Raw genomic sequence first — 115,343 nt, 5'->3', positions numbered from 1 at the left:
GTATTAAATCGGATCCTTCTTTATTCTCAATGGTAATCGATTGATCTAATAAAAAATGACAGAGATAATAAGGCGTATTTTCAAGAAGGATATGTCCACCAATAATTTTGTTTTTCATACGTAAGAACGTATAATATTCTGGTGATACGTTAGTTATATGTATCATAAAATGAATCTCCACCTACTCCATACTTAATAAGAATAGCGAAATCGCTGAAATGAAAGAGAATCCAATGTATATTGCATTATGTTTCTATAGAGAAAAATCAAATTCATTTAAACAGCCCTAAATACTTATTAAGCAGATTTGGTTTTTTGTGTTTCTTTTAACACAAAAACTCTTAGAGCCTAATTTGGACACCTTAAATGGTCTAATAACGAAAATGATAGGCCATTACAACCAATCGTTTTCGTTATTTTTAGTTGTAACGACCCAAAGAGGGATGTCCAGCAAAATAGCATTCCGGGGGGATATGTAAAAAAATCTGATTGCCTTTAGTAACGCAACCATAATATAACAAAAATGAACATGTATGTTAAATTTTTGTTATATTATCTGGTTATAAGTTCAAGAATTTATTTTCCCTAGTCTATATTTTGCTTTTGGTTGCCACACGCATCAAATTTTAGCATATCTGTTTTCTCAGGACTATAAGATTCCTATTTTTATATCAATATACAATCATTATCTTATAATGATGTCTATTAGAAGCGTACTTAGTAAAAGAATGACATACATGAGGATTCCAATTAAAATAAGCGATGGAAAATACGTATCTTCCATTGGGTTTATAAACGAAAAAGTTCCTAATAGGGCAAACAAACTAATAGATAAGACAAATATAGGATGCGTGCGTAATGTATTCCTTACTAGGTAGGCGATAAATGAAAAAACGACGATACACATGAAAAGAAACGATAAAATATTAGGATTATACTTCATAATTTCACCTCGAAACATAGTATGAAAGAATATAAAGACATGTGAAAAAAGGTAGTATGAAAACACCATAAGCAGAAAGCTTATGGTGGCAGGAGAAAATTGTATGGAAGTACTGTAAAATTTGGTACGTTTTTATTGTACAAGAAATTTATTTTAAAGGTATTGAGAAATATCAAAAATCAAATATTTAATTGTAAATCACAATTTATCGGGTGTAAAGATCTAGCAAAGTTTTGTACGTATTCATGTATTGAAATGGTATAAACGACCAAAAATGATTAAGAAAAGTATTTTCTTATTTTGTGAAAAGTGTTGCTAGAAAATAGATGGGTTGAAAAATCATTTATGTGACAAGTATAAGAAATATAAACGTATCAAAAAGAAAAAAGCACAAAGAAACTGCAGCATACGTGATATGGAAGAGTTAATGGGACTACACAGACCACGTTATGAACGAAGCGTGAGGCCTTAAGATAAAAATAACACAAAGGGTACATCTAAGAGATGACAAAGAACCACAAGCTCTTAGATGAGATGGGTACATGAAAGGTGCTTTTCTAAATACATATTGACGAATTTCAAAGGTAGACATAGTACAGAGGTTTTTATGAAAGTAGTGTGTATCTACTTATACATGAGTGGTATAAAAAAATTAATTAGTCAGTTATCTTAAGAGCAAAGGGTACACTGTACAATCTTTCGAATGAAAAGAAATGTTTATGTATGTACTCTGCCACTTTGATACAAAGCGCATCTTAGTATGCTCTTGAACAACGATTTATGTTCCAAAAAGAATGTAAGATTACCAAACGAGAATAGCAATATCTACAAAAAAATGATTGGTTTCAAATACGTAAAGAAGAAGTGCAGTCCAGTAAACTGGAAGAAAACATCTACAAGCGAAGATAAATGAAGATATCAGCCAAACGAAAAATCGTCACTTTTACAATCACAAATATACATGAAAACAGATAGAGTAAATACACCCAATCTGTATCAAAGTATGATACCTTATGTACTCTGAAGGTCCATTCCTGTATAAAGAATATAGATAAATTCCATTATTCAGACCATAAATGCCACGATATACGTTTATTATGAACACGAGATGAAAATGATGTTGGTTCATGGAATATACCCCTTTTTTATTTTTCCAGATTTATTTTGCTCAGTTCGAATCAGCCTGCTTATCTTTAGCTTATTTTTGAGTAGTCATATTGTTATTCCTATTGAAAGCCCGCAATGGACTTGGCCTGTAAACGACAGGACAAGTGATACATTTGGAACTAGGCACGGTAAGCATTACCGCATTGATATAGCTGCTTCAATCGGGACGCCAGTTGTGGCTATAAACACTGGAACAGTAAAAAAGTCTTATCATTCCAATAGCTATGGACATGTAGTGTTTATTCAACACGGGGAATATGAAGCTGTATCTGCTCACCTAGATAAGAGATATGTATTTCAAGGAGATTTTGTTAATAGTGGTGAAATAATCGGTTTAGTAGGAAACACGGGAAAATCCAGAGGGGCGCTTGGACATATAGAAAACAAAATGCGATAAATCCTCTACTCTTTTGATAAGTGATGTACTCATACCAATAACACATTTTGGGCGCACGACAAAAATAGTTCTGGTGCAAAAATAGTGGGGGATGAAAAAAGAAAACAATCCCTAGCGGAATTGGACTTTATACTGTTAAATCAAAAAGTTTATTGATAAGATGTATCTGTCTTTGGACATACTTCTCCCCGCGGAGAGTTTGTCTTTTTTTGATCATATGCATAGCTTCTATTCCAGCAATCATTTTTATAACTGTTTGTAAGGATTTCAATTCAGGCATATTTCGAATACACTCATTCAATTTTGGTCCATATTGATGAACCCAACGTATACTAGTTGTATAAGCTAAAGATGACTCTCATTCCTCCATCATTTCTACCAAGTCACGAAAAACTTAAGTTGTACGGCAGGTACCAACATATCGTTTATACAATAAATGTTAAACAAGTTTTCTTTTTTTTTCTACAAAAAATGTAGAATTTATAATGCCCTGCCATGCATAAAACAGCAAAAAATGCACTCTTTATTTACTATCCTAATCTATTTGGAAATGATGGTTGCCTTTTTTCATTTGTACAGGGTCTAGCCGAACATCCTCAGCTGCTATTCATTATTTTACTGGTTGTATCTCATTAGGAACGCGTAATTTTATATTTTTTCATCCGCTCCTACTGATATAGTGTTCCCATCGTTCCATGCCTCGTAGGATTTAATAACGGATTTGTAATCTATTCAGGTGGTCTTCCAGATGTTTCAAATAATTGTCCACATGTGAAATAAATGTATATATTTACCGATGACGGGTAGTTCTTGTATTTCCCCTCCTTATTACTCTCCTATATTTCATCATATACATGCAGAAAAGCTCTTAAGTCAATCCTAAGAGCTTTTCTATCGGGACTGCAATAAATTAGAGAAGCGACCATATATTTACTTAAAAGACATCTAATGGTTTATATGTAGAATAAACGGTATTATTTTTCATAGTATTTCGTAACAAAAAGGGAGCCGTATCCAAGAACCACCTTTTTATTTATCATATAAAAAGAACAGTTAAACAAGATATGTATAATAACATTGTCTTGCGTCCTCTATAGATTTGGTATAAAAAACCAATTTATTGGTTATCCTAATAGAAAGAGGGTAGGCTGTACAATCTATCTTTGCAGTGAAAAGGAAGCGATGAATTTATTTTGTTTCCTTTTTGTTTTATTTATATACTTTTATGAAAAGGAATGTTGATATATGTATTATGCAACTTTGATAAAGGGTGCGTCTTATTATGCCTTTGGTCAACGTTTTCTGTTACACAAAGAATGTAAGATTACAAAACGAGAATATCAATATCTACGAAAAAACGATTGGTTTCAGGTACGTGAAGAAGACACTATCCCCCTATCCTCTGAAGATATAACAAATCAGAAGGAAACTTCCTAAAAAAAGCGAGAAAACAGAGGCAATGACTACTGTCCAATTAGCCTTTGTTAACTGCTTCATTGTATATATTTTTAATTATTTTGGACAGATTCAGCTTATACTTATGTATTGTATTTTCGATTCACTTATTTTCCTTTCAGGACTCTAATTTAGGAGTCCTCTTTTTATCTATCTACTTTCACTTTTTTGTTCATAAAACACTTACTTGAAAATTTGATTTACTTAATGAATTTTAATAAATAGATATTCATCTATAAAAACTCATTATAAATAGCGAATCCACCTATTTTGTGTGAATACTGGCGAATCAAACGTTTGTTTAAAATTATAATATGGATGCTCTTTATCTAACATAAGTCCTAGCAACCCTCTACCTATCAAGTGGATTCCCTTAACACCTATTGTGTCTTCGTCAAATTTTTCAAAGGATGGGGTATGCGCTAAAGCATCCATTACAATCCCTATATAACTAGGAATAAACCTGATTTTCTTATTTCTACATGTCATTTATTTTCAACTGTATGTTTCGTTTCCTCTTGTACTTCATATTCTTTTACTAGTTTATAAAAAGAAGAACGTTTTATATCATATTTTCTCATTGCCCCAACGGCTGTGATTTTTCCTGATTGCCAATCTCGATATGCCTGGATAAATTGATCTGTAATTTGTACAGGCGGTCTTCCTAAATGTTTTCCTTTTTTCTTTGCTAACGCAATCCCTTCCGCTTGTCTTTGTTTAATATCATTTCTTTCTTTTTCCGCAAAAGCAGATAGAATGGTAAGGGTTGCTTTTTGTACCGCTTGCTGAATCACATCGTTTGCGGTCTCTCCATTATAATTCACATTAATAAAAGGTTCTTTAATAAACTGTAAATTAATACGCTGCTGTTCAAAGTAACGAAATTCCTCTAACACATCATTCATACTGCGACCTAATCTTGTTAAGGAATCAAAAACAATGGTATCTCCCGTACGAGCTAATCGTTTTAACATTTGATAATTTTCTCTCTTCATATTTTTTCCAGATTGCTTATCAATAAAAATATCTCGATCCTCTATTCCAAGATATTTCATATTTTCAATCTGACGTTCTTTATTTTGGTCTTTACTGGAAACTCTTACATATCCAAACTTTTTATTCTGCAATATTTTCACCTCAACCATAATTATAACTCATTTGTATCTTAAAAGGTGCTTAGATTTTAAAGATATCTGTAAAAGTATACCTTTACGAATAAAAAAGAACAGACTATTGAAATAATTTGCCATAGATAAAAGATGAAATGAAAGTCATTTAAATTCATAGTATGCTGAATTTTTAGATAATAAAAAGGGGCAACATAAAAAAAGAACGGTTCTATTGGCATAGTCCGTCCTTTGAGAAGAAAATAATGAAAGTTATTCTTCTTTATTATACCTGAAAATATCGAAAATTAAATCTTATTAACATTGAGAAAATATTCATCTTCTGAAATAAGGTGGTTGTTATGAATAAAGGTGATGCCATTTTAAGGTTGTTATCAGAAATCAAGTTGGAACTTAAAGAAGTAAAAGAACAGATGGAGAAAATGCAAACAAAGTTAGATACATTAGAACAACAAAATCAGGTGATAGGTACATGAATAGAAAAGAATTTGAGGATACCTTACAAAATTTTTTTCTTTTTAGCTAGTCGTGGAAGAAAAGCATCCACAACTAATATGGAATCCTTTATACCAATACTTTTTTTCAAGGAGTGGAAAAAACATTTGTGAATTGCAACATTTTTAATGGCCTTTGCGAACCCCATAACTTGTTCTGTTTTTTTTATTTTGTATTGCTATAATTCAAAATGTAGCAACGAATGTTCTACTACAAATACCTAAACATCTGGAAAGGACAACAGAAATTTGCATACTAAAAATAATATTTCTACTCGTATTATATCTCTTGATATTCTTCGTGGCTTTGCTTTGATTGGAATGTTAATTATACACGCCGCTGGTTTGTCAAAAAAACAAGAAATCCCGATGTATTCTATGGATTTTTACTTAGATATTTTTAATAACATGTTTATTCATTTTAAGTTCGTTTCTATTTTTTCATTTTTATTTGGCGTTGGATCTTATTTCTTTTTTTTACGCGCGCAACAACGTGGATTGCATAGTTATCATCTTTTTTCAAGGCGATTAATTACGCTGCTTCCTATAGGGATTATATCTATACTGATTTGCCCTCAGATAACTCCTATTTTAATCATCTATAGTTTATTCGGATTTAGCTTACTTCTTTTCTTTAGACTAGTGTCTAGAATGATTCTACGCATTGCGGGATTAATCATAACATGTAATATACTATTAGTAATGGGAGCTATGGTATTGGGAGGCCTCTCCTCCAAAAGTTTTAATATTTCTGTTCAAATAATTTGTTACGCTGTCACTTATCTATCTGTAATTTTTAGTATGATGCTATTAGGACTATATGTAGGGAAAATTAATTTTTTTCAGCAATTATCACAACAAACGGTCATGATCAAAAAAATTCAGAAGATGTCATGTTGTCTCAGCTTATCCCTAATTTTAGGAGGTCTATGGACTATTTATATAAATCCAGATGTAGAGCATAATATTTCTTTTCAAGGGCTATGTTATATAACGGCTTACCCCTTATCAATATTTTATTTGTCTTCCATCATTCTTTTATATAATAAAAACCATTCTTTGTATATTTATAAACCGCTCAGTTATGTAGGAAGGATTTCATTAACGGCTTATATTGGGCATGCATTGCTTCTTAAACTTCTTCCTTTATTGTTAGGTTGGACATCTGGCTACACACTAGTACAAAGCTTGATACTCTCCTGCATTATATTTACTATGCTAATTATTTTTAGTTTTATTTGGTTGCAGAAATTTAAACAAGGTCCTATCGAGAAAATTTGGCATCTATTAACATTTGGAAACAAAGCAAGGGCATAACATGAGGGGATTTTATAATTTATGTATTTTGATATTCAAAAATAGATATGCAAGATCAAATTCAATAGTTTTACCTAATGAAAATTTAACAAAAAGGGATGTGGAGACGTTTTTATTTTCCACATCCCTTTTTAATTGGAATATATTCGTATATGGCCCCATATCATACCCCAACATGGAAATGGTGGAGGACATCATCGTAAGCCAGGGGGGACATTCAAGGGGTTAGTGTAAAACATATGTATTTTCACCACAAGATAAGGTATACTGTGAAATGAAGAGCAATCTGTAAGGGTTAGTTGCTAGATATAGTGAGTTTACGCAGAGAAAAGATACAGTCACGGATTATCGTGGCTGTATTTTTTTTGGGGGAGTGTTCCCACAACACACTCTATACATATAGGCTTTTCTTTTGTATGGTAGAAGCTATTTTGATATGATATATACGTACAAACACTTGCAAAATCACAAACACAACAAAGACAGTCTGGCATAACTGTCTTTGTTGTGTTTTTTCGTAAAAAGAGGCGGTCCAAATGAACTGACCCCAAAAAGTTAGACAAAGAAGTTAAGCGACTGATTGGATGTGAGTCCGGTATTGTACTGGACTCATTCCATTTAACTTTGCTTTAATTCTTTTGTGATTGTAATAATGAATATAATCCTCTAATTCTATCTTAAAATGCTTCATACTTTCAAACTCTTTAAGATAGAATAATTCAGACTTTAATAAGCCAAAGAAGTTTTCTATGACGGCATTGTTTAAACAGTTTCCCTTACGGGACATACCTTGGATAACTTTATGTTTTTTTAATGATTGTTGATATATCTTCATCTGATAATGCCATCCTTGATCAGAATGAAGAATAGGAGTTTCTCCATCATTTAAGTGTGTAAAGGCTTTATTAAGCATTTTTGATACAAGTGAATACACAGGTCTATTTTCTATATTGTAAGCTATAATCTCCCCGTTATATAAGTCTAAAACAGGAGATAAATATAGTTTTTTACCATGGAGATGAAATTCAGTGACATCTGTTACCCACTTTTCATTAGGCTTTGATGCATTAAATTCACGCTTCAAAATATTCTTTGCGAATTTCCCTACTTCTCCCTTATATGAACGGTATTTTTTTATACGAACCATGCATTTTAATCCAATAATATTCATTAAACGACGAACTGTTTTATGGTTGAATATATATCCCCGGTTACGTAATTCTAATGTGATACGACGATAACCGTATCTGCCATAATTCTCTTCAAAAATCTCTTGGATTAATTCTTTAATGTTCTTATATTTATCTGGACGTTCCATTTGTTTAATCCAGTAATAGTACGTACTGCGGGCAATACCAGCGATTTTCACAAGGTCGATGATTTTGTATCCGTGTCTTAATTCATAAATTACCTGTGCTCTGTCTTGATCTGTGATTTGTTCTTTTTCTGAACTAAGGCATTTAACTTTTTTAAATAATCATTTTCCATACGTAAAAGTTCATTTTCTACTTGTAGTGCTTCTATAGACCCTTGAACTAGCACTGTATCTTTTTTTGACTGTACCTAACCTTCTTATTTTTCATAGCTGGACGTCCCTTGTGTATCCATATATTTAAGCACATCTAGTTTATACTGAAGCGAATAAGTTGTATAGCGTTTTTCAAAAGCTTTTTCTCCAAATGCCTCATATTGTTTGATCCACTGATAAATTACACTAGAATGAATCCCTAGAGATTTAGCAAGCCTTTTTCCACTATCTATTTCATTAAAATATTGTTTCACTATCTGTATCTTTTCTTTAGGAGAAAACTTTCCCATAAAAAAATACACCTCCAATTGTTAATTGTGTCTAACAATTGGGGTGCACATCACAAAAGACCGCCTCTTTTATGCCTGCTCTATGATTTTCTTTACTTCTTCAATCGTGAGTTCACTGGCTTGTGCAATGGTTTCTATTGGGACTTGTAAACGATGCATACCGAGAATCATTTGATGTTTTCCCTGTTGAACGCCTTGTTCAAGTCCTTTTTTCATGCCTTCTTCTCGCCCTTTATTTAACGCATGTGCAATACCTGTTGCTTCATCCATCAAATATCTTTTCGCGTGCTTCATATGCTTGACGGAACGAAACATCTTGGCTCATATGCTCCCATTTATCCATTGCCTTTTGTAAAATTGGATCCTGATTCATCGCAATCGCCTCCAGAGTATGTGTTAAATGCTCATCTTCATTGGCTGGTAATAGTAATAACCACCGAACAAAAGAATCTTCCCATGGATTTACTTTTTCCTCTCGCCACTGCTGTAGCAATTTTGGAATTTCCACGACATGAATTTCGATATCATCACTTAAGAGTTGCTGCTGTTGCATATTCCACAGTTTCCCCGTCGTATGAAATGCTTCATAGTCTTTAAACATGACAAAGTTCAATAAGTTGATTGTAATGGTTTTATGCAATGAGCTGTAAGGCATTCCCTTTTTTAATTGAGATGCATAGAGCTTACTCCAATAATATAGGGAACGCTTTAAAAGGTATTCAACTGGATTTCAATGAATCAGCTAACATTGCATTTAGAAATGTTAACAAAATATCTTCGCTTCCGGATGTCCCGAATAATTGTTTAAAGGCAAAATCAATACGTAAATTGACCAATTTTTGATTGGACATGGGATTCCTCTCCCTGTCTGATAAGATCTCTTTTTTCTTATTGTACATAAAAACAAATTGAGCATGCAAACAGGCTCTTATGATTAACATAAGAGCCTCACTGCAGATACATACAATAGATTAGATAACGACCATAACTTGACTTGAAAAACACCTAAAAATTTTCACAAAAGAAATCATATTTAGTATACATCTAATTAGAAATATATACAAAAAACGGTGAAACACATCGCTTTTTCATCATTGATTTATAATATACTTGCGGATTCGGTTTGTGCAACAAGCTATGTAGGGATAATATACGTTTCACAATCAGCACATTTTCTGAAAGTAGCATGTCTTACTACTCATAAGACATGCTATGTTAATAATGTTCAAATAAAAAACGTCTTTTATGTGCTGATAAAAGACGTTTTTTTTATGCCTAAAACCGCATAATAGAGTTCTTGCTTGAGCTTCTTTAGTATACAACAAATTAGCCATGAGTGCTTTATTTTTCTACGTATGTATAAAACTTTTCTAACACGTATTTCATTGAACTACTCACCACTTATCAGTCCTTACAATTTAATTAAACTTTTTTATGAAAATAGAACTATGATCTACCATCGTTCTCCTTTTAATTGGACTTCTGCTGATCTCCGATCCATGATTGTGGTACAAAGTTCAGTAATAAGTTTTCCATGATCAAAGATAATTTGATTCTTGGTATATGGATCAATGTATTTTCCAAAACCCTTACTGAGTGTACCTCCGCTTCCCATTATCGTGAATGAATCCTGAAAAGATGGTTTTCTCTTTGTTATAGACTTTATAGTATTCAAGCATTGAGCATAAAGATCTCACTAAATCACGGAGCATTTCTTCCAAATCAGGATACATATCTTTTGCTATTTCTTCATTCAGAATAAAATCCATTCCCTTGTCTGTCACATCAAATCGAAATAAAAAAATCATTACTTTCACCCCGCTGATTCATAGATTTTTCTATCATAACAGAAAATCTACTCCCATCCCAACCACTTGAATGATTCATTTCATCATATAATCTAGCTATTTCAATCAGCAGAAGCACAATTTTCTTATGTTTTGTATCCAAAATAGATTTTTCACTTTTGTAAGCCTGTATATTGAACTTCTTCTGAAACAAATAAACTTGCGGAATTCATTTTTATACTACATTTTCCTAATCGCCGCTTTACTTCTGACTCTAATTTTTTATTTGCTTCCTCTAAAGAACTTGCTGGAATAATCGTAGATTGTGAGTCTGTTACCTTGCCACTGTACATCACTGAAAAGTTCAATTCATATTGATGTATCAAGATTCCTCCACTCCTTCTCCCCTTAAATTTCCTCACAGATTATTCTTACTTGTTGCTTCTTCTTGCAGTTTTTGAAGCGTATGCATTTGCGGTACATACCAGCTTTTTCTTAATCGCATGATCGTAATTCCTACAATTAGAATCAAAAAGGCTTGTAGGAAAATATCTTGTGTTTCCCATAACGTGCACAAATATAGAAGACTTCCCGAACAAAAATAATACATGGCCAATAATAGATGTATATTTGCGATTATTATTTGTTTCTTTCTTTCCAATTGCGGCTATTCCTGCTAAAACAACTGTACAAACTCCTATACTTAACAAAATATATGCAATAACCTTTAAAAAAAGCATCCCCCCCCCCTCTTTTTCTCTAAAATCTCATTTGAACCACTTAAAAGCCTGAATAAAGATCGTAATCTTATTTGATACCAAATGTATTAATAATCTCTTTAAAATCAATTACAAGCGAATTTGAAGCGTCATTTTTTCTGAAAGGGAAACTTTTTATGTTGAAAATCATATATACTTTGTTTTCCAACACATCCAATTGAAAACCCTGTAAAAAAGTTGCACCAACAATTTTTAATCCCCATTGCCACATGTTTTCCTGTAAAAAATGGTGCGAAACATAGAGACATACCCCTGTACAAATAATGATCCAGATTCCATATTCATCATATTTTCTCTGTTCTAACTTTTGTTCTTGGAACGGATATACCTGGATAAATAAAAAGGCTATCAGCAAAACTGACAGCCCAATTCCCAATACAATCATTCTTTATCACCCCATTTTATAGTGCTTCTGTAACAATTGCTTTACACGTGCCGCATACATTCTAAAATAAGGAATATTTTGTGCGGCAACCTTTCCAAAATCCGTTTGCATTAATGTTTCTTCTAACAGTTTGAACTCGAATTCTAAAAATGTATCATGCTGTTTTTGAATCGAATGCGGGATGTTATGCAAAGCATCCGCAATTTCTCGCACATATGTCACACTGGATTCATCTTGGCTTGAATAGGAAAATACATTTCGAATCAATACAAACGTTTCTTGCAATACTTCATACCCGATATGATGCAATACATTTTGATCTACCAACTCCCCTCATTCCTTTCTCTATGGCCCTTCAATTCCTGTATTGATTTGAAACTCGTAATTTTCTACAAACGATTTGTCACCTTCTAATATTAAATTTAATTTCATTGTGTGTTTTTCTTGTTGTTCTGTTCCATCAACCGTTACAAGATAATCATATTTAACCGTTACATCCGCTTTATTATCAGCGGTTTTGATGTAGTACATATCTGTTATCTTCGCTTTCGTTTGAATATGCATAGAGCCATCATCTTGTATATGGTTATGTCCATCATCTGGCGCGTTTAATAATTTGTTTCGTGCCTCTCCTGTTATCATTTCTTTGATTTTCTCAAATCCTGGCTTTTCTTTTTGTTTGTTATCATTCTGTATTAACAGCTCAACAAACTGTTTCGCCACTTCTTGCCCTTTATCTTGGGTATTTTCTGTTAAAACTGTCACGCGCTTTTCCAATGCTCGATTTTCTGTTTTTAGCTCTTTTACTTGTTCCGTCCATTTCTTTTCCGTTTGCTCGACTTTATGCTGTAAGGTGCGATTTTGATTCCATAACCATACACTGATACCCACTAGTACAACTATGATTAAACCAACGATTCCCTGTTTCATCCCTAATCCTCGCTCGTATATTATATTTAAGCTGTTATTTCAGCTCTAAATTCCCTTAATAAGAGACCCGTAAATTAATACTTGGACGTCTCAAGATATTTCTAGATAATGATAGTAGGATCATTTGGGACAATTCTAAATCCTCCTGTGGATATACCACATAAAAAAGAGTGTTTCTCAGTGAACGTGCGGGACTCCCTACTCGCAGGCTGAGCAGCCTGACCCTCGAACCTAGATGTTAGTAGCTCTAAGGCGGCTTTCGATTCAGGACAAGCTCTCATACACGAGGTTGTTGGTCGGCGTACACACTAGAGATATCTCGAGACGTCCAAGAAATGATTCTAAATCGAAAGGAGGTCTCTTACGTGAGATTATTTGTTGGTCTAGATGTAAGTTCGTTTGATATAAAAGTTTGTATTCTAAATGGTGAAGGAGAAAAGCTAGACTCCTTTTCAGTCAATAATGATTTACCAGGTGCCACAGCGCTCAAAGAGCGATTATTAAAGCACATAGCCAATCAAGAGGTTGGAACCTTTAAAATCGGCTTAGAATCCACATCTGTTTATAGTTTTCATCCATCTATGTTTCTTCACTATGATGAGGACTTACAAAGCTTTGGAGCAAAGGTATTTTTGATGAATCCCAAACAAATTGCAAATTTCAAGAAAAGCTATTCTGACATGGATAAAACAGATGAGATTGATGCCTTTGTCATCGCTGATTACTTACGCTTTGGACGGAATCAAATGTCCATCGTAAAAGAAAGTCAATATATGGCACTCCAGCAATTAACAAGATCTCGTTATCAGCTCGTTAGAATGTTGACAAAAGAAAAACAACATTTTTTACAACACCTAAGTTATAAATGTAATACGTTCTCACAAGAGGTGGACTCTTCTATATTTGGCAACGCCATGATGGAATTGTTCCTTGAAAAATTCAGTCTAGAAGAGCTAGCCAACATGCCTTTAGAAGAACTCGCTGAGTTCCTACAAGTAAAAGGGAAAAACCGATTTGGTGACCCAAAATGTGTGGCATCAACCGTTCAAAAGGCTGTTCGCTCTTCTTATCGTTTGGATAAGGTTGTGGAAGACTCCATCGATGTCCTTCTCGGAACATCTATTGCGGTAATTCGTACCTATCAACAACAAATCAAAGAACTAGAAAAATCCATTAAGCGAATCATGGCTGGATTGCCTCAAACACTTGAATCCATTCCTGGAGTGGGGCCTGTGTTCGCCGCTGGTATTCTCGCTGAAATTGGTCAAATCGAAAGATTTGATGATGAAACCAAGGTAGCAAAATATGCCGGGTTATATTGGCGTACGCACCAGTCTGGTCGATTCACCGCAGAAAACACTTCATTATCTCGTAATGGAAATCATTACTTGCGGTATTACTTAGTTGAAGCCGCCAACTCTGTAAGAAGGCATGTATCTGATTACCAAGAATATTACGTGAAAAAATATAATGAAGTACCAAAACATCAACACAAACGTGCACTCGTTCTAACCGCAAGAAAACTTGTGCGATTGGTGGATGCGCTACTACGTAGTCACCAACTCTTTACGCCAGAAAGGTGCGTGAAAGTGTGACATAAAACTTGTCATCGCTACCTTTCAATTAATTTCTAGTAAATTACATGTATTACTGGTCTAGTTTCGTGATGTCTTTTTTAAGTAAATAGGACTTTGATAACTAAAAATTCTGTTGTTTTTCAGTTGACATACTACCGCAGGTCTGTATTGTTTTATCTTTCTATATCGTTAAATAGAAATATTCTGTACATCTAAGAGGTTTCATTCATTATGAAGCTACTAAATCTAATTCTTCTAAATCTGTAGAAAGGATCGTAATTTCTTGTTGGTGCTCTTTGATCAGAACATGTTGGATATTTTTTCGCAACTGAAACCCATCTTCCACCAATGCAAGTAAATATGATTTTGTATATTTCCTATCATTGATTTGATAATGTACATCAAATATGCACATTTGATCCCGCCCTCCCTTATCAGTTGAGAGTTTTTTAAACTTCTTGATTCTTACGTTTTCTAAATGCGTAAACAGCTAGGATGCTACCAAGAACGACAAATGTAACACCAATCCATTTCCAATATGGATTTTCAGCCTTGCCGCCTGTTGTTGGTAAATGACTTTCTACTTTCTTAGGTTGTTCTTTCATCGGTTGTGGTTGTTTTACAATATTTTGTGGTTTCTCTGGTGTTGGTACAGGTTTTTCAATGACCTGTGGTGTTTGTGGTTTCTCTGGTTGTGGTGTTTCTGGTGTTGGTGGAACTTCTTTTTTCTGATCTGCTACAACATGTTTGATAATCTCACCATCTGTTTTAATTTCAAAAGAGAATGTCTCTTCATTGATTAAATATCCCACTGGCGCGAATGTTTCTTTATATGTGTAATTACCAGCTGGTAATTTCTCAAACTTTGCAATGCCTTGTTCGTTTGTTTTTCCTTTTACAACTTCCTGACCTTGCTCGTTATAGATCGTAAACTCTGCACCTGGTAACTTGTTGTTTCCATCGGCCACATCTACTTTTGTAATTTCTAAGCTACCCTCAATCTTTTTGTTTTTTACAATGTGTTTAATAATTTCACCGTCTGTTTTAATTTCAAAGGAGAATGTTTCTTCATGTGACACATATGTGTACCATCCTAAATCGAGCTCTCTCTAACTTAAGTAGGTACTTTGTTGTGATAGGTAAGACTTTGATGTTATCTCTATCTTTTCCCCCACCTCACACCGTGCATGCGACTTTCACCGCACACGGCGTTCCATCGATTTGCCGACTCCCTCCTTCGGGATTCGATGCACGCTGTCCTCACGGACAGTCATTCATTTTACAAATTCCGCTCTTTTTAATACTTCTTGGAATTTCAGGATTTTCTCTTTAACCTTTGCATTTACGTTTTCGGGAATAGTTGAACTATGGATTACATAATGACAACTTGCACAAACCCACGCTAGATTAGAAACCTTATTTATTTTATTAAGTTCTAAACTTTTGTTCACATGATGACAATGTTTATCATGTTTGTACATCAAGTTCTCCCCACAACATCTGCACTTGCCTTTATCACGATTAAAAGCGTACTCACGGTTCATATAGTATTCAAAGTTGTAAATCGACTTGTTATATACTGCCATCTTCAACTCATCCGAAGTATTTATAGAAGGTCTGTTTTTAGGTAATGGTTTATTCTTTTTCTTTGATTTAACATATAGTGTTCTGCCCACTTCTGTGTATGGAGTCATTTTCTCATCAAATGGATGTTTCTCCCATTCTGAATGTGTAATATATGCCTTTGTTATACCTATCCACATACCATCGTGTTCAATTGCAAATGTTTTATCATTGTATTTTTCATGGCGATGAGGTAAGTTATTTAATTCTTTCATTTTGACTCTCATATCTGCACCTGCATTTGGATACATATACTTCCAGGTATAATAACAGCTATGATTTATCCTAATATCTATCGCTCTAAAAGCCTTTGAACAAATACCCGACTTAATATACTCTGCAATTCCCATGATAACTGAATTGATATAGTGAATTTGAGCAATCTTCGTATTCGGAACAGTCAACTTTTTCAGAACATTTATTTCGTTACAAAGATTAGTAATCTTTTTGTTTAGCTTCTTCATGTTCGGAAATGCTTTGCCAACTAGATTTCCTGTCTTAGAACCTCTAGCTTTTTCAGCTCTTATCACAAATCCTAAGAACTCTGCTCCGTTCACTCTCATATCCGTTATTTTAGTTTTTTCTTCGGACAGTTCTAATTTCAAACGATGTTTAAAATATTTTGTGAGTTCCTTCTTAAGCCGCTGCGCTTCGGACATTTTAGATGTAAGTATAATCCAATCATCAGCATATCTGATATTAAATTTTCTATTTTTTCCTTGATTTCGCAACCTGCGAATATCATTACCCTTGCGGGTACACTGTCTATGAGGTTCGCAATATTGTCTACCTACAAACCAATCAAAATCATTGAGGTATACATTGCTAAGTAATGGAGATATAATTCCACCTTGTTGTGTACCGACCTCGCTTGAGCAATATATATCATAGTCAATGTATCCAGATTTCAACATTTGTTTGATAATTGAAATAACCCTTTTGTCGTGTATCCCTATTTTCCAAAGTTTTTGTAGTAATATCCTATGATTTATATTGTCAAAACAACCTTTTATATCGCCTTCCAGTGCAAAAACTAGTTTGTTCTCAGTCTTGGAAGGAATACTCATTTTGTGAGTGATGTCCTTTATCGCATGTTTTTGAGCCCTGTAAGGTCTAAAACCATAACTATGAGGGTAAAATTTCGCCTCACATATTGGCTCTATTATGATACGAACACACTCTTGAATGATTCTATCTAATATAGTAGGAATTCCAAGTGGACGTTCTTTACCGTTCTCTTTCTTGATATACATTCGCTTTGCTGGTTTTGGCTTGTAATTCTTTAGGTTATTTTGAATGAGGTTTACTAGGCATTCCTTTGGCATTTGTAGATATTTATCCATCTTATTTTTGTCTACACCAGCGGTCTTGCTGCCTTTATTCGCTTTAATGTTGTGAATAGCAGTGACTATTGTCACTTCGCTTGATATTGCTTCTAATAATCCCGTGATTACTTTGTTTTCTTTTGATTTAAGATACAAAAAATCCTGTAATTCTTTTAATTCAGCTTCGCATGAAAAATTGACGTTTAAATGTATAAGATTTCCTCCTATAGTTCGTCACTCATATTTCAGAGAGTTGTTATTTTTCTTTCGCGAAATTTGTAATACAAACCGACTAGTCCCCTTCGCCGTAAGGCGTTTCAACCTCGTGTAATTGGCTTTCCCAATCTCAGACTACTATGGGACTGCTGACACTTACGTATTTCACTGCCCTGTTAAACTCCGTACGCAAGCTCTCAAACGTTCCTAACTACCTATCCATAATGAAATCCTTAGGTTGTTACCATATACCGTGGAAATTTAACATACTTTGAACCACAGTTGTTGTATGTTTTTGCAAATTATTTCAAATTTGCACATGTATATTAAAAGGCTGATAATATACATCTTTCCATTTGTTCTGCCTTTCGACAGCGCACCTTACGATACCGCATAACTTCCACTACGTGTAACCATAGATTTCGGAGGAGCGCTCCATTAGTCCATATATATCAGTCATGATACACTTAGAACATCAGGCTACTTTTTACCACGCTTTATACCATTGATAGTAACAGCTACCAAACGCATAGTGGATTATCCTCTCGTGCTATCTCCGACTTTGACGTGTCGTATGTAGGTCACTACCTAGACCTACTAATGATATTGGTTCCGCACGGCAAGAAAGCTATCTTTCAACTTTCTTGAATTCAGTAGTTAAGTTCTCATCAGCTCATTCTTAGTTATACTAAGTGTTTCTGATGGTTAAGTTTCATTACACCTGTCAGATGTAACTTATTTAAAACGTTTCGCACAACCTTGTGGTGCAAGTGTTTCTTTATATGTGTACTTTCCTGCTGGGAGCTTATCGAACTTCGCAATGCCTTGTTCGTTCGTTTTTCCTTTCACGACTTCCTGGCCTTGCTCGTTATAGATCGTAAACTCTGCACCTGGTAACTTGTTGTTTCCATCGGCTACGTCTACTTTTGTAATTTCAATTGATCCTCTAATCTTCGTATTCTTTGCAACTAGCTCAATTGTTTTCCCGTTTTCAGTGATGCTAAACGGAATCGGCTCTTTTACCAGCACATAGCCCGCTGGTGATGTCTTTTCAATGAATTGGTACTTTCCGAATGGGATATTATCAATTTTGATTAACCCGTTTTTGTCTGTTTTATGCTCACTGATTTTCTTACCTTTTTCATCAGCTAGGATAAAAACAGCACCTTCTAATTTCGTTTTTCCGTCTTCATCTACTTTTAAGACCTGTACATTTCCTTTTACTTGATCGTTTTTCACTTCGAATGTAAGTGTTTGATTATGCTCTTTTACTTCAAATGGATACTTTGTTTGATTTAATAAGTAACCTTCTAATCCTTTCGTTTCCTGGAAGTAATACTTTCCAAACGGAAGAGAATTCACTTTCGCAATCCCTTCTTGATTTGTAGTTACTTTTGTGACTGCCTTTCCTTCTGGCGTAAATACTGTAAATTCAACGCCTGGGAGAATCTTGCCTGTATCACTTACTTTTTTAATCTCAATATTGCCTTTGATCTGTACATTTTTCATTTCAACAACAGCAATTTCACCTGTTTTCACTTCAAAAGGCTTTGGTGTAGCATCTAACACATATCCAACAGGTGCTTTCACTTCTTTTACAGTGTATGTGCCAAGTTCTAAGTTCCCCATTTCAGCGATACCGTTTTTGTCAGCTGTAATCGTTCCCATAACTTGTTGATTGCTGTTTGCGATTTCAAATACTGCGCCTGGTAGTGGCTTTTTGCTTTCATCCACTTTCATCACTTTTAAGGCGCCATTTGCTTTCCAGAATACTTGTAAGTCTGTGCTTACTTGTTCTGTACTGCGCTCTAATAATACAGTTACATCTTGAATCGTACTTGTTCCTTTATATACGATTGCATGAACATTCGTTAGATTTGAAACGATTTTTAGAGATAGTTCACTACTCTTAGAGGATTTTGGTACTTGAATACGGAACTTTTCTCCTAGTTGGAATGTTTCTTTCACTTCACCTTGTTCTGTGACAATACGTGTGCCTTGTGGCGCATTGTTCATTTGTACTTGAAATGTACCTTTTTTCGCATTTGTTTGAACGTTATATGTTGTTGTTTCGAAATATTCACCGTTTAATTGGGCTTCTTGTTTATCCGTTGGAATGACATTCATCCAAACATCTTGTGTATCCTGGCTTTGATTTGCCGCATGAATGATGTTCTTTGCCGCTTTTTGAACAGCCGCATTTTTGAACTGTAATTCATCAACAGAAATCTGGCCAAGTGCATTCCAAAGAGCTAATTGGGTTGCGTAATGGGCTTCTTTCCAATTGGAAACTCCTAAATTTTCTGGTGTTTTCTGTGGATACCCATTCATTAAGACACGATAGGATACATCATCTGTTTTGCCCGCTTCGGGTAAATCCTCTCCATTTGGGGATTTTAAACCGTATACCAGACAATACGCAATTTGACCACTAGCGTTCTTTAAAAGCTCTGTACGAACATCTTTCCCATACTGCGGACTATAGGCCCAATCCATCTGATACCTTTCTCGATTGATTACCTCCGCACTGGCTTGATTCAGTGGAATCAAGAAGCTCATAATGAATAAAAGTACACTCGTAAAGAGTAGTAGTGTTTGATACGATCGTTTCAAAACCATTTTTTACAGCTCCTTTAGGATTATTCAGTTTTCAAAGAACAGAATATTTAGAATTTTATCTTTCTAAATATAGAACAATATACTTTAGTCATAATTATTTCGTCTTTTAGCCGAATTTCATTTACAATACACTTAGATAGATGTAATCAATAACATGAGGTTTATTCATTCTGTGATGGGTATTGCACGATAATATGTTGGTCTGAAAAGTTTCTCGATCGGAACTTCAAGGAAATCAGCTATTTTTTTAGCTTTATTGTCTTTCAGACTCCTTCTTCCAATTTCAACATCATATAATGTGCCGATCGGAATTTTAGCGCCTTTGGAAACTTCCTTAATACTTAAACCTTTGGATTCCCTGTATTCTCGTACAACGGTTTTGTTTTCATGTGACGCTAGCATTTTTTCACCCTCCCTTCCCTTAATTACATTGTATTCGGCTTAAAGTTGAAAGTCAACACAAAACGAATAACTTTTATTCAAAAACGCAATTTTATTTTAAAATCCATGCAAAGGAGTTTAATTATGACCAATACATTTCTAGGACAAAACCTTAAATATCTCAGAAACTCACAAAAGCTAACTCAAAAAGAGCTAGCTTCCAGAATTGATATCTCTTATTATGCTTATAACAATTGGGAAAATGATTTAAGGGAACCAGATTTGCTATCTTTAAAAAAGTTTTCTATTTACTATGACCTTCTTATTGATGAATTAGTTAATACACAAATAATTTCATCAGATTCTATAGAAATACAAAATCAAAAACTAGATATGATAAAAAAATTAGAAAAAAAAGATGTACTAAAACCACTTGAAGAAAACTTAAAAAGACTAAGATCATTAAAAGGACTAAGTCGCAAGAAAATCGCAGAAGAATTAAATACTCCTTATAGTACCTATGCTGGTTGGGAAAATGGATTCAGAGAGCCTGACATTTCCACGCTCAATAATATAGCTTCATACTATAAAGTAAGTATAAATGATTTATTGAATCCAGAAGCGGCCGTTAGGGATGAAGATACATTAAAGCTCATCTCGCGCTTATCTAAAAACTTATTTGAAACATACATAAGCGTTCCAGATGAGCATAGAGCTGAATTAGAGAAAAAATTGATTGCCTATATGAATGAATTTAAATCTCAAAAAAAGATCAAATGAGTTTAGTTAAAGTAAGTACGTTTAAATTAACCTGTCTTTTCTATATTTTCCCCTGTACTTTCTTGTTTACATATTTGAATTAAGTCCATATATAGGTTGAAAATAGTATATACATCAGTTGTACAACAATTATTCTTAATGTTTTGCTCTAACCAACGAATATTTAATTCCATGACAATGCCACGTCCTTTTCTTATAATTTAAGAATCAGTGTCAAGGTGGTGTATTTTTTTTACAGAATCAAAAATCGCACCACCCCCTAAAAAGTACGAAAGACGCTACAATAAGTAGCGTCTAATCATTTCAAAATTCAGTTTTTTAAATTTACACTCAACCAGTCCCAGGGTCTACCATCATATAAGATGTAGTTAAAGAGGGATTATCTTGAACCTTAGCAAACTTTTGAACAGGTTCGTTATGTAAGGAAGTTACTGAAATCCCTAAGATAAGTAACATGCACATTAAATATTTAGTCAACTAAATTCACCTCGCTTTTCAATAGCGCTTGTTTCACACCTCTAGCATAAAACAAGTTTCCAGATCTTTCAAAAGATATTAATGCCTCTTTTAAACCTTGTATGTCTCCAATTACTTTTGAATAAGAATATAATTGATGTGCACTAAATCCATTTTGTTCCAAAATTTTATACATTGCAAGCCCTTTTTCTCGATCTCCATGTAAACATTCATAATGAGCGTGTTCGCCAGTATGAATATAATCAAAATCAATCTTATGAAGATTAAAATTATTTTCAATATAAAGATGTGCCAATGTTGTTTTAAAAGCAAAATATTTTTGAGATTTTCTAGGGACATGGATATTATCAAGAAGCTCCAAAGCTGATTCCATGTGCATTTCTGCCTTCAAAGGGTCCTCATATATGTAACTCTCTCCCAAACAACCTTTTGCAACAGCCTTAATCATCGGAATTTCTAAGTCTGATTTTAAGATTGATTCACAAACTTCTCTACATTTGTCAATTTTGTCACTCAACAAATATATATAAGCAAGCCTCTCTTTATATTGCATATATAAATGATCTTTTATATATGTCTGTTTAATGTCTTTTATAAATTTTTCAGCGTCTTTTGCGAAGGGAGCAACTGCATTTGATTCGTCCTCATCATACATAGCCACAGTATAAAGCAAATTTGATAACGCTTGACACTCTGCATTAGAAGAAAGTTTCAAATTTTTAATTTCATCAACTATTTTTTGCCCCTTAATTTCATTTTTATTTCTTCGATTAAATAAATCATAAATTAATAGGTACTGACTCACACTATCCGTATTAATATGTTTTTTTATTAATACATCTATAATCTCATAATCTCCAGAAACATGCGAATAACACAAGGCTTTCCTAATGTTCAAAGGACTTTTTATTAAGAGTATAAAGGTATTAATTTTTTGACGTCTTACCTCTAAATTGTCATATAAGATACTAACCACTTTTAAAAAGCTGTCTAATTTCATTTCATATTTGTTTTTACATTCAATTGCCCTAGTTATCTTTTCTCTACTTACTCCCGATAATTTGGCTATTTTACGTAATGTATATTTTTCGTTTATTTTTTGTGATATTTCATCCATAAGATGTTTCATTGTAGTTTCTTTTGTAATGATCTCGTTCATAGTGACAATTCCTCCTCACTAAACCCTATTAGCCCTTTACAAAATTTTAACATATCTTCATGTTTTTTATTTTAGAATATTACGAATCTTTGGCAACACGGTTGAAAAATAAATACTGAAAATTCCGAAAATTTATATTGGAATTTCGAATAGGTTTTATTCATCTTTTATTGATATTTTGCGAGGAACGTTTTACAATACAAATATAACAACAAAAAAAAATAAACCCACCTCGAGCTTTTATCTGGCTGAAGTTTGGCGACGACACCAGATAAAAGCTCCCTAACAGGGTTCATTCACATAAAAAATTTATATGATTTTTTTTAGTATCATACTTGATACTGAAATTATACCATATTGTATATGTAATGTGAATATAGAACCTCTGTTTTTCCAGCATTTTTCTGTTTATTTTAGGTGGGAAAAATAGGAGGTTTTTTTATGCTACTAAATAACTTTTTGCTAAGTACAGCAAAACGAGAATTAAGTCCAAACCTTGTTCATGTTCCTACAGGTGCTATCAATAAAACAGTACAAAAAGTAATTAAAGCTATTGATCTGATTCTTTTAGATACAGAAGGTAAAACCACTAAAGATTTCTTCGTACAAACACCACGCCGCTATAAAGCATTAGAAGTTGTTTTATCTTACCTAGTACAAGAAGGCTACTCTCAAATGAGACAAAATCAAATCAGTGAAAAATCGGGTATTTCTGTGCCGATCATCAACTTTATTCTGAATTGGTTAGAGGACCTTGAAGTATGCCATCAAATCAAAACAAGACGTCATGGTAAGATTGCACCATCTATTTACATATTAAGCCTCAATACCAATTATTTAAAAATCATTGAATATTTTAAGCAAAAATGGGCGTTTTCCATTGATATTTTTTCTACATTCACAAAGTTTCTATCTAAAAAACTAAGTAAAAAACAGGAGAAATCTACAGAACAAGCCGAAAAACCAACTGTGCCTACATGCCAGGGAATAGATATATTGGATGCTGTTTCTTCTACAAATGAAGAAGTAGAAGAACAGCCAATGAATGCCCCTAATTCGGGTGAAAAGCTAGAATTACGATTCCGCGAAATGGATGAGTTTATGAGTGAAGATCAAAAGAAACTGTATATGTATATCATAAGTAAAGATACAAATATCACTGAAAAGGATGCTTATACAATTGCATTACGTATGCCGCCATGCGTAGATTGGGAAGCAAGAAAGACTTTTGAGGACTGCGTACAGTTGTTTGAAGTAAACAAATCGCAAGTAAGTACACCTGCACATTTCATAACAACATATACAAAACAGTTAACTGCAAACAGAAAGCGTAGAGAGCAACAAGTAAAAGAACGCACAACAAATATGGCATTTGGAAAACCAATGAAGAGTCTAATACCATCAATGGATTTATTCAAAAAAATGATTGATCCAAACGCCTAAATCTCATTTTCTACAAAAAAATAATTGTTTTATAGCCTTGTTCAAAAAATTCACTCCTAACAAGGTTTTTTGTCATGCCACTCTTTATTTTAATAGATTAAACATAATATCAATCTATTAAATTTTTATAAATTCATAGTGTTTTTCACAACATATACACTATGAATTTATACTCGAATTGAACCTGCTCTTAAATCAGTAATTAAATAAGAAGAATTTTCTAATCCCTTGTGAGAGTAAGGCTTATTGAGCAAAAATAAATCCTAATGTATTTAATCATTTTAATTTTTTTTAAAACAAGATTTATTATAAAAAGTATCTCATATTGGGAACTATATTTTTCTAGATTTTTAAACATCCCCCCCAGATCAAACTAAATACCAAAATAGAACTCTTCTTGTCATTTAATATACAAATCTACGGAACACCGAATATCTGTAGACAGTATAAATACTATTATTCGTGATTTTTACCATGAATATATAGTACAGCACTTTAAAAACAAATGATCATTTCTGTTCATTATGAGCATTTCAGTAAAGAAAATAACCTCTGAATTAATTCAGAATAATATGAGATAAATCTACAGAATTAGTTGCGACAACATACTTAGGTTATTCTGAACTTATTCTTATCTTAAACTCATTGATAGAACTAGGTTCCGCGGAATATTTAGAAACTTAGATTTACCTTGAAGCTCTCCTGGTAAGGGTATCTTGATTCATAGCTGAATCAAGATACCCTTACCAGGCAGATTTTCAAAAAACTACGTAGGCGGGGCGGCGGCCATTCCCATTCCTCGCCTATCGTCCTCCCTCAACATCGGCCCATCATTCGCCTTCCACACATTCCAATACATCCACATATCCATCTATATCACAATTCTACGCCCTGTCTAGCCAGGCCCATATGTCTCCGCATAGCCCCGCAATGTCTCGGCTAGGGCATCCCAAGCAAGTCCCATCGGAAAACGTCACGACCTAGAATCCCTTATTGCCTGTTTGTGTGGTTCTCGTTTATAATTGCGGTACACAATTTTTATGACAAAGGAGTATATAAACATGACTTGGGAACTTTCCGTTGATGTTTTCCTTGCTGATCTGTTAAAACATGGCCGTAAATCTTCCACCGTTAAACAATACCGCTACGATCTCACCCTTTTTACATCATGGATTCAGAAACACGTCAAATTGCCCCCAGAATCGTTTTTTCGTTCTTTTGATACAAATATATTAGATAAATACTTAAAAGCTCTTAAAAGGGAACGTGGAGCGTCGATTTCTAATATCAAACGTGTACGAGGCATTCTGATTAACTTTTTACAATTTCATGGTGTGGCCCAGGATTTAAAAAGTGATGTCTCCCCTCCTGGACTGACTTCTAAACACTTTGCATCAGACAAAGAAATTAGAAAGCTATTCCGCGTCATGCGTAGTTATAACGGGTTAACCGACTACCAGGCGTCAGGCAGAAAGTTTATTCTGGAACGTAACCTTTTATTGATCCACTTCATGTTAGATTATGGGCTATCTATCCAGGACATTCTCACGCTATCCATGCATGATATACACTTTGGGAGTAATACGATTACCCCAGGAGGGCTACACGCCCACAAACGATCCATTACCCTTTCAAAAGAACATATAAAACTTGCCTTATCGTATTACAACAAGATTCCTAATCTTGTTAGACCGCGCCAACAAACGGGCGACCCCTTCTTTGTGGCGTTTGATTTCGGCCCGCAAACATTCCGCTGGGACTATGAAAACGATCAACCCGCCCCTTTAACTCGAATCGCTGTACAACGCATGTTACAGAAAGAAGCGAAACGCGCTGAAATCCATATAACGCCTACCATGCTACGGAACCGTTTTATATTAAATGCCCTACAGAATGGCATAAAGCCCATTGAAATTAAAACACTTTTGGGATTTAAAAGCGTTGAGGCTCTGCATAGATACGTTCAATTCTGGAATAAACAGCAATAAAATCACATACATAAAAACGGCTCTGGTACAAAAACTTCAGGCCACTCGCAAATACTCTCTTAAACTTGAACATACTGATACTCGTATTCTTAAAAAGGTGTGTGATTAGTATGAAAAAGGAAACTTCATTTCAATGGAAGCGCTATTAGCTGGATATTATTTTGTTAACTGTGCGCTGGTACCTACGGTACAATCTCAGTTTTCATGATTTGATAGAAATGATGGAGGAAAGAGGCCTATCCCTGCCTCATACAACGATTATGCTTTGGGTCCATCAATATGGGCTGAAGTTAGAAAAGCGAATCCGACGTCATCTCAAACAAACGAATGCTTCCTGGAGAGTAGATGAAACGTACATAAATGTAAAAAGACAATGGATGTACCTATATCGTGCCGTTGCTTCTGAAGAGAACACGATTGATTTTTATCTCAGTAAATCTAGAAAGCATACGGCTGCAAAGCGGTTCTTCAAGAAGGCTTTGCGGTTTTTTTATGTTTTAAAACCTCATGTAATCACAGTTGATAAAAATCCCGCCTATCCCATTGCTATCAGCGGGTTGAAGAAAGAGAAAAAAATGCCGTTAGGCATGCCAATCAGGCAGATAAAATATTTAAATCACATCGTAGAGCAAGACCATCGTTTCATGAAAAGACGTATACACTCTATGTTAGGACTTAACTCTTTTCGCACAACTACATGTATTCTTGCAGAAGTAGAAGCCATGCATATGAGAAACAAAGAACAGATTGATTTACGGGATCAGTCTGTTCAAGCTCAAAAACAATTCATTTATCAACTATTTGGATTAACAACGTAAAGAACGATTCCGGTAGGAATCCCCATTGTTTTTTGGAATGTATCCTTTATTTGCACCAGAACCCGCTGGATTGTAAATTAAGCGGAAATTGAAAAGTAAAAAATTCTTGCTTGCAAGCAGAATAAAAAGTGTACAATAAGTATTAAGAATTAGTAAAATGATACTGCGGTGAGAGCATAGTAATGCTCTAATGGAGGTGATTGAATGGCGAAAAAAGATGATGTAGTAAGTGAAGTGCACTTAAAAACAATCGATGTTTCCCGTATCACCAATCTAGCAGAGAGTACAATCAGAAAATATAGCTTAGAACTCGAAAAACAAGGCTATGAGTTTAATAAAGATGGTGATACAAGACTGTATCATGCTGATGATGTGACAGTTTTTAATACTCTAAAAGAAATTAGAGAAAAAACTAAGGTTTCATTGAACCATGCTGTTAGCGTGTTGATGGCGCAACAAGCGCGCGCAACACGCCCTGTGTCGCATTCAGAGGTTGCTGTGACAAGGGAACGGAGTGAAGAAGGACAGTATGCGATACACTCTATATCAAACGAAATTCGGAATTTCTTAGGAGATATAAAGACGGAATTTATAAGTTTTCGAAAAGAACTTGAAGCAGAACGTGAAAAAAATCAGAAATTAGAAGAAAAACTGGATCTTATTATGATGGAATTAGAAAAAATCAACACTAAAGCTGATATTCCTAACCAAGAACCCAAAAGGAAGAAAATATTTGGGATATTTTAAATTGATACAAAACAAAAAGAGTTACTCTCATACAAGTAACTCTTTTGTCCTAGAAATCAGGGTCTTCTAAATCATCTTCATCTAATGATCCTGTAACATTGATATTGGCTATTAATTGTCCCATTTGACCTACGTCTTTTAATAAATCGTCTGCCAGAGAATTAGAGGGGTTCTCCTTGTTTTGCATAAAGACAGAAGATGCAGGAGCCACCTGGAGCTCTAAAATAGTTTGTTTAATATGTTTTATAGCGTTCATCATTTGTTCTTGATTTTTTGAGACTTTTAGAAGTTCTTTTTTTGTATCAAAAGGCTCTTTCTGAGTTAAGTCTTGTTCAACTAATTGGATAATATAAGCCGCAAGCTTTTTGGAGCGAGCTTTTTGCTCAAGGTGATTATAAACTTTATTGCTCATGTGATCTGTTCGAAGTCCGAAGACTGTTTGTTTCTCGGGCTTTTTAGTACGTCCCATAATGCGGCTCCCCCTTTCTGGTCATACTTATTTTTCTTTTTTTTGCAGAATTTCGCCACGACTTTTTACTTCAAGGCCATATAGATTTAATTTGCGTGAATCTGGTAAGAAAATATGATTTGCTTGAGCAATTTCAGCTCCATACATTTCTTCTATGACCTCGTGGATGCTAGATTCTAGTATTGGAGCAACACCACCGAAATAAATATATTTATAAACTTTATCAGCTGGTGCAGGCATTACATCTTGAATTTTTAAAATTATAAACTTAGCAAACTCTTTTAAAGAAGAGCGGATTTTTTCCGTTAAATCTACACGCTGGCCAGTATTTCCATCAACTAATTCCATTTTAGGTTTTTGGAAATTGTTTACTATAAATGTTTCAAATGAACGTAAATCAGAAAATTTTTCTAGGAACTTTTCTTTTCTTAATTTTTCAATATGAGATAGATAAGATAATTTGTCTATCGGTTGCATAGAATCACGGTTCTTAGGTGGTTTTAAACCAGCTGGTGATAATACTAAATCAATTGTTCCACCACCAATATCAACCAGTACTGTATCATTATTATCAAATTGTCTTGCTTCTTCACGATCTTCTAATTCAAAATCCTTTTTAATTGCTAAACGTGCAATTTCTCCTTCGATACGGCAAGTAGCCTTTCCTACAGTTATTTTTAATGTTTTTTCCATCCCTGGTGTATGTATTGTAACTTCATGTTCTCTAGCAAATCTTTCTGCCATGGCATTTTGGGCTTCACTAAATTTGGCTGTTCGTTTCAGTAACCATATAGGTAACATAGTTTGAAAATATTCAATTTCAATTATATTGTCATCTGATTCGTGCTGTTCATTAATAGCATGGTAGAAAGAAACAGCGGATAAAAACATCACATAAGGGATAGGACTAGTAATCTTGTCATGAAGTTTATTGACATGATTGTTAGCTAATGCATGCTTTGCAGCTTCGTCTCCAACTAAGAAGAATCTTTCTGTGTCTTCTCCTGGCATTGTTGTTGAAATAAGTAGGCGAGATAATAATTCTTTGGGATTAGTAATGGTTGCTACAAAATGAGAATCAGCTTCATCTTTACTGATTTCTACAACATTTGTAGGAATTTCGATATAGAAACCATCAATTAAGTTCATATCAAGTGAGTTTCCAGAATCCTTATTCATTATAGTGATCTTCATTAACTCTTCACTCCTTTAATTATCTTGTTAACAAGATAACATTTTTCCGTCATTATTGGAAGTGAATTCCCGAAATAAGTTAACAAATTAAAATAATTAAAACGACGATAAAACAAGGATTAATTGTTGTTATTTTAAAAATAACGATTAAAGTTAACAATAAAATCATTGTTAACTTTAATCGTTATTTAGATGTTTTTCATAATATATTTGTATCTTTTTGTTTTTTTGATACGACCTTTTCCTTATTAATGAATTGATCTGGCTTCTAAGAGTTCTGGTACCAATAAAGGATACATTCCAAAAAACAATGAGAATTCCTACCGGAATCATTCTTTCCGTTGTTAATCCAAATAATTGATAAATGAATTGTTTTTGAATTTGAACAGACTGATCCCGCAAATCAATCTGCTCTTTTTTCTCATATACATAGCTTCTACTCCTGCAAGTATACATGTAGCTGTGCGAAAAGAGTTAAGTTCTAACATAAAGTGTATACGTCTTTTCATGAAATGAGGTGGTACAGTAAAACTGGAACACAGTATAGAGATAAATTATTCTATATAAGAGGTGTTTCAGATGAAAAAACAGTATGATGAAATGTTTAAAAAACAATGTGTTGAATTGGTGGTTAAAGAACGGCGTACAATTTCGAGTATTCAAAGAGAATTTTATTTAGGACATGGGATCCTTAATTCATGGAGCAAAAAATATTCTTCTCCACTTTTAGATAATGAGGGAACCGATATGCAAGAACTACGTTCTTTACGAAGAGAAATCCAGGCGTTAAAAAAGGAAAATGAATTCCTAAAAAAGGCGGCAACCTTCTTTGCCAGCAACCAAAATTAACACGTTTTCAGTTTATAAGACCGTATAATCAAGTATTTGGAGTGCGCTGGCTTTGCCATCGATTACAAGTGTCTGTTAGTGTTTTTTACGACTATCTTCATCGTAAAACCACTGCAATTCAGAAAAAACGCAAAAAGACGGCGGCTTATATTGTTATGCAATTTAAACGTTTAAAAGGCAGACTGGGGTATCGAAACTTGTACCATTATCTTATAAATAAATTCGCTATGGTGAGCTTATCTCAAGTAAGACAAGCTCTATGCCAAGCTGGATTAAAATCAAAAGTTGTTACTTATTATAAGAAAAGAAAGCAAGAACATTATACATTTCCGAATGTACTAGAGCGTTCCTTTAAGCCTGGTATGCAAGACGTTCCAACTGTTGTATGCAATATCACAGAGGTTCGTTTAGCAAATGGGATGAAAGTATATTTTTGTGCCGCATTAGATATTGGCACCCGACGGGTGCTAGGCTATTCACTGGATACTCACCAAGATGCTCAATTAGTAAAAGATTCAATACTACAATACAACAAGTTAAAAATGCTTATAGCGGTCAAAAAAGGATTTTATTTCATAGTGATCAAGGATCACAATTTACCAGTTATAGGGGTATGTGTAGCAATAGAACAAAATCACGCAACAAGCATTAGCGGACATTATTCGCGCATAAAAAAAGGAAGATTCTTCAATGCAGAAAATCTTCCTCTTTAAAAATGCGTGTAAGTACTATTTATAGATGTCACCACGATTTCCAATGGCTTGTATGTATATGACTTTCTCATCATGATTTATTTCAAATAAAATCCGAAAAGTTCCAACCCGTAATCGATATAGATCTGTGTAGCCCTTCATACTTTTAATATCTCCTTCAGGAGGGATTTCAAGAAGTCCCTTCAATCCTTCAGCAATTCTTTTTTGTATTCCTTTTTCTTGCTTTGCAATAAATTTCACCGCGGACTTATGGTAAATCAATTTGTAGTCCGAATTCACGTTTTGCGTCCTCCCCTGATACATATCCTTCTTCACTATTTAGCTGTTCTATTTCTTGTGTAGACAATGGTTCATGATCCGGATCCGCCATATCAATTTTTTCCCAATCGTTAGGTTTCTTTTTTGAGCGTTGAACAAGAAATTCTAAAAAATCAAACGCTGCTTTTTCATCTTGTCGGTCAAGACGATCTATCAATTGATACAACTCATCTTTACGAATAGCCATGTGATGCACCTACCTTCGTTTTTTTGAATGTCCACTAATTAATATTAGTGGACATGAAGTACGAGAAAATAAATGTTTGATGTCCGCTAACATAATTGATAAGATTAAAATAGCATGTCCGCTAATGTAAGTCAATAAAAGAGGAGGTATTTATGCATTCCACTAAAATAATTTCTATACAAGCAACATCTTTGATTTCCGATTTTATTTCTAGCTTATCTCAAGAAGGAGATTTGCATACAAAAACACTAAAAGAATATACGAGTGATTTAAAAGATTTTGTATTTTGGTTTGAAAATGTGTGGGGAAAACATACTGAGGATACTCTTTTTCATCCAATAGAAGTTACCGCTCGCACTATTGCTCGATATCGAGAGCATATGCAAGTTACAAGATTACTAAAACCTTCTACGATTAACCGACGCATTAATTCGATCAAACGTTATTTTGACTGGGCTAAGCAAAAAGGACTGGTACAAACAAATTATTCAAAATCAATTAAGTTTGTACCAACAGAAAAAACGAGTCCCAAACGTATGTCAGATAAAGAAGAAGCCGCGTTAATGCATGCCGTTGAAAAATACGGCACACTACGTGACAGGGCAATGATTATTTTTATGCTTCATACTGGCCTTCGTTCAATGGAAGTGTGTGATGTTCAAATAAAGGATGTTATCATGAGAAAAAGAGGCGGCTATGTTGTTGTTCGGTCTGGAAGACGAAATAAACAGAGGGAAGTTCCTTTGAATAGTACAGCTCGTTGGGCACTAGAAGAACATATCAGATTAAGTGAGATTTCACAGAGTTATTTGTTTCCTTCTTCTAAAACAGGAAAACGCCTACAAGAAAGAGCGATCCGCCATATTCTTCAGAAGTATATTAGACTTGCAAAGTTAGAAGGATTTAGTGCCCATGATTTAAGGCATCGCTTTGGTTATGTGATGGCTGAACGCACACCATTACATCGTCTTGCACAAATTATGGGACACGATAACTTGAATACCACGATGATTTATGTAAGAGCTACACAAGAAGATTTACAGGGAGAAGTAGAAAAGATTGCCTGGAACTAAAGAATGCACATCATCTTACTCATTTGGTCATATGATACAAACTAAGAATTGTAACAGGAGGAACAAGGGTTATGCCTGTAGATTTTTTAACACCTGAACAAGAAGAAAAATATGGTTATTTTTGTGACACTCCAACATCAGAGCAGTTAGCAAAATATTTTTGGTTAGATGATACAGACAAAGAACTGATATGGAATCGTCGTGGAGAGCATAATCAACTTGGTTTCGCTGTTCAATTAGGAACCGTTAGGTTCTTAGGAACATTTTTATCTGATCCTACAAATGTACCACAATCGGTTATTACATATATGGCAAATCAACTTCATCTAGATGCTCAAAGCTTTTCTCGTTATCGAAATAAACGCAGTCAGTGGGATCAAATGCAAGAGATACGTTCTGTTTATGGATATAAAAAATTTACAGATAAATCAACACATTGGCGATTCATCAGATGGCTATATGCACGTGCTTGGCTATATAATGAACGACCAAGTGTCTTATTTGATTTAGCAACAGCACGGTGTATCGAACAAAAAATTTTACTACCTGGTGTATCTGTATTAACAAGGCTAGTATCAATGGTTCGTGATCGTTCAGCAGAAAATATATGGAAAAAGCTCTCTAGTCTTCCGGATAATGTTCAGAAAAAACAATTAGAAAACCTTCTTCAGATAGATCAAAAAACAAAGAAAACATATTTAGAGTGTCTAAGTAATCCACCTGTTACGATTAGTGTTACGGGCATTAAGAATACGCTGATTCATTTACAAGAGCTTCGTCAATTGAATACTGAAAATTGGGATATGTCTAGAATTCCTTCGAAAAGATTAAAACAATTCGCGCGTCACACAGTCGCTGTTAGATCACAAACAATTGCTAGAATGCCCGATCAACGACGTATGGCTATGTTAGTTGCATTTGCTAAAATGTATACACAAAGTGCTCAGGATGATGTCATTGATATTTTTGATAGATATTTAACAGATTTATTTGCTAAGACATATCGAAAGGAACAAAAAGAACGTCTTCGTACAATTAAGGATTTAGATAAGGCAGCGCGCCAATTACGGGAAGCTTGTGTAATATTATTAGAACATACGGATCCTTCCGTCCATCCAAAGACGGCAGTATTTGAAAAAATCTCAGAAAAGGATTTAATACAAGCTGTCCAAATTGTTGATTCACTCACCTATTCACCAAATCAAACACTAGCCTATTCAGGATTGTTACAGCATTATGGAACAATCCGAAAATTTCTTCCTTTACTCATGGAAGAAATTGAATTACAAGCAACGCCTTCTGGATTACCCATCTTGCAAGCATGGAGTTTTGTAAAGGAGCATGGGAAATCCAATAAGAAAAGATGGAAAATGCTCCTCTTGCCGGTTTGAATGCAAATTGGGCTAAGGTTGTAATTGATAAAGATTCCGGAACTGTAAATCATCGAGCATATACGTTTTGGATGCTCGAACAAGTATTAGAAGCTTTGCACCGACACGATCTATATATAGTAGGAAGTGAAAAATATGGGGACCTTCGCGCACAATTATTACAAGGCGAAGAATGGAAAAGTATTCGCCCTAGTATTCTTCGCTCATTAGACTGGTCAATAGATTCTTATGAATCATTGACACCGTTAAAAGAAGAGTTAGACAAAACTTATCATCAAGTCATTGAGAATTGGGAGAATAATCCTGCAGTGCAAATAGACACATTTGCAGGTAAAGAGAGAATTATTTTGACACATTTAGACAAACAACCAGAACCTGAATCACTACAAAAACTAAAACAACAAATACATACGATGTTGCCAAATATAGATATTCCTCAATTATTACTCGAAGTAAATCGTTGGACGGGATTTATGGATGGTTTTCGACATATTAGTGAGGCTAAATCTAGAATTAACAAGTTACCTATAAGTATCTGTGCATTGCTTATATCTCAAGCATGCAATATTGGGTTAAGACCTTTAGTTCAATATGGGGTTCCTTCATTAGAACCTGATCGTCTTACATGGATTGAACAAAATTATTTTCGTGCAGAAACGCTTTCAGAATCAAACGCGCAACTTGTAGATTTTCATAGCCAATTACAGCTGGCTAAAATGTGGGGTGGTGGAGAAATTGCTTCAGCTGATGGATTACGTTTCATCACACCAGTAAAATCCGTACACACTGGTCCAAATCCTAAATATTTCGGTTCTGGTCGTGGTGTTACGTATTACAACTATACGAGCGATCAATTTACCGGACTCCACGGTTTGATGATTCCAGGCACAGTTCGTGATTCATTATACTTACTTCAAGGCCCAGTACCAGCGTTGCTGTAACCAGGGGCAAAGTATCAAATAATTAGTTATTATTTGATATTTTGCTTCATTAATTTCCCTCCGAATTTCTTCTGATGATAAATACTCACAGAGAAAAATGATTTTTAATGGTTTTCCTAATTCACTAAGTGCTCGATAAGTTGGATGTCCACTGTTACGGGTAAATCGTTTGAGAACCGCTTCTGTTTCGGCTGTAGCATACTTAATCATTTGATCGTACTGCTGTTCAATTAAATTCCAATTGATTGATCGAGTTAAAACTGGCTGCAAGTTGGGGTATGAGTCTTGCATACCTACATCCGGACGATACAATTTTTGCGCATGAATAGCTTTAAACCTTGGCATTAGTTGAAATCCTAGTAAATGACAAAAAGCAAAAGCAACTTCACTTTGTCCATGTGTCTCTACATAGTTCTTCTCCATTTCCATGTTTGTACAATGCCGTAGCAATCCTTCAATCATAGAAGCTACTTCTGAAGAAGAACAAGATTTGAGTTGCGAATAAATACACGTAGAATTCTTTTCTACATGCCAATAAATCATTACTCCTCGGCCTCTATATCGAATATGCCATTCCGTCAGTAAGTTTTGATCCCAAGCTCCAAACTTTTTACTATCAGATGCACATGCTGTCGTTCCTTCTCCCCATATTTCGGTTACACGACTAGCTAGAATAGCATTAGTTACTTTTGAGATGGCTTGTCGTAAATTTTCTTTATGAATAAACCTACGGCGCACATAAAGCAACTCTTTATAATTTTCTCCATGGTCTCCGGCAGCAATACGTTTTACCCCTGTGTTCGTTCCTAGTCCATATAAACAAAGAATAAGTCTACGTTGAAGTGTCTCCTTATCGAGAATCTCTCGATTCCCTAATGTTTGAAATATATCTGTTAAATGAACACGTAAATCCGCTTCTTTTAAAATATCTAAAAGATTGGTCATCGGCCAGCGATTCATAACCTCTGCCTTTACGAGATTGAGATTAACTGGTTCAGCCTGTGCTTGCAAAGGTGATACAGAAATCCATCCAGTTCCCTTACTCAAAATTCGTACTTTAGTATCGTTCTTCACATGTTTATTTAATTTTTCCAATGCTATATTCATACTGTTTTTTAATTCTTGAATAAGTGTTTGTGCTTCAAGGGGTTTCTGTAGTGCTGCGTAATGTTTTTCCCTGTTTTGTTCAAAATCCTCTGGTAAATCTTCCTCTGGATTTCTATATCGGTCCGCTCCAACTCCCCATACTTCTTTGCAACGCAATCGGTCTCGTAAAGCTTGAAGAACACAGATTTCATAATTCATTCGATTGATACGATTTGTTTCTTTATCAATAACTGTATCAATCCATGCTGCTTTTACAACTCCTTCTATCGGAATGTAATCAGCTTCATTGTATGTATATTGATTGATAAGCTTATATTGCTTGAGTAAACAATTGCATCTATTACAGGACGATGTACGTCATTGTTCGATCGAAACTCTAAAATATCGAGTAAAGCAGGAACCATTCTCCTATAATGGGTGCCGTAGGAAGATCTCATAACTGTATGAACCTTTTGTCTGTAAGCGGGACCTGTATGCCTCATTTCTTTCACAATGTCTTTTAATGTATCCTCACCTACGACAGGAAATAAAACATCTTTTATAATGCCATCTGGTTGTTCTACTGCTTTTTCAGCCATACGAAACAATACGTTTGTCTTACCACTTACTTTGCGAAAATCACGTAAAAATTCCTTTTCAACTTTTCTTTCTGCACGAGCGCCAATACGATGAACAATTTGAATAATGAGTTCAACTAAATTATCCGTAATTTCTCTACCCCTACACCAAAAGAAAGCTGATAATAATGTGTAACGGATAGGGGCTGGATGCCTACGTAGCTCTCTAGTATCTTCAGAAACCGCACGCTGCCTGTACGTTCGAATCATCTTAGGTGGAACACCGTAGAATAAATCTGATGGAAGTTGTATATCCCGTACAATTCGGAGTTTTTCTATTTCTTGTAATAAACTATCTAACCCAATCCTTCCAGGATCAGATACAAGTTCCCGAAAACTAAGGATAGTTTGATCCTCTTCAAGTTGTTCTGTCTGGGACCAAGTACGTATAAAGGCATCTAATTTGGATTTTGAATGCTCTAAGAGCTGTGTGAAAATGGATTGTGAAATATGTTCTTCGTATTGGTGAATAGCTGATTTAATATTTCTCTCTAGTTGGTCTTGAGTTGGGGGGATAAGTTGTTGTTGTCTGAGGTGATGTAAAACATTTTCTCGTACACGATCTATTTGTAGTTCTTGTGGCAGAATGTTGGCTTGTAACCATAGCTTTATTTGTTCCATATCTTCGGAAGTACTCTCTCGAAATCCCATATATTCACGGATTTGTGCTCGATGATATTTAATAGCGCGTCCGTTCCAATCATATTCCTGAAAGGAATCGGCAGGTACTCCTACTTGTTTCGCAACATAGTCAATCAGCTGTTTATTGATTTCTTGTTTTCCTTTTGGAAAACGGCCTTGATATTGAAAAAATTTTAGGGAAACAGCAAACCCAAGTCGTGTGCTTCCATATTTATTTCCAATTAAGCGCATTTCTTCTGGGATAATTGTAAAATGTTCAATAAGCTCCTCTATCTCCCAATTTTGTTTCATTTGATTGTGCCTCCTTATCCTATCTATTAAGAAAATTTCAACATATAAAAAAGTTCTGGAAGCCAGAACTTTACGGTTTAAAATATTTACTTTGCCCCTGGTTACAGCAACGCTGGTACTGGGCCTATATAGAGATTCCTACTATGGCATAGTCGGAGATAAATTTTTATGTATTTTTGTAAATCTAATCCCCTTAGCTTGATGGCGATGTTCTTCAGCTCATAAAACCGCTGCTTACAAATTTTTCACCATTACGCCTCGCTCTAAAATTGTCGTTGTAACTAATAATGGGATTTCTCCTTTTCTGAAAGCCGCTACCTGTATATATGGAAATACTTCTTGCAATCTCTGTGCTAATTGGGGTATCGCCAGCATTTCGGAAAAAAACCACGCTAAGGATTATTTCTATAAAAAAGCCGTTATATTAAGAATAAAACGGCTCTTTTATACGTAAAGGACGTAAATTCATTTGTCCAGTTTCATGCAATCCTTCAAATTTGTATTCTCCAAGAAAATTGATATGTTCCCATCCTAACGGCCACACATAAGGCATTAAATCTTCTCTAAATTCCCCTCTTGCTTTTAATTCTTCTACAGCTTTTTCCATATATACTGTGTTCCACACACTTATTGCATTAATAATAATGTTTAGCGCACTAGCTCGTTGCAATTGATCTTGAAGAGCACGTTCTCTAAATTCTCCACGTTGTCCAAAAAACACAATCCTAGCTAATGCATTTATTGCTTCTCCTTTATTTAACCCTTTTTGAACACGTCTTCTTACTGCCTTATTAGATATGTAATCCAGTGTAAAGAGGGTTTTCTCTATTCGTCCCATTTCTCCAAGTGCTGTAGCCAGTTTATTTTGTCTTGCATACGATCCGATTTTCCCCATGATAAGGGCGCTAGATACTTTTCCTGTTTGAACTGAGTATGCCAGCCTTCTAATATCTTCATAATTTTCTTTTATTAATTTCAAATTAATTTTTCCCTTTAAAAGGGCTTGAACATTTGTATATTCCTCTGCGCCGGGTATGGAAAAAAGCTTAGTATCCGCCAAATCACGAATACGAGGAGCAAATCGAAATCCTAGCAGATGTGTTAAGGCGAATACTTGATCTGTATATCCTGCCGTATCTGTGTAATGTTCTTCAATTTTTAAATCTGTTTCATGATGAAGAAGCCCATCTAATACATGAAGAGCATCTCGTGCATTTGTAGTAATGACTTTAACATAGTAGGCAGATAGTTGATCACTTACAAATCGATAAATTGTTCCACCTTTTCCCGTTCCATGGTGTGGATTGGAATCTGCATGTAGAGAACGTACAGCAATGGATAGACGCATACCATCAGAGGAGGAAGTTGTCCCATCTCCCCAATAGGATGATAACTTCTGTTCCTTTTGGAAGTTCACGAGAATAGATTGAGCGCGAACCATTGCATCATCATACATTCTCCATTGCGCAGCATTTGCCATTTGTCTGTAGGAGATTCCAGGAGTAGCTTCCGCCATTTTTGTAAGACCTATATTTGTCCCCATTGCCATCAAAGTGGCTAATACAATATTCTGTTCATCTTGATCAGGAGATTGATTGGTAGAAGCATGGATAAACTGATTATGAAATCCAGTCCAACTTGCCACTTCTAATAGTAAATCTGTAAGTTTTATTCTGGGTAACATACTATGAAGAAGTTTACTAAATGCTTTTGCTTCTTCTGGAGTCCCTCTATCCAATCGCTCAACATGTAGTTTTCCTTGACTAATATCTACTCCTTCTAATTTCTCGTTATTTTCTGATAACCATTTTAAACGTTCATTTAATATGTTTATTCGGTCAGTTATATAATCTTCAGCTTTTAAAGGGGCTGTAAGACCATTTGGAATGTTTGAAACTTCGTTCCATTCATCATACGGTATAAGATAATCATCAAATGCTTTATGATGTCTACTGCCTGATACAAAGATATCTCCTGAACGAATATGATTTCTTAACTCTGTTAAAGCTGCCAATTCATAATAGTGCCGATTAATGTTTCCATCATCATCATATACATGTTTTTGCCAACGGTTAGACACAAAATGTAAGGGAGCGCCATGAGGCACTTTTCGTTTACCTGTTTCATTCAATTCATGAATCGTATCAAGTGCTTGTAAAACGGGTTCTCCAGATTTGGTCGCTCTAAAATGAAGACTGCGTAATAAAGTAGGTGCATATCGTCTAACATATGAATAACGAGTATCTAACAAATCTAAATAGTCATAATTTAAAGGCCTTGATAGTTGTTTTGCTTCTTCAACAGATTCGACCATCTCATTCCATGACATTACTTCATCTAGAGCTGCAAAAGCATCTTTACCAGTTTCTTTTGCCTCAATCAATGTCCCACATACGGTAATAAATTGTAAAATTTTCTCGTTTAATTTTTTTCCATTTGCTTGCTGTATTTCGTCTTGTTCCTTTTTCCCTTTTGTTTGAAGGTTCATCATGAGGCGATCATGAATTTCGATTGCATAATCTATGAGATCTTGTGTAATCTCCAATAAAAATGAAACTAACATACTATATCTTTTTACTTCATTGAATCGTCTAAAGGCATATGGTTCATATTTTGATCCTAATCTAGCGAGTTGGCGAAGGCGATTTGTATTAATTTTTGTGGTATCAATAGTAAGACCAATTTTTTGAACAAATTGTAGTCGATCTATTACTTTTAAAAATGATTCTGGTGAAGGTTGGGCAGGTACATCTTTTAACCATGCTAATGAAGATTTCCCATTTATAGTTGGTAAAAGTAACGCATCTAATTGATCTTTTTGTTCTTGGACCAAACCGTCATGTAGTATGCTATACACTTTCTGATCTGCTTGTTGCTTTGCTTCCCAGACGATATTTTCAATCACATACATAGCAGGAAGAATGACCTTCATTTTTCGCAATGTAGATATTGCTATTTCAATTAAATAGAGGGTATTACTGTTATCCATTGCTTGTTGTACTAAAAATTGTAATAAAGTTTCTTTATATTCAGAAGAGAAATTCTGATATCCATATTCTGCTCGAATTTCACCAAGATGTTCCCATAGAGTATTCTCACGTTTGGCATATACTAAAAATTCTTCAGGTGGAATCTGTAACTGACTCGCAACATAATCCACTACAAATTGTGGAATATCTTTATATTCTGTTAAAGACCAGCCAGGATAACGGATTAATGCGAGCTGAAGAGCGAACCCTAAACGATTGTATCCTCTACGGTGTTTTAATATTAAATGTAAGTCATGTTTAGAAAAAGTATGAAATGTTACTAAATCCCATTCTGTTAAACGTGATAAATCCATTAACTCATTTCGTTGTGCCTCTGACAGTAATTGTTTAACTCCCATTGTTTTCCCTTTGCTCCTTTATAAGAGTTCCATTTTATTTTTTAACTGCAGTTGGTTTGGATTTGTGTAAAGTAATGTTGTATGGATGTTAGAATGCCCAGCTTGATTTGCAACCTCGTGAATGCTAAATCCTTTTTCAATTGCATTCGTACAGAAGAAGTGTCGTAACTGGTGCGGGGTAATAACATCGCTATATGATTTAAAGATACGATTGACGACCGTACGGTCGAGCTTTTCGCGCTTTTTACTAATAAAAAGATAAGGAGATTCATGTGCTGTACTGTATGTTTTTCGATCGATGAGATAATCTTTGATAGCACGAAGTACCTTACTATTTAGTAATACAATTCGTTGTTTATCTCCTTTTCCACTTCGAATAATACATTCCCCAGTCTGTAAATTGAAGTCATTCATTTTGATAGATAATGCCTCTGAAATACGTACCCCTGTGTATGTCAGGAGAGTGACAATTGCATAATTACGTTTGTTATTATCCTCTAGCACACTTTGCAAAAATTTTTTTACATCCAATTCAACAATTTGGGTTGGGGAAGCATACGCAGTTTGAATTTTTATCATGTCTGTTTTTAAAATTACCTGATCTTGTTGACTGCCTTTCTGTATTAGAAATTCATTAAATTTAGCAAGGCTACTAATCTTGTGATTGATGGTCTTGGCGTTCAACATTTTGACATTCTTTAAATAACTAATGTACTCTAAGATATTTTGTCGGTACAATTTCATTAATTTTCTGTCATATGAACCTTCAAACCATGTTATGTATTGTCTAATACCTAATGTGTATCCCTTAACAGTGTTCTCACTTTTCTTCTCCTGTTTAAGATAAGAAGAAAACTGTTTTGCAACATCCATGTATTTTCCTCCCTTCTATAAATTGTGTTGCATACACAAATGTTTATTTAATAGTAAATTGTGTTGCGTAAAACTCGTAGATTCATAGTTATTATAACACCCAATACAACACAATTAATATTGTGTTGTATTATTTTTGTGCAAAAAAAAGACACTGCCTGTGTCTAGGACTAAGGATATATTTTCTGATTTTGCAACCAGGGTTTTCTTAGCGTGGTTTTTTTCCGAAATGCTGGCGGTACCCCTAATTCCAGAACAGCATCCATTCTCGGCGTTGTGATACAAACTCTTTCACCTTTTTGAAGTGCTTCGTTAATACCGTAAAACAACATCTCTGTTTTCCCAGCCCCGCATAGCTAGTCTTGAATACCGAAAAATTCGAGACAAAACAAAAGAGCACAGCCTGTATATAAAGTGCTACCAGCACTCTATATACCGTCCACCTGATTACGCCAGGTAAACACTTGCTATACTCTCATGAATTATTTCACATCATGTAGGGTCTATTAAGCAACGTTTACCAAATTGGTGACGTTGCTTTTTTGTTTCCAAAAAGGAGACAAACCATTATGAAAAAAAGAATCGATGTTATCACAACTAAAGAATCCTTCCACAATCTTTCTACATTTAAGGAAGTAGAAGAACTAAATAAAACTGTACGTGCATATAGAGACACTATCCATATGTCTATTTTCAAAGTGCCACAGCTGTAAATATGTAGGCGTTAGTTTCCTATGCAAAAATAGCTAAAAAAATGCTAAGGAGTTTAATTTATTATCAGACAAAGACGTATTTAACAAATTCCTTGCACATACTTCAGTGACTTTATATTCTAAAACTCAAGAATTTGAGTATTCTAGTACCTTGATAAAAAAACAATTGCTTACTTTTACACGAACGTTTAAAAAAATGGTATATGATTCTATAACTAACTTGAGGGCTATTCATAGCATTTTCAAACGACAAGAAAGTTCATCATCTAATTCATTAGCTACCTTTAAACAATGGATTGAGTAGTAAATAATTTAACAAACAAAATGCACTTAAATTGTACAAATCTAAAGGAACAAACCTTGTTCGAGCTTTCCTCTTAAGATGGTAGGTTGAGTTTTGTTCGACACTTATTTACCGGAAATTAACAGTTATGGTCAACAAAAAAATACATGCAGATGGTATACACGACCAAATTTCTCCATATATTAATATCGTTTTACATTTCACATTTATTAAAGGAGGCTATTTTATGCCCATTAGTAAAGAACCAATTTTGTATCCATCAGTTTCTTCTACACCCAATGAATTCTTTACTTTTGATTGGAATTGGGGGCTGCACAAAGTTCTTGATCAGGTTACCGGTTTAGTCAAATTTATTCCTGGGATCGGTATCCTTGCAGGACCCTATAGCGCGCTATTAAGATATGTATACGGCGATGTAATTGATGAACTGTTTCCTAAAACTGATGCAAATGGGAACTCTACCACCGACCTCACCCTACTTTTTCAAACATTTATGGCTGCAGCAGAACAAATGATGGATCAAAAAATATCAAATACGGTAAAAGAAACGGCCATAGCACAATTAAAAGCGCTCCATCAAGATTTATTAGTCTTTCAGCAAGCATTGGATAATTTAAAAAATAACCAAAATCCAAACGATGAAGACAAATTAAAATCAGAAGTACAAACTAAATTCGGTATAGTCCACACTTTCTTTGTAAACAATATCGCGCAATTCACCATATCAGGATATGAGGTAGAATTATTATCTACTTATGCACAAGCTGCAAATTTACATCTAATGTTCTTGCGCACAGTACAAGAAAAAGGAACTGAATGGGGATTTGCCCAAGCAACAATTGATGGGTATTATGATTCCCCAGGTTCAGGCCTAGGATTCAAGCAATTAATTGAAAAGTATACCAACTATTGTATGAAGCATTATAATGATGGTCTTCAGAAAATTAAAGTTGCAACAGTTAATCTCTGCGCAAAGAGAGATGACAATCAAAATGACAATGATAACCCATCCTATTACAATCAATATTTGTATGACCCGTACGCAGATCTCGGCACGGCTATATGCCAACATTCACTTGGTTCTCTATCAACGGGTTGTGGAGGAGTAAATTTTTCTTCTCATCCTATTTGTAAAGACGAAATCATATCGTCTCGCATTCATTCTCAATATATGCAAAGTGTTAAAAATTGGAACCAGTATAATGAATACGTCCAAACGATGCAAGTAACTGTTTTGGATTTAGTAGCTATATGGCCGTATTGGGATTATAAAAACTACCCTGATGGGGCAAAAAAAGAGTTAACAAGAGAAATATACACTGATATTCATGGTAGTCCAGATGGATTTAACAAAAGTATCGATAGCCTTTCTCAAGCATTATTACCTCAACCACGGTTATTTACATTCCTACAACAGTTAGATTTCCATACGGACGACTACAAAACCGAAGTCGCTACACATGCTCCGACAACAGGAAAACCCAACGCCCTATATCACTACATTGATGGGGAGATTATCGTAGGAATTGATCAACACTTCATCAATACGAATGGACAACAAATTCTACAACCCCAGGGATCTAGCAATACAGGGAGAACACATGCTGTCAGCGGGGACTTCACAAAAATACAAGTAGGTTCCTGGTTTGAACCTAGGTGTGTAGTCATCGGGCAAAGTGCTGGATTCGATGATGTCATTGGTAGTATTAATGATGATTCACCATGGTATAACATAGCTGATGGTAGAGTCTATATCGCATATCAAGAGATCCGTGGTCTGGGAGCGACGTCAATGGTAAGTAATGGAGTCCACAAAATCATAGGAGCAGATGAGCAAATAGACAGCCATGTTATATCCTATGTTAAATTTACGCCAACCACTCATCCACAAACTTTATTTGTTAATTCTGGAAAACAATTAGGTTCTTTAACTACGGGCTGGACCTCTACGACAGTGGATTCTCAAAATACGGTAGTTACAGATTCTATTACCTCGATTCCTGTTGTTAAGGCTCATAGCATTACTGATTTCCCAATACCAGGGGGTGTTGTAAAAGGACCTGGTCATACAGGTGGCGATTTAGTCAAATTACCTCCAAATTCTCGCGCGAAGCTGATGGTGAACATGCGGGATATTTCAGCTTCTTATGATATTCGAATTCGATATGCCACACCCAGCGATGATGGAAAATTAAATTTAAAATACTGGAATGGTAGTAGTGACGTAAGTATTACAAGTACTTCATTAACGAATACGGGTGGCAATACAGATTTTAATCATTTCCAATACGCTATGTTAACAACTGACGATGTAAAATTTAAAGCTCCATTTTCACCTGTAGAAATACTTCTTGAGAACACAGGAGCTAACGATTTGTTTTTAGATCGGATTGAGTTTATACCAACTATGCCTACATCAAGTTTTAACGACCAATCTTTTTCAGTAGGCTCCAACACGACTCACCTACGAAACTATACTGTTTGGGAGTTACTGTCAACCCCATTTATTGAGCCTGTAGTAATAAATATCACCGGAACTTTAGTTAACTCTGCTTCTCTATCATTTCAGTTTTTAGACATACACAATAACGTCCTTTTAACTAAAACTGTATCAGGTGACGGGCCAAGTTGCCATGTCATACACAATGAAATGCCCGCTCATGGAAATTCCTGTAGCGACAAAAGCTCAGAATTTATAATATACGAAACTATCTCTCAAGATTTATATAAAATTCAACTTTTTGAAGAAAGCAATGCTACAACTAATACGGATTCCGGACCATTGGATAATAAATATGAAAATGTTCAAGGCCTCATAAATCCGTCCACACCAAACACTGTAGTTATCCCTGCCCACACGGTAACTTATGAAATGGCCAATGATGATAGAGCTTATATAGTATGGGAGAAAAATAGATCATTAGCTCTTAGTATACAAAACTTGACCGTCATATCTAATTCTTCAACTCCCATACAGCTGTATATAAAACGCAACGATAACGCTGTTGCAACAGGGGTAAAAGCCACTCGAGTAGAAACTAATAATGATACCCAACAATATACTTTTATTTTTGAAAATGTGTCGCCAGATGGCGGATTCGACTTTGTATCCTTAGACTTTTCTGGCAATTTCGACAGCTCCAGATACCCTCTTCAAGTTAGTGGAACATTATTGCTAGCACCTAACAACTCTTAATCAATCTTTTAAAATGATAGTAATAACAGTAATGCTACGGAGTTCAGTCTTACACTTAGCCCGATAGAAAACTTACAAATTTATAAAAGATCGATCAAATATATAATTGAAAAGCACTTTCATCATAGCTATAGAAATCGTAATATAGTAACTCACAACCCAATTTCGGATACTTTTGATTTGGCTTTACAAACAGAAGTTGATGAAATTTATATCTCAAATCAAACATTCTATGGACAAAAGTGACAATTAAAAAAGTCAAAAACCCTGCTGTATCACACTCAACAACTATATAGTACCAGTCAAATCATATTGAATGTGACTCTTTCTTTTATCTATACAATTCTATTTTTTGGGCAACTAAGTAGTCACACTATTCAAACTAAAGGAGGCCATGTAATGACAATATCACATGTAGTCAATCCCATTTTCACCAAACAGGAACAGTTGGACCAAATCACAAACAGTGTCAACAATCTTTTTTCATCTAGCAGTTCTTCGTTATCACAAGGTGTCTCGGATTATTGGATCGATCAGGTTTTACTAAAAGTAAATGCATTATCCGATAGGATATTTCCAGCGCAAAAAGAACAACTGCACCAACGTCTCGCGCAAGCCAAACAAATCAGTAAAGCTCGTAATCTATTAGTTGGAGGGAATTTTGAAACACTGGAAAGATGGAAATTGAGTCAAAATGCTGTTCTTGTATCAGACCATGAACTCTTTCAAGGCTATCATCTAGAATTGCCACCTGCAATTGATCCCGTAAAACATCCTTCTTATGCGTATCAAATAATAGCTGAAAATAAATTAAAAGCCAATACACGTTACTATGTATCAGGTTTTATCGCACAAGGCTACCAACTTGAAATCATGGTATCACGTTATGGTCAAGAGCACTCACAAATTGTATATGTACCAGCTGAAATGGCGAAACCAATTTCTGCAGATACAGAGCCTAATTGTTGCACTCCTCATCCATGTAGTTGTGCAGCATGTAATGAAGAAGACATAGATTCGCATTTTTTCCAAATCCCTATCGATGTAAAAAATTTATACCACTCCCAAAGCCCAGGAATTGAAATTGGTTTTAAAATAACAAGTACAGAAGGATTTGCAAAACTTAGTAATATAGAAGTTTTTGAAGGTCGTCCCCTAACTGCAGCAGAACAGCGAAAAGTATTACGTCTAGAAAATGATTGGAAAGAAGAGCAGCAAACCAAGCAGACCGAACACGCTCAGTTTATACAACAAATTCAACAGCGCTTCAATATGCTATACACAACACCAGAACATCATACATTACGGACAGAAACGAGCTACCAACAATTACTAGAAACTACGATTCCCCCTTTTCACAATATATATCATTGGTTTATGCCAGATGTGCCCGATTCTGATTATGCATTTTACTATGATTTACAACAAAAATTAGAACGCGGGTGGGACCAATACTTTTCTCGAAACCTCTTAGAAAATGGAGATTTCTTAGAACCTCTTGATGACTCTTGGTACAAACAAGGAACCGTTTCACTTCAAACTATCAATCAAAATACGATGTTACGTTTACAACATTGGGATTCTTTGATACGCACAAACGTATCCTTACCAGTTGTCAATGAAGATGCCGAATATGTAATCCGAGTAATTGGAAAGGGAACAGGAAGTGTGCTCATCCAAAATGGAAATACAACTAACAAACTTGTGTTTACAAATTCAAGACAAATGGAAACAAAGGAATTCTATCTACAACCCGAAGGGGCACAAATTTCGCTGACTATACGTTCCGATACAAATGAGTTTCTCGTGAATACAGTCGAAATCATTCTAATTAATGATGGTTCAGAAAAAGATCAGGGACCAGGTATGTTTCCGACTATGAACTAAAGCATGAGTCATACACCAATATTAGTACGAACCTAAACATGAATAATATTTAGCAAAATGGGTGCAGGTGTTGACTTGCACCTATCTTTTAGCAAACACCTTCTTATTTTCTAACTCAAAATCACTTATTCATTATTTTACATCCAACAAACCATCTTCGTTTCTTTAATTGTTCATCCTTGCAATGAACTTATATATTTAAAGTCTGCTACACTTGCATCCAAGCTCCTTTTTTATTCCTCTATTTTTAATATACACATAGCCCCCCCTTTAGTTGTTGGGTCATATGTCTGTTGGATTGTTTATTTTTTAATGTACTCATACCATCAGTTTCTTCCATCCATCCAAGCTATAATCCTATCAAGCTCGCTATTAGGTAATACTTCAGTTTGTAAATAATCTAAACTAGTTAATGGATCAGAGACAACCTTCCCTCTTGCTCCATGCTCATTCATAGCATTTACGGCTTCCCGAACTAATAAAATACCAAAACCACCAGATTTAACATATTGATAGCCGCCATTGGCAATAACTTGTTCTTGTTGTTTTTCTCCTGTAAACCAAGATAATGATTCACTACCAATCAATTGGTTCAAATCACACTTACCGATACCAGGTACGTTACCTATCTCTGTATATTGCCAGATATCACATGAATAAGCTGGCTTATTACCGCCATAACGAGGAATCCAAACAAAGTCAGCTTTTACATTTGCCCTACCAAACGGAACATACATATGATAACCAACATATAAGCCAACTTTCTGAGCACCTAATCGGCGTAGTTCATCAATAAATGCTTGTGTGCCCGCTCTCATATCATTCATTGTTTTTACTTCAACATCTGCAACCCATACTGTCACGCTCTTGTCTCCACAGTTCCAGAAGTCACGAGCTTCTATTCTTGCATCATTTTCAGAAACGAAACGACAGAATGCATAGTTACCAAAATGAATACCATGTTGCTTCATGGCTTGTACATATCCTTTATACAATGTATTACTTTGCTATAGGCCCGTTAATGTCACCATTCCATTTTGGAATATCAATAATTGGTCCCATTACTTAACATCTCCTTTTCTATCTTCTTGTTTTTGTTTACCGCCTAAAATCTCAACTGCATTTGTTAAAGCTTGTGGAAGTGTAATACCCATTCGTCCGGCATTTTCTAAAAGTGAAAGTAATTCATTACCCATGAAGAAGAAAATTGTTGCTTCACGAATAGCGCTATTACTTCCTAACGCTGCATCTAATTGAGCTTCCGCTCCGACCAAAAGAAAAAAGCACCACCTTTTTGGCGATGCCTTTGAAACCAACTTTACTTTTTAATTCTCCGTTATATCCTGCTGCAATCATGCCAGTTAGACAATCAATAACTGCCATCGTTACTAGGATTTTCAATGTTACATCCCCTACTCCCAAGAAATACCTACAAAAGCCACCGAATGTAGCTATAAATGCTTTTATTAATACATCAATACGATCCATCTTTTCATCTCCTTATTTATAATAAAAAAAGAGAGACTCTTGTTCCTCTCTCAATAAGTACTTTTATTTTAAGATATTTAAATCATCCCTTTTAATATTAAACCCAAGACTGACATAGTGATTGCGCTAATAATAATTCGTAAAATCCAAGTTGTATTCATACTAATCTTTTCTAATTGCTTATTAATTATGGTGATGTCTTTTTCATTAATTGTTGTGCGAGTTTCTAAATTACGAATATCTCGCATAATTTCTTTTTGTTCTGCTTTTAAGCTGTCGATTTTCACATATACATCTTCCAATATATTCACCACCTCTTAAAATCTTAATAAAGTAATCCCTATATGATATGAGACAACCTTATTTATGGTGAAGACTTCACAGAAATTTCAAAGCAACGTATTTTGTACAAAATAAAAACCAGCTTATAGCTGTCCTTTCTCTATTTGCATTACGTTGTCATTAGTTGGTGGTTCTTGTGATGGATAATTCCCAGTAAGTGATGTATAACACTCTTGGCAAATATTTTTTACGAAAATCCCATATCTAGTTCATACAGACACGCTCCACGTTGACATATTTCACACAGCGTAGCAATCCGAACCTTTACTGTCCCATCCATTTTTTTCTATACTTCAACCCTGCTAACACCGTTTAGAAGCCCTGCCTTATGTAACATTTCAGCAGGTATTTGAACAAAAATCCCTGTATCTGTACGCTCTGCATCCACAACCCTCCCATAAAAGGAAAACTTTCACCTGATTGAAGTGGCATCATTTGGTTTTTATTCATTCTCACTTCTCCTTTCTATCCAAGTGCGTTAAATTTCCAATTACTTGGCGTACTCGCATAAAAAAACGATTCCCATATTACCGTCTGTAAAACGAATATGCCCCCATTGTTGAAATCCACCGCCACCTAAGTTAATTCCCTGCATGGCTCGTATATTCCGATATTTTTCCACTTCTTTTTCAGTACTTATATCAAACGTTTGTCCGTCTGGTGCTGGAGACATATTATTATTCACACCACCTACAGCAAGTCCGTTAAACAGCTAAATGCCAATGTCGTAACTTACGTTGTCTCGGAATTTAACGCAGCATACTTGTAAACGCGGCTTCCCTGTTTTACGTATCCCATTTATCATTGCTGTTCTAAAATGAGCAGATACTGTGTATTCTTTTCTATTACGACATTTCCCTATGACTTCCAAGTAAGACCATATCCACCTTCAAATCCATAATAATCGTTATGTCCGATATTTTTCTTTGTAACACTAGAAAAGTCTGGATCTGCTATTAGGTTTCGTCTTGGAATAGGAAGTCTAGCATTTTAACAGTTACACCATCTTTATCAATCGTTATTTTATCACCGTTAAGTCTAATAAGATTTGTATCAATACCTTTTGCAGTTAACCATTTCACCATTGTATCGGCACTAATATTCAATTTCTTAGCATCGATTGTAATCTTACCAGGTGACATATTAATAGAAGTAATAATACTGTCTTTTAAAATTTGTGCTAGTATCCCTTCATCTAACACTTCTAACCTAGATCCTGTTTTGGTTACATAGAAGCTTTATAAGTCTCATTTATAAACAGTTCTTGTTTGCCAGAGATGATTGAAACGCCTTTTCAGTAGCTATTTTACCACGCTACAACATAGGTAACGCAATCCACAACGTTCCATTTCTTCTCATCCATGGTTTATAACACGCTTTAATAACTCCAACTGGAACTGTTCCAGCAATAACAACTCTAATCCAATTAGAATTCGCAGTTACGTCTATCGTTTGATGAAGGCTATACCATTTATCTTCATTCAATCCAGTCGCATGTAATTTAGCAGTTGTATAGCCTCTGTATGTTACAGAAGAGTCAATAAAAGTACTATTACCATTTTGTGACCAGTATTTGAAGCCTTGAACGAATGAAACATTTCGTAAATCATTTATAGAACCCAATCCTCAACATCTTTCTTTTTCATTGTTAACTTCAACGCTTCAGAAAGTTGACCTATTGTTGTAGTAGCCTCACTAATCGTCTTTCCTTGCGCAGTTTGTGTTTCCTGTAATTTCTTAACACTTGCAGTTGTTCCTTCTACATTTTTTCTACAATATTGGGGTTCATCTGGTATAGAACAGTATATATTTATAAAAAAATTAACAATATATTATCCACCCATTCTAACACTATAAATTAGTGGATAAGTGAATCAGAAGAACTAATAAAAACTGATTTTACTAAAAATGTATCATCCCTACCGATATAAACGGTATAATATAAAATTATTCAAGCAGGTCAACAAAATAATATATATAGGTAACACTATCTATATCCCTGTAAAAAAACAACTCTGCTGATACTTCCTTAAAGAAATCAATTATAAAATTGCCCTCCCGTTACAGTACAAACTCCTAACTCTTGAAACAAATTACAAATGACGTATTTAAAATACATAATTGTATTTTATCCACACGAATACATGCTTCTTTAGAGAATCTTTTACCTATTGAATTCAAAAACTCCTTTTTATCGCCTAACTTGGTGTCTTCTCATTTTTTTGTAACCAAGCCATTTTTTAAATTTTTTCTCCAAACAGATTTATGAAAATCGGTATGAGAAATCCAATATTTTGATTCATGAGAGCCGATAAACTCATGAATTATGGGGTGCCAAACAATAAGGTAAATTTCACCTTCATATTCTATTTCATCAAATTGACGTAATAATCTCCCGAATTTATCATGCTGACTAGTAGAAATGGTTCCTTTTTCTAAAATATCTTTAAATGTTTTCAAAAATATCATCCTCCTTGGGGTAGATATATATATTAAAATTTTAGTTACAATTAATTTTTCTTATCGTTTTAAGTTGCGATACAAATACATATTTAAATCGTTTCAAATATATATAAAATACGTATACATTAAACATGATATTCAACAAATTACAAAAAAGATGTATTTTTTATAAGTGAATTCATCTTTTTCATGAACCATTGTTCTGAATAAAAAATGGTTTAAAAAACCTAAAAAGAGTTATATTTTTGCTAAAAAAGCATAGATATAAAAAAAGAGGAACTTCTTTGCAAAAATAGTCCTATTTTTATGGAATATGACATACATATATATTGCAACACTTGTTGATACACCGCAATAGTACTGACAAGTGTTGCATAACACAATTCTTGAAAAGAAGAACGTAATTTGCATAAATTAGTCGAAAAGGTTTATTATTTTCGACTAATTTTATAGAGTCTGTACTTTATATTTCATTTAAAAATTTTCTTTTATCCGTCATGATTAATTTGGATAAAAATCATTCGTAGTCAATAGTACTAGTCTCTTAAATTTCATGGTAATACAAGGGAAAAAAACTAACTTAAAGTGAACAATAAATGATGGTTAATACACTTAATTTTACCTATTCTGCATAATAAGAAAAACACATAAAAAAGTGAACTATAAGTTATAACAAATAATTGATATAACTTATAGTTCATTCAGAGTATTCAATGTAAATTCGCGCTTTTGGAACTATATCGACTATATACACTAAAATTCCAAGCAAGTAATACATGCGTATATAACACTTTATAAATTTGACGTTTTTAAAAAAGAAAATTCAAAATGTTTTTGCTATTTACACCAAATGAAACTATCTATTATAATGAATTATAATAGATAGTTTCCATATAACGTTCCCCTAAAAAAGCTAACCATTTTGGTTAGCTTTTTTACTTTCTAAGCTAGTTACATAGCTGTAACTAGCTTAGAAAGTAAAAAATAGGAAGTACATACTTAAATCAATATTAACCAGAGCAAGTCTTAGCATTTGTAAATAGAAAAAAGTTTATTTAATAGATAGTTTTATTTTTGTGGTTATTTTAACCTATTAATTGCATCTATAAAATAGTCAGATTTTGACCCATATAGAAACTAAAATATCTAGTTTTCTATTACTCTTTCCGAGGAATCGATAATTAGATATACAAAAATATTTAAATATATAAAATAAATAGTCTTATTCTTAAGTATATAAAGAATCAATATACCTTATATGTGCTTATAATTTAAGAAATTCTTTATGATAAAATCGTTTTGACTTAAAAATAAACTTAATTTATTTTCCTACATTTTAATTTGAAAATCATATAGTAAAGAGAATTACCATATTAATCTTTTAACTTTGATATTCATATACATTCCTTTAATTTTGTTACAAATCTCCAAAAACTCTCTTTTATAAAATGTACTTGCCGTTTAATCAGGTATAAATTCTTTCCGCTATACATCGTATATCAAAAAAGTTTACTAGCTACTATATGATCCAAAACGACTTTTAAAACATTAACAAAAAAATTAATTCATTTCTTTATTATAAACTTCATACATTTTTTAAAATAATACGATACTAACAACTGAGTCTTCCATCTAACAAACTGTTTTGTATCACATTTAGCAATAATATTTTTGGCGATTGTTAGTTCATTTGCTTGTAATAATCTTTTTGAAAAGTCTAATTGTAATTTAGCTAAATATTCTTTTAGATAAAAATCATTTTCTTTGGAAGTTAGTTTGAGGGTATTTTCAATGGTTTTTATAATTGGATAAGGATCTTTTAGTGTTAAATTTGTACAGAGACTGTAAGGTAATCCTCTATAATAAGTAGATTGTACGGTATTACTATATATAATAGGATATTTTTGCGCAATACGAAACCACATATCTTGATCTTCCCCTAGCTGTGATCCAATGGGGAAAGTTCCAATATTCTTGAATACAGATTTAGGAATTGCAATAGCTGAAGAAATCAAAGGTAAATCTCCCAAAACAGAATGAATATAATGTGAAATTCTCCCCTCCCATGGAGACGAGGGGATATTTTTTAATACGGGATGTATTTTTTTCCCGTTTTTTAAAATGATTTCATAACATGTAGCGTATACACCACTATCAGGGTATTTCTTCCTTAATTTAAAGATTGTTTTTAAAAAGGTGGGCTTCCACTCATCATCAGCATCTAAAAATGCAATAATATCTGCCTGTGCCATTTCAATTCCTCTATTTCGTGCAACTGAAACCCCCATATGATACTGATGTATTAATTTTATTCTTGAATCTTTAAAACTTCTTACAATATCACAACTTTTATCTTTAGAACCATCATCAATAATAATAATTTCAAACTGTTGAATAGTTTGATTAAGAATCGATTTAATAGCTCTCGCAATATATTTTTCCTTATTATATAACGGAATAACTATTGAAATATGGCACATTTTGCTCCCTCCCAGTTTTGTAATGCTAATTGTTCAGCCTGTTCTATACTTAATTGTGGGTATTTATAATTACCATTAAAAATCTTGAGTATACGATTTAATAGCTCTTCTTCCTCAAATTTTATAGAATTAATAACAAATTCATCTGACGCACCTATTTGTTCTGCCCATCCCAAACATTTTGGATGATATGAAAAAATAATTGTAGGGGTTTGAGTCAAATATCCAAATATAGAACTATGCAAACGCATACCAATCAGGCATTTTAATGTTGCGATTTCCTTTATAGCATTGAGAGGATCAGGGTGATAAGGAATATATTTAATAGGTATATTTAAATTAAGATTTTGTATAACTTCTTTATGGATATTTGAATCGCCAAAAATTGGATGTCCATTAAAATCAATTATTACTATTTCTTCAATATCAGAAGACGGTAATTCGTTCAATACTTTAATTACCTTTCTAATTCTCCCTTCTTCTATACTCAGTTCACCATTAATGTACCTTTCATAATGACATAGCGCTAAACCTAGACCTTTTCTTTTTTTTGTGCTCAAATAATTAATCGGAAAACCCGATGATTTAAATATTAGTGGTGCCAAATCAAAAGTTTTTTCTACTTTTACATGTGGCGCCAAATCTTGAATGAGTTGAACACTATCATTATCTCTACAACCAATATATTTAAAGCTCTCTAATAATTTTCGACATGCGGTTTCAGCGCCACTATCTCTAAAAGGTCCAAATGAGACTCCTAAAGCAATAGCGTTACCTTTACTACTTAAGTCAATCAAATCTTTATCTCGAGTCATTTTATCTGTAGAATGAAATACAGATCCGCCACCAAAAACTATATACTTTGCAGTTATAGCATGATAATATAAATTCAGTAAATTTTCATTGCGAATCGCCTCTTCTTTTTTAAAAATTGCCGAGTAAGAAAATGCTTTATGCAATTCAGGAACAGTTGTAACTTGAATAGTGCTAGGGCTTAAGAATGTGCGACATCCCCATAATGCGCACATAAGTAAAAGGTCATCACCTGTATTTTTCTCTCCATAATATCCAGAAAGGAATACTTTATTCAAAGCTCTCCCCTCACTTTTCAGTATTTATCATTAATAATATATGATTCGTATTTAGGAAAATGATTTTTATATGCTGCTAAAATCCTTATTCAACTATTAATTGCCTAGGCATTTCTTTTTTTGAACTACCCCCACTTTCACTTCATTTAGAAGTGAGGGATTCCTAAATAAAGAGTTCTATCGAACTCTAATTGATTAGGCTATCCCCGCAGCCCTTGCGGTTAGAAGCCTTATCGCTTCATTCTTTAGATTGATACTTGCGTTAATATCCCTATCATGGTGTGTAAACCAAGAAGGACAGTCCCATTCACGTAGGTTTAGATTTTTAACGTCTTTATTTTGATATCCACAACAAGAACATAATTGGCTGGAAGCAAATGTTTTCGATACGACAATGACTTGTTTGCCATACCATTTTGCTTTATATTCCAACATGGTTCGAAACTGTGACCAAGACACCTCACTAATTGCTTTTGCTAACTTATGATTCTTTAATATATTCGATACTTGCAAATCCTCTATACCGATAACATCGTGGTTTTTGATGATTTCGGTTGAGATTTTGTCCAAGTAAAACTGGTTCTGGTGCAAACCTCGAATGCTTTCAAAATGTATACAAAAATATAAACTTAGTTTCAAACATTAGATGAATATTGCTTATTAAAATACGCGTTCTCGTTATAAATTTCCATTGATTTATTTTCAAAATTATCAAATATTCATTTTAGAATTAGTATCAGTTTATTTTTGCACCAGAACCCATTTTTTGAAACAGTTTGGTATTCATTTTGAGTCGAGATAAATAGTACGCTCCTTTTTGTTGAATACCCTCTAAATCGCTCAAACTAAAATAACCTAAATACCATACATAAAGATCTTATAAATCAACGGTAGGCTGAACTTCCTTTCCGTAATTCACATCATTTTCTTTCGCAGGTCCCAATGCAACATATAAAAATTAACCACTTAGCAAATCATATTCTAATTGTTTTTTCACTCCAGAAGCTTTTCCTCTTCCGCCTGAACCAGGATAAACAGCTGCGAGTTGATCTGAAATTTGAAATGTAATGGCATCTAAAATAGGAATACGCCGAAAGTATTCTGAAAAAGAAGAAAGTAGTGATATAGTGGCTAATAATGGTTTTTCAAGAGTTGCGAGAAAAGCTCACGCAAAAATTCTGCTGCTTTTTCGTTTAATCTTACATTTAGGCCTTCCAGACTCATAAGAACACCCGTTTCTAATTCTCCCCTCACATAGCCGTGTCAGAGAGTGCCTAGCAATATCTTGGCCCATTCCTATACATAAAGCGACTAACTCTTGTGCCCTAAAATTACTGGTACGTTGTACAAATTGTGTTTCTTTCGCTATATGCGTTAAAAAGTTGGATGAAAATACACATTGTATTTCCTTTGCAAGTAAACGGAAATTTTTAAAAAGAAACGATTTTTTCATGGATTCCCCTCTATTTTTTTATCTTTATTTTATACAATGAAGCTAAAAAAATAGAGATGAAAAACTATGTATCCATTAGGTTCAGAAAATCATCCGATTATGATAAAAGTCAGAACAAGAGCACAAGCAGAAAAAATAGCAACAATTTGTGATGCATATGATTTGTATTACATTATTAGTTCCGAATTACATGAGGATCTAACAGTTTTGCAAAAAGCGATTAAAGGACGCACACATCCAATTGATATATATGATACATGTGCTTGTAATAGTGGGAAAAGTATACATTTTGTTGTATGAACAAAGAAATAGAATTATATATAAGAGAGGCCCCTATTTTATTCAGTTTGGGGGTATTTTGTTTTCCTTAGCTTGATCACGATATTGCCGTACCCCTTATATATAAACGTAATGTTAATACAATACTATCTGGTTGATAATATACTTCCATTTGAACCTCTTTTGTAAAGTAATAATATTATACCATCCTAAATTCACCAATCTGTTGCACAAGAATTATATTTTTACACCAGAACCATACGTTTAAATACCGGAAGAAGGTGCGCACTAATACTTATAGGAAAAGGGCAAGTGGACTACAAACATCCTTGCCCTTTATTTTCCTTCTATTTACATTTCCGTCATTTCAATCAGTTCAATGCTATCAATTGTCAATCCACCATCTTCAGATGTAATTTCGATTTCAATCTCTGCCGTTTCAAATGTCAAATAGGATAGTTCTTGTTTTTGCATGTTTTTTTGAGAAAATACCATAGTTTCTACCTGTTCTCCTGTTGTTCCATGTTGGATAGTAATTTTTCCTTTCCCTTTTCCGCGTACACGAAGTGTATATTCTGTATCTTCATCAAAATTTGTAATTTGAACGTTTTGTGCGGCACTAGAATCCCAATGCGGAAGGAATAAGGCTTTATTTTCTCCTGATACCAATTGAATAGTTGCGCCTCCCTCTACCGTCCAGTTCATTAATTCATTCGTAAAGCTACCATTGTGAATGAGATTTTGACTCTCTAACAGATTCATTGCGCGAGTCAGTGCTTGTTGCATTTGCTCGGTAATCGAACGATGTTCTCCTTCACGATCTGTCATAAACCAATGTCTTTGTTTTGGTAAATCTGGTATCGTAATCGCATGAATGTCCGCTTCTACTATATGTGGTCGAACCAAACCATTCCAATCGTTATTCACATATAAAGCGTTGATTTGATCGATAACGGGTTGCAGTTTTGCTGTTACATCTGCACGTTCTTGCTCCCATTCTTTTTTCCATTTCGTCTCTACTTTCTGCACTTTTCGTATTTCACTCGCTGTTAGCGGACGTTCTTCTCGTATTTCGAGATTCCCAATGCGAGCCAATCCGAGGGTGTTTGCCGCTGTTTCTCCGATACGAAGACCAAGCGAAATCCCGAGGTTCGCTTCGGTTTGTAAGGCACCGACATCGATGTTGTAGTGGAAGAAATGCGAATCCGGTGTCTCACCGTTACACGAAGAAGGTGTTCCTGGCTGACAACAGTTTGGCGTTGGCTCCGCCGTAATCGGATGCGCTTCTTCATACGGAACATGCAGAGTTTTCTCGATTTCTTTTCCATAACGAGATACCACAACCTCTAACGGATCCCCTTGTGCCACAAATCCAGAGACAGTATACCGTGTATATGATTTTAATTTAGCTTCGTCAATTTTTTGATACGCATACGAAGGAGAAAGTACCGTTGGTGGTGGCAATAAAAGGTGTTCCCCTTTAAATAAATCCCCATCTTCTCTTCGGATTACCTTTTTTCCGAGTTGCCATGCATCAAGCGTATCGAAACTGCCCCCTACGAGTAGATTCCGTTTTTTACTGAGTTGTTTCGCTTTATTGACTAATTTACGTAACGCTTTTTTCTCTTTTCCGAACACTTCGTCGGATAACGCATCTACTTTCAGCACGACTTGATCAATTTGATAATCGCTGATATCACTAGCGAGGTTTTTTTGCGTGTTAGATGTAAATAGAGCGTTGACTTGATTTGTGATGGAACTTAGATCTTGTTGGTCTATGAAATAATTGTTCGTTTTTTTCATTCCATATTGTCCTGTAATGGATAGCGCTATAGAAGTTTGGTAACCCTTCACCGTTATAGCATCAAATTCACGGTTACATTCCACACTACCAGTGTTCACTATAAATCTATCTACCCGTTCTCCGTTTTTCCAAAATATAATGTCAACAAAACTCTTGTTACGAACAACATTAGGCTTAGAGTTATCAGCAACAACAACATCAAACCTAGCAAAGTTCCCTATCCCATCGCCATTCCCTTTGATATAGATGTTGGTATAATCATTTAGGTTTAATTGTTCATCTACACTATAAGAAGGATTAAGAGGCGGTGGATTCAAAGGTTGTATGCCATAATCTCCTTTAATTTCAAGCTTAATATTCGGTCCGAAGTGTACTAAATCGTCTGATGAGAACGAAACCGTATCAAACACAACATCCTCCACTCTCACATAACCTTCCAGTAACAAAAATTCTTTTATCATTTGTCCATGCTTCCAAAATTGAATTTTCCCCCCGTAGAAACCCATACCGTCCTGATAAGGCGTTCCGTTTGGGTTAATCAAGTTGTATTGAATATATAAATCAGCATAATTTCCTCCTATCATTTTCCCTTGTCCCTTGATATAGAATGGCTGGGATGATCCGTGTGCTAGCGTATATGTTTCATCTATATGAGTGTTAGGTATTTCCTGCGTCGGTATAGATGAATCATAAGAAAGTTTTGCTACAATATCTACAACATTTGTGCCCGATAAATTTGTTGTGGAATGTATATCGATTCTATCGAAGGTTGTTGGGATTTGTTTGGTTACAAGTGTGTTTGCTGTTGGCGTTACAGTATCTACAAGTAGTCCTTTATAATAAAATTGGAATTCTACAGGGAAGGAATCGGATTCAGTTTGAAAAGCATAGGATAGCTTGATTGTATTATATACTGTATTTCCTTCATAAATGGTAATCGAATTAGTGTCATTTGGTATCGTAAAAGCTTGCGCGATAAACGTACCGGTTTGTACGGTATTAGAAGCTGCAGGAATAAACTCCACGCGATCTAAGAAAATGTCGGACGTCCCTTTATTCGTTAGCTGGATATGATCAATTGTTATACTAAATGTCCCCATATCCAAAGTATCTGTAATCAGTTGATTTCGATAGTAACCATTTTTTCCTGGAAAGTCATTGCTATTTGTGGCAGAAAAGGAAACTGTGTCAGAAAAAACAGAATTACCTGTACCTGTCTCTATGTTTACTACCATATCTACATTCGTGTTACAGGCATAATTCACACGCATCGTATATTGACCTTCCAGGACATTGAAAATGGGGACTGTAATCGTTTGACCTGGCGGAAGCTGTACCACATTCGACCCTGTCGTCCATTCTGGGACAACCCATCCTTGCTGTTCCCCAAATGATTCCAATGGAATGCCGATGACGGACAGATTTCCAGACGCATCAGGGGCAAGAAAGCCTAATGTAGTCGGATTTATCGGTGAGAACACCGTGACATATCCCCCAAAAGGAGTAGCTGGTTTGGATGAATCGTAAAGGGGATACAGCGTTCGAATTTTATAGCCGTTTGGCGCACGAAGCCAAGGCATAAAATCTGCCGGAAGATCGATTCGTGACCACGTCGTCAGCTGTTTAGAATTTGTCAGAAATTGGAATCCGAATATGGAATCAGAAGAACAGAGATCATACTTCGGATGGCCATTCGAGTCAAAACGAACCGCAGCGGCTGCACCAAATCCAATGAGGGGATCTACAGGATCAATAAATGGAAGAGAGTACTGCTGTCCCTTATCTTCTCCTCGTCTCCATACAGTTCCATTCCGATCTACCATTTGTATAAAGACGGGAGAACCGTACGTTTTGTCTGTGGATGTATCACTCTCAATGGCCGCAAGTTCCGGATCTTTTCGTATAACGCCGTTATCAGAAATAGGAAAGTCGAAATCACTTGGAAATGAGGACGGCATACAATACCCTGGTAAGATAGACGAAACGAATTGATGGTTGGTCGGTATATTTGTAGTAAGACCATATGGGTAAAGATCGGGATCAAATGTGGGGAACAATCTAGCCTTATCTAACGCATTAATTGTAAGGAATTGTATATATTGTTTTTGTTGTGAAAACGTTGCGGTATTGGAAGGTTTTAAATCATCGCCCCCCAATAAGGCTAATCCTTGTGTAAATCCCGCGTAGGCTTCTTGCGCATAGAGCTGAATGAATTTTTTGAGTGTGGCTTTTTTCGTCCCAATTACCTCTGCGTTATAGTGTTCAGGATCCCATGTAGAACCGTGCATAATCATATCTTTGTATAACTGCAAATGCATGGTAGCAAAACCACAAAAATAGGGCAGGCCTATCATAGCTTGTGCGGGATCCGTATAGAGTAAACTCGGCAAACGATCTGCCAAAATAGTATCCACGTTGTTGACAGCACTCATGAATTCTTGACGCATCTGAGACGTAATATGTTGGAATCCACCATATACATTCTGAATCTGCTCCATCGCCGTTTGATACGGGATGAGAGTAGCTCGTATGCCCGATACTTCCGCATTCATATGATCAAGTTCATCGGTAGTTAATGCTCTGCCAAGTGCATCTGCGATGAGAGGATTCAGCGCTTGAAACACATTACTTTGTACGTCACGCGTTGCAGGTATTTGATTCAGTCCTGAAAAATATAACCCAACTAAGGGGGAGAAAAGACCGGTTTCAGGTGTAGACATAGGCGCTAATCGTAAGGTACTGTCTACAAATGAGACATAGTCAATGGTTCCACTTGAAATATTTTGAAAAATCGTGTCGATGGCTTGTTGATATGTCCCTTGTTCGATGCCCGTTTTTAAGTTTTGTAAGAGGGATTCAGACGTAGCAGCCTCCGTCTCTAATCGTGCAGCCTGGAATTCAGCATCAGAACGGGGATATAAGTCTTCTATTCTTGTCATGTAAATCACCAACCTTTTTCGTAATAAAAACCAATCCCTAGATAATATATGCCCCTTTTTTGAGTCTGAAACATATAAAATTTGGGCGTTTGGGTTTTTGAATAAACGCCTCCGTTAGATACGCAATAGTGCCTTTATGAATGACTTTTCTTGCAACCACATCCTCTTTTTTTTGTATATCCTTGCTGAGCTAAAGAAGCAGGCGTAGTTTTGGAAGATTGTTGATCAGAATGAGCCTGGTTGGCAGAGGATGATTGCGGGGAAATGAGAATAGACTTTTTTTGCATGCGTATTGCCTCCCTTCCTGTGAGGTATAGAGTATATTTTTAGATTGGAGAGTTTGTCAGTATGCATGATAAGAAAAGGGCAAGTGGTCTACAAACATCCTCGCCCTTCATTTTCCTTTTATTTACATTCCTGTCATTTCAATCAGTTCAATGCTATCAATTGTCAATCCACCATCTTCAGATGTAATTTCAATTTCAATCTCTGCCGTTTCAAATGTCAAATAGGATAGTTCTTGTTTTTGCATGTTTTTTTGAGAAAATACCATAGTTTCTACCTGTTCTCCTGTTGTTCCATGTTGGAGGGTAATTTTCCCTTTTCCTTTTCCGCGTACGCGAAGTGTATATTCTGTATCTTCATCAAAATTTGTAATTTGAACGTTTTGTGCGGCACTAGAATCCCAATGCGGAAGGAATAAGGCTTTATTTTCTCCTGATACCAATTGAACTGTTGCGCCTCCCTCTACCGTCCAATTCATTACTCCATTCGTAAAGCTACCATTGTGAATGAGATTTTGACTCTCTAACAGATTCATTGCGCGAGTCAGTGCTTGTTGCATTTGCTCGGTAATCGAACGATGTTCTCCTTCACGATCTGTCATAAACCAATGTCTTTGTTTTGGTAAATCTGGTATTGTAATCGCATGAATGTCCGCTTCTACGATATGCGGTCGAACCAAACCATTCCAATCGTTATTCACATATAAAGCGTTGATTTGATCGATAACGGGTTGCAGTTTTGCTGTTACATCTGCACGTTCTTGCTCCCATTCTTTTTTCCATTTCGTCTCTACTTTCTGCACTTTTCGTATTTCACTCGCTGTTAGCGGACGTTCTTCTCGTATTTCAAAATTGCCCACTTTTGCAAAACCTGATGGATTTTCAATACGTATACCAAATTCGATACCTAGATTTATATCAGGCTGTAGGGAACCTATATCGATACTATAGCTAAAGAAATGCGAATGTTTGGTATTGTCATCACAAGATGGAGCTGCGAATGTTGGCATGCAACAATTTCCTGTTGCTTCTGAGGTAATAGGGAACGCTTCTTCGTATGGAACATGAAGTATTCGTTCAATTTCCTTTCCATAACGAGATACCATGATTTTTAGGAATTCCCCTTGAGCGATAAATCCAGAAATGTTATACCGTGTATTTGATTTTAGTTTAGATTCATCAATCCTTTGGTAGGCGTAAGATGGGAATAAGGATGGAGGTGGGAGTAATAGGTGTTCTCCTTTAAATAATTGTCCATCTTCTACCGTCCTAACGTTTCGTCCAAGAAACCATGCAGCAAGGTTGTCAAATCCTCCACTTACTAGTAAGTTACGAGATTTACTTAACTGTTTGGCTTTGTTTACGAATTTGCGTAATTCTTTTTTCTCTTTGCCAAATACATCATCAGATAATGCATCAATTTTTAAAACAACTTGATCAATCCAATAATCGGTGACAGTAGGAAGTAGTGTATCCATTGCTTGAGATGTGAATAGCTGATTTACTTGAGATGTAATTTTATTTAAGTCGTCCTTTTGTATAAAGATGGGATTAGCTATACGAATATCCTTCATTTGAATCCTCCTTCCAATTAATTGGTTACAACCTGAATTTTTAGATGCCCTGATATTGGCCCAAAAGTTGTTGGTTTCAATACAATCTTCGTTGTACTAGCCACTGAAACAGTTTGATTTTGCTCCCCTGGTCCAAAATCTATAGAACGTACAACGGTGCCAGTATTATCTTGAAACTGAAGAGTTGCTATAGAAGAAATAAAATCACTATCGAGTACAATGTCTACCGTACAATTCCCCATAGGCTCTGTTGAGGACCACAACACTTGTTCCCCATTAGCATTGTAATCTATATCAACTAATGTTTGCCCTCCTAATGTACAAGGCTTTATAGGCTCCTGGCAGTTAATTTTACCAATAATATTACGAAGCACAACATAATCATTCGCAACAAAACGAATTTTCTCTACATTTTGCGGGAGATTCCACGTCTCTGTAGTCTGATTATTCTGATTTTCAACTTTTCTAGCTATTATGTTATTATTCTTATCTAATGCTTGGAATTCTCCACTGCCCAGTATTGTAAACGATAGAGTTGAGTTTGGGGTGTACGCACATGTTTGTGATGTTTGCCATATAACAAAGTCCTTCCCCACAGGCTCAGGCAACACGGTATATGGTCCTACAAAAGTGAATTGATTAGCACTAGAAGGGGCTGGAAGTTGACTAGCTGTAATCGGGATAACTTCAATTCGATCTAAAAAGAAATCAGCATTACTATTATTTTGAATGTAAATAGTTGAGTTTCCAGAAGGAATTTTTATTGCTTGTGTAACTGTGAGCAACGTATACTTCCCATTTGCTCCTGTTACATACATTTTATCAATTGTGTTCTCCATGTTCTGCGTATTAGGAAATGTTATAGCGCCGCGATTTAAATCACCGGCAGGAGTCTGTACATGAAAATACCCTGTAATATCGCTACTACTAGCGTAACGAATACGAATAGAATAATAGCCACTTGTAACACTAGTGATGGGAATTGCGAGTATTTGCTGAAAGTTCAGCTTTACAGCATTTGCTCCATTGATATGTTCCGGTACGAGTTGAAGAGACCCGATATTATCAATCGTTCCTTTTTCTGCTGGAAAGCCTCTTACAGATATAGTTTCATCTGTATCTGTTTGCCCAATAATATTTTGGGGAACTAAATCAAAGGAAACATGAGTGGCAATTAAACCTAACTTCGTCTGATCTCCAGCGACATGTTCTGCCGTAACAGGATAGAAAGCATTGATTTTTTGATTTGCAAGCGGAGAATTATGACTTCTACCATAACCTTCTACACCATCGTGACCAGGAAGAGGACAATACGCTCCACCGCCACTCTCACCACTATCAGCGTGAATATCTATGCTCTCCTTATCCAGAAGTCCCTTCATATATTGGGTAGATGCATTAACAAGTATTATTGGTGCTTGAACCGTGGAAGAAGGTACTGTATGTGACGGATCAAAAGAACGAGGCGAATACATATATGTGTTTGGGTCTCCTGCATACTTAAGACCAATTCCATATGGCCAACAGTACGTGCCGTCCTCATGTGAAAAAATGCTTACTTGTTCCAATTCTTTTCTTAAATACAAGATATCTTCCATATTTATTGAACCGTGATCATAACCTTTAGGGTTGTCGTTGTCAAAAATGTTGTACAATGTTACCTTTCCATCATGAACCTCATCAGGTCCTACTATATCCGAGAAAAGGACGCGTGTTAGATCGAGACTTGTGTTTGCTGGATATACATCTGGATGCAATGTCGGCCACATAGCAACAAAATCAAAACATTGCAGCACCATCGTATTAACATATTGATTATGCAAGTTGTGTTGCAACTTATTAACTCCTGCTGGTACCATGTGGTCTTGAAAAACAGTAAGAACATGTTGTGAGGCCGTATCAATATCGTCCTGCATCTTTGTCTTTGCCGCATCTAAATTTGTTTTAAACGTGTAACCCTCTCCACTAGTTGTATCCGGATACACAGTGTCTATCCATTGATTAGCAAACTGGATAAATGCTTGGTATGACAGAAGTTTGATTGTAATTGCCATTACATACATTGGCAAAGTAATGTCTTCATAGTCCTTTAAAATAAACTCATATAAATCATTATGAATCAATCCCTGTTCCAAGTTAAATTCATTATACACATTGATCATATCAGATGCACTGGGTGTTCTAGGCTTCTGCGTAGTTGCATCAAAAGTAGCACTAAGTATCTTTTGATTTAAATCGAGCATCTGTGTCTGAAATCCATTTAGAACGTTATTGACTGTTTGTAACTGTTGTTCTGATAATTTTTTGTCTAGTATCTGATTTACTACGTCATTAATAACATTTAACAGTGTTGTCTCATCATTAGAGGCCCCCCCAAATAATTTTGGCCACACAAAGTCGAGAAACATCCCAATGAAAGGGACCGCAGCCTCACCACCAGGTACAATCAATCCCACTATGGATAAACTGGCCTTCACTAGAGCTAAATAGTCAATTTTTCCTTCTCGATAAGCATTCCATCCTTGTTTAATCGCTTCTTTTTGGAGTTGACCTGTTTTTTGAAATTCTCCAAAAGCTTCTTTCACACCGTTAAATATATCCTGAAATTCATCCCAATTTGAGCTTAGTCGCGATGGTGAAATAGCTAATACATTATAAGGAACCGGATATAACTCGGATACGGTTGCCATAACTTCACTCCTCTATATACATGTATTGACCTACAAGACTAACATATGTACACAATTTAATTTTTTGAACCTATTTTATTAAAAATGGATACCTACCATGATGAATATAGATAGGTGTCCTTTATTTTGCGCTTCCCTCACTTGAGTTAAAGTTTTTATTTGAATAGATAAGAGAAAAATCAATGTATCACCTAATAAAAAAGAAAGAAAAACTGAAATATATTACGAACTGTAACACATATTGGAAATAAAACACATTTTATTTTAGGTCTTTATCGGTTCTTTTCTGCTCCATAACATCATGTTTATACTTAAAAAATTTCACTATGTTCACCACTGAGTATTATCATGTATCCTTTGTTTTTTAATTCAAATGAAACAAGCACCTACGTACCAATAGGTGCTTGTTTCCCCGTTCTTATAAAGTAAATGGAGGGGTTTTTCTATGAAACAACTGAGGATTGTCTCTCTTTATTGTATGTTGATTGCGATCCGCATGTGAAAAAAACAGGCGCGCTGTTATCGCCGCTTCTCCGTACGCTATACATTTTAATTTACTGAATATATATACTCCTAATCGTCTCCTCAAAATCCACCACAAAAAAGACTGTTTTTCGACAAGCCTACTGAAGAATCTACACTTTTTTACGAATCCCGTCATGCAACACTTGTCAATATGCTTAACATTGTATTAACAAGCGTTGCAATATATATGTATGTCATATTCCACAAAAATAAGACGATTTTTTCTTCTCCCTTTTCTATATGTACGCTTTATGTAACACAAATATAACCCATTTTGGTACATAAAACTTTTTCTGGTTCCTTTTCCACCATCAACCAAACTTCTTGTTTTCTATTCTCGCGTATTTTTCATTCATATATGGAATTAGGATAAAAACAACTACAACGTGTTCTTTGTAGAATTTTTAGCCTATATGGTGAGGAACAGAGAGTTGTAGTAAAAAGTGCAGGGCTAGCAGCTCGACTTTTTAAATAGTAATTTTAGCGTTTCCAGAAGAGCATGCATTGTGTAAACGATAGCTTTCGCCCATCAATGCCGAAATCAATCAATTATCACCAAACACTCGATTCCATTGACAAAATTCTAAATTCGAAGTAACTATCACACTTTTTTGCTCATAACAGTCGGCAATAATACGGAATAGGAGGCTCCGCTCCTTGTTTTTGAAACGGTACACAACCTAGTTCATCTATCACATGATTCAATTTGTTTTTTAATGGTTTTAAATCGTTTTAAATCGTTCAATATATTGAATGATTTGTTGTACTGTGTCTGCAAAAAAGCTTTTAGGGTCTATAAAAAAGAGAAAATAAACAATGCTACATTCCTTTAACATCAATTCGGGGTATGGTAATCTCGTGTGTGAATATGTCTATTATAAACCTCACCTGGACGGTGTTCTCTTCTTTTTTTCTTGCTTGCTCCTTCTGTTTTGTAGCATTTCTAATTCCAATAATCTTTGCTGCATAGATACATGTTCCATTCCACCATTAAGTATCAAAAAATAACCCGCCACTTTTGATTGTATTTTAGGGATAGAAACCATTAGGGATTTTTCATTGTAATATATTGAACACTATCATAAGATTGTTTCTTATATGAACTGGATAAATAAACGATGTTATTTGTCTTCTTATAGAGGAACTGTGTATTGGTGATACGCAGTTCCTTGATACTGTCTAAATTGATTATAAAAATCTAATTTTCTTTCTTGTACCCATCTTCCTGGTAAAACTTCCTTTTGCTTCATATAGGTTTGAATGATCCATCCTTGCAAAGAATCTGGACGAATCAGATACTTCTCTCCAATATGAGGTGGTAATGCAACTGGAGCTGGTGCAAATAAAGGATACATTCAAAAAACAATAAAGATTCCTACCAGAATCATTCTTTACGCTGTTAATCCAAATAATTGATGAATGAATTGTTTTTAAGTTTGAACAGACTGATACTGTAAATCAATCTGTTCTTTTTTATCATATGCATGACTTCTACTCCTGCAAGAATACATGTAGCTGTGTGAAAAGATTTAAGTTCTAACATAGAGTGTATACGTCTTTTCATGAAACGATGTTCTTGCGTTACGATATGGTTTAAATATTTTATCTTCCTGATTGGAATGCCTAACGACATTTTTTCTCTTTCTTCAACCCGCTAATAGCAATGAAATAGGCAGGATTTTTATCAACTGTGATTACACGAGGTTTTGAAACATGAAAAGACCACAAAACTTTCTTGAAGAATCGCTTTACAGCTATATGATTTCTAGATTTACTGAGATAAAAATCAATCATGCTCCCTTCAGAATCAACAGCACGATATAGGTACATCCATTGTCTTTTTCTTTTATGTACGTTTCATCTACTCTCCAGAAGTCATTCGTTTGTTTACGATGACGCCGAATTCCCTTATCTAACTCCGGCTCATATTGATGGACCCAACGCATAATCGTGGTATGAGCCAAGGATAGTCCTCTTTCTTCCATCATTTCTACCAAATCACGAAAAATGAGATTGTACCGTAGGTACCAGCGCACAGGTAACAAAATAACATCCGGCTAATAGCGCCTCTATTTAAATGAGGTCTCCTTTTTAAGGCTAATCACATACCTTTTTAAGAATATCAATATCATTACATCCAAATTTAAAAGAGTATTTGCAATTGTCCTGAAGTTTTTGTACCAGAGCAACTTTTAACTATATATATGTCTGCATAGGTTAATTAGAAAAATGAATAAAATAAATATAACGCAGCTGCTAAAGAGCTATATAGTAAGACTACGTTTCACAGTTATAAGATATCTTTCGATAAAATAAATAAGTATAGAGTAGCTCCAGTTATATTACCTCCTCATATTGGAGAAAAACATATAATATTCTCAGTTTCTTTTCAGGTATAGTTAATTTAAGATGATATGAAGTGTAAAAGTTATACTAGGAAGATGTGTACAAATTTATTTATTAAAGCGTTACCTCTAAATATTCTAATGAAAATTCATTTGTACAGAAGCTTAGTTGTTCCTGGTACGCAAAGCTAAAAAATAGTGATATTATTGCCTTATCAGTCCTATGTACTTTTTTCCTGATTTTTTAAAGTAGATTAATAATAGGAGTATCAAAAATATATCCGATATATTTTTGATACTGGGACAACTACAATCTCTATTGTATCTTTGTAGTTTTTTCATTTTTCTGAAGTGAAACATGAAAACCGTACTGTATAAGTTTGAATCTTTTGTGTTTAGTCTTTTTCAAATGAACTTTTAAAATCTTATTTTTATGTTCCTTATGTTATAGCGAAAAGAGACAGATTCCAGATTTCTGCTTAGTCAACGGTTACCATTTATATTAATATAGTTATCTATCGAGCACAGACGATGACGTAATTTCTACCGTGTTTTCAAGTTTAAAATTTAAATGCTATAAGCGTCAGCTTACTCACTATATATTTTTTTAGTTATTATTTCAAACGAAGGAGCGTATCCTTTATTCATTCCGAATTTAGGTATAATCACACTTATTATTGGTGTGTCATATGATAATGGACAACCATTAGTTTAATAAAGGAGATGATCAATATGCCTTTACAATTAATGAAGCCTATAATATTAGCAACCACAACAACTGGGATTACTCCAACAAACCAAAAATTCTTTCATGTGACAACTACTCAAGTGAATGCTGGATCTCTCACACTCTCAGCAACTCAATTTGTTAAAAGTGATGGAACGGCTGCTACTGTATTTCCTAGTCAAACAGCTTGGAATCTTTATGTTAATGGTGTACCACAAATGCAGGACATGTTCTCTATTCAGATACAGTTTCTTCCACCTGATTTCCTTGACTGGCAATTAATTATTACTCTTCCTGTAAACTCTGGTCCTATTTTAAAAAGGACACCAATTATCTTAGAGTTTGTTGAATTTACATCCTCTTCTACAACAATAGTTACTTCTTAAATAAAAGGGTATCTTTTAAAGATTTATATTCAAGATTATTCTATTTCCTTACTATGTTAAGTATTTCTAACAATGAAAAATTAATTATCTAATTTTTTGAGTGTTTTTCTTTCGTTTTATTATTCACGGGTAAAAGACAAAATAACAATTGATACTTTAAGAATTAATATATAAAATGTATTCTTCTTAATATTTCAGTACATTTTTATAAATATAGTTAGAACTATAATTTATACTCCTAGCTATTTATTTCACAATTCCAGCATGGACAAATATATTTCTCCATGCTTTTTCAATTCGATATTTTTCTACGGATTTTCCTCTACGAGCAATTGCTTTCTTATTTTTATGCTTTTTATGCTTTTTATGCTTTCCCATCATTTTTCCTCCTTTTAATTTGATGATCAATGGACAATCATTTTACGCGCTTGTACTTAGGAGAGACTTTAATGTTAAATTTCCTTATAACATATAAAATATTTTACAAAATAAAATTTCGGATAAATTACATATTGTCGGTTCCTTTTATTTATATTTTGTATATCGAAATATCGCTTTATCTTTAAACATGTTATTTTTGCTCATATTAGGAGTGTATTTTTCATATATATTTCTACTCTCTTTTTTCTTATTTGAATTTAATTACAATTAGCATTCCCCTTTTTTGGTTTCATTAACCATTTCAATTTATTCATGTATAAGATAATTGTGCCTGCCTATACCATAAATAAAGATATTTTTGATAAGCTTCTTCTATATATTGAGGTAGATACTCTTTTTTTTGTCCAAAGAATCTTTTCCGAAATGTTGTATATATGATTAATGAATTTCATTCCTTGCTGTAAACGTTTTTGTTGAAGTACTATATTCAGCTATCTTTAAGCTTCGTTTAAATGGTTCTGGTGCAAATAAAAGATACATTCCAAAAAACAATACGGATTCTTCTTTACGCTGTTAATCCAAATAATTGATGAATGAATTGTTTTTGAATTCGAACAGACTGATACCGTAAATCAATCTGTTCTTTTTTAGCATCTACTCCCGTAAGAATAGAAGTGATTGTATAAAACCAAAATCCGAATATAACATCTATACGTTTTAAACTAAAGAGATAGCTTACTTTAATACCCTGATGGTAATCTGATAAGCAGGATTCTTATCAGATTACACGTGGCTAGGAAACAACGGTACTCCATAAACACATCCGAAGCATTTAACTTACCTAAAAATACAATAGAACTTTTCTTTTCACTATCAATGTCTGCTATTATGGTTAAAAATAATTTGGTTCAAAAAACCAAAAATATTTATTGGAATTAGGTTACTTCTTAGAAGGATACAAATTCGACCTCAAAAAACTGAATATCTCAACGGAATTCGATTTTGAAACTAATAATTCCAAAATCGAACAACAATTCTCTCAACCAATTATTTCACCTTCAAATTTTTTTGCGGGTCGTTTAGAAATATTTATTAATCGCGAAAACACTTTAAAAATTGCCAAAAGATATACAAGTAAAAACAAAGAAAATTCCGAAAATAAAGTTTTATTTTACAATTGGTTAGAACAATAATAGAATTTCAAAAAAATAATTATTGTAATAGTTATTTGAAAATACTTATTAATGTAAAGTGGTTAATCATAAAAATTTTCAAATGTTTTTATGAATGTAACATTCTCTGTCTTTTAATGCTTCTATAAAATAAGCATATTTATCATTAATAGCCCTTCCATTTTTGACTCTAGTAAAGTCAAAAATACACTACACAATCACTATACAAAATGATAATTTAATCTTAGTGTAATATGTTTATATAAATACATAATTACTAAAATATAAAGTACATTCAATATGAATATCTAAAAAAACAACGGTAGAATATTATTATATAAGTATCTTCCTCATCTTATAGTCTGAAACATCATATAAAAGTATATTTAAAAAATCACAATTGACCTTTTTTTGAATATAAAAATATTATGCAATAACAAAAACCGGTTTGATCAAATCGTAGGAGGAAAATATATGAAGACAGGAATAAAAAATTTTTTCCAAGTGCAATTAGATGAATTGTTTGAATTTTACGAAACCAAAGAACCTAGTATGTACTTTGAAATAAAGAAAGTTAATAATGATTTTATTATTACTAATATAAGTAAAAAACTACTAGAAATTCTTCATTTAAATTTGAAGGATGTAATTGGACAATCTATAAATACTATATTTTCTGTTACAAATGCAGATCAAAAAATACAATACCAACAAATATATCAATTAGCTTTTGAGGGACAATCTGTACTTTTTTATTATGAGGGGATTAGAAATTCTGAATTATCGTTACTTTCTTACATAACACCCGAATACTATAATATGGATTGGGAGAGAGTTCGATGTCGTTGTGTTACATTCTCAAATAAAACAGTTAATAATATACTTAAAAAAAATACGAAATTTGTTGTTTTATGATAAATCGGTTATTAGTATACAAACTTTCTTGTTATTTCGTCGATTTTGATACCTTTAGGTATCTTTTTTATTTTTTTATAATTAAATTGGAATTTAATGCGTGAACTTTTATAAATTAACAGGTATTAACTCCCCATGGCAACAGTAAAACCTTGATAACACAATTTTTATATATATAAAAATTGTGTTTAAACGGCCGATATGTGTTATATAGTGATATAATCTTTAAATGAACGCGTAATACTTCAATTGTTGCTTACGATATAATCAAGAAAATAACAATTTTACATACCTCTATATCCAAAACTTGTCTTCCTATATTTAACATCTTTTATTCTTATGATACAATGATTTATAATTCAAAATGTATATTTTAAATTTTCATATACGCCTAAGTTATTTGTTATTATAAAAGTTTTTTAATTACAATAAAGGAGAATATACCATGCAAATAAGAATAAAAGAAATTCGTAAACAATTTGGGGATACACTGCAAAGTTTGGCTTGTAAAATTGATTATGATTACAGTAACCTATCTAAAGTTGAACGAGGTGTTTATACTCCATCATTAGAACTATTAAATAAAATTGCAAATGTGTACAAAATTGAAATTACAGATTTATTGTATCAACCAGAATTACATGACAAAAAAAATATCGCTTTGGAATATAAAAATATTTCCGAAAATTACTCACTACAATTAGATGGAAAACAAATTTCTGAAGATGAATTAGAATTTTTAATACAAAGTGTACGTCTTTTCAGACACAAATTAGAAAAATATAAAAGGTACGAGGATTAATTCGCTCCTATTATAAAATATATAGGTATAAAAATTTGAAAGTATATCAAATCAATACTTTCAAATTTTATTTAATCTTCAGAAAAATGGTTTTTGTAAATAAAATCCTTTATATCTTGCAATTCTCTTTTTGTTGGAAGAGGGGAAATTCTAACAATAGGAATTTTTGACTTAATACTAGAAAAAGATGTAATAATTAAATCTACATCTAAATCAATGTAAGTGTTGGTATTCATGTCTGTATATATAAACTTAAAAATTGGACCAAAGTATAGATGTAGAACCCCTTTCAAATAAAGCTCCCACTTTTCCCCATCTTCAATTATTAGTAATATTTTAATACTAAGTGCGTTTTTCAACATAAAAATCCCCTCTATATGAAGAGTTAATGTTGCAATTTCTTCATCAGAAATTAAAGTATCAATAGAGTGTTCATTTACCCATTGAGTATAAACTTTTTTTACTTTAAAAAAAGTATCTTGATGGATATTCATTATATTACTAACTGTTGAATCCTTCGAGAAAGACATTATTGGAGAAAATTGATATCTTGAAAGAGTTTGTTTTAGATATTGTATGATCGCAAATACAAATTCATAATTATCTATAAATTTGCACTCAAATGTGGATTCAAGTTTAAAGATTAAATTTTTAATGCTTCTATATATGCCTACATCATTTTTATTGAAATGATGGATGACATTTGACTTATGTGCTAACAAATTTTGATAAGTATATTTTGAACAATTAATCGATATGACAATCATAACTATTTCCTCGGAACAAAAATAATTATGAAAATTATTTTTGTTTAAATTAAAGATTTTTATATAAAAAGGTGTATCTAGTACTTTTTCATGTAAATGCGGATTAATATAGATAGGGAATCCATGTTGCTTTCTTTTTAACATAACCGCGATTAAGTACATTAATTTTCTTTTGTATATAGGATATAATTTAATTCCTAATTTCTCCTCTATTTTTGTTATATATAAATAACAATCCTTTTCTTTTGAGAAAGAATCTGGCCATTCGTTGTCCCCGTAAGAACTTAGATATAATTCTTGATACATAAAATTGATGTTAATGGAATCTCCACAAATCCTCAATGGTTTGCGATGTAATCGCAAATGAAATTGTTTCAAAAAAATTTCTGTATTTTTCAAATATGGATATAAGGAGGTTGGAGATATGTACATCATTTCAGATAACTTCATAACAGTGGTACTATTTATTTTAAAAAGAATATCTAAAATCTTAAAAGATAATTCATTCCTAATAAACAATTCATTTAATTCTGAAGAAGAACAATCCGCTGGTTTATGTAAAATTACCCCTCGTCCTTTCTGAATTTGCAAATGCCATTTTTCAGGTAGTAACTCTTTGATAAATAGAATATCCCGTTGAATTGTTTTTGTAGAACAGTTAACTTCCTTTGCAAGTTGAGAAAATGTGTACCATTTTTTCTCTTGGATTAAAAATGATACTATATCTTTTTGACGTTGTACTAACATAATCATTATACCTAATTGTTAAATAGGTAATCTCCTTTCTATAAAGTATATATATTATTACACTAAAAATGGTTCTTTAAACCATTTTTAGTGTAATAATATATACTATTTTTTTTGAGAAGGATAAGAAAATAAATTTCGCTTTTTTAATTCATAATATAACTGACTTATGTGACACCCTAAAGTTTTAGCGATATCTGGATAGCTTTCTCCTTGTGCAAATAAACTTGCAGCTTTATTACAACGTTGATCCCATTTTTCTTTTTTTGTTAATTCTTTTCTTTTTCGACGTTTAAATCCCAATGCATTTAGCAGTACTAATTCTTTTCCAATATTACAAAATTCACTACAATATTGTAATGAATTCTTTCTAAACACACATGATTTACAATACTGTTCTTGCAAATATATGAACTGCATTTTTCTTTTAATAGGCCTCATAAACAAACTACCTCCGAATAATTTGTGATTACTAAAAATAAGTATGCGGAAAATTTCTTTTTTTGAAATGCTCAAAACTCTAGATATATGCATTATAACCGCACAAATAATTGGTGTAAACAACCAATTATTTGTGCGGTTATAATAATTTTGACATGAGGTTTAAGAAGGATTATAAGCTTTTTATGAAAAACATTTTTTTACTTTTTGACTCTAATACAATCCCTATTTTCATTATATAATTATAAACAAACATATAGTTATATGTATCTATCGTACAATTGATTGGAAAGCTCGCACGTAAAGAAGTAAAAGCTGTTAATGCTTTTATGAAAAGACTTATAAAACCGATGTAGGATTTTACATTTCTCCAAACAACCAAAAGCCAGCGGTATTTGGTCCATTTAGCAAATGAAAAGAACGAGGATTTGATACGTATACCATTCATTAGACAAGTAAATATTTAAGAATCTAATTAAACAAGATTTTATGCATGTCCAGAGAGGTTTTACCAAATCCTTCGTCATGCTTTACATACTTTCAAAAGGAATTGAGACCATTTATGCCATTTCTTATAAATATGTTTTGTAAATCAAATTACGCAATGTTGCTTGAATGAATAATACTTCGCATAACTGAATGAAGTAGATTAATCAGTTTAATAAACAAGGCGATGTTTGTATAATGCTTATTTTTGAATATTTGCAAGAGTATTAAAAAAAGATAGTTGTTTTTCCGCATAATATTTTTGATACTTACTTAATTGATTTACTAATCGTTTTCGCTGTGTACAAAATGCGTGTTCTCTTTCTATTATAAATTCGGTTAAATTAGGTTTGTTTGTTAAAAATGAGTTTGTTTGACAATTTAAAGAAAATGAAAAATCCATTCCTTTTGAACGATATGCTAAATTAATAAATGGCGTCAGCGCAGCAGCTGAAAGAACATTTGCGTGTAATTTTAAGTTTATAGAAAAATCCACTTTTTTTAAGAGGGTATAAATTTGTGCGGATGTACAGACTTCTGGAATAAGCGTCGCTGAGTGAACTTGATATAAATTAGAATATAGTTTTTGACAAGGAATAATGTCCACATCCCACATAGGAAAAATCACAAGATGATAACCTTTAGATTGTAAGAATTCACAGGATTTTACCAATTCTTTTAACAAATCCATTTCATTATATCCAAATAATTTATTTAATGTAGTCCCCCAGTTAATAGCTACAAATCGATTTTCGGGTTCCGTTAAATACTTTTCTGTAATATACGAATCTTGCTTAGGAGTATATGCTATAGCTGCATCTCCAATTACATCAATATTTTTTAAATCAGATTCGTATGTCAAGAGGGACTGATAGGTCAAAGGGCCTCGAACTCCAATAAATTCTGCTTTTTTTATTACATTTGTAATCTTTTTAAAATCAATATTTCTATTGTCGAAAAATTCGGTGATAGATATATCTTGTTCTTGGCGGTAATTTTCAATAGAGTGTTCAGTTAAATAATCAATTCCTGTCCCATACCCAAAAACTGGTATGCCTATTTTTTGAGCCTCTTCTACCAAATGTAAAAATAAAGCACTTTGTAATAAAGAACCACCACCAAGTATAATGGCGTCAAAAGGAGTTTTTGTATAAAATTCTTGGATTGATATTTTTTCGAATATTGGAAAAGTAATCACCTTGTATTGTTTTTTATTTGCATAATTCCATTGTTGTAAAGATTGTTGAAAGGCTTCGTAACAAACTTCATCACCAACGTTAGTAGTCCCCAGATAACCAAGATATAAAAGTATCATTTTTCTTTTGACCTCCAAACGGAATTTTATTGAATTTTAAAATAAATCCAACTATATTTGTAAAATAAATAGCCCGTTGCTCTACAGTGTGATATTTATGAATCATTTTATATCCATTTTCAGTTATTCTTTTGCCTAATGTTTCATAGCTTTTCAAAAACCGCTCTCCTAATTCCATGAAATTATCTTCGTTTATACTAATAAAGTGAACGTTAGGAATAAAACCTAAATCTTGTAATTCTTTAGAGTGAGGGGCTAGCAATAAAGTATTAGAAGCTAGAACTTCATAGTACTTCATTAAAGGGTAGTGATATATAGAATCACAAGTGAAAAAAATTTTCGCTCTATTAATTTCTTTAGCATACCGCTTACCTACAATGTGAGATTTTTCATCATAGGAGGAGGCTTGATAACCTGGATGGCTATAATATGTGAAGTTTTCTTTAGAATGTAATGTGTTTAAAATTTTATCTCTTAAAGGATAAATATCAGGGTATACACATCCCATCATTAAAAAATCAATACTTTTAGGTTGATTATAATTTTTAAAGATTTCCGGATTAATGTAATGTGGAAACCAGATCATACGATCTATGAATTCATTATAATTATTTTTGAAAGCATCTCTATAGTGCACAAATAAATATTTAATATTATTATTTATAATAAATTGCTTACGATAGTTCACCTGATAATGTAAATCATGCATTATCATGCCTATAGGAATTGAACATGTACCTAATTCTGTTATTTTTGGGGATCTAGTAGGACGAATATCATTTAGTAGTATAAAATCTGGAGGATGTGTTAGTTTAGAAAGAATAGTATGGATATTCCCAGATTCTTCCCAGACAGTTACATGCATATATTTCTGTAAGGCTTGCATCAAATAAGTAGTATTACGTTCTAATCCCATTGACCAATCTTTAGTAATGAATAATAAATGAATATTTTTTTTCATTTTAAGAATCCTCCTGTCTTATATTTTCATCTTGTATTCGTAATTTTTTAATAAAGATTACAAAAGTTACATAAATAGAATGTAAACATGATGGAATACAGCATGATTCTTTGTTTTTGAAAATATTGGTTTAATTAAAAAAATCTGTTATGCGAACTTGTAAAATCCTTATTTGTTTTATCCATATTATGAAAAAATTGAAATGAATGTTCTAGTATAAATAAAGGTATTTACAGCCCTTTCCGAACGGGAAAGCCCATCGCCTTTAGGCATGGGCTGAAAGTGAGGTTGGATACGGAGTAACACTGAAAACCGCAAGGTTTGTGGTACTTTAAGTATCTAAAATGTTGGTATCTTTTGTGTTGTAGTTTGAAAGTCGAATTGATACGATGTGAAGATGATCAATGATTATAGAAGAACCAAAACAACTGTGTCATTAATTAACTACTATTTTGTGTTTTGACCGCGATACAGAAGAAAGATTTTTCTTAACACAAAAGTAGAAGAACGTTTCAAAGAGTTGGTTCAAGAAATATACGGAGAAATGGATGTTGCTATTGTCGCAATGGAATGCGAAAAAGACCACGTTCACTTGTTCTTAGATACACTACCAACACTTAGTCCTGCTGACACAATGGCAAAAATTAAAGGAGTGACATCGAAGCGTTTGAGAGGAGAGTTTCCTCATCTTCAACACTTGCCAAGTCTATGGACACGTTCCTATTTTGTTTCTACTGCTGGAAATAATTCAGTTATTAGAACAAAGTAGCTACGAGTATATCAAAGTCATTCATACACTTGTATCTGAAATGGCTGAAGCGAATCTTCCAAGCGCAGTGAAAAACCAAGCAATTAAAGACGCTAAAAGTGTGTTTTCTACAAAGGTGAAAAAACGTAAATACAAAGTTATTCCGATTCTAAAGAGACCTGTTTGTGTATGGAACAATCAAAACGATTCGTTTGATTTCACGCACATTTCAGTTCCACTCATGGTAAATGGAAAATCAACTCGCTTAAAAGTTCGTGCTTTATTAACTGATAAATATAATCGCAATTTTAATTTGTTAAAACACAAGTTAGGTACACTTCGTATCACGAAGAAATCTAATAAGTGGATTGCTCAAATATCTGTCACGATTCCTACAAATAAAAAAACAGGAACGAAGATTTTAGGGGTAGATTTAGGTCTTAAAGTCCCTGCGATAGCCATCACAGACGATGATAAAGTTCGTTTCTTCGGCAATGGTAGACAAAACAAATATATGAAACGTAAGTTTCGTAGTGTTCGTAAGAAGTTAGGTGAAAATAAGAAATTAAATGCCATTCGACAACCTGATGATAAAGAACAAAGATGGATGCAAGACCAAGACCACAAAGTAAGTCGTGAAATCGTTGACTTTGCAACCGATAATAACATTTCTGTTATTCGTTTAGAACAACTACCGAATATTAGACAGACGGCAAGAACAAACCGTAAAAACGAGAAAAATCTACACACTTGGTCATTCTATCGTTTAGCACAATTCATTGAATACAAAGCGAATTTAATTGGTATGAAGGTAGAATATGTGAAACCTGCTTATACAAGTCAAACATGTCCGAAATGTTCTGAAACGAACAAAGCACAAGACAGAAAATACAAGTGCCGATGTGGATTTGAGAAACATCGTGATATTGTTGGGGCGATGAATATTCGCTACGCAACTGTGATGGATTGTAACAGTCAATCAGCCTAAGATGCCCTCATCTCGAAGTCTGTTCAAAACAGAAATGGACTGCGAACGTTTAGTCATTCGAGAATCCCACTCGTCAATCCGTAAGGAGTAGGGCTTGCGACTTCAGTCGTAGGAGTCTCAATATGTCTTAATAAGGTGGATTCCATTCGTAGTAAAATGATGAAAAGTAGAAACGAATTTATAAACATAATTTTATACACGTATGTGGGGTTTTTATTGTATAAAAAAAGAATCATGTGAAATAAAGAACTTTACTAATCTGAGGGAAGATACCGATGATTTCGAAATATAAAGTGCTTATTCTATTAAGTGTTGGTACCTGCAGTACAAACCTAAGCCCTCATGATTGGTTGGAAATGTTGGAAGAAAGAGAATTATACTGTTGCAATAAGGCCATGAAAGCCGGAAAAGCACCTACCGCGTTGTATAGGAGCAAAATTTTCTTGCAATCTCGTTACGTTATGTATGTGGTTGTGTAATATAAATCTTGCGACATGCAACGAACACAAAAGATTTCCTACGAAGAAAAAGCCCGTATCCCTTCTGGGATACGGGCTGAAACAGTTGCACTAACGCTATGAAAACAAACCGATTTTTTAGAAAGGCAACTGTTTCTTTTCCTGAATGAGTTAAGCTTCAACCATTTTACATGTACAAGAAATAGTGTACCACAGAAAATTGGTTCCGAGAACATTTTTGTGAAAATTTTGTCTATTTATTTTCACACACAAAAAATCCCTAGAAATAAACCGAACATTGAAGGGATTCAAGTTTATCTAATCATAAGGTATATGCTAGCCCCTAGCATGAAAGACCCAAACAGAAAGGAATAGTTCCCATTTTACTTGCCCATTGACTCATCCCCTTTAGGAATCAGACAGTCCAAGAATAGAAAAGCTAACCAAAGGGGTTAGCTTTTCAGTAGGGTTTAGGCAATATGAAAAGTTGTTTAGTATCGTAATTATAGCACACACAAACAATTGGTGTAAACAACCAATTGAAAAAACCTGTGTTTTTCTATACATATGAAAATACATCTAACTGTCTCTCGTTTCTCATATCCCCTGCATGCAATTCTGTACATGTTTGTTATTCACGTAGGAAACGTTTATTCAATCGCTTATACATATATACGTCTGATACGCAATACGGTGTCAACTTTTCAAGTGGGGATACTCGTTTGAATCTCCCTACACCTCCCTTTTGTTTGTCAAAATAAGACAATAAATGAACGTTTGTTTAAAACACATACCCACTATACGAAAAGTTGTTCTGGTGCAAAGATAATCGAATATAAAAAGAAGATGCCAGATTTCGTTAGAAATCAACTGTTGTGAAGTGAGACTGAAGAAATTATGGATGAGTCGTATCCGGTTTCGGACAGACTTTTCCCCTTGAAAAGTTTGCTCTTTTTTAATCATATGCATAGATTCGATTCCAGCTAGCGTCGTTGACGTGGTTTGGAAAAACTGAAATCTGAGCATATACCGAATTCTTTTTTTGATAAAACGATGCTCTTGTTCGATCATGTTATTTAGATATTTTACTTGTCGTGACTGGATTCCTGATGGTAGGTTCCACGATTTTTTTGATTGTTTCAAGGCTTTTGGATAAGCAGGATTTTTATCAACTGTGAGCACACGAGGTTTTGAGGTATGACAAGAAGCTAAGGTTTTTGGGAAGAAGTGTTTAGCTGATTTTGTTTTTCTATTTTTACTCAAGTAAAAGTCAACAGTGTTTCTTTTGAAATCAATCTACCGCATGATACAAATACATCCTTTTTCCTTGTACTTTGATATAAGTTTCATCGACGTGTCAGGAATCATTGGTTTTCTTCAAATGACGATGAATACGTTTATCTAAATCCGCTCCATATTGCTGAACCCAGCGCAAGCGCATAATCGTTGTATGAGCAATGAACAAACCGCGTTCTTCCATTATTTCTACCAAATCACGAAAACTAAGATTGTACCGTAGGTACCAACGTACAGTTACTAGTATGATATCTAGTTGATAATATATCTGGTTGATAATGTTTCCACTTAAATAAAATTTCTTTTTTCATACTGATCACGCCCTTTTTGTGGAGTAATAATATCAGTATGCCCAGGTTTGCTAACGTACTTGCATATATTTAAAAGTTTTTGCACCAGAACCACTTTTAGCATTTCAAAAGAAAATGTTATTTTAGTTATTTTAGTTATATTTTTAATATTTAAAAACATAAGAATTATATTTATGCAGAAGTTGCTTTCTTTAGTCCACATAAAGTCCAGTTATGGTAAAATACAGATGACATATGTATAGTTAGATTCCAATTTTATTGATGAATTGGAATCGTTTTTAAATTGAGCAGTTTGAGGAGAGTAATCACGCATCAAAAGATACAAAAATGGATCTCATTCCTTGCTACATGTAAGAACAATAGGATCTGTATATTCGTATACTTTTACCAAATGTCGCAGTCGTTTCTTTTTTTCATTTATTTTTATAAGTGGAGAATATCAGATGTAGACATGGGAATCCTCTTTATTTCTACAGATTAAAATCAACTTTTTATAGTATATGTAGTTTTTTTAGAACGAAATCGTTTACATAAAATGTGAGGTGTTCTATATGTAAAAAGGAGGGAATTCCTATGAGAGTAACAGGTATTGTACGAAAAATATATAATTTAGGACGGATTGTGGTACCAAAAGAAACCAGACGAAATTTACAAGTCGATTCTGGAGATACGTTAGAAATTTTTGTAGAAGAGGATGCGATTATTCTACAAAAATATACATCTCATGGCACGTGTCATCACGGGAGAAATATCTGTAAGAAATGTAAAGTTGGCAGGTGGAAAGCTGATACTAAGTCCAGAAGGTGTAAAAAAATTGTTAGCTGAACTAGAACGGTATAAAGTAACGATATGATAAGAATAGGGGGCGAACACGTTGGAAGTGAAATTACAAGCATTTCAACAGGAACAATTGTTACAAGAGGCTTTTCAAAAGAGGAATGATATCACGTTAATTCTCTTAAAAGGATTGCATGTAAAAGGAATGATACGAGGATTTGATGCTTATTCTATTTTAATAGAAGTTGAAGGAAAGCAACAGCTTGTATATAAACATGCAATCTCCACGATTCGCTTCTAAAATAAAACAGTAGCATGAAATTCTTAGAATTCATGCTACTGTTACAGAAATATTATTTAGTGTTTACAGTTTCTTTTAATGCTTTCCCCGCTTTAAAGGCAGGTGTTTTTCTTACTTCGAATGAACCGAAGCCAAGTAGTTGTACATGCCTCCATTTTGTAGTGCATACTGAATGGACTCTAATACTGCATCTACTGCAAGACTTCCTTGTGGCTTTTTTAGTTCAGCTTGTATTGCGACTTGTTTGATTAATTCTGATTTATTCACGCGGCTCCCCTTATTAAGATTTGCTTTAGTATAAAGGGAGAAAGAGAATGGTGCAAGATAGTTTGTGAGATAGGAACCCTATAACAGGAATAGGGTGAAAAAATGAAACAAATGCTGAAGATGCTTATAGGCTAAACAGATAGCTTTTTATATCTACCTGGTCATGTACAGGTGCAAAAACAAAACGTGGAGGGATTCTTTTATGGATGTAAATCCATATTACACATATATCACAATAAAAGAAATTATTTTTATCCATGCCTATGTGACAGGGGAAGAAATTCCCTCTTCACAAGCATTACAGATTCTAGGACAATTTGATTCTGAAGAAATATCAGGCACAATTAGAGAAACACGTCGGTATCGCATACGGAAAAATGGGGAAGAATTGTTTCAATACTATAGACAGAAACATCCGAAATTATTTGAGAAACAAAGATTATACACGTATGAAGAGTTGAAACACCGAGCGGTGTATTACTGTTCGGCTTATTTGACGATTCACATGTAATTCAGGATGCACAGGAGAATGCTCTGCCTACTTGAAAATCCTCGAAATTGGTTATTACATCCAATTGATTCGTCGAGAGGAATAAAAAAATCGAACGTCCAGAGTCCTCTCTAATGAAAGACAAATCAATTCCGAATACGTTTGACTCTTGAAAGGTAACTAGCGCCCATGCAAGGAGATAAGAGGATGAAAAGATGGGTGGTAAATATTTCAGGTGGAAAGGGATATGAATTAATGAGGATAGGTGTATATACAAGTAACTATATAAAGCTTCACGTGCTGAAAGATTTATCAAAACAAAACATTTCAAACTCGGCAACAAGGCTTGCTTCTTCTCTCCTTTCTCCGCTACAATAGATATATACTTTCTTTGCCTCTTCCCGAAAAAGGGGAATAACAAAAAAGACAGGATATGAAATAAGAAAGGTGACGCACTTTATGAATCAACCTTTAGTCAATTTACGCGTCGATTTTGCGTTCAAGCAATTATTTGGAACAAGAGGAAATGAACAGATTTTAATGCAATTTTTGAACGTGACGTTAGATTCTTCGCTCTCTTCACCGATTCAAACGCTGAAAATAGAAGATCCACATATGCACCGCGAATATGAAAAAGACAAATTGTCTATTCTAGATGTATTAGCAACGTTAGACGATGATACCCAAATTTCCATTGAAATTCAACTCTCTGACCAAAATGATTTTCTCAAACGTAGCTTGTATTATTGGAGTCGCTTATACGCTTCTCAAATGCAAAAGGGGTGTTCGTATGATGCGTTGCGAAAGACGATTACCATTAATATTTTGAACTTTTCGGTCTTTCCAGAATACGAAACGTTTCATACAACGGGGAAACTGTGGGATATTGAGTTGCAAAAATTACTGATAGACGATTTAGAATTGCACATAATTGAAATCCCAAAATTAATGGCACAATGGAAACAAGAACAAGTCAACCCGTGGGAAGACGATTTTGTACGATGGTTACTCTTATTATCTGCTAATGAGGATACAAAATTAACGCATACTCTGGAGGAGATCGCCATGAACCGAGACCCAATTTTAAAAGATGCGATGCAAAAGTGGGAAAAAATGAGTCAAGACCCTGCGTTCCGTATGTCATATGAAGCGAGACAAAAGGCTCTTATCGATGAAGCTTCTAAATATAAGTATGCTGAAAAAAAGGGTATGGAACAGGGACGTAAAGAAGGAAAAGAAGAAGGGCTTCAAGAAGGTATCGAAAAAGGGAAAATTCAACTGATTCAGGGCATGCATAAAAATGACATGGATATCGAAGATATTGCGAAGTTTACGAATATGGATATGTCGGACATACGCCATATTTTAGACAAGTAAAGTGTAGCCAATATACTCTCCTTTGCCCTCTGATTTGTATAACAAGTTAGGGAGCTTTTCATATGTTTGATGTTCTATGCCTTTTTATCACAGATGCCTATGAAAAAGAAAATTTATACTATTTTATATGTCATAGAAATTGATTTTTAAAAATTATTTTCCATGTGAATGCCGATTTGCATATTCTACATAACGTTTTACTGGTAAATGAGAAAGGAATCCTGTTCTTTTTATGATTCTCTCTGTAGATATATTCCTTTTTAGACAACGTAGAATAAAGGAGTTCTGTTGCAAAGTTTGAAAAAACACAAATTTGTTTATAAAATACAATTATAGTTTAAGCGACGGTTCTGAATAATCCCTGTAATTCCTTATACATCGAAAAAGAGAAGTCTGGAATCTGACTTCTCTTTTTCGACGTATAATAGCATAAATCGTTTCGATTCCTTTCAAGGTACGGGAAGCATGACGAAGATTTTGAAATCCTGCGGATTTGACCAAACGTCGTTTAATATGTCTATGGTCTTGTTCCATGAGATTATTGAAATGTTTGACGGTACAATGTTTCGTATGCACATAAAACCCACTATGTTTCAGTTTTTTGAGTGCACAAAGTAGAGCAGGAGCCTTATATGTTGTGAGAACTGTTGGTTCTCCAAAAGCTTTTAAAAACTTTGCAACAGAAGCTATGACTTCATATTAACATTCAAAAGCAATTGCGTAATCTAATCGATGTTCCAGTTTTTCTTGACTAGGTTAAACATCACAAACATGTGCGTACATCTCTAACTCAACTCTATCGTTTATACTACTGGGTAGTGGAGAATTTCAAATATTAGATACTAATAATATAATAGCTAAAAATAAAATCAGGATATTCTAACTATAAAGGTGTGGAATCTCCTGTTAAATATACAGAAAATTCATTTTATTGAGGGCGATTATGTTGTGCTTCGTAATATTTTTGGTAAAATCAATTGCCAAGAGCCTATAAACCCCTGTGCATTGGGATTCTAGTGCCGCACAAAACGTTCAAATTACAAATTTTGATGAAGATACAGAATATACACTTCGCGTACGCGGAAAAGGAAAAGGGAAAATTACCCTCCAACATGGAACAACAGGAGAACAGGTAGAAACTATGGTATTTTCTCAAAAAAACATGCAAAAACAAGAACTATCCTATTTGACATTTAAAACGGCAAAGATTGAAATCGAAATTACATTTGAAGATGGTGGATTGACAATTGATAGCATTGAACTGATTGAAATGACAGAAATGTAAATGGAAGGAAAATAAAGGGCGAGGATGTTTGTAGACCACTTGCCCTTTTCCTATCATGCATACTGACAAACTCTCCAATCTAAAAATATACTTTATATCTCACAAGAAGGGAGGTAATACGCATGCAAAAAAAGTCTATTTTCATTTCACCACCATCATCCTCTGCCAACCAGGCTCATTCTGATCAACAATCTTCCCAAACTACGCCTGTTTCTTTAGCTCCGCAAGGATATACAAAAAGAAGTGGATGTGGCTGCAGGAAAAATAATTCATAAAGTAACTATTTCATATCAAACGACTGCATATATTATCTAGAAATTGGTTTTTATTACGAAAAAGGTTGGTGATTTACATGACAAGAATAGAAGACTTATATCCCCGTTCTGATGCTGAATTCCAGGCTGCACGATTAGAGACGGAGGCTGCTACGTCTGAATCCCTCTTACAAAACTTAAAAACGGGCATCGAACAAGGGACATATCAACAAGCCATCGACACGATTTTTCAAAATATTTCAAGTGGAACCATTGACTATGTCTCATTTGTAGACAGTACCTTACGATTAGCGCCTATGTCTACACCTGAAACCGGTCTTTTCTCCCCCTTAGTTGGGTTATATTTTTCAGGACTGAATCAAATACCTGCAACGCGTGACGTACAAAGTAATGTGTTTCAAGCGCTGAATCCTCTCATTGCAGATGCACTTGGCAGAGCATTAACTACCGATGAACTGGATCATATGAATGCAGAAGTATCGGGCATACGAGCTACTCTCATCCCGTATCAAACGTATATGGATCAGATTCAGAATGTATATGGTGGATTCCAACACATTACGTCTCAGATGCGTCAAGAATTCATGAGTGCTGTCAACAACGTAGATACTATTTTGGCAGATCGTTTGCCGAGTTTACTCTATACGGATCCAGCACAAGCTATGATAGGCCTGCCCTATTTTTGTGGTTTTGCTGCCATGCATTTGCAGCTATACAAAGATATGATTATACACGGTTCTACATGGGATCCTGAACACTATAACGCAGAGGTAATTGGGGCGAAAAAAGCCGTACTCCAAAAATACATTCAGCTCTATGCGCAAGAAGCCTACGCAGGATTTACACAAGGATTAGCCTTATTGGGGGGCGATGATTTAAAACCTTCCAATACCGCAACGTTTTCACAACAAAAACAATATATACAATTCCTTACAATTAATGCGTTAGATAAGGCTAGATTGTTCCCCACATTTGATCCCGATCTTTACCCATATGGTCTTACTACAAATATACCGACCAACCATCAATTCGTTTCGTCCATTTTACCAGGATATTGTATGCCGTCCTCGTTTCCAAGTGATTTCGACTTTCCTATTTCTGATAACGGCACCATAAGAAAAGATCCGGAACTTGCGGCCATTGAGAGTGATACATCCACAGACAAAACGTATGGTTCCCCTGTATTTCTACAAATCCAAGATAGAAATGGAACGGTTCGAAAGTGGGGGAAGGAAAGTGGAGACCAGTACTCTCTTCCATTTATTAATCCTGTAGATCCCCTCATTGGATTTGGAGCAGCCGCTGCGGTTAGTTTTGATTCGAATGGCCATCCAAAGTATGATCTCTGTTCTTCCGATTCTATATTTGGATTCCAATTTCTAACAGATTATAAACAGCTGACGACGTGGTCACGAATCGATCTTCCGGCAGATTTTATGCCTTGGCTTCGTGCGCCAAGCGGCTATAAAATTCGAACGCTGTATCCCCTTTACGATTCATCCAAGCCAGCTACTCCTTTTGGGGGATATGTCACAGTGTTTGATCCGTTAGATTCCCCCGCATTCGGATTGCTTGCACCGGATGCGTCTGGAAATCTGTCCGTCATCGGCATTCCATTGGAATCATTTGGGGAACAGCAAGGATGGGTTGTCCCAGAATGGACGACAGGGTCGAATGTGGTACAGCTTCCGCCAGGTCAAACGATTACAGTTCCCATTTTCAATGTCCTGGAAGGTCAATATACGATGCGTGTGAATTATGCCTGTAACGCGAATGTAGATATGGTAGTAAACATAGAGACAGGTACAGGTCATTCTGTTTTTTCTAATACAGTTTCCTTTTCTGCCACAAATAGCAATGACTTTCCAGGGAAAAATGGTTACTATCGAAATCAACTGATCACAGATACTTTGGATATGGGGACATTTAGTATGACAATCGATCATATCCAGCTAACAAATAAAGGAACGTCCGACATTTTCTTAGATCGCGTGGAGTTTATTCCTGCCGCTTCTGATACCGCACAAACCGGTACGTTTATTGCGAAAGAGGTTACAATATCGAATAACCAACAGCCAATTACAATTTATGATGGAGAGACGATTTATAATACTATTCAACTGGTATCATCATTAAACAATATAACATTTCAATTTTATAAAAAAGGATTTCTTGTCGATACATCTATACCAACAGCCAACACCTCTCTCTCAAAACAAGTCCCAACGGGATTTGATCGCATAGAGGTAACCACTTCTAATCCAAATGAAACGGTTGTAGATATCCTGGCCCGTCTTACGTTGGATAGCACCCTGCCTATTACACGTCAAAAAATTACATTACCCACTGATACAAGTCCCATCACAATTGATATAGATCCGATGAGGATGTACAATACAGCCAACCTATTGTATGTACGAGAAAATGAATCCGATTCCTTTGAGGTAGAATGCCTATTTTATCAGGGGGGAATTCAAACAGATAGCGTCACCTTAGCTGCAGGGTCCTCCATTACAAAACAAGTCCCAGCGAGATTTGATCGCATAGATCTGCGTGCAACATCACTATCTGGTACACATAGAATTGAGTTGGATGGGGAATTGAGTTTTGATTCTTCATTAGTTCCTGTATATAGTGTAGATCAAACTGTCGATATTTCGGATACTTCGTGGATATATATTACAGGTAATGGTCCGGGTAATGGTAACTTCGTTGAGTTTGTTATTACCTCACCATACTCAATAGAAATAGCATTGTGGAAAAACGACATAAGGATAAAAGACGATTTTACGGCAAACAATGTGGCAAATATGTCTATAAAGAATGTTGAGTTTGATGCTATTACAATACGTAACCCTTTCGACGGCATTCTCACCTCGGTGACCATTACCGGGACGTACGGAACATCTAGCTCTAAATCTCTCACAGAACCAACAAATCTAAATCAAATCACTCAACAAGTCCAAGATTTATTCGCAACTCAAGATCAAACCGCCGTATCTCATGAAATAAATGACTACTGGATTGACCAAGTCGTGCTGAAAGTAGATGCGTTATCCGATGAAGTTTTCGGAAAAGAGAAAAAAGCGTTACGTAAATTGGTCAATAAAGCGAAACAACTCAGTAAAGCACGAAATTTACTCATAGGAGGAAGCTTTGATACGCTTGATGCATGGCAACTCGGGAAAAATGTGGTCAGAAGAGAAGGCGGGGAGTTATTCAAAGGAGAACATCTCTTACTTCCACCACCCACTACACTTTCTCCTTCGTATGCGTATCAAAAAATAGACGAAGCCAAATTAAAACCATATACACGTTATACCGTTTCTGGATTTGTGGCGCAAGGTGATCCGTTAGAGGTTGTGGTGTCTCGTTATGGAAAAGAAATCGAAAAAACCCTGCATGTTCCGTATGAAGAGGCGCATCCGATTACATCGGAGCCAACGCCAAACTGTTGTCAGCCAGGAACACCTTCTTCGTGTAACGGTGAGACACCGGATTCGCATTTCTTCCACTACAACATCGATGTCGGTGCCTTACAAACCGAAGCGAACCTAGGGATTTCGCTTGGTCTTCGTATCGGGGAAACAGTGGCAAACACCCTCGGATTGGCTCGCATTGGGAATCTCGAAATACGAGAAGAACGTCCGCTAACAGCGAGTGAAATACGAAAAGTGCAGAAAGTAGAGACGAAATGGAAAAAAGAATGGGAGCAAGAACGTGCAGATGTAACAGCAAAACTGCAACCCGTTATCGATCAAATCAACGCTTTATATGTGAATAACGATTGGAATGGTTTGGTTCGACCGCATATCGTAGAAGCGGACATTCATGCGATTACAATACCAGATTTACCAAAACAAAGACATTGGTTTATGACAGATCGTGAAGGAGAACATCGTTCGATTACCGAGCAAATGCAACAAGCACTGACTCGCGCAATGAATCTGTTAGAGAGTCAAAATCTCATTCACAATGGTAGCTTTACGAATGGATTAATGAATTGGACGGTAGAGGGAGGCGCAACAGTTCAATTGGTATCAGGAGAAAATAAAGCCTTATTCCTTCCGCATTGGGATTCTAGTGCCGCACAAAACGTTCAAATTACAAATTTTGATGAAGATACAGAATATACACTTCGCGTACGCGGAAAAGGAAAAGGGAAAATTACCCTCCAACATGGAACGACAGGAGAACAGGTAGAAACGATGGTGTTTTCTCAAAAGAACATGCAAAAACAAGAACTATCCTATTTGACATTTGAAACGGCAGAGATTGAAATCGAAATTACATCTGAAGATGGTGGATTGACAATTGATAGCATTGAACTGATTGAAATGACGGAAATGTAAATAGAAGGAAAATGAAGGGCAAGGATGTTTGTAGACCACTTGCCCTTTTCTTATCATGCATATTGGCAAACTTTCCAATCTAAAAATATACTCTATATCTGGCTCTGGTGCAAAAACTTCAGGACACTTGCAAATACTCTCTTAAACTTGAACATACTGATACTCGTATTCTTAAAAAGGTGTGTGATTAGTATGAAAAAGGAGACTTCATTAAAATAGTAGCTCTATTAGCCGAATATTATGTTGTTAACTGTGCGCTGGTACCTACGGTACAATCTCAGTTTTCGTGATTTGGTAGAAATGATGGAGGAAAGAGGACTATCCCTGGCTCATATAACGATTATGCGTTGTGTCCATCAACGTCATCTCGAACAAACGAATGACTCCTGGAGAGTAGATGTGTACATAAAAGAAAAAAGACAATGAATGTACCTATATCGTGCCGTTGCTTCTGAAGGGAATACGATTGATTTACGGGATCAGTCTATTCAAACTCAAAAACAATTCATTCACCAATTATTTGGATTAGCAGCGTAAAGAACAATTCCGGTAGGAATCCTTATTATTTTTTGGCATGTATCCTGTATTTGCACCAGAACTAGCCAGCTTATATTTCTAAAAAGGACAATCAAACTGTCGTGAATGGCCAAATTTCTCATTATTTGAGTTATCGTATAGATGACCAAGTCTATTATCGATTTGTAAAAGAAGATGGAGAAATCAAAAATTTAGAAATTAAAATTGAACGTGATGGATGAAAATTACTGCACCTATCGGTGCGATTATTGCTCAATATTTTGGTATCCCCATTACGCCAAATCTTTTATCACAAATTAGCCAACAATTAAGAGCTCTAATGGATGGAAAATGGGAATACACTTCCGAAACAATTTGGTATATAGAGAGAATAAAAGATACATGCACACTTGCTTTCTTGACTTTTAAAATGCGTACTAATTTTTGTATACACCAATGGCAATATACATGCCATTTTTAAAATATCTCAAAATAATAAAAAAAGTATAAGAATATAGGTATAAATGAAATGTAAAACGCGTAGTTTGAGTAATAAATATATTATATGATATAGCCCTCTTATAACAAATAGACAACAATACTTTTACTTAACAGTATTTTAAACATATTTCTCACTATCCCTCGAATCCCCATGTACAAGTCCACAGAGGTAACCTCATACTTGTAACCATCTGCCATGCAGATAGTTGGGACCAAATAATATGCGAAAATTATTTTACACTAAACAGATAAAATAATCGCAAGTACGACTCCAATTCAGACCCCATAACCTACTTTTTGTAACAATTTTAGAAGCTCTCAGTACACCAGTTCCAAATTATGTAATGTGAGGATTTACGTGAAAATGCAAATTTTACAGAAAAAAATAGTGTTTGCTATTCTCCCAGTCACGCTCAATTTATTTCCATTTTTTTAAGTGTTACGGTTTGTAGTTGTTTTTCATTTCTTTCGCTAATAATACTTTAGGGAGCTGTTTCATTACATGTTGATGAGTAGCGATGAATGCATCTCCTTGATCTTTCACTCTAATTATACAAAACATTGACGGATTGTAGCGATTCCACATGGATTTCGTATGAAATCCATGTGGAATCAAACATTTATTTAAAAATAAAAATATGTACAGAATCTGGCTATAGTTGATATATACCTATTTTGTTGTTAAGGGAATTCCCTTGATAAGTATTGTATATTCGCTAAATTTTGCAATTTCATCAGTACAGCTGTCAATTATAGAATATCATAGCAAACATCCATCTATCCGCCCTAAACTTCCCGATATTCCCTACTTACAAATACACCTAATTTTTCTGCATCTTACTTTTTTTAGTCTTATTGATATAAAACAGATTCGACAAGCCCATAAACTTTTCTCCAAACAATAAAGCAATATCTTATTTTGGAGCGACTTGTTTTCTTCATTCTTTTCTTCGCAACAAGACATGCTCCTTATGAACTTATAGGATAGCACTCTCCTATAAATTCCGTAAATTTCTATCTAATTGATTTAGTTTGCACTTAAAAATGTAGTAAATCAATACATTTTTACATTTGCGTATTGTAAAAAGAAATGGCGCGAAAAAAGTTTCTACTTTCGCTTGTCGAATTCATTCTTCTCATTTTGAAAGGGAAAAAAATCACTGTAAAACCTTTATGATCTAAAAATAAATCAAATCATTTTAAGACCGATTATAGCTTCGTATATTCATTTCAACTTGTTTTTAATTTATTTTTAATGGATAGATATACATAGGATAGAAGGAGTAATTGTGCCGTAAAGCGTAAAATATCTTATAGAAAATGTAATACCACAGAAGCATTCACTATAATAAGCGTTTACCAAAAATCATAATTTTTGTGATTTGTTTAACCTTTATTAAGGTGCTTAATTTGAATAGATTAAGACGTTATCAAAAATTATCCTCAAAATGATTACCACAAGCATTTTCCAAAAGTACACCGTACATTTTTCAATTCTACTGGCGATTCAATTAAACCAGTGATCCTTGTAATAAATATAAATTTCCCAATAGGGGATCCCCCCTGCACCAACAATTGTAATGTTATATCCTTTATTTAGAATCTATCTTGCATTTCCTGGCACAGATCCTCCTTCTTTCCCTAATTGGTTTCTCTGTCTATAAATTTAATTCAATATTTATGTGACTGACTCATAACGATTGTTGAATAAATGGGTAAACCATATACTTTCAAGGTTCTAGATATCCTTAAGATTACACATAAAATAATAACATCATATATAAATCATACACTAGTACTACAAAATAAAAAACGTTTTCCTAAATGGAAAACGTCCGTTTTATATAAATTTATCCTGGTGTCTGTTTAAATATATGTTGTGAATGTAATTCGTATTCCAAATTTGAATATGATTTTATAAAAGAATTATTGTAATATCGATATAATTCACCAGGAATAAAGTGATTTTTGGAGTTATCTTAATTCCATCGAGGTTACTTTGCACAACCACATTTGTTCTTTTTTTTATAGCCTACTGGTGGTGAAATAGCAAGGTTAGGAGTTTCTTTGGGTGTAGAGGACGTATTTTGCTGTATTATTTTTTTAGCCATCATGATGCCTCCTTTACAAAACATATGGGTCTTGAATACTCTATTAGGTCAAGTAAATGCTTCTGGTTAAAAATAGAAAACTTGTACTTGCTTGAAAACATATTATTGATTTTTATTCATGTTTGAAGGAACGTTTGTATTTACATGTAATAATTCTTTTGGAGAGCAAGCAAAATCTGTTTCCGCTATGGAGCTCATCCTATCCTAGTGTATCAGAGAAAAGTACGTGTGTTTTATCTAATTTTATTAGTAATAGATACTCATTCGGGTGTAAAGTTGACGGACTTATTACTATGTTATCATAAAAACGTTGAGAAGATTTAGTGTTGTAGCGTTAGTTTCCTTATAATTAGCGTCTGATGCTTCTGGTTGTAGAGATTTTCTGTCAAAACATTATTTAGTAGTAATTAACTTTTTATTCAACAGTCTATTAGACTCTTATTTTACTATTTTAATAATGTTTATACCGGTATTCTTGTGTCTTTTCGATTAAAAAAGGTAAGTAGTGATTGATTTTTTTAATATTTGGAAATTTATCTGATACTTTTTATACCTGCCACAATGTTATAAGCAATCGAGTAGAGGTCAGTTAATACTGATACGTAACCATTTCTCTTTATAATTTTGCTAACAGTACATTGATTCCATCATTTTTTGATTAATAACGTAAAGAACAATTTACATGATTTTTTTATAATGTATCTTATTTTCTATATAGTGTAGGTAATAGAATTACCTACACTATACAGAAATTATGCAGAAACAGTGGTTGTAGAATCAGGAGTATATTGAACCAATTCTAATACAATTGGTGTACCCACTAATACGTCTTCTGAACCCGCAGGTACGGAAATTGCTAAAGATCCTACACCTGTAGCTCCAGGTGTATATGTTGAAATACTTTCCATTTGTAATACACCATTAATAAATACATTAAAGTAGTGATTATCTGGGGACAAAGTTGGTAAAGTAGTTACCGCAGTACCATCATCTTGAAAAAAATCGGCTGCATCAATTGTTAATGTATCTCCTCCAGCTGTTGATGCGGCGGTTACATAAAAAAAACGTGATGCTTCAGGATCAATATTTGTTACAGTAGAAGCGGAAATTGCTAATTTCATAAGTTGTAAAGCCATAAAAATCCTCCTTAAAAAAATAGGTTGTCCTCAATATAGCTTATTCGATTTTTTGGAAAAGGTGCATATTAAAATAGTGTTTTAACGTTTATATAATTAAAATATAGAACGTAAAATATTAATGCATTTTAAATACATGTTTTTGAATGTGAATAGATTTTTCACATGTTTGTTTGAAATATAAGGTGTGACATGTTGTATTTGTTCTCTTATATTATTCCCTCTCAAAGAAGTAATGAATTGAAGTATTATAGGAGAGCCTAATATAGGTGCTTCATCAATTAATAAGTATAATTTCCCATTTTCAATTTTATATAGATTTGTTGGTTGGAGTACACCATTAATAAATAAGTTTGTATACAAAACATTGTTTGAAGATAAAATATTTGCTGTTTCATATTGGGATAAACCGTCTGCATCGCTATAAATTAATTTTTCTCCATCCGAAAAGGTAAAATAGACACTGCTATTTATTTCTAGAAATAGTGGGGGATGGATGGCTATTCCATAAGGCCTAGAGTCGGTGGAGAATGTCCGTATAACTGTATTCGACTTTTGGTCTATTGTTGATAGGGTGTTACTTTCTGTGTTTAGAATATAAACTATAGTGGATGACAAAGAGATACCAATAGGCATGTTTCCTACGGTTATTGAATCTATTATTGAGTGTGTTATTGTACTAATCATAAAAATTTTATTTGTATTATATCCTGTTACATAAATAATTTTCCCATCTAGAGATACAGCAATGGCATAAGGGTTAACTTCTAATTCAATTGTATCTATTAATTCGTTTTCGTATATATCAATAATAGATATTTCACGACTGCTAAAATTAGTGACATATGCAAATTTTCCATTAGGTGTAATTGTGATATCTATTGGTGCGGCGCCAACTACAATAGTTTTAATAATAGAATGGGTAGAAATATCAATAACTGATACGCGATTACTATTGTAAGTGACCACATAAGCATATTTACCATTCGGAGTGATGCTAACTCCTCTAGGCATGCTAGCGACTGGAATACTTTTGGTGACAGTGTTATTTTTGGTGTCAATAACTGACACTGTATCATTCCGAAAATTAGTGACATATACTTGTTGTCCATTTGGAGTAATCGCCATTTCGATTGGATTTGTACCTACCGGTATTTGTTGTACAACTGTATTAATCTCCAGATTGATAACAGAGATAGTATTTTCTCGAAAGTTTGCAACATAAGCATATTCACCATTTGGGGTGATGACAATACCACGTGGGAAATTCCCTACAGGGATGGTAGATATAACAGTATTTGAAACGCTATCAATTACTAATACATTGTTATCTTGTTGATTTGTTATAAATAACTTCGTCAAAGGTTATACCCTCCTTATTATCAAGTATTGTATACATGGTTATATATAATATTCAAATTATGTTTTTAGTGTAAATAAATCGTTGGATTTTAATATGTGTTAGTAGTTCGATACGGGAAGGCATGTTTTATAAAATAATACATTTTTTAATGTTTTGAGCTAATTTAACTGCTAAATATTTAAAAAATCAGTATTGACTCTGTATAAAGTAATGGGAATTATTTGAATAGTAATCTAACAGAAATATAGTTCTGATCCCAAAAGGTTGTGCAAGTAATATCCTAAATTGGGATCTACCGATAGTATTATTCTATAAAGGGTGTGTGCTCAGCATGAGAAACGAAAAGATGTTCAAACGGAATCATCTTTTCCACCGGATATTATTTGATTAACAGTATGTTGATACCCGCGGTACAACTTAAGTTTCCGATATTATCTCAAGCAACAAAATAATTCATAAAAAATAGATGAAAGGGATAGCATATGTATTTATATCGTGTCGTTGCTTCAGAAGGAAACACCACTGCATTTGATCTGAGTAAATCTAGAAATGATAAGGATACAAAGTAATTCTTGAATAACGCTTTGCAATCTTTTTAGGTTTCTAAACTTCGTGTAATCACAGTTGATAAAAAATCTGCTTACTTTTTACATTTTTGCTTCCATATGATAATAAAAAACTTCCCGTATTAAAAAGAGTTTAATCACCATATTTAATACGGGAAGTTTTGTCTTCTAGAAATTATATTTCCTTGTTCACTAGTAATAGAAAGATAGGTTTCTACTATACAAATTATAAATTACAGTACTCGTTAATTTGTTTATCACACAATTCTCGGACGTTGGATGTTTGATAGTGTTTATACCATTCCACAGTTTTTTCTACAGTTTCGTAAATATCCCATTTTGGGAACCATTTTAAGGATCTATTTGCTTTGCTAATATCTAGACTTAATATTTTAGATTCATAGAATGTTTTTTCACTCTGCAAGACTTTCCATGCACTTTGATATCCCCAAATCCGAATAATATGTTCTACTAATTCTTGTACAGGAATTATGCTATGTGAAAATGGACCAAAATTCCAAGCTCCTGAGTACCTTATGTTTTCTTCTAATAATTTTTTAGAAAGCGTAAGATAGCCACTTAGAGCTTCTAATACATGTTGCCACGGACGTATAGCATCTGGAGAACGAATAATAATTTCTTGATTAGTTAACAGGGATTTCATTGCATCAGGAATAATACGATTTGATGCCCAATCTCCACCTCCAATGACATTTCCAGCTCGTACGGTAGCAAGTGCTTTTTTGTGTTTCGAAAATTGTTGCGTATTAAAATACGAATCGCGATAAGAAGAAACAAGTAACTCACAGCAACCTTTACTGGAACTGTATGGATCGACTCCCCCCATAGGATCAACTTCTCTATATCCCCAATCCCAACCATTATTTTGATAGCATTTATCGCTAGTAACAAAGATGCCTATTTGAGGTGAAGGGCATATTCTCATTGCTTCTAATATATTCAAAGTTCCCATTACATTTACATCATACGTATTTTTAGGGTATTGATAAGAATGTTTTACTAGAGGTTGAGCTGCTAAATGAAAAATAATTTCGGGAGTATATTTCTCGAAAATATAATTGATTTTTTTTTCATCTCTAATATCGCCCCGGATATCAATAATATCTTTTCCTATCTGGGATAAATTAAAAATTCCTTTTTCATGACCAGAATCTATGGATAATCCGATGACTTTAGCGCCTAATTTATTTAACCATAATGTTAACCAAGAACCCTTAAAACCGGTATGGCCTGTTACTAATATGTTTTTATTCTTGAAAGTTTTAATTTTGTTAAATTTCATTTTTGAAAATTCCCTTTTTTTTTTTCTTTCATTACTTATTTTGAGTACTTTGATACCACTCAATTGTTTTTTCAATGCCTTGTTCTAAAGAAATTGTAATTTTCCAGTCTAAAACTTTTTTAATTTTACTTACATCAGATGCAACATGCATTCTTTCATTGAATGAATATGGTATAGCTCCATAGTGAGGTTCTTTTTTTGAATCAAAATGCTGGAAAATTTTTTTTACGAAATATTTTAAAGGATGGCTATCGCCACTACCAATATTAAAAATTTCATTTTTTAGTGAAGATTTTGTAGCTGCTAATATCATACCTGTGATTATATTTTCAATGTAACAATAATCTCGTGTTTGTATGCATTTTGATAAAAAAACTTCTTGATTCTGAATTAATCGTGAAATAATGTAACCAAAAAGGTTTTCTGGGGGAGCTGCTTCTCCAAAGACATTAAATGGTCGTAATGTAACAATATTAATTTTATTTTTCATTGCAATATGATGAGCAATTTGTGTAGCAGCTAATTTAGTTATTCCGTACACATCTTGCGGATTTAAGGGTGTGTTTTCATGAATAGGTGTTTCTGACACCCCATATTCTGAACTACTACCTAAGTTAATGATTTTTTTACATCCAGTTCGTTTTATGGCTTCCATTATATTAGTTGTCCCTAGAATATTTGTATTAATTTTATTGATAGTATTATTTTGTGGCGAATGTCCACTATCTGCAGCCAAATGAAACAGATAATCGGGTTGTATTTGTGTTATTATTTCTTGAACTCGATCAGTATCTTTAATATCTCCATTCAAAATTTGAATATCTTTTAATACCGTTTTTATTCGACATAAATTTGCATGTTCTTTAGCTAATATAGATACGTTTGCACCGCTATATAATAGCTTTTTTACGAGATGAGATCCTATAAATCCATGTCCCCCAGTGACAAAGACATTTTGGGATTTTAAATTGTTTTTCATAGCTTTATCCTTTCTTTTCTGATCTATCTAAGTATATTAAACTGTATATGGATTTTGAGGAATATAATTAATAGGAAGTTGAGCATACAGGTGAGAAATATCTGTGGAGGATAAAGTTTTTTGTAGCTTTTTATTTGCACGTTTGATGAGCTTTATATAAGGAGTATAGATGTATTGCAGTGTATCTGGAGCGAAAAATAAAGGTTCTTGAAACCAAATATCAAATTCATTTTTATTTATTATTCGCATGCTTCCAAAATGATATGAAATTAAAGGTTCATTATCTATATAAATCTGTTTGTTTTTTTGAGATATATTATGGTTGTTATTCATTACTAAATTCCAAGGAGCAACATTAATGCCTATATTGGTTATGATTTTTATATTTCCGAATATATTAGGTATACCATCTAAATATTTCTGATCTCCCCAACTATTATAATATTCATTATAAGTGGTAGAGCAGTTTTCTAGACATTTCATTTTCCACCAGGATAAAATGTCTAAACTATTTTTTTCACGTTTAAAGCCTATTAACCCCGCTTGATACATACCGAATTTGTGTTCGAGGTCTGGAGTGCCGCGTTGTCGACATAAAAATATAGAATATAGTCCCCATTCTTCTAATAATGGTGTTGGATCTGAGAAAAAGCATTTATCGGCATCGCAATAAATAATGTGATCTACTTCTCCATAATTAAGCAGAATATAGGAACATAAATAAGGTTTTAATGTCCAACAATATTCTTGCAAACTTCTAGTATTTTTTATGTTTTTCAGTTCTTCATTTTCTAAATCTGCTATATTAATTAATGTAACATGAGAAAGTTTCATTTTGTCTAATACATCATACGTATATGAATCTACACAAAGAATCCATATGTGAAAATTTTTAATCTTCTCTGCTAAAGATAGATATAAAGCTGAAAATTGTAGGATATAATTTTGGCTTACAATGGTTCCAAAATTACAGAAAGTATCATATTGATCCATTTCTCTACGTAATTTTGTGTAACCGTAAAAAGTTTTTGCAGTTATTACTTCTTTATTAGTAACACATTGATTAAATATATCCGTATCTACATGTTTTATATCTTTTATAACTTGGCGTAGAGTTTGTAAATAAGGTATATAGATATTATTTTTTATAAATTTATTGATCTTCAAAGGGCTTAATGACCATAAATCAAATTGATTTTCATCAAATATAGATAAACAAGCAAAATGAAAAACAATTAATTTATGATCGTCAATGTATATATTGTTTTCTTGTTTTGTAAATTTATAATTATTATTATAAATGCAGTTCCAAGGAGCTGCATCAATACCTAAATGAGTAGAGATTTTAATATGATGAAAATAGATAGGAATTTTATCTAAATATTTTTGATCTCCAAAATTCTCTCCATCTCGTTCTTGTGAGCACCAATTAAGGCACTGCTCTCGCCACCATTTCAAACTTTTTCTACCATGAAAATTATTTTTAAAGCCAATGAGGCCAGCTTGAAATTTTCCGAAAACCTCTTCTACATTTTTTGAATCTCGTTGAGGACATAAATACACTGCAAATTCTCTCCATTCATCAAAAATGGCCTGAGGGTTGGAAAAGAAGAATAAATCGCTATCGCAATACAAAACTCTTGGGATGTTATATTTACGAAACAAAAGTTCCATGAAAGGTGCCTTTAATGTCCAACAATATTCATTAATTTTACGTTCTTTTTTTATTTTTTTTAATGTAGGATTTTCAAAACTTTTTACGGGAATTAAAATTACATTTTTAAGGTCCTTATCTTGTAAAAATGAAAATGTTAGTTGATCCATACAGCAAATAAAAAGATTGAATTTATCTGAATTCATTTTAAGAGATTCGTAAAAAGCTAATACTTTAAATAAATATTCTTTTCCTACAATGGTACAAAAGTTTAATCCGTCAATCATTATATTTTTATCGGTATTTTCAATTGCTGCTGAAACTTGAATGTCCCATGTGTCATGGTCTTCAAGTTTTGTCATTGGTATAATAGGATTTTGACTTTGTATTATTTCTTCTTTTTCATCTTTTTGTAAATGTTCAACTTCTGAAGATGGGAATGCCGCAAGATAGCTATTCTTTAGCTTTTCTAATAAACGTTCAATGTAATTATTCATGATAACAGACTCCTCTTAATTTAGGTATTCCAAAGCGTATTTGCTATTTCCAAGTCCTTATAAGTATCAATTGAAATCCATTTCCCATCATGATGATATACTGCTAATTCTTGATCTTCCACTAGCCTTTTAAAAGGTAATTCTTCTAACACACAGTCTTCTGACTCATCTAAATAGTTAAATATATCTCTATTGCATACAAAAAATCCTCCATTAATCCTATTAGATACCGTTGGTTTTTCAGCAAATTCAGTGATTATATTATTTGAAGATTTTAACACTCCGTATTGGTTCTTAGGTAATATGCCAGTTAACGTCATTGTTTTTCCCGTTCTTATATGGAACTCTACTAATTCATTTATATTTATATCAGCTAATCCATCACCATACGTAATCATAAATAAATCATCTTGAATATAGGGCTCTAGTTTTTTTAGGCGTGCACCAGTCATGGTATTTTTTCCTGTTTCAATACAAGTTACATTCCAATTTTCACATGCATTTAATATATCTAATTGATTTGACTCCAGATTAATTTTAAAGTTTTTACTTTTCCAATGATACTCAAGAAAATATTCTTTAATTTGGTCGCCTTGATAGCCTAGTGGTAATAAAAAGTCAGTATGTGAGTATTTACTATATAGATTCATAATGTGCCAAATAATAGGTTTATTCTGTATTTGAGCAAGAGATTTAGGAATAGATTTAGATAACCCATTCATTCTTAATCCTTTTCCACCACATAAAATAACCACTTGCATTTAAGTACTCCCCCCTATATATTGGTGTATTTTAAAGGTTTACATCTTCATATTTAATGGTATATGTTTATTGTAAAAAAAAATTGTCTGTACAAATAAATATAAAATAAAGTTTAGGTATTCTCTCTGTAAGATATAAATTAAATATCTGTATAACTTTTAGTGAATTCATAAGAATTTGATTTGAATTATATTGTTCACACATTCTTAGTGTTGAACAGGGTATAATCGTAAATTCCTCAGGGGCTATTTTTAACGAATTTCCCGAAAGAATCTTCCTTCCGCAAGTGTGTGAGGGGCGTAGCCAAAAGATTTTCATTTTTATTTCGCCTCTGATATAACCGGTCTTATAAATGATAAAGGTTGTTATATAAATGAAATTAGATAGTAATAACCATTCAGTATTCTTGTTGCCGTATCACCTTGTGTTGGTCGTGAAATACAGAAGAAATGTGTTTGATGATATGTTAAACTATGCAAAAGATATGTTTGTTCGACTATCTGAAAACTATAACATCACATTAGTTGAATGGAATTATGATGTAGACCATGTTCATATGTTGTTCAAGGCACAACCTAATACAGAAATGACAAAATTTATCAATGCTTATAAAAGTGCAAGTTCTCGACTTCTTAAAAGAGACTTTCCACAAGTAAAAAAGAAACTTTGGAAAGAGATGTTTTGGTCAAGAAGTTTTTGCTTGCTAACTACTGGTGGTTCGCCAATAGACGTAGTAAAAACATATATTGAAAATCAAAGTGAAAAGTGAGGTGATATGATATGATATGATATGATATGACAGAATCAAGTATATAACTTCCGTTTGTATCCAACAGGAGACCAAGCATATCTTATGCATAAAACCTTCGGTTGTGTACGTTTCGTGTATAACAGAATGTTAGCTGAATGGAAAGAAGCGTATGAAAAACATAAAGAGGATAAGGAGCAACTAAAGAAACAAAAACTTCTCACTCCTGCAAAATACAAAGCAGAATTTGAGTGGTTAAAAGAAGTTGATTCATTAGCTTTGGCAAATGCTCAACGAAACTTGCAAGCTGCCTATAAAATTTTCTTTCGTGGTCAAAATGACTTCTCAACATTCAAAAGCAAAAAAGACAGAAAGTCTTATACAACGCATGTAGTGAACGGAAATAGTATGTTGCTTAACGGTCATGTCAAATTGTCAAAACTGAAAATGGTACGTATCAAACAGCATAGGGAAATACCATAAGACCATATAATCAAGTCATGTACAATTTCTATGACACCCACCGGTAAATACTATGTGTCCATTTTGATTGAATATGAAAAAGAGATCGTACAAAAAGAAGTAGAAACAGTTGTTAGATTAGACTTTGCGATGGATCCATTATACGTCAGTTCTGAGGATGAGAGAGCCAATTATTCTACGTTCTATCGTGAATTGTTAAAATGATTAGCAAATGCTCAACGAGTATTTGCAAGACGTACAGGTTCAGAGGGGTGGAATAAACAACGTATCTGTGTAGCTAATCCGCATGAAAAAGTAGCAAATCAACGTAAGAAATTCCTTCACCATAAGTCTAAAGAGTTCGCTTCTCATTTTGATGTTGTAGCTATTGAAGATCTAAATATGAAGGGAATATCACAAGTATTTCATTTTGGAAAAAGCGTCGCTGATAATGCTTGGAGTATGTTCACTTCTTTCTTAGCTTATAAACTAAATGAACAAGGCAAACAGCCTGTGAAAATAGACAAATGGTTTCCTTCCACAAAAACATGTAGCAGTTGTGAAAAAGATGTCATTATCTGAGCGAGTCTACTCTTGTATATGCGGTGTAAATCCCGATAGAGATTATAACGCAGCTATCAATATCAAAAATGAAGAGATACGTCTATTAGCGTTAGCATAGATAGCAATAAAATCCCCCTTGGAACAAGGGGGGGCGCTTGGCTGTCTTAGGACGAATTCGTTAGCTACCAAAAAGTAACGACTAACCGAGAAGCCCCCACTTCAAACAGTCCGTTAGGACACTAAGTGGCGGGTAGTTCACAAATTAAATTAATCCCGAACAAATGTAAAAATATACTTGTTCGTAAATTTGAAAGTGAATGGCATTCCATTGTTAGAAAAAAGAATATTTATTCAATGGACGACAAAAAATTGGATTTTATTAAAATGCTCTATGTCTATTTTTTTCAAAGTATATAAACTTTTAATACAATGATAAAAAGTGAGGTATTTTAGGCTAGAGATAGGCATAATAATTAGTATATAATTCCTTTAAAAATAAATTTAAATAATAATCTGTTAAATTGATAACTTACACTCTTATGAAGAAGGACATTCATCCTAGAGATATTGATTGTTTTTACAATTTATAATGGTAATGTATAGTTTTCCAGTAGTTAATACGTTTTAAAAAGAGGAGATATTATGTCTTTACCTAACATCCCGAATATTACACCGGTTATCACGGTAACAAGTGAGGAGACAAAAAATTTATTACTTTCCTCTATTGCTATGGAGGAGATTGGATTATCTCATATTTTAAATGCTGAGGGTGAAAAGATACAATGTTTTTTAAAAACAAAAGATGTAGATTTAAATAGCGCGTTATTGTTGAATAAAAGTGTTAATAATACTTTAAAAACAGTTTTAAAATCTCAATTATTGTTACAACTTAAATTAGAGGATGTTATCTCTATGGGCGATGATTTAACTAACTCCCCTCCTAAAAAGTGTACATGTTCTAATTGTCATGGGCAAGTCGGCTTAAAAAAATGTACATATTCTAATTGTCATGGGCAAGTCAGTTTAAAAAAGTGTACATGTTCTAATTGTCATGGGCAAGTCGGCTTAAAAAAATGTACATGTTCTAATTGTCATGGGCAAGTTGGCTTAAAAAAATGTACATGTTCTAATTGTCATGAGCAAATCAGTTTAAAAAAGTGTACATGTTCTAATTGTCATGGGCAAGTCGGCTTAAAAAAATGTACATGTTCTAATTGTCATGGGCAAGTTGGCTTAAAAAAGTGTACATGTTCTAATTGTCATGAGCAAGTCAGTTTGAAAAATATAGATTAATCCTCCGAAAAAGGTAAAATGATACGTTTTTTATAGTTTTATGAATATAAATACTACTCATTTTAAGCAATTTAAAGGAACATCCAATTCGGGAATATTCTTACTACTGAAGGCGGAATTGATTTTTGCATCATTAGTGTGCGAGCGTGTATTGGACCAGTAATACTCTCACAATAGGCACTATAAATTCATGTGTTATGATATACCCCCTAATAGCGTATAAATCTATGTATATTTTAACGACTTATACGAGCATATGCTCAAAATAGGGTTGTTTACCCACCAAAAAGCGATACGTAAAAACCAATGCTTAAAGAGAAACTAAAGTTCAGCGTGGGTTTTCACGTATCATGAAATTTATAAATAAGATGTTTAAGTATAATTTATTTTCACGGTCCAGTTGGCCCAGTTGGTCCAGTCGGCCCAGTTGGCCCAGTTGGTCCAGTCGGCCCAGTTGGTCCAGTCGGCCCAGTTGGCCCAGTCGGTCCAGTCGGTCCAGTCGGTCCAGTCGGATCAGTCGGTCCAGTCGGTCCAGTCGGATCAGTCGGCCCAGTTGGTCCAGTTGGTCCAGTCGGTCCAGTCGGATCAGTCGGATCAGAAATGCCAATTAAATCAATTACACTTTTTAATTTAGAATCTAATAATAATTCTTTTTTCATAACAGTATCTAATGTATCTCGCACACTTTTATTTACATTTATTATTTGAGATATTGAGGGCCCAGGTCCTGTTATGCCTGGTAAAGTTCCTAAAGCATATTGGATTTTTTCCCCTTCTGCATTTACAATATGCGCTAATCCCAATTCTTCTAATGCAATTGAGGATAATAATAAGTTAATAGCATCGTCTCGGGTAATTGTAATATTGGGGGTAATATTGGGGATGTTTGCTTGCGACATATGTCTCACTCCTTAAAAATTAGTTATATTAAAGATAATATATGTGGTTCAATAAAAAAATTCTTATTTTTTTTTTTATTTCGAGGTATAAGGTATCATTAAATGAAAATTAATAGATGTAAACTTTTTAAAAGTAAGCAGAATTTTCACGACACAGACTGAAAAGAATCTTAAATGAATATTATTTGAGAAACTATTTAAAATATAGTAGGAGCTACCAGCTTCATGCAATTAATAAGAAAAATCGCATATGGAATATTTCTCTTAATAAAAATCGAAATCACCAGCCTGTTTATTGTTATATAAAAAGGCTGTAAATAGGCAATTTGTAAATAAAAAAGTATTTGATATATAATCTGTACCCTTTGTAAAAGACATTTTGAAGAAAGTTAGGTAACATCAAGAAGATGATTTCTGTATCCAACAGGAGTTATCTTTTTTAATTCCATTGATATCTATAGTGATTATAGTACGTCATATATTTTTGAATCTCTTGTTTCAACTCATTAAAGGACGCGCAAGGTCTTTATATGGGCTTCATCTTTCAGATGGCCCAAAAACGATTCTTGTGGGGCGTTATCCCAACAGTTTCCTCTTCTTGACATGGATTGTCCAAGGTTTAGCTTTTGATAAGTAGGGCGTAGGGCTTGTGTAGTGGGTTCCTTTTTAGTTTATAGAGAGTTGTCGTTACGAGCTCTAATGTCAGCTGTTCTGAAACATGGTAAGCTACAGTTTTATTAGTTGAGCTGTCTAAAATTGTAGATAAATAGGCTCTTTGATTCTTACCGTAAACTAAATAGATGATATCTGTAAGAAGTGTCTTCCCTGGGGTATTTTGTTTAAATTCCCGATTTAATTGATTCGGTACGATTCGATGTTCTTTCGTAGTTTTAAGCATGCTTTTATAAGGATTCGTTTTGTGAACCAGACAGACAATCTCGTATTTCTTCATAATTCTACAGATCCGTTTTAAATTGTAGGCAACTTGAAACTGACCCGCCAATGCCATCTTTATCTGATGAGCATCCGTTTTTCTATTTCTAAATCGACGTGATTTTAATAGGGTTTTCTTCAAGATTTCATCTCGATTCTTTTTTATAAGCAGCATGGCCATTTACTTTCCGATGACATAACCCGTTTCATTCCAATCATATCAAAACCACATTCTTCAAAAATATTTCGAGATAGTTTTCCTTTTTCATTTTCTTCAATAAAAATATGTTTAAATTCCTCTGTATAAGTGATACCTTTCTGATTTACAAATCTTATGTATAGGTTATTTGGTAGAATTTGAATTTCTCTTTCTGTAATTAGCTTTTTCGTCATTTTCAACATTCTCCGATTCCAATTTTCCTTTTATTATACAAGAAATACCCTATAGAATAGACTTTTTTTAGTGTCTATATAGGGTACATTTTAATATGTATCAAATACTTTTTTGTTTATATAGTAATTAATTACTAATGTAATGAAATATTATATACATGTTAAAGGCATTTTACCACATACGCGAGATTTAAACTTTATATGTTTTAAAATCCAAGAATTAATTCCTTAACTTTACATAAAACTCTTTGTAGATAATTTGTTTTGCTATAATGAGTATCTTCCTTGTTTTTTTATTTTGTAATACAACTTAATGAAAGCTAGTATATGTTTTGTTCGAATCTATTTGTGCAGAAGTAGGGCATTGGATAGATATATCAAGAATAATATTTTTTGTGGAGAGAATTGGTTTACAAGAAATCGAATCATAAATTAGAATATGGAATGATTTTATAGATTAATGCAGAATTATTCTGTTTAAGAATAAAGAGTATGCGTAAGATACGTAATTAAATTCACTACAATCAAATATATTGGGTTCTGCCATAGTAGCAAAAATACGTTTTTACTAGATAAGATAAAGTAGTACTTATAAAATGCGTTACAGTTGTCATATACTACTCTCTATTTGTAAATCATTCTTTTTTATTATCGGAGGATTTTATATCAAGTTATATAAATTTTTTTATGTAGCTATCATAAAAAAGAGGACATCTTTCGAGAGATGTCTCCAAATCGTGCATATAGAAAGGAAGGTTTTAGAAATTGAAGATATACTTCATTATATGTTTGTCTTCTTCAAATGGTTCTAAAATATAATTACCTTATGTGAGGATACACAGTATATTAAAATTTTTTTGCGGATTTTCATAAAATGTATTCATTTTAGCCAAGAAGACTCCTTCCTCAAGGAGCGTGAAGGGTCACAGTCCAGTGAGTAAGTGGGAGATGAATTGGCTTCGAACAAGGGATGGCAGGAAACCATCTTAATTGTTCGACATATAGAAAGTATTACCCTACTATCTACCAGACGTATGTTCGGTATGTAATAGTTATATACCGAAATGGAGGTGAATCAAATAAGGATTAATAAAGCCTATAAGTTTCGTATCTATCCAAAACAAGTAAAAGCAATTCTAATCAACAAAACGATTGGGTGTTCTCGCTTTGTATTCAATCATTTCCTCCTGCATACAAAGAGACAGGAAAAGGCTTGCCCTATTGTATATGCCCTGCCAAACTACCTGCCATGAAGAAAAAGCTTGTTTGGCTAAAAGAAGTGGATAGTATTGCGATTCAGTCGTCTGTTTGCAACCTTGCGGATGCTTATACGCACTTTAAATCTAAGAAGAACAACGTACAATCTTATGCCACAAAACAAACAAATGAAAACATTGCCGTTGTAGGGAACAAAATAAAGTTGTCGAAACTAGGCTGTATTTGTCAATTGAAAATTCGGCCACATTACCATTGAAAACCCAGCCACCTTTGTGAATTCTAATCAGTATCAATTTTTAATAAAACTGGCTGGATTTTCAATTATAATTCTTTCGAATTATATATAAAGTTATACGAATTTTCCTACTGCGTTAATTGTTGTGCTTCTAACCATTTTTCAGTTTCCTTCATGCGGTAGGAATCACCTATCATGTTTACGATATATGCTTGATGTGTTAAACGATCAATCATCGCTGCCGTCATGACGGGATCTTGAAATATCTCTCCCCACCTTTCAAAAGATAAATTTGTAGTGATAATGGTTGCTTTCTGATTTGCCCGTAACGACAAGTGAGTAAATAGTAATTCAGCGCCCTCCTTATCGAACGAAATATATCCCATTTCATCCGCTATGACTAAATCATACTTTTCAAATCGATTTTGAAATGCGCGTAATGTACGCTGGGAACGACACTCCTTAATTTGGTTGATTAATAAAGGAATTGTTGTGAACCAAACTCTATATCCTTCCATACAGGCCTGAATTCCTAATCCAATAGATATATGAGTTTTCCCAGTTCCGGCATTCCCAGCTAAAATTACATTTCTTCCTTCTTTAATGAAATCCAAATTTTTTAATAGTTTGAGCTTTTTTTGTGCATCTTGTGATAGGTCCATCAAAGACAAATCTTCTAAATATTTCTTATAGGGAAAATCGGCGCGGCGAATGCGATTATATTTTGCTGATTCTTGCCGTGCATCTAGTTCTGTTTGAAGCAATTGTGCTAAAAATTCTTCATAACTAGCGTCAATTTGTATGGATTCTTTAATGATTTCTTCAAAATCCTGACGGATTTTAGGTAATTTCAACTCTTTACTGAGTGTGTCAATCTTTTCCACCCACATTTGTTTAGACTGAATCATACTTCTTCTCCTTAATGAATGTATTTTGTTTGAAACATCTGATCGTACGTTTGTAAGTGTTTTTTTGAATAGTGTTCAATATCAATTGTTTTTTGAGATGAGTATGTTAAAACTGGTGTCTGTTCTTCCTTTTGTTTTGCGCATAATAACTTAATTTTTTCTGTGGTAACATGGCTTGGATGGATATTACGCAACTGATTGATACTACTTTCTATCTCTTTTAGAGTGACACCAGACTGCATAAAGTGAAGTAATTCTATAAATTCTTTCGGGTGAGTGGTATAGTAAGAGTGGTAGATTTGCTTTAACTTTGGTGATGCCTGTTGTAGAGCCGAACTAGTGGCTAATGCACCAGGCTTTTTCTTTAGAGTGCCTACATAATGATCGAGTTGTAAACTCCACTCCTGATTCCCTGTTTTACGGCAATGAGTTGCGATTTTTTCTTCGTGATAAAAACATTGGATAGAATCGCTATAAACTTTCATGCGGACAACTTCACCTACAAGATAATCTGGTACAGAATAACGATTTTGATCAATCACAATGGTAGAATATTTATCCACTCGTCCATTTAATATGCGTGCTGCATCAAAGGGAGGGGGAACGATGAATACATATTCTTGTTCCGTATAGAGTAGCTCGTTCGGTGTCATCTGTTGGTGTGATTTCCTAGGCTTTTGATTTAACTGTAAACAGATTTCATGTAAGTATTTGTTAGCTTCTTGGAGTGTTTTAAAGGTATCTTGGTAGGCAAACGCTTTTCTTCGAACCACTTCTACACTACGTTCTACATGCCCTTTTTCATTTCCGCTTGCTGGATTACAAAAACGATAGTGGAATCCATAATATAATGATAGTTTGACTAAAGCTTCTGTCGGTTCTTTTTCATTTCCAATAAATTTTTTGACTGCTACTCTCATATTGTCATAGACCATTGTATGGAACACACCATTTACTTCTTGGAAAAATAATGCATGAGCCTCTTGAAAACACTCTGTTTTTTGTTTAGTGAACAGATAGGCCATTCTAAAATTACTGTATGCGGACGTAAATACAGCCATTTGTAAGGTTCTTTTTTGACCGTCTATAATGAGCTTTACTTCTCCCCAATCAAATTCACAAACTTGTCCAGGTTGATGTTCCGCTTTAATAAACGCTTCTTTCTGTGTGTGCACTAGGGATTTGATTGTTCGAAGAACAGTGCCATAACTAATATCATATCCTTCGGATTCTAAACAGGTATGTATATCTACCGCTGTTTTCATCTGTTTCCCTAATCCCTTTTGTTTTTTTCTAAGGTTTTCTTCTAAGTGTTCTTGTATTTTTTGTATCATTTCATCTGTTAACTTTCGTTTTTTTCGTGTACCAATTTTGTACTTCGGCTTTTCAACAATAGATTGTATTAATTCCCCTGTGTCTACCTCCATATCTTCCTGTAAAAGTTTTTCTCTTTTTTCCTCGTATTCATCGATGTATTTTCCGACCGTGGCACGATCAAGCCCTAATTGTTTTGCAATTTTTCTTCTTGAATAATTTTCTCGTACGTGCAGTAGTATGATTTCTTGTTTTTTCTGCAGATTAATCATCTCCCTAAATTCCCCCATACATTTATAAAATCTTCATGTATGGTTTATTATAAACTGGCTGGGTTTTCAATGATAATGGTGGCTTACTATTAAGTTACTAAAAACAACTAGGCTTTGTTCGATTTGCTAAAAGTCGCAATGGAATGCGACAAAGACCACGTTCACTTGTTCTTAAATACACTACCAACACTTAGTCCTGCTGACACAATGGCAAAAATTAAAGGAGTGACATCGAAGTGTTTGAGAGGAGAGTTTCCTCATCTTCAACACTTGCCAAGTCTATGGACACGTTCCTATTTTGTTTCTACTGCTGGAAATGTATCGACTGAGACAATTAAACAGTATGTTGAAAATCAAAAGACGAGATAATATGAAGTAACCCCCTAGATTATCAAGTCAGGGATTTTAACCCATAATAATGAGTGAAAACAAACATTATAAATGGGTTTATACCCTATGATAATAGGAAGCCACTATGGAAAATATAATCTATATTGGGATGGATGTCCACAAGGAAATCTTTAGCTTATGTGCATTGCACGGAACAACTGGGGAAATTGTAAGAGAAGCACGATGTCCTTCAAATGTATCTCTCGTAAAAAAATTTGTTGAGAAACTGAAAATAAAATATGGTGCAGATATAAAAATTAAAGCTGGATATGAGCCTGGTTGTTTAGGGTATTCACTTCATAATCTTTCGGAAGAAAATGGGATTGATTGTGATATTTTAGCTCCAACAACAATGTATAGTTCATCCAAAAACAAAATGGTGAAAAATTACAGATTCGATGCTAAAATGATTGCTCTTAATTTAGCGAATGGAACTTATAAAGGAGTATATGTTCCAGAAGAAGAGAATGTTGCCGTAAAAGAGTATATCCGCATGTTAGGTGATTTTAAAACATCATTGAAAAAAATAAAACAACAGATAAAAGCATTTCTTTTAAGACATGGCTACATTTACGAAGGGAAATCAAGCTGGACAATCGCTTATATGAAATGGTTAAAGAATCTTGATCTACAAGGATTATTCAAAGAAACGGTAGATGAATATCTATTACAGTATGATGCTCTAGTTGATAAAATTGAGCGGTTCAGTCTGAGGTTAGAAGAATTATCTCAGACTGAACGATATAAAGAACAAGTCGCAAAGTTAAGATGCTTAAAAGGTATAGACACAACATCGACAATGACTGTTCATGTGGAATTTGCAGACTTCACTCGGTTCCCCACGGCTAAAGCATTTATGGCTTATGTAGAATTGACGCCAAGCGAAAGCTCAAGTGGAGAGAAAATCAGTCGAAGTTCGATTACAAAACAAGGCAATTCGACCGTTAGGTCTATACTTGTAGAATGTGCAAATGCGTTGGTCAGAGGAACAATCGGATTAAAATCAAAACGAGTGAAAGCAAGACAAAAGGGGCAACGAAGCGAAGTAATTTCCTATGCAGATCAGTCTGTAGAAAGGTTACAAAGAAAATATCATCACATGATATATCAAGGGAAACCTAGAAATGTCGCCGTTACAGCTATCGCAAGAAAACTGGGATGTTTTATATGGGAATTAGAAACAGGTAAAATTCACCGAAAATAAAGAAGAAGGGATATGAAGTTGATTGATTCATAGTTAGAGACCGAAGGTATCAATTGATGGCATAGATGAGTTTCAGAGATAGTGAATTACAGGTCTGGCTATCTATGCCCCCCCCTCTGCTGGTACAGCTGAAATTCTGATAAACAAGCTATTTATTAGAATTTGAAAAGATGTGATCCACGTAACGAGATTTATAAGAGCCTAACGATGGACCATTAACCTGAGGTAACCAATCCATGAATAATAGAGTGGTTAACTGTCGATAGATCTTATTTCTGAAGCTTCTGTATGCCATCAAGAAAAAAATTATGGGTGAAAAACTATTGACAAAGGTTACTTCATAACAGGGGGGTGAAAATTGTGTCACAAACAATCACGGTCAAACTTAAATTGCTTCCAACAAAAGAACAAATTCAGTTATTAGAATAAAGTAGTTACGAGTATATCAAAGTCATTCATACACTTGTATCTGAAATGGCTGAAGCGAATCTTCCAAGCGCAGTGAAGAACCAAGCAATTAAAGACGCTAAAAGTGTGTTTTCTACAAAGGTGAAAAAACGTAAATACAAAGTTATTCCGATTTTAAAGAGACCTGTTTGTGTATGGAACAATCAAAACGATTCGTTTGATTTCACGCACATTCCAGTTCCACCCATGGTAAATGGAAAATCAACTCGCTTAAAAGTTCGTGCTTTATTAACTGATAAATATAATCGCAATTTTAATTTGTTAAAACACAAGTTAGGTACACTTCGTATCACGAAGAAATCTAATAAGTGGATTGCTCAAATATCTGTCACGATTCCTACAAATAAAAAAACAGGCACGAAGATTTTAGGGGTAGATTTAGGTCTTAAAGTCCCTGCGGTAGCCATCACAGACGATGATAAAGTTCGTTTCTTCGGCAATGGTAGACAAAATAAATATATGAAACGTAAGTTTCGTAGTGTTCGTAAGAAGTTAGATGAAAATAAGAATTTAAATGCCATTCGACAACTTGATGATAAAGAACAAAGATGGATGCAAGACCAAGACCACAAAGTAAGTCGTGAAATCGTTGACTTTGCAACCGAGAATAACATTTCTGTTATTCGTTTAGAACAACTAACGAATATTAGACAGACGGCAAGAACAAGTTGTAAAAACGAGAAAAATCTACACACTTGGTCATTCTATCGTTTAGCACAATTCATTGAATACAAAGCGAATTTAGTTGGTATGAAGGTAGAATATGTGAACCCTGCTTATACAAGTCAAACATGTCCGAAATGTTCTGAAACGAACAAAGCACAAGACAGAAAATACAAGTGCCGATGTGGATTTGAGAAGCATCGTGATATTGTTGGGGCGATGAATATTCGCTACGCAGCTGTGATGGATGGTAACAGTCAATCAGCCTAAGATGCCCTCGTCTCGAAGTCTGTTCAAAACAGAA

71 protein-coding genes and 32 pseudogenes (1 of these 103 running past the window's edge) are annotated in these 115,343 nt (G+C 34.0%); 39 read left to right on the top strand and 64 right to left on the bottom strand.

Going from position 1 to position 115,343, the window contains the following annotated elements; translation table 11 throughout:
- Window positions 1–166 carry the start of a hypothetical protein gene (locus PSR14_RS29970; RefSeq protein WP_098487812.1) on the bottom strand. Its footprint begins 377 nt before the window's first position, so only the first 166 of its 543 coding nucleotides appear in the window; its start codon is at window positions 164–166; its stop codon lies off the left edge, out of view.
- A 1,894-nt stretch (window positions 167–2,060) separates the two neighbouring features.
- Between PSR14_RS29970 and PSR14_RS29965 the strand changes: the two are divergent.
- A pseudogene (locus PSR14_RS29965) lies at window positions 2,061–2,518 on the top strand (M23 family metallopeptidase); the annotation flags it as partial.
- A gap of 116 nt (window positions 2,519–2,634) precedes the next feature.
- On the opposite strand, the pseudogene PSR14_RS29960 reads toward PSR14_RS29965, so the two are convergent.
- Window positions 2,635–2,929 (bottom strand): annotated as a pseudogene (locus tag PSR14_RS29960) (hypothetical protein).
- Between the two features lie 823 nt (window positions 2,930–3,752).
- Here PSR14_RS29960 and PSR14_RS29955 point away from each other — a divergent pair.
- Window positions 3,753–3,944, top strand: coding sequence for a YqbF domain-containing protein (locus PSR14_RS29955; protein WP_098213977.1), 192 nt, complete (start codon window positions 3,753–3,755; stop codon window positions 3,942–3,944).
- A 264-nt stretch (window positions 3,945–4,208) separates the two neighbouring features.
- On the opposite strand, the gene PSR14_RS29950 is transcribed toward PSR14_RS29955, so the two are convergent.
- Window positions 4,209–4,397, bottom strand: coding sequence for a hypothetical protein (locus PSR14_RS29950; RefSeq protein WP_218927215.1), 189 nt, complete (start codon window positions 4,395–4,397; stop codon window positions 4,209–4,211).
- 50 nt (window positions 4,398–4,447) lie between these two features.
- A complete protein-coding gene (locus PSR14_RS29945) occupies window positions 4,448–5,107 on the bottom strand; it encodes a recombinase family protein (protein WP_098213975.1) in 660 nt (219 codons plus the stop codon).
- Window positions 5,108–5,430: 323 nt separating this feature from the next.
- Here PSR14_RS29945 and PSR14_RS29940 point away from each other — a divergent pair, with 323 nt between their 5' ends.
- Both PSR14_RS29940 and PSR14_RS29935 read left to right on the top strand, forming a co-directional pair.
- Window positions 5,431–5,565: a hypothetical protein gene (locus PSR14_RS29940; protein ID WP_255292285.1), complete on the top strand. Its 135-nt coding sequence runs from the start codon at window positions 5,431–5,433 to the stop codon at window positions 5,563–5,565.
- A gap of 267 nt (window positions 5,566–5,832) precedes the next feature.
- On the top strand, window positions 5,833–6,900 hold the full coding sequence (locus tag PSR14_RS29935) for a DUF418 domain-containing protein (protein WP_098213974.1): 1,068 nt from the start codon (window positions 5,833–5,835) through the stop codon (window positions 6,898–6,900).
- 568 nt (window positions 6,901–7,468) lie between these two features.
- Here PSR14_RS29935 and PSR14_RS29930 read toward each other — a convergent pair.
- The 8 genes and pseudogenes from PSR14_RS29930 to PSR14_RS29895 form a co-directional block, all read right to left on the bottom strand.
- Window positions 7,469–8,718: pseudogene (locus tag PSR14_RS29930) on the bottom strand (IS3 family transposase).
- Between the two features lie 69 nt (window positions 8,719–8,787).
- Window positions 8,788–9,569 (bottom strand): annotated as a pseudogene (locus PSR14_RS29925) (Rpn family recombination-promoting nuclease/putative transposase).
- A gap of 602 nt (window positions 9,570–10,171) precedes the next feature.
- A pseudogene (locus PSR14_RS29920) lies at window positions 10,172–10,526 on the bottom strand (hypothetical protein).
- 152 nt (window positions 10,527–10,678) lie between these two features.
- Window positions 10,679–10,891 carry a hypothetical protein gene (locus PSR14_RS29915; protein WP_098213972.1) on the bottom strand — a complete coding sequence of 71 codons (213 nt, stop codon included), beginning with the start codon at window positions 10,889–10,891 and terminating at the stop codon, window positions 10,679–10,681.
- 32 nt (window positions 10,892–10,923) lie between these two features.
- Window positions 10,924–11,245 (bottom strand): annotated as a pseudogene (locus tag PSR14_RS29910) (hypothetical protein).
- A gap of 128 nt (window positions 11,246–11,373) precedes the next feature.
- A pseudogene (locus PSR14_RS29905) lies at window positions 11,374–11,669 on the bottom strand (hypothetical protein).
- 6 nt (window positions 11,670–11,675) lie between these two features.
- Window positions 11,676–11,996, bottom strand: a complete 321-nt coding sequence (locus PSR14_RS29900; RefSeq protein ID WP_277505803.1) for a hypothetical protein — start codon at window positions 11,994–11,996, stop codon at window positions 11,676–11,678.
- 18 nt (window positions 11,997–12,014) lie between these two features.
- Window positions 12,015–12,599: a hypothetical protein gene (locus tag PSR14_RS29895; RefSeq protein WP_098213970.1), complete on the bottom strand. Its 585-nt coding sequence runs from the start codon at window positions 12,597–12,599 to the stop codon at window positions 12,015–12,017.
- A 365-nt stretch (window positions 12,600–12,964) separates the two neighbouring features.
- Here PSR14_RS29895 and PSR14_RS29890 point away from each other — a divergent pair, with 365 nt between their 5' ends.
- Window positions 12,965–14,194: an IS110 family transposase gene (locus tag PSR14_RS29890; protein WP_113732350.1), complete on the top strand. Its 1,230-nt coding sequence runs from the start codon at window positions 12,965–12,967 to the stop codon at window positions 14,192–14,194.
- 211 nt (window positions 14,195–14,405) lie between these two features.
- On the opposite strand, the gene PSR14_RS29885 is transcribed toward PSR14_RS29890, so the two are convergent.
- The 5 genes and pseudogenes from PSR14_RS29885 to PSR14_RS29865 all read right to left on the bottom strand — a co-directional run bounded on the left by PSR14_RS29885 (window position 14,406) and on the right by PSR14_RS29865 (window position 20,361).
- Complete coding sequence (locus PSR14_RS29885) at window positions 14,406–14,591, bottom strand: hypothetical protein (RefSeq protein ID WP_097825708.1); 186 nt, start codon at window positions 14,589–14,591, stop codon at window positions 14,406–14,408.
- 34 nt (window positions 14,592–14,625) lie between these two features.
- Window positions 14,626–15,258: pseudogene (locus tag PSR14_RS29880) on the bottom strand (SpaA isopeptide-forming pilin-related protein); the annotation flags it as partial.
- Between the two features lie 192 nt (window positions 15,259–15,450).
- Window positions 15,451–17,280: a group II intron reverse transcriptase/maturase gene (gene ltrA / locus PSR14_RS29875; protein WP_392355918.1), complete on the bottom strand. Its 1,830-nt coding sequence runs from the start codon at window positions 17,278–17,280 to the stop codon at window positions 15,451–15,453.
- A gap of 816 nt (window positions 17,281–18,096) precedes the next feature.
- Window positions 18,097–19,959 (bottom strand): annotated as a pseudogene (locus PSR14_RS29870) (SpaA isopeptide-forming pilin-related protein); the annotation flags it as partial.
- 165 nt (window positions 19,960–20,124) lie between these two features.
- Window positions 20,125–20,361: a helix-turn-helix transcriptional regulator gene (locus tag PSR14_RS29865; RefSeq protein ID WP_000881199.1), complete on the bottom strand. Its 237-nt coding sequence runs from the start codon at window positions 20,359–20,361 to the stop codon at window positions 20,125–20,127.
- Window positions 20,362–20,484: 123 nt separating this feature from the next.
- Here PSR14_RS29865 and PSR14_RS29860 point away from each other — a divergent pair, with 123 nt between their 5' ends.
- Window positions 20,485–21,120, top strand: a complete 636-nt coding sequence (locus PSR14_RS29860) for a helix-turn-helix domain-containing protein (RefSeq protein ID WP_000185548.1) — start codon at window positions 20,485–20,487, stop codon at window positions 21,118–21,120.
- 469 nt (window positions 21,121–21,589) lie between these two features.
- Here PSR14_RS29860 and PSR14_RS29855 read toward each other — a convergent pair whose 3' ends face one another.
- Window positions 21,590–22,756 carry an AimR family lysis-lysogeny pheromone receptor gene (locus tag PSR14_RS29855; protein WP_098487643.1) on the bottom strand — a complete coding sequence of 389 codons (1,167 nt, stop codon included), beginning with the start codon at window positions 22,754–22,756 and terminating at the stop codon, window positions 21,590–21,592.
- 441 nt (window positions 22,757–23,197) lie between these two features.
- On the opposite strand from PSR14_RS29855, the gene PSR14_RS29850 reads away from it, so the two are divergent.
- The 4 genes from PSR14_RS29850 to PSR14_RS29835 all read left to right on the top strand — a co-directional run bounded on the left by PSR14_RS29850 (window position 23,198) and on the right by PSR14_RS29835 (window position 27,752).
- Complete coding sequence (locus tag PSR14_RS29850) at window positions 23,198–24,199, top strand: Replicase RepFR55 (RefSeq protein WP_098487642.1); 1,002 nt, start codon at window positions 23,198–23,200, stop codon at window positions 24,197–24,199.
- Window positions 24,200–25,260: 1,061 nt separating this feature from the next.
- The gene (locus PSR14_RS29845; protein WP_098487641.1) at window positions 25,261–26,187 is read left to right on the top strand and encodes a site-specific integrase; all 927 of its coding nucleotides are present in this window, start codon (window positions 25,261–25,263) and stop codon (window positions 26,185–26,187) included.
- Window positions 26,188–26,336: 149 nt separating this feature from the next.
- A complete protein-coding gene (locus tag PSR14_RS29840; RefSeq protein ID WP_277505745.1) occupies window positions 26,337–27,005 on the top strand; it encodes an IS6 family transposase in 669 nt (222 codons plus the stop codon).
- A gap of 204 nt (window positions 27,006–27,209) precedes the next feature.
- Entirely contained in the window at window positions 27,210–27,752 is a 543-nt protein-coding gene (locus tag PSR14_RS29835; RefSeq protein WP_098487640.1) for a hypothetical protein, read from the top strand.
- 49 nt (window positions 27,753–27,801) lie between these two features.
- Here PSR14_RS29835 and PSR14_RS29830 read toward each other — a convergent pair whose 3' ends face one another.
- The 3 genes and pseudogenes from PSR14_RS29830 to PSR14_RS29820 all read right to left on the bottom strand — a co-directional run.
- A complete protein-coding gene (locus PSR14_RS29830; RefSeq protein ID WP_098487639.1) occupies window positions 27,802–28,221 on the bottom strand; it encodes a hypothetical protein in 420 nt (139 codons plus the stop codon).
- A gap of 27 nt (window positions 28,222–28,248) precedes the next feature.
- A complete protein-coding gene (locus PSR14_RS29825) occupies window positions 28,249–29,415 on the bottom strand; it encodes a ParM/StbA family protein (RefSeq protein WP_098487638.1) in 1,167 nt (388 codons plus the stop codon).
- 268 nt (window positions 29,416–29,683) lie between these two features.
- A pseudogene (locus PSR14_RS29820) lies at window positions 29,684–29,927 on the bottom strand (hypothetical protein); the annotation flags it as partial.
- A 67-nt stretch (window positions 29,928–29,994) separates the two neighbouring features.
- Between PSR14_RS29820 and PSR14_RS29815 the strand changes: the two are divergent.
- Both PSR14_RS29815 and PSR14_RS29810 read left to right on the top strand, forming a co-directional pair.
- A complete protein-coding gene (locus tag PSR14_RS29815; protein WP_277505737.1) occupies window positions 29,995–30,264 on the top strand; it encodes a transposase in 270 nt (89 codons plus the stop codon).
- 155 nt (window positions 30,265–30,419) lie between these two features.
- The gene (locus tag PSR14_RS29810; RefSeq protein ID WP_277505736.1) at window positions 30,420–30,977 is read left to right on the top strand and encodes a hypothetical protein; all 558 of its coding nucleotides are present in this window, start codon (window positions 30,420–30,422) and stop codon (window positions 30,975–30,977) included.
- 15 nt (window positions 30,978–30,992) lie between these two features.
- On the opposite strand, the gene PSR14_RS29805 is transcribed toward PSR14_RS29810, so the two are convergent.
- Together PSR14_RS29805 and PSR14_RS29800 are read right to left on the bottom strand one after the other, a co-directional pair.
- A complete protein-coding gene (locus PSR14_RS29805) occupies window positions 30,993–31,256 on the bottom strand; it encodes a type II toxin-antitoxin system RelE/ParE family toxin (protein WP_002163075.1) in 264 nt (87 codons plus the stop codon).
- Window positions 31,225–31,482, bottom strand: a complete 258-nt coding sequence (locus PSR14_RS29800) for a hypothetical protein (protein ID WP_001007679.1) — start codon at window positions 31,480–31,482, stop codon at window positions 31,225–31,227. The genes PSR14_RS29805 and PSR14_RS29800 overlap by 32 nt, the downstream gene beginning before the upstream one ends.
- Before the next feature lie 152 nt (window positions 31,483–31,634).
- Between PSR14_RS29800 and PSR14_RS29795 the strand changes: the two genes are divergently transcribed.
- Window positions 31,635–32,555, top strand: coding sequence for a tyrosine-type recombinase/integrase (locus PSR14_RS29795; RefSeq protein ID WP_262727201.1), 921 nt, complete (start codon window positions 31,635–31,637; stop codon window positions 32,553–32,555).
- 71 nt (window positions 32,556–32,626) lie between these two features.
- Window positions 32,627–34,863: pseudogene (locus PSR14_RS29790) on the top strand (Tn3 family transposase); the annotation flags it as partial.
- Window positions 34,864–34,905: 42 nt separating this feature from the next.
- Here PSR14_RS29790 and PSR14_RS29785 read toward each other — a convergent pair.
- From PSR14_RS29785 to tnpI, 4 genes and pseudogenes are all read right to left on the bottom strand, one after another.
- A pseudogene (locus PSR14_RS29785) lies at window positions 34,906–36,066 on the bottom strand (transposase); the annotation flags it as partial.
- Window positions 36,067–36,257: 191 nt separating this feature from the next.
- On the bottom strand, window positions 36,258–37,544 hold the full coding sequence (locus PSR14_RS29780) for a DUF4158 domain-containing protein (protein ID WP_262727205.1): 1,287 nt from the start codon (window positions 37,542–37,544) through the stop codon (window positions 36,258–36,260).
- 424 nt (window positions 37,545–37,968) lie between these two features.
- Window positions 37,969–40,932: a Tn3 family transposase gene (locus PSR14_RS29775; RefSeq protein WP_392355582.1), complete on the bottom strand. Its 2,964-nt coding sequence runs from the start codon at window positions 40,930–40,932 to the stop codon at window positions 37,969–37,971.
- A gap of 18 nt (window positions 40,933–40,950) precedes the next feature.
- The gene (tnpI, locus tag PSR14_RS29770; RefSeq protein WP_392355583.1) at window positions 40,951–41,805 is read right to left on the bottom strand and encodes a TnP I resolvase; all 855 of its coding nucleotides are present in this window, start codon (window positions 41,803–41,805) and stop codon (window positions 40,951–40,953) included.
- Between the two features lie 569 nt (window positions 41,806–42,374).
- Here tnpI and PSR14_RS29765 point away from each other — a divergent pair.
- The 3 genes and pseudogenes from PSR14_RS29765 to PSR14_RS29755 all read left to right on the top strand — a co-directional run.
- Window positions 42,375–42,549 (top strand): annotated as a pseudogene (locus PSR14_RS29765) (helix-turn-helix domain-containing protein); the annotation flags it as partial.
- Between the two features lie 499 nt (window positions 42,550–43,048).
- Window positions 43,049–46,018, top strand: coding sequence for an insecticidal delta-endotoxin Cry8Ea1 family protein (locus PSR14_RS29760; RefSeq protein ID WP_176543344.1), 2,970 nt, complete (start codon window positions 43,049–43,051; stop codon window positions 46,016–46,018).
- A gap of 447 nt (window positions 46,019–46,465) precedes the next feature.
- Entirely contained in the window at window positions 46,466–47,905 is a 1,440-nt protein-coding gene (locus PSR14_RS29755) for a hypothetical protein (RefSeq protein WP_406644251.1), read from the top strand.
- Between the two features lie 326 nt (window positions 47,906–48,231).
- Here the strand turns inward: PSR14_RS29755 and PSR14_RS29750 are convergent.
- From PSR14_RS29750 to PSR14_RS29710, 9 genes and pseudogenes are all read right to left on the bottom strand, one after another.
- Window positions 48,232–48,967, bottom strand: a pseudogene (locus PSR14_RS29750) (GH25 family lysozyme).
- A pseudogene (locus PSR14_RS29745) lies at window positions 48,967–49,393 on the bottom strand (holin family protein). Before PSR14_RS29745 ends, PSR14_RS29750 begins: the two co-directional pseudogenes overlap by 1 nt.
- Window positions 49,394–49,470: 77 nt before the next feature.
- Complete coding sequence (locus tag PSR14_RS29740; RefSeq protein WP_098213626.1) at window positions 49,471–49,695, bottom strand: hypothetical protein; 225 nt, start codon at window positions 49,693–49,695, stop codon at window positions 49,471–49,473.
- A 123-nt stretch (window positions 49,696–49,818) separates the two neighbouring features.
- Window positions 49,819–50,185 (bottom strand): annotated as a pseudogene (locus PSR14_RS29735) (hypothetical protein).
- A gap of 15 nt (window positions 50,186–50,200) precedes the next feature.
- Window positions 50,201–51,504, bottom strand: a pseudogene (locus PSR14_RS29730) (hypothetical protein); the annotation flags it as partial.
- A gap of 445 nt (window positions 51,505–51,949) precedes the next feature.
- The gene (locus tag PSR14_RS29725; protein ID WP_392355916.1) at window positions 51,950–52,204 is read right to left on the bottom strand and encodes a hypothetical protein; all 255 of its coding nucleotides are present in this window, start codon (window positions 52,202–52,204) and stop codon (window positions 51,950–51,952) included.
- A gap of 1,559 nt (window positions 52,205–53,763) precedes the next feature.
- Window positions 53,764–54,678, bottom strand: a complete 915-nt coding sequence (locus PSR14_RS29720; RefSeq protein WP_262727207.1) for a glycosyltransferase family 2 protein — start codon at window positions 54,676–54,678, stop codon at window positions 53,764–53,766.
- Window positions 54,660–55,769 carry a polysaccharide pyruvyl transferase family protein gene (locus PSR14_RS29715; protein WP_262727208.1) on the bottom strand — a complete coding sequence of 370 codons (1,110 nt, stop codon included), beginning with the start codon at window positions 55,767–55,769 and terminating at the stop codon, window positions 54,660–54,662. The genes PSR14_RS29720 and PSR14_RS29715 overlap by 19 nt, the downstream gene beginning before the upstream one ends.
- 195 nt (window positions 55,770–55,964) lie before the next feature.
- A pseudogene (locus PSR14_RS29710) lies at window positions 55,965–56,342 on the bottom strand (RNA-guided endonuclease TnpB family protein); the annotation flags it as partial.
- Window positions 56,343–57,288: 946 nt separating this feature from the next.
- Between PSR14_RS29710 and PSR14_RS29705 the strand changes: the two are divergent.
- Window positions 57,289–57,522 (top strand): DNA-binding protein, encoded by a 234-nt coding sequence (locus tag PSR14_RS29705; protein ID WP_262727209.1) that lies wholly within the window; start codon window positions 57,289–57,291, stop codon window positions 57,520–57,522.
- 330 nt (window positions 57,523–57,852) lie between these two features.
- Here PSR14_RS29705 and PSR14_RS29700 read toward each other — a convergent pair whose 3' ends face one another.
- The 7 genes and pseudogenes from PSR14_RS29700 to PSR14_RS29670 form a co-directional block, all read right to left on the bottom strand.
- Window positions 57,853–62,244, bottom strand: a complete 4,392-nt coding sequence (locus tag PSR14_RS29700; protein ID WP_392355915.1) for an insecticidal delta-endotoxin Cry8Ea1 family protein — start codon at window positions 62,242–62,244, stop codon at window positions 57,853–57,855.
- Between the two features lie 134 nt (window positions 62,245–62,378).
- The gene (locus PSR14_RS29695; protein WP_176543367.1) at window positions 62,379–62,531 is read right to left on the bottom strand and encodes a hypothetical protein; all 153 of its coding nucleotides are present in this window, start codon (window positions 62,529–62,531) and stop codon (window positions 62,379–62,381) included.
- 122 nt (window positions 62,532–62,653) lie between these two features.
- Entirely contained in the window at window positions 62,654–64,102 is a 1,449-nt protein-coding gene (locus PSR14_RS29690; RefSeq protein WP_392355914.1) for a hypothetical protein, read from the bottom strand.
- 17 nt (window positions 64,103–64,119) lie between these two features.
- Window positions 64,120–66,792, bottom strand: coding sequence for an insecticidal delta-endotoxin Cry8Ea1 family protein (locus tag PSR14_RS29685; RefSeq protein WP_392355913.1), 2,673 nt, complete (start codon window positions 66,790–66,792; stop codon window positions 64,120–64,122).
- A 1,073-nt stretch (window positions 66,793–67,865) separates the two neighbouring features.
- Window positions 67,866–68,013: pseudogene (locus tag PSR14_RS29680) on the bottom strand (ATP-binding protein); the annotation flags it as partial.
- A gap of 437 nt (window positions 68,014–68,450) precedes the next feature.
- Window positions 68,451–68,672, bottom strand: a complete 222-nt coding sequence (locus PSR14_RS29675) for a hypothetical protein (RefSeq protein WP_262727152.1) — start codon at window positions 68,670–68,672, stop codon at window positions 68,451–68,453.
- Window positions 68,673–68,747: 75 nt separating this feature from the next.
- Window positions 68,748–69,365: pseudogene (locus PSR14_RS29670) on the bottom strand (IS6 family transposase).
- A gap of 1,029 nt (window positions 69,366–70,394) precedes the next feature.
- Here PSR14_RS29670 and PSR14_RS29665 point away from each other — a divergent pair.
- Entirely contained in the window at window positions 70,395–70,775 is a 381-nt protein-coding gene (locus tag PSR14_RS29665; RefSeq protein WP_262727153.1) for a DUF4183 domain-containing protein, read from the top strand.
- 246 nt (window positions 70,776–71,021) lie between these two features.
- Here PSR14_RS29665 and PSR14_RS29660 read toward each other — a convergent pair whose 3' ends face one another.
- Both PSR14_RS29660 and PSR14_RS29655 read right to left on the bottom strand, forming a co-directional pair.
- On the bottom strand, window positions 71,022–71,153 hold the full coding sequence (locus PSR14_RS29660) for a DUF3983 domain-containing protein (protein ID WP_098214358.1): 132 nt from the start codon (window positions 71,151–71,153) through the stop codon (window positions 71,022–71,024).
- 568 nt (window positions 71,154–71,721) lie between these two features.
- Window positions 71,722–71,901: pseudogene (locus PSR14_RS29655) on the bottom strand (IS6 family transposase); the annotation flags it as partial.
- A gap of 901 nt (window positions 71,902–72,802) precedes the next feature.
- Here PSR14_RS29655 and PSR14_RS29650 point away from each other — a divergent pair.
- Window positions 72,803–73,243, top strand: a complete 441-nt coding sequence (locus PSR14_RS29650) for a hypothetical protein (protein WP_277505669.1) — start codon at window positions 72,803–72,805, stop codon at window positions 73,241–73,243.
- A 445-nt stretch (window positions 73,244–73,688) separates the two neighbouring features.
- A complete protein-coding gene (locus PSR14_RS29645; RefSeq protein WP_098214360.1) occupies window positions 73,689–74,045 on the top strand; it encodes a helix-turn-helix domain-containing protein in 357 nt (118 codons plus the stop codon).
- 71 nt (window positions 74,046–74,116) lie between these two features.
- Here PSR14_RS29645 and PSR14_RS29640 read toward each other — a convergent pair whose 3' ends face one another.
- The 4 genes from PSR14_RS29640 to PSR14_RS29625 all read right to left on the bottom strand — a co-directional run bounded on the left by PSR14_RS29640 (window position 74,117) and on the right by PSR14_RS29625 (window position 78,762).
- Entirely contained in the window at window positions 74,117–75,559 is a 1,443-nt protein-coding gene (locus tag PSR14_RS29640) for a helix-turn-helix domain-containing protein (RefSeq protein WP_262727155.1), read from the bottom strand.
- Window positions 75,560–75,664: 105 nt separating this feature from the next.
- Window positions 75,665–76,000 carry a helix-turn-helix domain-containing protein gene (locus PSR14_RS29635; RefSeq protein ID WP_255292292.1) on the bottom strand — a complete coding sequence of 112 codons (336 nt, stop codon included), beginning with the start codon at window positions 75,998–76,000 and terminating at the stop codon, window positions 75,665–75,667.
- Window positions 76,001–76,688: 688 nt separating this feature from the next.
- On the bottom strand, window positions 76,689–77,801 hold the full coding sequence (locus PSR14_RS29630) for a polysaccharide pyruvyl transferase family protein (protein ID WP_098487862.1): 1,113 nt from the start codon (window positions 77,799–77,801) through the stop codon (window positions 76,689–76,691).
- A complete protein-coding gene (locus tag PSR14_RS29625) occupies window positions 77,764–78,762 on the bottom strand; it encodes a glycosyltransferase (protein ID WP_392355910.1) in 999 nt (332 codons plus the stop codon). The genes PSR14_RS29630 and PSR14_RS29625 overlap by 38 nt, the downstream gene beginning before the upstream one ends.
- A gap of 397 nt (window positions 78,763–79,159) precedes the next feature.
- Here PSR14_RS29625 and tnpA (PSR14_RS29620) point away from each other — a divergent pair.
- Window positions 79,160–79,531 (top strand): annotated as a pseudogene (tnpA, locus tag PSR14_RS29620) (IS200/IS605 family transposase).
- Window positions 79,488–80,498, top strand: a complete 1,011-nt coding sequence (locus PSR14_RS29615) for a transposase (RefSeq protein ID WP_277505667.1) — start codon at window positions 79,488–79,490, stop codon at window positions 80,496–80,498. The pseudogene tnpA (PSR14_RS29620) and the gene PSR14_RS29615 overlap by 44 nt, the downstream one beginning before the upstream one ends.
- 1,334 nt (window positions 80,499–81,832) lie before the next feature.
- Here the strand turns inward: PSR14_RS29615 and PSR14_RS29610 are convergent.
- Together PSR14_RS29610 and PSR14_RS29605 are read right to left on the bottom strand one after the other, a co-directional pair.
- Window positions 81,833–82,563, bottom strand: a pseudogene (locus tag PSR14_RS29610) (IS6 family transposase); the annotation flags it as partial.
- A 334-nt stretch (window positions 82,564–82,897) separates the two neighbouring features.
- On the bottom strand, window positions 82,898–82,954 hold the full coding sequence (locus PSR14_RS29605) for a hypothetical protein (protein WP_257147386.1): 57 nt from the start codon (window positions 82,952–82,954) through the stop codon (window positions 82,898–82,900).
- Between the two features lie 182 nt (window positions 82,955–83,136).
- On the opposite strand from PSR14_RS29605, the pseudogene PSR14_RS29600 reads away from it, so the two are divergent.
- Together PSR14_RS29600 and hfq are read left to right on the top strand one after the other, a co-directional pair.
- A pseudogene (locus PSR14_RS29600) lies at window positions 83,137–83,416 on the top strand (AbrB/MazE/SpoVT family DNA-binding domain-containing protein).
- Between the two features lie 21 nt (window positions 83,417–83,437).
- Window positions 83,438–83,641: an RNA chaperone Hfq gene (gene hfq / locus PSR14_RS29595; RefSeq protein ID WP_262727158.1), complete on the top strand. Its 204-nt coding sequence runs from the start codon at window positions 83,438–83,440 to the stop codon at window positions 83,639–83,641.
- A 52-nt stretch (window positions 83,642–83,693) separates the two neighbouring features.
- On the opposite strand, the pseudogene PSR14_RS29590 reads toward hfq, so the two are convergent.
- Window positions 83,694–83,908 (bottom strand): annotated as a pseudogene (locus tag PSR14_RS29590) (HU family DNA-binding protein).
- Between the two features lie 202 nt (window positions 83,909–84,110).
- Between PSR14_RS29590 and PSR14_RS29585 the strand changes: the two are divergent.
- The 3 genes from PSR14_RS29585 (at window position 84,111) to PSR14_RS29575 (ending at window position 85,775) form a co-directional block, all read left to right on the top strand.
- Window positions 84,111–84,419, top strand: a complete 309-nt coding sequence (locus tag PSR14_RS29585; protein ID WP_262727159.1) for a hypothetical protein — start codon at window positions 84,111–84,113, stop codon at window positions 84,417–84,419.
- 186 nt (window positions 84,420–84,605) lie between these two features.
- Entirely contained in the window at window positions 84,606–84,776 is a 171-nt protein-coding gene (locus tag PSR14_RS29580) for a hypothetical protein (RefSeq protein WP_277505664.1), read from the top strand.
- Window positions 84,777–84,857: 81 nt separating this feature from the next.
- Window positions 84,858–85,775, top strand: coding sequence for an Rpn family recombination-promoting nuclease/putative transposase (locus tag PSR14_RS29575; RefSeq protein WP_277505663.1), 918 nt, complete (start codon window positions 84,858–84,860; stop codon window positions 85,773–85,775).
- 337 nt (window positions 85,776–86,112) lie between these two features.
- On the opposite strand, the pseudogene PSR14_RS29570 reads toward PSR14_RS29575, so the two are convergent.
- Window positions 86,113–86,450, bottom strand: a pseudogene (locus PSR14_RS29570) (DDE-type integrase/transposase/recombinase); the annotation flags it as partial.
- A gap of 325 nt (window positions 86,451–86,775) precedes the next feature.
- Between PSR14_RS29570 and PSR14_RS29565 the strand changes: the two are divergent.
- The 4 genes and pseudogenes from PSR14_RS29565 to PSR14_RS29550 all read left to right on the top strand — a co-directional run.
- The gene (locus PSR14_RS29565; RefSeq protein ID WP_277505661.1) at window positions 86,776–87,060 is read left to right on the top strand and encodes a delta endotoxin C-terminal domain-containing protein; all 285 of its coding nucleotides are present in this window, start codon (window positions 86,776–86,778) and stop codon (window positions 87,058–87,060) included.
- A gap of 122 nt (window positions 87,061–87,182) precedes the next feature.
- On the top strand, window positions 87,183–87,335 hold the full coding sequence (locus tag PSR14_RS29560; RefSeq protein WP_262727163.1) for a hypothetical protein: 153 nt from the start codon (window positions 87,183–87,185) through the stop codon (window positions 87,333–87,335).
- Window positions 87,336–87,412: 77 nt separating this feature from the next.
- On the top strand, window positions 87,413–91,687 hold the full coding sequence (locus tag PSR14_RS29555) for an insecticidal delta-endotoxin Cry8Ea1 family protein (protein ID WP_392355908.1): 4,275 nt from the start codon (window positions 87,413–87,415) through the stop codon (window positions 91,685–91,687).
- Window positions 91,688–91,927: 240 nt separating this feature from the next.
- Window positions 91,928–92,110, top strand: a pseudogene (locus tag PSR14_RS29550) (IS6 family transposase); the annotation flags it as partial.
- A 3,457-nt stretch (window positions 92,111–95,567) separates the two neighbouring features.
- Here the strand turns inward: PSR14_RS29550 and PSR14_RS29545 are convergent.
- From PSR14_RS29545 to PSR14_RS29520, 6 genes are all read right to left on the bottom strand, one after another.
- Window positions 95,568–95,951 carry a DUF4183 domain-containing protein gene (locus PSR14_RS29545; protein ID WP_262727060.1) on the bottom strand — a complete coding sequence of 128 codons (384 nt, stop codon included), beginning with the start codon at window positions 95,949–95,951 and terminating at the stop codon, window positions 95,568–95,570.
- 96 nt (window positions 95,952–96,047) lie between these two features.
- Window positions 96,048–97,313 (bottom strand): DUF4183 domain-containing protein, encoded by a 1,266-nt coding sequence (locus PSR14_RS29540; RefSeq protein ID WP_262727059.1) that lies wholly within the window; start codon window positions 97,311–97,313, stop codon window positions 96,048–96,050.
- Between the two features lie 793 nt (window positions 97,314–98,106).
- Window positions 98,107–99,183, bottom strand: a complete 1,077-nt coding sequence (rfbG, locus tag PSR14_RS29535; RefSeq protein ID WP_262727058.1) for a CDP-glucose 4,6-dehydratase — start codon at window positions 99,181–99,183, stop codon at window positions 98,107–98,109.
- A gap of 31 nt (window positions 99,184–99,214) precedes the next feature.
- Entirely contained in the window at window positions 99,215–100,162 is a 948-nt protein-coding gene (locus tag PSR14_RS29530; RefSeq protein WP_262727057.1) for an NAD(P)-dependent oxidoreductase, read from the bottom strand.
- A 36-nt stretch (window positions 100,163–100,198) separates the two neighbouring features.
- Window positions 100,199–102,313, bottom strand: a complete 2,115-nt coding sequence (locus tag PSR14_RS29525; protein WP_262727056.1) for a glycosyl transferase — start codon at window positions 102,311–102,313, stop codon at window positions 100,199–100,201.
- A 20-nt stretch (window positions 102,314–102,333) separates the two neighbouring features.
- Window positions 102,334–103,074 (bottom strand): sugar phosphate nucleotidyltransferase, encoded by a 741-nt coding sequence (locus tag PSR14_RS29520; RefSeq protein ID WP_098487788.1) that lies wholly within the window; start codon window positions 103,072–103,074, stop codon window positions 102,334–102,336.
- Between the two features lie 374 nt (window positions 103,075–103,448).
- Between PSR14_RS29520 and tnpA (PSR14_RS29515) the strand changes: the two genes are divergently transcribed.
- From tnpA (PSR14_RS29515) to PSR14_RS29505, 3 genes and pseudogenes are all read left to right on the top strand, one after another.
- Window positions 103,449–103,844 carry an IS200/IS605 family transposase gene (tnpA, locus tag PSR14_RS29515; RefSeq protein WP_277505647.1) on the top strand — a complete coding sequence of 132 codons (396 nt, stop codon included), beginning with the start codon at window positions 103,449–103,451 and terminating at the stop codon, window positions 103,842–103,844.
- Window positions 103,845–103,898: 54 nt separating this feature from the next.
- A pseudogene (locus PSR14_RS29510) lies at window positions 103,899–104,967 on the top strand (RNA-guided endonuclease TnpB family protein).
- Between the two features lie 524 nt (window positions 104,968–105,491).
- Window positions 105,492–106,142, top strand: coding sequence for a hypothetical protein (locus PSR14_RS29505; RefSeq protein WP_277505645.1), 651 nt, complete (start codon window positions 105,492–105,494; stop codon window positions 106,140–106,142).
- 389 nt (window positions 106,143–106,531) lie between these two features.
- Here the strand turns inward: PSR14_RS29505 and PSR14_RS29500 are convergent, their stop codons facing one another.
- The 3 genes and pseudogenes from PSR14_RS29500 to PSR14_RS29490 all read right to left on the bottom strand — a co-directional run.
- Complete coding sequence (locus tag PSR14_RS29500) at window positions 106,532–107,041, bottom strand: hypothetical protein (RefSeq protein ID WP_277505644.1); 510 nt, start codon at window positions 107,039–107,041, stop codon at window positions 106,532–106,534.
- A gap of 389 nt (window positions 107,042–107,430) precedes the next feature.
- A pseudogene (locus tag PSR14_RS29495) lies at window positions 107,431–108,128 on the bottom strand (IS3 family transposase); the annotation flags it as partial.
- A gap of 23 nt (window positions 108,129–108,151) precedes the next feature.
- Window positions 108,152–108,376 (bottom strand): annotated as a pseudogene (locus tag PSR14_RS29490) (IS3 family transposase); the annotation flags it as partial.
- Window positions 108,377–109,431: 1,055 nt separating this feature from the next.
- Here PSR14_RS29490 and PSR14_RS29485 point away from each other — a divergent pair.
- Window positions 109,432–109,826, top strand: a pseudogene (locus PSR14_RS29485) (helix-turn-helix domain-containing protein); the annotation flags it as partial.
- A gap of 122 nt (window positions 109,827–109,948) precedes the next feature.
- Here PSR14_RS29485 and istB read toward each other — a convergent pair.
- Both istB and istA read right to left on the bottom strand, forming a co-directional pair.
- Complete coding sequence (gene istB, locus PSR14_RS29480) at window positions 109,949–110,728, bottom strand: IS21-like element helper ATPase IstB (RefSeq protein ID WP_113733057.1); 780 nt, start codon at window positions 110,726–110,728, stop codon at window positions 109,949–109,951.
- Window positions 110,729–110,739: 11 nt separating this feature from the next.
- Window positions 110,740–112,314, bottom strand: coding sequence for an IS21 family transposase (gene istA, locus PSR14_RS29475; RefSeq protein ID WP_113733058.1), 1,575 nt, complete (start codon window positions 112,312–112,314; stop codon window positions 110,740–110,742).
- 120 nt (window positions 112,315–112,434) lie between these two features.
- On the opposite strand from istA, the pseudogene tnpA (PSR14_RS29470) reads away from it, so the two are divergent.
- The 3 genes and pseudogenes from tnpA (PSR14_RS29470) to PSR14_RS29460 form a co-directional block, all read left to right on the top strand.
- A pseudogene (gene tnpA / locus PSR14_RS29470) lies at window positions 112,435–112,683 on the top strand (IS200/IS605 family transposase); the annotation flags it as partial.
- 106 nt (window positions 112,684–112,789) lie between these two features.
- On the top strand, window positions 112,790–113,908 hold the full coding sequence (locus PSR14_RS29465) for an IS110 family transposase (RefSeq protein ID WP_262727053.1): 1,119 nt from the start codon (window positions 112,790–112,792) through the stop codon (window positions 113,906–113,908).
- A gap of 474 nt (window positions 113,909–114,382) precedes the next feature.
- Entirely contained in the window at window positions 114,383–115,309 is a 927-nt protein-coding gene (locus PSR14_RS29460; RefSeq protein ID WP_262727052.1) for an RNA-guided endonuclease TnpB family protein, read from the top strand.
- The last annotated feature ends 34 nt before the right edge of the window (window positions 115,310–115,343 follow it).

The organism is Bacillus sp. A01H (genome assembly GCF_045277205.1).
Classification (GTDB): Bacteria; Bacillota; Bacilli; order Bacillales; family Bacillaceae_G; genus Bacillus_A; species Bacillus_A paranthracis.
The sequence above is the reverse complement of the archived record's forward strand: the minus strand, read 5'-3'. Positions and strand labels throughout refer to the sequence as shown.

Coding starts and splice junctions, on each gene's coding strand:
- PSR14_RS29725 (WP_392355916.1), bottom strand. CDS start 52,204: ATGATATTTTTGAAAACATTTAAAGATATTTTAGAAAAAGGAACCATT.
- PSR14_RS29895 (WP_098213970.1), bottom strand. CDS start 12,599: ATGAAACAGGGAATCGTTGGTTTAATCATAGTTGTACTAGTGGGTATC.
- PSR14_RS29860 (WP_000185548.1), top strand. CDS start 20,485: ATGACCAATACATTTCTAGGACAAAACCTTAAATATCTCAGAAACTCA.
- PSR14_RS29850 (WP_098487642.1), top strand. CDS start 23,198: ATGCTACTAAATAACTTTTTGCTAAGTACAGCAAAACGAGAATTAAGT.
- PSR14_RS29635 (WP_255292292.1), bottom strand. CDS start 76,000: ATGAGGCCTATTAAAAGAAAAATGCAGTTCATATATTTGCAAGAACAG.
- istA (WP_113733058.1), bottom strand. CDS start 112,314: ATGATTAATCTGCAGAAAAAACAAGAAATCATACTACTGCACGTACGA.
- PSR14_RS29665 (WP_262727153.1), top strand. CDS start 70,395: ATGCCTTTACAATTAATGAAGCCTATAATATTAGCAACCACAACAACT.
- istB (WP_113733057.1), bottom strand. CDS start 110,728: ATGATTCAGTCTAAACAAATGTGGGTGGAAAAGATTGACACACTCAGT.
- PSR14_RS29855 (WP_098487643.1), bottom strand. CDS start 22,756: ATGAACGAGATCATTACAAAAGAAACTACAATGAAACATCTTATGGAT.
- PSR14_RS29950 (WP_218927215.1), bottom strand. CDS start 4,397: ATGGATGCTTTAGCGCATACCCCATCCTTTGAAAAATTTGACGAAGAC.
- PSR14_RS29885 (WP_097825708.1), bottom strand. CDS start 14,591: ATGTGCATATTTGATGTACATTATCAAATCAATGATAGGAAATATACA.
- tnpA (WP_277505647.1), top strand. CDS start 103,449: ATGAAATTAGATAGTAATAACCATTCAGTATTCTTGTTGCCGTATCAC.
- PSR14_RS29660 (WP_098214358.1), bottom strand. CDS start 71,153: ATGGGAAAGCATAAAAAGCATAAAAAGCATAAAAATAAGAAAGCAATT.
- PSR14_RS29780 (WP_262727205.1), bottom strand. CDS start 37,544: ATGAAACAAAATTGGGAGATAGAGGAGCTTATTGAACATTTTACAATT.
- PSR14_RS29530 (WP_262727057.1), bottom strand. CDS start 100,162: ATGAAAAACAATTTAAAATCCCAAAATGTCTTTGTCACTGGGGGACAT.
- PSR14_RS29525 (WP_262727056.1), bottom strand. CDS start 102,313: ATGAATAATTACATTGAACGTTTATTAGAAAAGCTAAAGAATAGCTAT.
- PSR14_RS29640 (WP_262727155.1), bottom strand. CDS start 75,559: ATGTTAGTACAACGTCAAAAAGATATAGTATCATTTTTAATCCAAGAG.
- PSR14_RS29580 (WP_277505664.1), top strand. CDS start 84,606: ATGAAAAGATGGGTGGTAAATATTTCAGGTGGAAAGGGATATGAATTA.
- PSR14_RS29625 (WP_392355910.1), bottom strand. CDS start 78,762: ATGAAAAAAAATATTCATTTATTATTCATTACTAAAGATTGGTCAATG.
- PSR14_RS29945 (WP_098213975.1), bottom strand. CDS start 5,107: ATGGTTGAGGTGAAAATATTGCAGAATAAAAAGTTTGGATATGTAAGA.
- PSR14_RS29830 (WP_098487639.1), bottom strand. CDS start 28,221: ATGGGACGTACTAAAAAGCCCGAGAAACAAACAGTCTTCGGACTTCGA.
- PSR14_RS29465 (WP_262727053.1), top strand. CDS start 112,790: ATGGAAAATATAATCTATATTGGGATGGATGTCCACAAGGAAATCTTT.
- PSR14_RS29650 (WP_277505669.1), top strand. CDS start 72,803: ATGAAGACAGGAATAAAAAATTTTTTCCAAGTGCAATTAGATGAATTG.
- PSR14_RS29555 (WP_392355908.1), top strand. CDS start 87,413: ATGACAAGAATAGAAGACTTATATCCCCGTTCTGATGCTGAATTCCAG.
- PSR14_RS29835 (WP_098487640.1), top strand. CDS start 27,210: ATGGCGAAAAAAGATGATGTAGTAAGTGAAGTGCACTTAAAAACAATC.
- PSR14_RS29810 (WP_277505736.1), top strand. CDS start 30,420: ATGCAATTTAAACGTTTAAAAGGCAGACTGGGGTATCGAAACTTGTAC.
- PSR14_RS29825 (WP_098487638.1), bottom strand. CDS start 29,415: ATGAAGATCACTATAATGAATAAGGATTCTGGAAACTCACTTGATATG.
- PSR14_RS29705 (WP_262727209.1), top strand. CDS start 57,289: ATGTATCCATTAGGTTCAGAAAATCATCCGATTATGATAAAAGTCAGA.
- PSR14_RS29815 (WP_277505737.1), top strand. CDS start 29,995: ATGAAAAAACAGTATGATGAAATGTTTAAAAAACAATGTGTTGAATTG.
- PSR14_RS29865 (WP_000881199.1), bottom strand. CDS start 20,361: ATGCTAGCGTCACATGAAAACAAAACCGTTGTACGAGAATACAGGGAA.
- PSR14_RS29800 (WP_001007679.1), bottom strand. CDS start 31,482: ATGGCTATTCGTAAAGATGAGTTGTATCAATTGATAGATCGTCTTGAC.
- PSR14_RS29520 (WP_098487788.1), bottom strand. CDS start 103,074: ATGCAAGTGGTTATTTTATGTGGTGGAAAAGGATTAAGAATGAATGGG.
- PSR14_RS29940 (WP_255292285.1), top strand. CDS start 5,431: ATGAATAAAGGTGATGCCATTTTAAGGTTGTTATCAGAAATCAAGTTG.
- PSR14_RS29500 (WP_277505644.1), bottom strand. CDS start 107,041: ATGTCGCAAGCAAACATCCCCAATATTACCCCCAATATTACAATTACC.
- PSR14_RS29845 (WP_098487641.1), top strand. CDS start 25,261: ATGACTTGGGAACTTTCCGTTGATGTTTTCCTTGCTGATCTGTTAAAA.
- PSR14_RS29505 (WP_277505645.1), top strand. CDS start 105,492: ATGTCTTTACCTAACATCCCGAATATTACACCGGTTATCACGGTAACA.
- PSR14_RS29775 (WP_392355582.1), bottom strand. CDS start 40,932: ATGGGAGTTAAACAATTACTGTCAGAGGCACAACGAAATGAGTTAATG.
- PSR14_RS29685 (WP_392355913.1), bottom strand. CDS start 66,792: ATGGCAACCGTATCCGAGTTATATCCGGTTCCTTATAATGTATTAGCT.
- tnpI (WP_392355583.1), bottom strand. CDS start 41,805: ATGGATGTTGCAAAACAGTTTTCTTCTTATCTTAAACAGGAGAAGAAA.
- PSR14_RS29560 (WP_262727163.1), top strand. CDS start 87,183: ATGCAAAAAAAGTCTATTTTCATTTCACCACCATCATCCTCTGCCAAC.
- PSR14_RS29760 (WP_176543344.1), top strand. CDS start 43,049: ATGCCCATTAGTAAAGAACCAATTTTGTATCCATCAGTTTCTTCTACA.
- PSR14_RS29585 (WP_262727159.1), top strand. CDS start 84,111: ATGGATGTAAATCCATATTACACATATATCACAATAAAAGAAATTATT.
- PSR14_RS29630 (WP_098487862.1), bottom strand. CDS start 77,801: ATGATACTTTTATATCTTGGTTATCTGGGGACTACTAACGTTGGTGAT.
- PSR14_RS29460 (WP_262727052.1), top strand. CDS start 114,383: ATGGCTGAAGCGAATCTTCCAAGCGCAGTGAAGAACCAAGCAATTAAA.
- PSR14_RS29690 (WP_392355914.1), bottom strand. CDS start 64,102: ATGAAGGATATTCGTATAGCTAATCCCATCTTTATACAAAAGGACGAC.
- PSR14_RS29700 (WP_392355915.1), bottom strand. CDS start 62,244: ATGACAAGAATAGAAGACTTATATCCCCGTTCTGATGCTGAATTCCAG.
- PSR14_RS29720 (WP_262727207.1), bottom strand. CDS start 54,678: ATGTGCCATATTTCAATAGTTATTCCGTTATATAATAAGGAAAAATAT.
- PSR14_RS29795 (WP_262727201.1), top strand. CDS start 31,635: ATGCATTCCACTAAAATAATTTCTATACAAGCAACATCTTTGATTTCC.
- PSR14_RS29955 (WP_098213977.1), top strand. CDS start 3,753: ATGTATTATGCAACTTTGATAAAGGGTGCGTCTTATTATGCCTTTGGT.
- PSR14_RS29575 (WP_277505663.1), top strand. CDS start 84,858: ATGAATCAACCTTTAGTCAATTTACGCGTCGATTTTGCGTTCAAGCAA.
- PSR14_RS29675 (WP_262727152.1), bottom strand. CDS start 68,672: ATGTATCCTTTATTTGCACCAGCTCCAGTTGCATTACCACCTCATATT.
- PSR14_RS29545 (WP_262727060.1), bottom strand. CDS start 95,951: ATGGCTTTACAACTTATGAAATTAGCAATTTCCGCTTCTACTGTAACA.
- rfbG (WP_262727058.1), bottom strand. CDS start 99,183: ATGAAATTTAACAAAATTAAAACTTTCAAGAATAAAAACATATTAGTA.
- PSR14_RS29695 (WP_176543367.1), bottom strand. CDS start 62,531: ATGCAAAAAAAGTCTATTCTCATTTCCCCGCAATCATCCTCTGCCAAC.
- PSR14_RS29645 (WP_098214360.1), top strand. CDS start 73,689: ATGCAAATAAGAATAAAAGAAATTCGTAAACAATTTGGGGATACACTG.